101 protein-coding genes, 2 tRNA genes, 2 rRNA genes and 1 riboswitch (1 of these 106 only partly in view) are annotated in these 113,247 nt (G+C 60.1%); of the genes, 56 read left to right on the forward strand and 49 right to left on the reverse strand.

Annotated elements, in window-relative coordinates; all coding sequences use genetic code 11:
- From G5367_RS08955 to G5367_RS08970, 4 genes are all read left to right on the forward strand, one after another.
- A 23S ribosomal RNA gene (locus tag G5367_RS08955) occupies window positions 1-142 on the forward strand; the annotation flags it as partial.
- A gap of 122 nt (window positions 143-264) precedes the next feature.
- A 5S ribosomal RNA gene (gene rrf, locus G5367_RS08960) occupies window positions 265-379 on the forward strand.
- A gap of 96 nt (window positions 380-475) precedes the next feature.
- Window positions 476-552, forward strand: a tRNA-Asp gene (locus G5367_RS08965).
- Window positions 553-1,111: 559 nt separating this feature from the next.
- Window positions 1,112-3,064: a ligand-gated channel protein gene (locus G5367_RS08970; RefSeq protein ID WP_421245221.1), complete on the forward strand. Its 1,953-nt coding sequence runs from the start codon at window positions 1,112-1,114 to the stop codon at window positions 3,062-3,064.
- 67 nt (window positions 3,065-3,131) lie between these two features.
- Here the strand turns inward: G5367_RS08970 and G5367_RS08975 are convergent, their stop codons facing one another.
- The 3 genes from G5367_RS08975 to G5367_RS08985 form a co-directional block, all read right to left on the reverse strand.
- Entirely contained in the window at window positions 3,132-4,520 is a 1,389-nt protein-coding gene (locus G5367_RS08975; RefSeq protein WP_421245222.1) for a diguanylate cyclase domain-containing protein, read from the reverse strand.
- A gap of 139 nt (window positions 4,521-4,659) precedes the next feature.
- Window positions 4,660-6,024: an ATP-binding protein gene (locus G5367_RS08980; RefSeq protein WP_005342707.1), complete on the reverse strand. Its 1,365-nt coding sequence runs from the start codon at window positions 6,022-6,024 to the stop codon at window positions 4,660-4,662.
- Window positions 6,025-6,057: 33 nt separating this feature from the next.
- Window positions 6,058-6,780: a response regulator gene (locus G5367_RS08985; RefSeq protein ID WP_005342708.1), complete on the reverse strand. Its 723-nt coding sequence runs from the start codon at window positions 6,778-6,780 to the stop codon at window positions 6,058-6,060.
- Between the two features lie 199 nt (window positions 6,781-6,979).
- Here G5367_RS08985 and G5367_RS08990 point away from each other — a divergent pair, with 199 nt between their 5' ends.
- Window positions 6,980-7,330 (forward strand): hypothetical protein, encoded by a 351-nt coding sequence (locus G5367_RS08990; RefSeq protein ID WP_005342709.1) that lies wholly within the window; start codon window positions 6,980-6,982, stop codon window positions 7,328-7,330.
- A gap of 191 nt (window positions 7,331-7,521) precedes the next feature.
- Here G5367_RS08990 and G5367_RS08995 read toward each other — a convergent pair whose 3' ends face one another.
- Both G5367_RS08995 and G5367_RS09000 read right to left on the reverse strand, forming a co-directional pair.
- A complete protein-coding gene (locus tag G5367_RS08995) occupies window positions 7,522-7,941 on the reverse strand; it encodes a hypothetical protein (RefSeq protein ID WP_421245223.1) in 420 nt (139 codons plus the stop codon).
- Window positions 7,942-8,040: 99 nt separating this feature from the next.
- The gene (locus G5367_RS09000) at window positions 8,041-8,955 is read right to left on the reverse strand and encodes a LysR family transcriptional regulator (protein ID WP_005342714.1); all 915 of its coding nucleotides are present in this window, start codon (window positions 8,953-8,955) and stop codon (window positions 8,041-8,043) included.
- Window positions 8,956-9,211: 256 nt separating this feature from the next.
- Between G5367_RS09000 and G5367_RS09005 the strand changes: the two genes are divergently transcribed.
- From G5367_RS09005 to recD, 6 genes are all read left to right on the forward strand, one after another.
- Window positions 9,212-9,544, forward strand: coding sequence for a hypothetical protein (locus tag G5367_RS09005; RefSeq protein ID WP_236346140.1), 333 nt, complete (start codon window positions 9,212-9,214; stop codon window positions 9,542-9,544).
- Window positions 9,545-9,574: 30 nt separating this feature from the next.
- Window positions 9,575-10,261 (forward strand): pirin family protein, encoded by a 687-nt coding sequence (locus G5367_RS09010; protein WP_108541868.1) that lies wholly within the window; start codon window positions 9,575-9,577, stop codon window positions 10,259-10,261.
- A 39-nt stretch (window positions 10,262-10,300) separates the two neighbouring features.
- Window positions 10,301-10,693, forward strand: a complete 393-nt coding sequence (locus tag G5367_RS09015) for a DoxX family protein (RefSeq protein WP_005336513.1) — start codon at window positions 10,301-10,303, stop codon at window positions 10,691-10,693.
- A 258-nt stretch (window positions 10,694-10,951) separates the two neighbouring features.
- Window positions 10,952-14,305, forward strand: coding sequence for an exodeoxyribonuclease V subunit gamma (gene recC, locus G5367_RS09020; RefSeq protein ID WP_421245225.1), 3,354 nt, complete (start codon window positions 10,952-10,954; stop codon window positions 14,303-14,305).
- Window positions 14,305-17,913 carry an exodeoxyribonuclease V subunit beta gene (gene recB / locus G5367_RS09025; RefSeq protein WP_421294187.1) on the forward strand — a complete coding sequence of 1,203 codons (3,609 nt, stop codon included), beginning with the start codon at window positions 14,305-14,307 and terminating at the stop codon, window positions 17,911-17,913. The genes recC and recB overlap by 1 nt, the downstream gene beginning before the upstream one ends.
- Window positions 17,910-19,973, forward strand: a complete 2,064-nt coding sequence (gene recD / locus G5367_RS09030) for an exodeoxyribonuclease V subunit alpha (protein ID WP_421294189.1) — start codon at window positions 17,910-17,912, stop codon at window positions 19,971-19,973. The genes recB and recD overlap by 4 nt, the downstream gene beginning before the upstream one ends.
- A gap of 41 nt (window positions 19,974-20,014) precedes the next feature.
- Here recD and G5367_RS09035 read toward each other — a convergent pair whose 3' ends face one another.
- Window positions 20,015-21,184 carry a helix-turn-helix domain-containing protein gene (locus G5367_RS09035; RefSeq protein ID WP_421208930.1) on the reverse strand — a complete coding sequence of 390 codons (1,170 nt, stop codon included), beginning with the start codon at window positions 21,182-21,184 and terminating at the stop codon, window positions 20,015-20,017.
- A 332-nt stretch (window positions 21,185-21,516) separates the two neighbouring features.
- Window positions 21,517-21,915: a VOC family protein gene (locus G5367_RS09040; protein ID WP_421208929.1), complete on the reverse strand. Its 399-nt coding sequence runs from the start codon at window positions 21,913-21,915 to the stop codon at window positions 21,517-21,519.
- A gap of 75 nt (window positions 21,916-21,990) precedes the next feature.
- Here G5367_RS09040 and G5367_RS09045 point away from each other — a divergent pair, with 75 nt between their 5' ends.
- Complete coding sequence (locus G5367_RS09045) at window positions 21,991-22,887, forward strand: AraC family transcriptional regulator (protein ID WP_421208928.1); 897 nt, start codon at window positions 21,991-21,993, stop codon at window positions 22,885-22,887.
- Window positions 22,888-23,077: 190 nt separating this feature from the next.
- Window positions 23,078-24,076 (forward strand): sensor domain-containing diguanylate cyclase, encoded by a 999-nt coding sequence (locus tag G5367_RS09050; protein ID WP_216952682.1) that lies wholly within the window; start codon window positions 23,078-23,080, stop codon window positions 24,074-24,076.
- A 75-nt stretch (window positions 24,077-24,151) separates the two neighbouring features.
- Here the strand turns inward: G5367_RS09050 and G5367_RS09055 are convergent, their stop codons facing one another.
- A complete protein-coding gene (locus tag G5367_RS09055) occupies window positions 24,152-24,778 on the reverse strand; it encodes a porin family protein (protein WP_421208927.1) in 627 nt (208 codons plus the stop codon).
- Window positions 24,779-26,054: 1,276 nt separating this feature from the next.
- On the opposite strand from G5367_RS09055, the gene G5367_RS09060 reads away from it, so the two are divergent.
- Window positions 26,055-26,819, forward strand: a complete 765-nt coding sequence (locus G5367_RS09060) for a helix-turn-helix domain-containing protein (RefSeq protein ID WP_005336490.1) — start codon at window positions 26,055-26,057, stop codon at window positions 26,817-26,819.
- A 150-nt stretch (window positions 26,820-26,969) separates the two neighbouring features.
- Here G5367_RS09060 and G5367_RS09065 read toward each other — a convergent pair whose 3' ends face one another.
- A complete protein-coding gene (locus tag G5367_RS09065) occupies window positions 26,970-27,734 on the reverse strand; it encodes a UTRA domain-containing protein (RefSeq protein ID WP_088868366.1) in 765 nt (254 codons plus the stop codon).
- A gap of 264 nt (window positions 27,735-27,998) precedes the next feature.
- Between G5367_RS09065 and G5367_RS09070 the strand changes: the two genes are divergently transcribed.
- Genes G5367_RS09070 through G5367_RS09095 form a run of 6 tightly spaced genes read left to right on the forward strand, consistent with a single transcriptional unit; the run spans window position 27,999 to window position 33,278 of the window.
- Window positions 27,999-29,060 carry an ABC transporter substrate-binding protein gene (locus G5367_RS09070; protein ID WP_005355254.1) on the forward strand — a complete coding sequence of 354 codons (1,062 nt, stop codon included), beginning with the start codon at window positions 27,999-28,001 and terminating at the stop codon, window positions 29,058-29,060.
- Window positions 29,061-29,069: 9 nt separating this feature from the next.
- The gene (locus G5367_RS09075) at window positions 29,070-29,903 is read left to right on the forward strand and encodes an alkaline phosphatase family protein (RefSeq protein ID WP_421208926.1); all 834 of its coding nucleotides are present in this window, start codon (window positions 29,070-29,072) and stop codon (window positions 29,901-29,903) included.
- Complete coding sequence (locus tag G5367_RS09080) at window positions 29,903-30,802, forward strand: ABC transporter permease (protein ID WP_421208925.1); 900 nt, start codon at window positions 29,903-29,905, stop codon at window positions 30,800-30,802. Before G5367_RS09075 ends, G5367_RS09080 begins: the two co-directional genes overlap by 1 nt.
- Window positions 30,795-31,571 (forward strand): ABC transporter permease, encoded by a 777-nt coding sequence (locus G5367_RS09085; RefSeq protein ID WP_204380513.1) that lies wholly within the window; start codon window positions 30,795-30,797, stop codon window positions 31,569-31,571. Before G5367_RS09080 ends, G5367_RS09085 begins: the two co-directional genes overlap by 8 nt.
- A gap of 6 nt (window positions 31,572-31,577) precedes the next feature.
- A complete protein-coding gene (locus tag G5367_RS09090; RefSeq protein WP_158110437.1) occupies window positions 31,578-32,585 on the forward strand; it encodes an ABC transporter ATP-binding protein in 1,008 nt (335 codons plus the stop codon).
- Between the two features lie 39 nt (window positions 32,586-32,624).
- Window positions 32,625-33,278, forward strand: a complete 654-nt coding sequence (locus tag G5367_RS09095; RefSeq protein ID WP_421208924.1) for an HAD family hydrolase — start codon at window positions 32,625-32,627, stop codon at window positions 33,276-33,278.
- A gap of 135 nt (window positions 33,279-33,413) precedes the next feature.
- Here G5367_RS09095 and G5367_RS09100 read toward each other — a convergent pair whose 3' ends face one another.
- Window positions 33,414-35,012 (reverse strand): sensor domain-containing diguanylate cyclase, encoded by a 1,599-nt coding sequence (locus G5367_RS09100; protein ID WP_421245099.1) that lies wholly within the window; start codon window positions 35,010-35,012, stop codon window positions 33,414-33,416.
- An 83-nt stretch (window positions 35,013-35,095) separates the two neighbouring features.
- On the opposite strand from G5367_RS09100, the gene G5367_RS09105 reads away from it, so the two are divergent.
- Together G5367_RS09105 and G5367_RS09110 are read left to right on the forward strand one after the other, a co-directional pair.
- Window positions 35,096-35,536, forward strand: a complete 441-nt coding sequence (locus G5367_RS09105) for a DUF2214 family protein (protein ID WP_421245100.1) — start codon at window positions 35,096-35,098, stop codon at window positions 35,534-35,536.
- A 137-nt stretch (window positions 35,537-35,673) separates the two neighbouring features.
- Window positions 35,674-36,573, forward strand: coding sequence for a DMT family transporter (locus G5367_RS09110; protein WP_139406592.1), 900 nt, complete (start codon window positions 35,674-35,676; stop codon window positions 36,571-36,573).
- Between the two features lie 66 nt (window positions 36,574-36,639).
- On the opposite strand, the gene G5367_RS09115 is transcribed toward G5367_RS09110, so the two are convergent.
- The 3 genes from G5367_RS09115 to G5367_RS09125 form a co-directional block, all read right to left on the reverse strand.
- Window positions 36,640-37,266, reverse strand: coding sequence for a glutathione S-transferase family protein (locus tag G5367_RS09115; RefSeq protein WP_421245101.1), 627 nt, complete (start codon window positions 37,264-37,266; stop codon window positions 36,640-36,642).
- A gap of 106 nt (window positions 37,267-37,372) precedes the next feature.
- A complete protein-coding gene (locus G5367_RS09120; protein ID WP_139460859.1) occupies window positions 37,373-38,641 on the reverse strand; it encodes an O-acetylhomoserine aminocarboxypropyltransferase/cysteine synthase family protein in 1,269 nt (422 codons plus the stop codon).
- Between the two features lie 150 nt (window positions 38,642-38,791).
- On the reverse strand, window positions 38,792-38,968 hold the full coding sequence (locus G5367_RS09125; RefSeq protein ID WP_421245102.1) for a hypothetical protein: 177 nt from the start codon (window positions 38,966-38,968) through the stop codon (window positions 38,792-38,794).
- A 100-nt stretch (window positions 38,969-39,068) separates the two neighbouring features.
- Between G5367_RS09125 and sgrR the strand changes: the two genes are divergently transcribed.
- The 3 genes from sgrR to G5367_RS09140 are packed head-to-tail and all read left to right on the forward strand — an operon-like array spanning window position 39,069 to window position 41,979.
- Window positions 39,069-40,787 (forward strand): HTH-type transcriptional regulator SgrR, encoded by a 1,719-nt coding sequence (gene sgrR, locus G5367_RS09130; protein WP_421245103.1) that lies wholly within the window; start codon window positions 39,069-39,071, stop codon window positions 40,785-40,787.
- A gap of 50 nt (window positions 40,788-40,837) precedes the next feature.
- A complete protein-coding gene (locus tag G5367_RS09135) occupies window positions 40,838-41,233 on the forward strand; it encodes an acyl-CoA thioesterase (protein ID WP_005342765.1) in 396 nt (131 codons plus the stop codon).
- Between the two features lie 32 nt (window positions 41,234-41,265).
- A complete protein-coding gene (locus tag G5367_RS09140) occupies window positions 41,266-41,979 on the forward strand; it encodes a hypothetical protein (protein ID WP_421245104.1) in 714 nt (237 codons plus the stop codon).
- 44 nt (window positions 41,980-42,023) lie between these two features.
- On the opposite strand, the gene G5367_RS09145 is transcribed toward G5367_RS09140, so the two are convergent.
- The 3 genes from G5367_RS09145 to tyrS all read right to left on the reverse strand — a co-directional run bounded on the left by G5367_RS09145 (window position 42,024) and on the right by tyrS (window position 45,106).
- Window positions 42,024-42,764, reverse strand: a complete 741-nt coding sequence (locus G5367_RS09145; RefSeq protein WP_421245105.1) for a lipase secretion chaperone — start codon at window positions 42,762-42,764, stop codon at window positions 42,024-42,026.
- Window positions 42,761-43,672, reverse strand: coding sequence for a lipase family alpha/beta hydrolase (locus tag G5367_RS09150; RefSeq protein ID WP_421245114.1), 912 nt, complete (start codon window positions 43,670-43,672; stop codon window positions 42,761-42,763). Before G5367_RS09150 ends, G5367_RS09145 begins: the two co-directional genes overlap by 4 nt.
- 168 nt (window positions 43,673-43,840) lie before the next feature.
- Window positions 43,841-45,106, reverse strand: coding sequence for a tyrosine--tRNA ligase (gene tyrS / locus G5367_RS09155; RefSeq protein ID WP_421245106.1), 1,266 nt, complete (start codon window positions 45,104-45,106; stop codon window positions 43,841-43,843).
- A 180-nt stretch (window positions 45,107-45,286) separates the two neighbouring features.
- Between tyrS and G5367_RS09160 the strand changes: the two genes are divergently transcribed.
- The gene (locus tag G5367_RS09160; protein WP_421245107.1) at window positions 45,287-46,096 is read left to right on the forward strand and encodes a LuxR C-terminal-related transcriptional regulator; all 810 of its coding nucleotides are present in this window, start codon (window positions 45,287-45,289) and stop codon (window positions 46,094-46,096) included.
- Window positions 46,097-46,103: 7 nt separating this feature from the next.
- Here G5367_RS09160 and G5367_RS09165 read toward each other — a convergent pair whose 3' ends face one another.
- On the reverse strand, window positions 46,104-46,883 hold the full coding sequence (locus tag G5367_RS09165) for a substrate-binding periplasmic protein (RefSeq protein ID WP_005342772.1): 780 nt from the start codon (window positions 46,881-46,883) through the stop codon (window positions 46,104-46,106).
- 109 nt (window positions 46,884-46,992) lie between these two features.
- Entirely contained in the window at window positions 46,993-48,216 is a 1,224-nt protein-coding gene (locus tag G5367_RS09170; RefSeq protein ID WP_421245108.1) for a hypothetical protein, read from the reverse strand.
- 613 nt (window positions 48,217-48,829) lie between these two features.
- Between G5367_RS09170 and G5367_RS09175 the strand changes: the two genes are divergently transcribed.
- The 3 genes from G5367_RS09175 (at window position 48,830) to G5367_RS09185 (ending at window position 51,140) form a co-directional block, all read left to right on the forward strand.
- On the forward strand, window positions 48,830-49,354 hold the full coding sequence (locus tag G5367_RS09175) for a GrpB family protein (RefSeq protein WP_421245109.1): 525 nt from the start codon (window positions 48,830-48,832) through the stop codon (window positions 49,352-49,354).
- Between the two features lie 429 nt (window positions 49,355-49,783).
- Entirely contained in the window at window positions 49,784-50,281 is a 498-nt protein-coding gene (locus G5367_RS09180) for a GNAT family N-acetyltransferase (protein WP_421245110.1), read from the forward strand.
- A 4-nt stretch (window positions 50,282-50,285) separates the two neighbouring features.
- Complete coding sequence (locus G5367_RS09185) at window positions 50,286-51,140, forward strand: AraC family transcriptional regulator (RefSeq protein ID WP_421245115.1); 855 nt, start codon at window positions 50,286-50,288, stop codon at window positions 51,138-51,140.
- A 96-nt stretch (window positions 51,141-51,236) separates the two neighbouring features.
- On the opposite strand, the gene G5367_RS09190 is transcribed toward G5367_RS09185, so the two are convergent.
- The gene (locus G5367_RS09190) at window positions 51,237-51,824 is read right to left on the reverse strand and encodes a superinfection exclusion B family protein (protein WP_064335210.1); all 588 of its coding nucleotides are present in this window, start codon (window positions 51,822-51,824) and stop codon (window positions 51,237-51,239) included.
- Window positions 51,825-51,993: 169 nt separating this feature from the next.
- A riboswitch (yybP-ykoY riboswitch) is annotated at window positions 51,994-52,100 on the forward strand.
- 88 nt (window positions 52,101-52,188) lie between these two features.
- On the opposite strand from G5367_RS09190, the gene G5367_RS09195 reads away from it, so the two are divergent.
- Complete coding sequence (locus tag G5367_RS09195) at window positions 52,189-53,175, forward strand: sodium:calcium antiporter (protein WP_421245111.1); 987 nt, start codon at window positions 52,189-52,191, stop codon at window positions 53,173-53,175.
- Between the two features lie 67 nt (window positions 53,176-53,242).
- Here the strand turns inward: G5367_RS09195 and G5367_RS09200 are convergent, their stop codons facing one another.
- The 3 genes from G5367_RS09200 to pepA form a co-directional block, all read right to left on the reverse strand.
- Window positions 53,243-56,095, reverse strand: a complete 2,853-nt coding sequence (locus tag G5367_RS09200) for a valine--tRNA ligase (protein ID WP_421245112.1) — start codon at window positions 56,093-56,095, stop codon at window positions 53,243-53,245.
- A gap of 64 nt (window positions 56,096-56,159) precedes the next feature.
- Window positions 56,160-56,615 carry a DNA polymerase III subunit chi gene (locus G5367_RS09205; protein ID WP_216979664.1) on the reverse strand — a complete coding sequence of 152 codons (456 nt, stop codon included), beginning with the start codon at window positions 56,613-56,615 and terminating at the stop codon, window positions 56,160-56,162.
- Window positions 56,616-56,789: 174 nt separating this feature from the next.
- The gene (pepA, locus tag G5367_RS09210; protein WP_005336423.1) at window positions 56,790-58,298 is read right to left on the reverse strand and encodes a leucyl aminopeptidase; all 1,509 of its coding nucleotides are present in this window, start codon (window positions 58,296-58,298) and stop codon (window positions 56,790-56,792) included.
- A gap of 172 nt (window positions 58,299-58,470) precedes the next feature.
- Between pepA and lptF the strand changes: the two genes are divergently transcribed.
- Both lptF and lptG read left to right on the forward strand, forming a co-directional pair.
- A complete protein-coding gene (gene lptF / locus G5367_RS09215; RefSeq protein ID WP_005342794.1) occupies window positions 58,471-59,583 on the forward strand; it encodes an LPS export ABC transporter permease LptF in 1,113 nt (370 codons plus the stop codon).
- A gap of 25 nt (window positions 59,584-59,608) precedes the next feature.
- Window positions 59,609-60,679, forward strand: coding sequence for an LPS export ABC transporter permease LptG (gene lptG / locus G5367_RS09220; protein WP_005342795.1), 1,071 nt, complete (start codon window positions 59,609-59,611; stop codon window positions 60,677-60,679).
- A gap of 66 nt (window positions 60,680-60,745) precedes the next feature.
- On the opposite strand, the gene G5367_RS09225 is transcribed toward lptG, so the two are convergent.
- Window positions 60,746-61,279, reverse strand: coding sequence for an RDD family protein (locus G5367_RS09225; protein ID WP_216979662.1), 534 nt, complete (start codon window positions 61,277-61,279; stop codon window positions 60,746-60,748).
- A 143-nt stretch (window positions 61,280-61,422) separates the two neighbouring features.
- On the opposite strand from G5367_RS09225, the gene G5367_RS09230 reads away from it, so the two are divergent.
- Window positions 61,423-61,508 (forward strand) — tRNA-Leu (locus G5367_RS09230).
- Between the two features lie 238 nt (window positions 61,509-61,746).
- Here the strand turns inward: G5367_RS09230 and G5367_RS09235 are convergent.
- The 8 genes from G5367_RS09235 to G5367_RS09270 all read right to left on the reverse strand — a co-directional run bounded on the left by G5367_RS09235 (window position 61,747) and on the right by G5367_RS09270 (window position 72,117).
- Window positions 61,747-62,370, reverse strand: a complete 624-nt coding sequence (locus G5367_RS09235; protein ID WP_216979661.1) for a PepSY-associated TM helix domain-containing protein — start codon at window positions 62,368-62,370, stop codon at window positions 61,747-61,749.
- 64 nt (window positions 62,371-62,434) lie between these two features.
- Window positions 62,435-64,477, reverse strand: a complete 2,043-nt coding sequence (locus G5367_RS09240; protein WP_421244885.1) for a TonB-dependent receptor — start codon at window positions 64,475-64,477, stop codon at window positions 62,435-62,437.
- Between the two features lie 293 nt (window positions 64,478-64,770).
- Complete coding sequence (locus G5367_RS09245; protein ID WP_421244882.1) at window positions 64,771-65,808, reverse strand: acyltransferase; 1,038 nt, start codon at window positions 65,806-65,808, stop codon at window positions 64,771-64,773.
- 223 nt (window positions 65,809-66,031) lie between these two features.
- Window positions 66,032-66,943 (reverse strand): D-alanyl-D-alanine endopeptidase, encoded by a 912-nt coding sequence (gene pbpG, locus G5367_RS09250; RefSeq protein ID WP_421212204.1) that lies wholly within the window; start codon window positions 66,941-66,943, stop codon window positions 66,032-66,034.
- 258 nt (window positions 66,944-67,201) lie between these two features.
- Window positions 67,202-68,668 carry a glutamate/gamma-aminobutyrate family transporter YjeM gene (yjeM, locus tag G5367_RS09255; RefSeq protein WP_421212205.1) on the reverse strand — a complete coding sequence of 489 codons (1,467 nt, stop codon included), beginning with the start codon at window positions 68,666-68,668 and terminating at the stop codon, window positions 67,202-67,204.
- A 435-nt stretch (window positions 68,669-69,103) separates the two neighbouring features.
- Window positions 69,104-69,982, reverse strand: a complete 879-nt coding sequence (locus G5367_RS09260; RefSeq protein ID WP_421244881.1) for an EamA family transporter — start codon at window positions 69,980-69,982, stop codon at window positions 69,104-69,106.
- Window positions 69,983-70,015: 33 nt separating this feature from the next.
- Complete coding sequence (locus G5367_RS09265; protein WP_421212207.1) at window positions 70,016-70,936, reverse strand: ABC transporter substrate-binding protein; 921 nt, start codon at window positions 70,934-70,936, stop codon at window positions 70,016-70,018.
- Window positions 70,937-71,055: 119 nt separating this feature from the next.
- A complete protein-coding gene (locus G5367_RS09270) occupies window positions 71,056-72,117 on the reverse strand; it encodes a porin (RefSeq protein ID WP_421244880.1) in 1,062 nt (353 codons plus the stop codon).
- Between the two features lie 218 nt (window positions 72,118-72,335).
- On the opposite strand from G5367_RS09270, the gene glpX reads away from it, so the two are divergent.
- A complete protein-coding gene (gene glpX, locus G5367_RS09275; protein WP_005342808.1) occupies window positions 72,336-73,346 on the forward strand; it encodes a class II fructose-bisphosphatase in 1,011 nt (336 codons plus the stop codon).
- Window positions 73,347-73,499: 153 nt separating this feature from the next.
- Window positions 73,500-73,751 carry a YkgJ family cysteine cluster protein gene (locus G5367_RS09280; RefSeq protein ID WP_182926403.1) on the forward strand — a complete coding sequence of 84 codons (252 nt, stop codon included), beginning with the start codon at window positions 73,500-73,502 and terminating at the stop codon, window positions 73,749-73,751.
- 69 nt (window positions 73,752-73,820) lie between these two features.
- On the opposite strand, the gene G5367_RS09285 is transcribed toward G5367_RS09280, so the two are convergent.
- From G5367_RS09285 to hemC, 4 genes are read right to left on the reverse strand one after another with little or no spacing between them, the layout of a single operon-like run.
- Window positions 73,821-74,984, reverse strand: coding sequence for a heme biosynthesis HemY N-terminal domain-containing protein (locus tag G5367_RS09285; protein ID WP_421244879.1), 1,164 nt, complete (start codon window positions 74,982-74,984; stop codon window positions 73,821-73,823).
- A 10-nt stretch (window positions 74,985-74,994) separates the two neighbouring features.
- Window positions 74,995-76,044 (reverse strand): uroporphyrinogen-III C-methyltransferase, encoded by a 1,050-nt coding sequence (locus G5367_RS09290; RefSeq protein ID WP_421244878.1) that lies wholly within the window; start codon window positions 76,042-76,044, stop codon window positions 74,995-74,997.
- Window positions 76,041-76,775: a uroporphyrinogen-III synthase gene (locus G5367_RS09295; protein ID WP_421244877.1), complete on the reverse strand. Its 735-nt coding sequence runs from the start codon at window positions 76,773-76,775 to the stop codon at window positions 76,041-76,043. Before G5367_RS09295 ends, G5367_RS09290 begins: the two co-directional genes overlap by 4 nt.
- Complete coding sequence (gene hemC, locus G5367_RS09300) at window positions 76,772-77,701, reverse strand: hydroxymethylbilane synthase (protein WP_216980241.1); 930 nt, start codon at window positions 77,699-77,701, stop codon at window positions 76,772-76,774. Before hemC ends, G5367_RS09295 begins: the two co-directional genes overlap by 4 nt.
- Window positions 77,702-78,024: 323 nt before the next feature.
- On the opposite strand from hemC, the gene G5367_RS09305 reads away from it, so the two are divergent.
- A complete protein-coding gene (locus tag G5367_RS09305; protein ID WP_337073093.1) occupies window positions 78,025-80,544 on the forward strand; it encodes a class I adenylate cyclase in 2,520 nt (839 codons plus the stop codon).
- Between the two features lie 66 nt (window positions 80,545-80,610).
- Here the strand turns inward: G5367_RS09305 and G5367_RS09310 are convergent, their stop codons facing one another.
- Window positions 80,611-81,264, reverse strand: a complete 654-nt coding sequence (locus G5367_RS09310) for an alpha/beta hydrolase (protein ID WP_216979651.1) — start codon at window positions 81,262-81,264, stop codon at window positions 80,611-80,613.
- Window positions 81,261-81,575: an iron donor protein CyaY gene (cyaY, locus tag G5367_RS09315; protein ID WP_216979650.1), complete on the reverse strand. Its 315-nt coding sequence runs from the start codon at window positions 81,573-81,575 to the stop codon at window positions 81,261-81,263. Before cyaY ends, G5367_RS09310 begins: the two co-directional genes overlap by 4 nt.
- A 73-nt stretch (window positions 81,576-81,648) precedes the next feature.
- Between cyaY and lptM the strand changes: the two genes are divergently transcribed.
- From lptM to G5367_RS09345, 6 genes are all read left to right on the forward strand, one after another.
- Window positions 81,649-81,825 (forward strand): LPS translocon maturation chaperone LptM, encoded by a 177-nt coding sequence (lptM, locus tag G5367_RS09320; protein WP_337073094.1) that lies wholly within the window; start codon window positions 81,649-81,651, stop codon window positions 81,823-81,825.
- Between the two features lie 32 nt (window positions 81,826-81,857).
- Entirely contained in the window at window positions 81,858-83,108 is a 1,251-nt protein-coding gene (lysA, locus tag G5367_RS09325; RefSeq protein ID WP_088868282.1) for a diaminopimelate decarboxylase, read from the forward strand.
- 185 nt (window positions 83,109-83,293) lie between these two features.
- On the forward strand, window positions 83,294-84,124 hold the full coding sequence (gene dapF / locus G5367_RS09330; RefSeq protein WP_421244876.1) for a diaminopimelate epimerase: 831 nt from the start codon (window positions 83,294-83,296) through the stop codon (window positions 84,122-84,124).
- Window positions 84,125-84,215: 91 nt separating this feature from the next.
- Entirely contained in the window at window positions 84,216-84,896 is a 681-nt protein-coding gene (locus G5367_RS09335) for a DUF484 family protein (RefSeq protein WP_005336370.1), read from the forward strand.
- Window positions 84,889-85,866, forward strand: a complete 978-nt coding sequence (gene xerC, locus G5367_RS09340) for a tyrosine recombinase XerC (protein ID WP_421244875.1) — start codon at window positions 84,889-84,891, stop codon at window positions 85,864-85,866. The genes G5367_RS09335 and xerC overlap by 8 nt, the downstream gene beginning before the upstream one ends.
- Before the next feature lie 33 nt (window positions 85,867-85,899).
- Window positions 85,900-86,610 (forward strand): HAD-IA family hydrolase, encoded by a 711-nt coding sequence (locus G5367_RS09345; RefSeq protein WP_421244874.1) that lies wholly within the window; start codon window positions 85,900-85,902, stop codon window positions 86,608-86,610.
- A 75-nt stretch (window positions 86,611-86,685) separates the two neighbouring features.
- On the opposite strand, the gene G5367_RS09350 is transcribed toward G5367_RS09345, so the two are convergent.
- Both G5367_RS09350 and G5367_RS09355 read right to left on the reverse strand, forming a co-directional pair.
- Window positions 86,686-87,084, reverse strand: coding sequence for an STY0301 family protein (locus tag G5367_RS09350; RefSeq protein WP_421244873.1), 399 nt, complete (start codon window positions 87,082-87,084; stop codon window positions 86,686-86,688).
- A 45-nt stretch (window positions 87,085-87,129) separates the two neighbouring features.
- A complete protein-coding gene (locus G5367_RS09355) occupies window positions 87,130-88,656 on the reverse strand; it encodes a cyclic nucleotide-binding domain-containing protein (RefSeq protein ID WP_421244884.1) in 1,527 nt (508 codons plus the stop codon).
- 145 nt (window positions 88,657-88,801) lie between these two features.
- Between G5367_RS09355 and G5367_RS09360 the strand changes: the two genes are divergently transcribed.
- Window positions 88,802-89,185: a hypothetical protein gene (locus G5367_RS09360; protein ID WP_041234382.1), complete on the forward strand. Its 384-nt coding sequence runs from the start codon at window positions 88,802-88,804 to the stop codon at window positions 89,183-89,185.
- A gap of 3 nt (window positions 89,186-89,188) precedes the next feature.
- Here G5367_RS09360 and G5367_RS09365 read toward each other — a convergent pair whose 3' ends face one another.
- Complete coding sequence (locus tag G5367_RS09365; protein WP_421244872.1) at window positions 89,189-89,965, reverse strand: gamma-glutamyl-gamma-aminobutyrate hydrolase family protein; 777 nt, start codon at window positions 89,963-89,965, stop codon at window positions 89,189-89,191.
- 392 nt (window positions 89,966-90,357) lie between these two features.
- Entirely contained in the window at window positions 90,358-90,882 is a 525-nt protein-coding gene (gene yjgA, locus G5367_RS09370; RefSeq protein WP_005336359.1) for a ribosome biogenesis factor YjgA, read from the reverse strand.
- A 114-nt stretch (window positions 90,883-90,996) separates the two neighbouring features.
- Between yjgA and pmbA the strand changes: the two genes are divergently transcribed.
- On the forward strand, window positions 90,997-92,340 hold the full coding sequence (pmbA, locus tag G5367_RS09375; protein ID WP_421244871.1) for a metalloprotease PmbA: 1,344 nt from the start codon (window positions 90,997-90,999) through the stop codon (window positions 92,338-92,340).
- A gap of 75 nt (window positions 92,341-92,415) precedes the next feature.
- On the opposite strand, the gene G5367_RS09380 is transcribed toward pmbA, so the two are convergent.
- Both G5367_RS09380 and G5367_RS09385 read right to left on the reverse strand, forming a co-directional pair.
- Window positions 92,416-94,971, reverse strand: a complete 2,556-nt coding sequence (locus tag G5367_RS09380; protein WP_421244870.1) for a TRAP transporter permease — start codon at window positions 94,969-94,971, stop codon at window positions 92,416-92,418.
- Window positions 94,972-95,074: 103 nt separating this feature from the next.
- The gene (locus G5367_RS09385; protein WP_005339950.1) at window positions 95,075-96,046 is read right to left on the reverse strand and encodes a TAXI family TRAP transporter solute-binding subunit; all 972 of its coding nucleotides are present in this window, start codon (window positions 96,044-96,046) and stop codon (window positions 95,075-95,077) included.
- A gap of 49 nt (window positions 96,047-96,095) precedes the next feature.
- On the opposite strand from G5367_RS09385, the gene G5367_RS09390 reads away from it, so the two are divergent.
- The gene (locus tag G5367_RS09390) at window positions 96,096-96,371 is read left to right on the forward strand and encodes a hypothetical protein (RefSeq protein WP_421244869.1); all 276 of its coding nucleotides are present in this window, start codon (window positions 96,096-96,098) and stop codon (window positions 96,369-96,371) included.
- An 87-nt stretch (window positions 96,372-96,458) separates the two neighbouring features.
- Here G5367_RS09390 and G5367_RS09395 read toward each other — a convergent pair whose 3' ends face one another.
- The 4 genes from G5367_RS09395 to G5367_RS09410 all read right to left on the reverse strand — a co-directional run bounded on the left by G5367_RS09395 (window position 96,459) and on the right by G5367_RS09410 (window position 100,459).
- Window positions 96,459-98,612, reverse strand: coding sequence for a S9 family peptidase (locus G5367_RS09395; protein ID WP_421244868.1), 2,154 nt, complete (start codon window positions 98,610-98,612; stop codon window positions 96,459-96,461).
- 234 nt (window positions 98,613-98,846) lie between these two features.
- Window positions 98,847-99,278 (reverse strand): DUF411 domain-containing protein, encoded by a 432-nt coding sequence (locus tag G5367_RS09400; RefSeq protein WP_421244867.1) that lies wholly within the window; start codon window positions 99,276-99,278, stop codon window positions 98,847-98,849.
- A 46-nt stretch (window positions 99,279-99,324) separates the two neighbouring features.
- The gene (locus G5367_RS09405) at window positions 99,325-99,648 is read right to left on the reverse strand and encodes a hypothetical protein (protein WP_021231559.1); all 324 of its coding nucleotides are present in this window, start codon (window positions 99,646-99,648) and stop codon (window positions 99,325-99,327) included.
- A gap of 88 nt (window positions 99,649-99,736) precedes the next feature.
- Window positions 99,737-100,459: an SDR family oxidoreductase gene (locus tag G5367_RS09410; protein ID WP_047434616.1), complete on the reverse strand. Its 723-nt coding sequence runs from the start codon at window positions 100,457-100,459 to the stop codon at window positions 99,737-99,739.
- 142 nt (window positions 100,460-100,601) lie between these two features.
- Here G5367_RS09410 and G5367_RS09415 point away from each other — a divergent pair, with 142 nt between their 5' ends.
- The 5 genes from G5367_RS09415 (at window position 100,602) to G5367_RS09435 (ending at window position 105,725) form a co-directional block, all read left to right on the forward strand.
- Entirely contained in the window at window positions 100,602-101,444 is an 843-nt protein-coding gene (locus G5367_RS09415; protein ID WP_421244866.1) for a LysR family transcriptional regulator, read from the forward strand.
- Window positions 101,445-101,545: 101 nt separating this feature from the next.
- Window positions 101,546-102,142: an NAD(P)H-dependent oxidoreductase gene (locus tag G5367_RS09420; protein WP_421244865.1), complete on the forward strand. Its 597-nt coding sequence runs from the start codon at window positions 101,546-101,548 to the stop codon at window positions 102,140-102,142.
- A 67-nt stretch (window positions 102,143-102,209) separates the two neighbouring features.
- Window positions 102,210-104,066 carry a monovalent cation:proton antiporter-2 (CPA2) family protein gene (locus G5367_RS09425; RefSeq protein ID WP_421244864.1) on the forward strand — a complete coding sequence of 619 codons (1,857 nt, stop codon included), beginning with the start codon at window positions 102,210-102,212 and terminating at the stop codon, window positions 104,064-104,066.
- The gene (locus tag G5367_RS09430; protein WP_005342850.1) at window positions 104,063-104,449 is read left to right on the forward strand and encodes a SirB2 family protein; all 387 of its coding nucleotides are present in this window, start codon (window positions 104,063-104,065) and stop codon (window positions 104,447-104,449) included. The genes G5367_RS09425 and G5367_RS09430 overlap by 4 nt, the downstream gene beginning before the upstream one ends.
- A 289-nt stretch (window positions 104,450-104,738) precedes the next feature.
- Complete coding sequence (locus tag G5367_RS09435; RefSeq protein WP_042057084.1) at window positions 104,739-105,725, forward strand: helix-turn-helix transcriptional regulator; 987 nt, start codon at window positions 104,739-104,741, stop codon at window positions 105,723-105,725.
- Window positions 105,726-106,577: 852 nt separating this feature from the next.
- Here the strand turns inward: G5367_RS09435 and G5367_RS09440 are convergent.
- Both G5367_RS09440 and rsmD read right to left on the reverse strand, forming a co-directional pair.
- Complete coding sequence (locus G5367_RS09440; protein WP_043826220.1) at window positions 106,578-106,889, reverse strand: DUF1145 domain-containing protein; 312 nt, start codon at window positions 106,887-106,889, stop codon at window positions 106,578-106,580.
- Window positions 106,873-107,502, reverse strand: a complete 630-nt coding sequence (gene rsmD / locus G5367_RS09445; RefSeq protein ID WP_005348566.1) for a 16S rRNA (guanine(966)-N(2))-methyltransferase RsmD — start codon at window positions 107,500-107,502, stop codon at window positions 106,873-106,875. The genes G5367_RS09440 and rsmD overlap by 17 nt, the downstream gene beginning before the upstream one ends.
- 110 nt (window positions 107,503-107,612) lie before the next feature.
- On the opposite strand from rsmD, the gene ftsY reads away from it, so the two are divergent.
- From ftsY to hutC, 6 genes are all read left to right on the forward strand, one after another.
- The gene (gene ftsY, locus G5367_RS09450) at window positions 107,613-109,418 is read left to right on the forward strand and encodes a signal recognition particle-docking protein FtsY (protein ID WP_421244863.1); all 1,806 of its coding nucleotides are present in this window, start codon (window positions 107,613-107,615) and stop codon (window positions 109,416-109,418) included.
- Window positions 109,419-109,469: 51 nt separating this feature from the next.
- Window positions 109,470-110,138, forward strand: coding sequence for a cell division ATP-binding protein FtsE (gene ftsE, locus G5367_RS09455; protein WP_005339995.1), 669 nt, complete (start codon window positions 109,470-109,472; stop codon window positions 110,136-110,138).
- On the forward strand, window positions 110,138-111,091 hold the full coding sequence (gene ftsX / locus G5367_RS09460) for a permease-like cell division protein FtsX (protein WP_005342860.1): 954 nt from the start codon (window positions 110,138-110,140) through the stop codon (window positions 111,089-111,091). The genes ftsE and ftsX overlap by 1 nt, the downstream gene beginning before the upstream one ends.
- A gap of 451 nt (window positions 111,092-111,542) precedes the next feature.
- The gene (gene rpoH / locus G5367_RS09465) at window positions 111,543-112,397 is read left to right on the forward strand and encodes an RNA polymerase sigma factor RpoH (protein ID WP_005342862.1); all 855 of its coding nucleotides are present in this window, start codon (window positions 111,543-111,545) and stop codon (window positions 112,395-112,397) included.
- A 126-nt stretch (window positions 112,398-112,523) separates the two neighbouring features.
- On the forward strand, window positions 112,524-113,183 hold the full coding sequence (gene can, locus G5367_RS09470; protein WP_005342864.1) for a carbonate dehydratase: 660 nt from the start codon (window positions 112,524-112,526) through the stop codon (window positions 113,181-113,183).
- An 11-nt stretch (window positions 113,184-113,194) separates the two neighbouring features.
- A protein-coding gene (gene hutC / locus G5367_RS09475; RefSeq protein WP_421244861.1) for a histidine utilization repressor crosses the window boundary here: on the forward strand, window positions 113,195-113,247 show its beginning. The gene runs 652 nt beyond the window's last position; only the first 53 of its 705 coding nucleotides appear in the window; the start codon lies at window positions 113,195-113,197; its stop codon lies beyond the right edge, outside the window.

Raw genomic sequence — 113,247 nt, forward strand, 5'->3', positions numbered from 1 at the left:
GAAGCGAGCCCTGAGATGAGTCATCCCTGACCCCTTGAGGGTCCTAAAGGGCCGTTGGAGACCACAACGTTGATAGGCGGGGTGTGTAAGTGCAGCGATGCATTGAGCTAACCCGTACTAATTACCCGTGAGGCTTAACCATACAACACCCAAGAAGTGTTCTAAGGCTTGTAGCAAATAGAACGAACTACTCAAATTCAGTGATAGTGACAAGCCAAGCGCAACATCACTACTCACGTCAGCTTTCCAAGATTGAAGAATTTGCCTGGCGGCCATAGCGCCGTGGAACCACCTGATCCCATGCCGAACTCAGAAGTGAAACGCGGTAGCGCCGATGGTAGTGTGGCATTCGCCATGCGAGAGTAGGACACTGCCAGGCACCTAATTAAACAGCGATGTGAAGAATCACGACGCTGGCTGCGAGGATGACACCTCATAGAAGCGGCACATGATTTAGCGAAAGCTAACCGAATGCGGAGCGGTAGTTCAGTCGGTTAGAATACCGGCCTGTCACGCCGGGGGTCGCGGGTTCGAGTCCCGTCCGCTCCGCCACTAATTTGAAGGCCTTCCCGATTGGGAAGGCCTTTTTGCTATGGGCGGTTTGCTCATAAGAGCCACAGATTTGCACACCAGAGCCAACACAAGCCCAGTCTGACGACCGGGCTTTGGTGTTTTTAGCCTGCTGGTGAGCTGCCGACATCCCACTGCGATGACACTACCTTCCCCTGTTGACGTTCTTGTTACTGTTTCCACTTCTTTATCGCGGCACATCCATCTTGGCCATAGAGCTTGAGGATTAAATCAGGCCATCTTGCAACGGTACGTCATCGCTTCCACTTGTTTGTCTAATTCCTTTATTTGTTTATGGATTTACTCCATTAAAACAGTTTCTTATCAAGAGTGAGCTGTTCTGCGGCAGGAATATTACATGATTCAAATGATAATGATTATTGTTTGAATGATCATGACAGGGTCGTTACAATGCGGGCTGATTAATAAAGTGCTTTTCAAATGAGCCTTTTCTAATGCGCGCCTGGCCGGATGCCGAGCGTTGTAATGAGTGAAGTAAGGGAATACGTCACCTTCCTACAAAAAATGTTCAGGCTAAAACATGATAACAGTGAAACCAAACAAGCTTGCCTTGCTGATCTGCTCCCTTCTTGCGACTCAAGCCTATGCTGCCGAGCAGGAGGTGATGGTCGTCACCGCCTCTGGCTTTCAGCAGAAGATCGAAGATTCTGCAGCCTCCATCTCTGTGATTACCCGCGAGCAGCTGGAGAAGCGGGCATATCGGGATGTAACCGATGCCTTGAAGGATGTGCCAGGTGTGGTAGTGACTGGCGGTGGCAGCAGCAGCGATATCAGTATTCGCGGTATGGGCTCGAAATACACCCTTATGCTGGTTGATGGTAAAAAGGTGGATAGCCGTGGTACCCGGCCCAATAGCGATGGACCCGGTATCGAGCAAGGCTGGTTGCCACCGCTACAGGCGATCGAGCGGATTGAGGTCGTCCGTGGGCCCATGTCATCCCGTTATGGCTCAGATGCCATGGGTGGGGTGATCAACGTGATTACCCGCAAGACCACCGGTCTGGCCTGGCAGGGCTCGGTTCATGCTGATTCGACCTTCCAGGAAAACAAGGATGCCGGCAACAGCTTCCAGACTGATGCCTATACCGCAGGCTCACTGATCGATGGTGTGTTGGGGCTGCGCTTCAATGGACAGCTCGCTCATCGTGGTGAAGACAAATTTACCCAGGGCTTTGCCGAGCAGGAGACTCGCAGTGGCACGGCCGTGCTCAGTTTCAAGCCTGATGACCATAACCGCTTCGATCTGGAAGTCAGTCGCAGCCTGCAGGATCGGGATCGTACTGCCGGCAATTCGCTGGATGCCAAGGCGAAAGATAGCCTCAACAGCTACGAGCGCACCAACTACGCGCTAACCCATGACGGTCAATATGAGTTCGGCTCTTCCAGCAGCTATCTGCAGCAGGAGACCAACACCAACCCAGGCCGCAGGATGGAGCTCACCAACACCATCGCCGATACTCACACCCAGTTCATTTTGGGGGATCACTACCTGAGTGTCGGTGGTCAGTATCGCTATGAGGATCTACACGATCAGGGCAATACCCTGAAAGTGGCCAATCCTGCCGAGCAGCTGACCCGCTGGAGCTGGGCGATGTTTGTCGAGGATGAGTGGTCACTTACTGACAGCTTTGCCCTGACCGGTGGCGCCCGCATGGATCGGGATCAGAACTACGGCACTCACTGGAGCCCGCGCCTCTATGGCGTCTGGCATCTGGATCAGAGCTGGACCCTGAAAGGGGGCGTCTCGACCGGTTATCGCTCCCCTGACTTGCGGATGTCAGCGGCCAACTGGGGTCAGGTCACCGGTGGTGGCAGCCTGGATGGCATGCTGGTTGGCAACCCGGATCTCAAACCCGAGACCAGCGTGAGTGAAGAGATCGGTCTGCTGTGGAACGGTCATCAGGGCTTCAATGCCGGGATTACCCTGTTCAACACCGACTTCAAGAACAAGATCTCAGAAGTGCGCCGCTGTACTGACAAGAAGCAGCCTGCCTGTACGCTCAATGGTCACAGCTATGATTTCATCAGCGATCGGGTCAACGTCGACAAGGCGAACATGCGTGGGGTCGAGGGGATGATGGATTGGGCCATCAATGAGGATTGGTCGGTCAGCTCTAGCTACACATTCACTCAATCCGAGCAGAAGAGCGGCCCGCTGGCAGGCCATGCCCTCAACCAGATGCCCCGCCATATGTTCAACGGCAGTGTCGATTGGCAGACCACCGAGGATCTCAACCTCTGGTCACGGGTCAACTTCCGTGGCGAGACCTCCGAATACCTGAGCCGTGTGAAGATGGCGGATGGGACTCCTTCCTACACCTTCTTTGACATGGGGCTGGTCTACAAGGCCAACAAGCATCTGGATCTGACCGCCGGGGTCTATAACCTGTTCGACAAGACGGTGGATTACAGCAGTTATGGCACAGTGCTGGATGGTCGCCGCTACAACCTGGGTGTGACCTACAACTTCTGATAGGCATAACATTACACGGCCGCCATCATCCGATGGCGGCCGTTTTTATTGCGCTTCCGTCAGGGGGCTATGCCTGATAGGGGGCTGCTTGCCAGGTATTGCGCCCCAGTCCCTTGGCCTGATACATGAGGGCGTCAGCCTGCCGTAGTAGCTGCTCGGCATCGACCTCTCTCTTTGCCGCAACCCAGACTGCCCCGGTGCTGATGGAGAGGGTCACCTCGCCACTGCTGGTGTGCAGGGTTTGCCGGTTGCTCTCCAGGCAAATGCGCTCGGCCCACTCTTCTGTCTCTGCCAATGTGGCCAGCGGCAGCAGCAGGCAAAACTCCTCGCCCCCGATGCGGGCCAGCAGAGCCTCTTCGGGCAACAGATTCGTCACAGTAGTGGCCAGCTTTTCCAGCAACAGATCTCCGATGCCATGACCAAAGCGGTCATTGGTCTCCTTGAAGTGATCCACATCGAATAGCAGCAGGGCACTGGCCATGCCGCTTGCCAGCCGTTGCTCCATGGCGGGCATGAATGCCCGTCGATTAAGTAGCCCAGTCAGAGGATCGGTACTGGCCAGTTTCTCCAGTCTTGCGTTTGCACGGCTCAGCTCGGCGGTACGGCTCGCGACTGCGCGCCTCAGCTGTATTATGTAAGCTGCCAGAATCCCCCCTCCTGCCAGCAACAGCCAGGGACCAAGGTGGATGGGGTAGACGGTCTCGACATGCATCCATTTGCGGATGATCCGCTCCCGATCGCTCTCTTTGATCTTGGCGAATCCCTCTTCCAGCCGGTTTAACAGGGCAAGGTCGCCCTTTTTCACCGCAAAGCGGATCTGGTCGGTATAGAGGTGGCGAACCGGAATAAAGCGGGTGGGATCGTCGGAGGTATAGATGTAGAAGTTGGCGACCTGCAGATCGGCGATAAAGGCCTTTATGTCGCCCCGAAAGGCCGCCGCCAGCAGGGTATCATTGTCATCAAAGGTCTGCAGTCTGGTTCCGGGAAAGTAGCGTCTGGCGTAATACTCTTCGTAGCCACCGGCTACCACACCGACTGTTTCATGGAGCAGGTAGTAATGGACATCGGTGCCGCGCAATTCGCTCGAGAAGAAGAGCTGTGAGTCGAGCTGGGCGAGAGGCAGGCCATAGTCGAACTGCTTGTCCCGCTCCGGTGACCAGAGCAGCCCGGCGTGAACGTCGGTTTTTCCCTTCTGGAGCAAGTCGAGAGAGCCCTGCCAGTCGACCAGCCGGAACTCGATCTTCTGGCCGGTGACCCTGGCATATTCACGCCACAAATCGATCAGCAAACCATCCGGCTGACCCGACTCATTGATATAGGAGAAGGGCTGCCAGGCTTTGGAGTTGGTAATGATGATCGGCTCTTCCTGTGCGTTGGCACAGGCTGGAGGGGCAAGTGCGAGCAGCAGGAGCCCCCATCCGATACTGATCAAGACTCCTGTCCTGGAATAAGCCATCCTTGCTCCACTCCGTTGCCAAATACCGTGCGTGGTCATCAATTATCTCCGCCTTCATCATAGAAGAACAGGGGTCAGGATGATGAAGTTTGCACACAGAGAGGCCAGGCGCAGCAGGGCAAACAAATAGAGTAATGACTTACAAAGGCAGGCTTATTCGTGCCTCCAGCCCACCTTGTGGCCGATTGAGCAGGGTCAGTTCGCCGCCGTGCTGATGGACCAGGGTACGGGCAATGGAGAGCCCGAGCCCCACGCTGCCGGACTCGGTGTTGCGGGCTTCGTCTAGCCGTACGAAGGGTTTGAACACATCTTCCAGCCGCGCAGGATCGATTCCCGGCCCGTTGTCACAGACCCGGATCAACAGCTCTTCCTTGCAGCGCTCCAGCGACACTTCGGCGCTGCCGGCATATTTGATGGCGTTGCCGATCAGGTTCTGCAATACCCGGCGCAAGGTGTTGGCTCTGCATGCGTAAACCTCTTTGCCCTCCGCCAGACAGGTGACCGGCTGACCCGTGTCGGCATAGTCATCGCAGAGGCTGACCAGCAGACTGACCAGATCAAGTTCGCGGGTGGCCTCCTGCAGCCCCTCCTCGCGGGCAAAGCTGAGGGTTGCCGCCAGCATTTGTTCCATCTGTTGCAGGGTCTGCTGGATGCGGAGCTTGTCCTCGCCATCGGCCAGAAATTCGGTACGCAGCCGCAGGCTGGTGATGGGGGTGCGCAGGTCGTGTGAGATAGCCGCCAGCATCCGGGTTCTGTCCTGCACGAAGCGGTCGAGCCGGGTGTGCATCCGGTTGAAGGCCTGGATCGACTCGCGTATCTCAATCGGCCCCACCTCCTGAAGTGGCTCTATATCCTCGCCCCGGCCCAGTCGCTCGGCATTGCCTGCCAACTGTTTGAGCGGTCGGGTGGCGCGGCGGAACAGCAACACCATCAGCCCGATAACCAGACTGGCAACCAGCATCAGGTTGAGGGTGGTTTGCCACGACCAGCTGCCCACCTCCTTGTCGACCAGTGAGCTGAACTGTAGCCAGCCACCCTGCGGCAGTTCGATGGAACCATAGAGTCGCATGTCGCGTGAAGGTGGTGGTGGCCCCTTGCGATCCCGCATCATTCTTGCGTGATGTTCCCACGCCTTGCTGCGTTGGGCATCTTCTTTCAGCTCGGCGCTGATCTCGATGGTAAGGCCTTGCGGGTAGCCGAGCCGTGAGCGTACCAGCTGTTCGAAACGGGGGCTGCGGTTGTCCGGTTGCAACGGTTCGTCGGAGAGGCGCAGTAGCAGGGTTTCGCTGCGGCTCGCCTTGAGGATCTCGTCATAGAGGGAGGGAGGGGAGAGGGAGAGCAGCCTGACCACCGAGATGATCCGCTGCATGGCGTTGCGGCTGTTGACGAAACCGAGCGCCTCCTCCCGATCAGAACGGTAGATCTGGATGCTGAGCAGCTGGATCAGGATCAGCCCCGCCAGCGCCACCAGAATGATCTGGCCTGTCAGCCCTTTGGGCCACATTTGTGCCCACAGTCGTTTCAAAAAGGCCACCGCTTATGCCTGCGTCACGTCGGCGGAGAACATATAGCCGCCGCCCCAGATGGTCTTGATCAGCTCCGGATTCTTGGGATCTCGTTCCAGCTTGCGGCGCAGGCGGCTCACCAGGGTATCGATGGCGCGATCGAAGGCCACCGCCTCGCGGCCACGGGCCAGGTCCAGCAGTTGATCCCGGCTCAATACCCGCTGCGGGCGTTCGAGAAACACCTTGAGCAGATCAAACTCGGCGGTGGAGAGGCTGAGTCCCACCCCATCCTCATCCACCAGCTCCCGGCGATTGACGTCGAGTAGCCAGCGATCGAAGCGCAGATCCCGGGTCAGGGTTTCGGCGGCAGGCTGGGTTTCGGCCTGGGTGCGGCGCATCACCGCCTTGATCCGCGCCAGTAACTCGCGCGGATTGAAAGGCTTGGCCAGATAGTCGTCGGCTCCCATCTCCAGTCCTATGATGCGATCGGTCTCTTCCCCCATGGCGGTGAGCATGATGATGGGCAGGTTCGATTTGACTCTCAGCTCGCGGCAGAGAGTCAGGCCATCTTCACCCGGCATCATCAGATCCAGCACCAGCAGGTCGAACTCCCGCTCCTCCAGCAGTCGCTTCATCTCCTTGCCATCCCGGGCGCAGCTGACCCGCAGGCCGTGCTGTTCCAGAAAGCGCTTCAAGAGATCGCGGATCTCGCTGTGGTCGTCGACCACCAGAATGTGGGTGTTGCCCTGGTTCATGGATACCTCCCCTGCTTGGCGTTGGCCCGAGTATACGAAAATCCGGCCGATGGTTTGTGTCAAAGTGTGCCAGATCCGCACGATGCCACACTCTGCTACAAAAAAGGGCGATGCTGGCAAAGTTCAGACACCGATAGGGTGTTTACTTGAGGGCAAGGCAAGAGCGCCGAACCAGAATCATCCCTACAGGAGATAGACCATGAAAAAGCTGACCAAAACCCTGCTGACTGCCACCCTGATCCTTGGCCTGCCGCTGGGCGCCTATGCAGCCAGTGAAGCTGCCCCCACCGGCCAGCCCGGAGCCATGGTGGACTGCCCGATGGACGGTAGTGGCATGATGGGTGGCAAGCACCATGGTGGTCGCCATGACAAGATGGCCCGCATGCAGAACATGACCCCGGAACAGATCCAGGCCAACCTGCAGCAACGTTATGATCGCATAGAGGATCCTGCCAAGAAGGCGGAGTTCATCAAGAACCTCAACGAGCGTGCCGCCGGCATGACCAAGCACGCCGAAGCGATGAAGCAGTTCGCCGAAGCGAACCAGTAACGCTGCTGCAGTAGCAGACCACATGACAAACCCAAAGGGTGGCCAGGGCCACCCTTTTTGCTCTTGTTGTGTTGAGCGACAGAGCTTGTCTGAATGCAGACAATTGCCAATAAAAGAGGGGGAGCCTGATGCTCCCCCTCTTGCCATCTGTACCGGTGCGGGGTTTCGCCCTACCCACCGGACGAGTGAACTTAGCCCTGAGCCTTGTCGGTCAGGGCTACTTTCTTGACGGTTTCCCCTTCGAACTTGATGACCACGTTCTTCTTGGTAGCATCGGTATCTTTCAGCAGGGTCTTGGTGGTCTCGGCCAGCATGGGAGACGCCTTGTTCAGGGCATCCAGGTCATAGGTCCACACTTCCAGACCGGCTTCGGTCTTGGTAGAGGCCGGCGCACCCAGCTTATCCTTGACCGCCTGCTTGTTGGAACCACCTTCCTTGATATCCAGTGCCTTCTTGATGGCTTCGTTGGATGCGCTATCCATGGCTCCGGATACGGCGGTGCTGGCCGCATCCTTGACGCTGCTGGTGACGCTGTCGGTCAGCGAGTCCATCAGGCCGGCATTGGCAAACAGGGGCAGGGTGGTGAGGGCAACCAGCAAACTCTTTTTCATTTTCTACAGCTTCCATGGGTTCAATGAGGCGGCTATGAAATCAGCAAAGATATTGGGCGTCAAGTGAGGCATGCAATTAACATTTCTGTTAACTGTCTCTCATTTTTCGCCAGCCATAAACAGTTTTGGTATCTCCCGCACCAACCAGCTTTTGGCCTTACCCATGGTGTCTCGCCGCCAGGCCAGCACTACTTGCAACTGATGGCGGTATTCGGGGCTGATCACCTTGAGCCGCCCGGCCCTGATATCTTCGTCAATCCAGCTCTTCGGCATGGTGCCGACCCCGATCCCCGCCAGCAGGGCATCCCGTTTCTCTGCCATGGAACTGACGGTGAGGCGTGGTTGTTTGTCCAGCAGGCGATAGGTGAGCACAGGTTTGCGCAGGGCGGTATCAGCGACCGCAATGGCGCGGTAGCGACGCAGGGTCTCATCTGCCAGCGGTTCCGGCTCCTGGTGGAGGGGATGATCAGGGTGGGCGACATAGAGCATCACCTCCTCTTTCAGCACCTGATGCTTGATGCCGGTCATCATGATGTCCGGGTTGATGGTGGAGATCAGCAGATCGGCACGGCCATCTTCCAGACACTCCCAGCTCCCTGCCAGCACCTCGGCCCGTAGCCGCAGGCGGGTATCGGTCTGTTCGGCCAGTCGCTCAACCAGAGGGAAAAGTGTTTGCAACGGAGTCAGCGCATCAACGGCGACAGTGATGTCGGTCTCCCAGCCACGGGCCAGCGCCCGGGTTTCGCCCACCAGATGTTCGGCTGCTTCCAGCAGCACCCTGCCTCGCTCCAGCAGCATGCGTCCGGCCGGGGTGAACTTGGTGCGGTGCCCGCTGCGGTCAAACAGCATGGCATCCAGTTCGTCCTCCAACTTCTGCACTGTATAGCTGAGCGCTGATGGCACCTTGCCCAGCTCGTCGGCGGCCGCCGCGAAGCTGCCGCGGCGGTCGATGGCGTCCAGTACCCGGATAGCTTCCAGGGTCAGCGCCCGCTCCTTGTTCGATTCCTTGGCCATTATCACCTTCAATTTTTTTGAATATGTTTGCCAGATTATCTCGCTAACAAGTTAGGTCAAGCACGTTTAATATTCAATTATCGCTTGGGCAGGAACGCCGAGCGGCCAAATATGCGGGAAGTTCCGCACTGTGACACACCAATTCGGTCTGTCTGATGTCGGTGAAAGAACAACACACTATTTGAATAACCTCTTGCATGGATGCATTGATTCTGGCCGAAACGGCCTTGGCAATGACATAAAACCAAGAGAGTGAATGAACATGAAAAACGTAATCAAGATGTTGGCCGCTGCAGGCCTGATGACCGCTGGTTTCGCGCAGGCTGCCGTACCGGCAGACTTCAACGCCACTCCGGGCGTGCTGTTTGTGAAGTGGAACGCCACTGCTGCGATGTATGGCAAAAGCAATCCGATGCTGGAGGTACGTAACGAGTCTGGCGATCTGCTGGCATCGGTTCACGCCAACCTGACCGGTACCCAGCAGGTGCATATCCCGAGCCGTACCCAGGGTAACCTGACCGTCAACCTGGCCGGTGAGAGTAGCGAGTATCGTATTCCGTTCGGCATCGGTAGTGGCAAAGACCGCTAAGTCGAACCCCTGATAGATGAGGAGCAGACCATGATGCAATTGAGAGCCGCAGAAGCGCGGGGCAAGGCCAACTTTGGCTGGCTGGACGCGCGCCACAGTTTCTCCTTCGGTCACTACTATGACCCGGAGTGGATGGGGCACTCGGTACTGCGGGTGATCAATCAGGATCTGGTTGCGCCGGGTGGCGGATTCGCCACCCACCCTCACGCCAACATGGAGATCCTCACCTGCGTGCTGCAAGGCACCATAGAGCACAAGGACAGCCTCGGCCATGCCGAGCAGATCCCGGCAGGGGATTTCCAGCTGATGAGCGCAGGCAGCGGGATCCGCCACAGCGAGTACAACCCCTCGCAGACGGATCCTCTCTCCCTGTTGCAGATCTGGATCGAGCCGAACGAGTTCGGCACGCCACCCGGGTATCAGCAGAAGAAGATCGAGTCCAGACCGGGCATGACGCTGGTGGCGTCACCGGATGGCGAGGCGGGATCGCTGCGGATCCGCCAACAGGCCCGCGTATGGCGGCTGGAACTGGCCCCGGGCGAGGCGCTCGAATGGGCACTGGCTGGCCGACACGGTTACCTGCAGATGATTTCAGGGGAGTTGACCGCCAACGGTCTGGCTGCCCGACCCGGCGACGGGGTACTCAGTCGTGATGAATACCGGTGGGAGCTGGTTGCGACCAGTGCCAGCCAAGCTCTGTTATTTGACCTACCCTGAAGCAGTCAGCGGTGATGTGACACAAACGAGGAATATGAAATGGACAAGATGAAAGATGTAGCGCTGCTGGCGGGTCGTGTACTGCTGGCGCTGATGTTCGTAATGGCGGGCTGGAGCAAGATCGGCGGCTATGCCGGTACTCAGGGCTATATGGAAGCGATGGGCGTGCCGGGCTTTATGTTGCCGCTGGTGATCCTGCTTGAGCTGGGTGGTGGCCTTGCCGTCGTGCTGGGTCTCTTTACCCGCAGCCTCTCCGTGCTGCTGGCCGGTTTCACCCTGATGGCTGCCTTTATTTTCCACTATCAGCCTGCCGAACAGATGCAGATGCTGATGTTTATGAAGAACGTCTCAGTGGCCGGTGGTTTCCTGGCGCTGGCGGCGGCCGGAGCAGGGGCTTTCAGTGTGGATGCCCGTCTCGGCAAAAACTGGTAATGCCCTGAAGAGTCAAGTTTTCCAATGCCTTTTGGCCGGTGCAACTGCACCGGCTTTTTTCTGTCTGCGTTTTCCGGATAGGTGAGGCGGTGCGTCAAATCTGCGGCGCCCCTCATGGTTCAGCGGTTTACCCGCCTGCTGGCCACAAGAGCCTTTTGCATCTTCCCCCCCGATCCCTGACAATTCCCTCTCTTGTGAAGTGATGGAAATGGCTCGCCTTTTCCCTCGCCCCCTCTCATCCACAGGCGGGAATTGCTCATGTTTACCCTCTACCACTCCAATCAGCTGGATCTGCTCAAAGAGCTGCTGGTGAGCCGCATCCGGCAGGCCCCTCTCTCTCACCCCTTAGATCGGGAGCAGATCCTGGTGCAGAGTCCGGGCATGGCCCAGTGGCTCAAGCTGGAGCTGGCCAAAGCGTTCGGCATCGCAGCCAATATCGACTTTCCGCTGCCCGCCAGCTTTATCTGGGAGATGTTCACCCGGGTGCTGGCGGATGTACCGCGCCAGAGCCCCTACAACAAGGGCTCAATGAGCTGGCAGCTGATGACCATTCTGCCCGCCTTGCTGGATCGCCCCGCCTTTGCCCCGCTCGCCGCCTATCTGGGCGGGGGAGATGAGGAGGAGCCTGCCAAGGAGCCCGAGCAGGTGCGGTTGTGGCAGCTCTGCCAGAAGGTAGCGGATCTCTTTGACCAATATCTGGTCTACCGGCCGGACTGGATCGCCCGTTGGGAAGAGGGGGAAGGATTGAGTCAGGAGCTGGCCGGGGTGAGCGGTCAGGATTGGCAGCCGGAGCTGTGGCGTGAGCTGGTGGCCCGCACGTTGGCGCTCTCTCCGAGTGGCTACCACCGCGCCAACCTCTACGAGGAGTTTATCCACGAGCTGGAGCGTACTGCCGATCTGCCGGGCAAGCTGCCGCAGCGGGTGTTCGTATTCGGCATCTCGGCGCTGCCGCCGCGCTATGTGGAGGCGCTGCTGGCCCTCGGCAGCCGGCCGGAGGTGGAGGTGCACCTGTTCGTCACCAACCCCTGCCGCTACTACTGGGGGGATCTGCTGGATCGCAAGACCCTGGCTCGGCTGGAGAACAAGCTCAAACCCGGCACCGATATCGAGACATTGCAGGGCCCCGCCAACCCGCTGCTCGCCTCCATGGGCAAGCTGGGGCGCGACTACCTGCATCAGCTGATGGAGCTGGAGGTGCCGCAAATCGAGGCTTTCGTCGATATCGACGAAGTTGATGGCAAAGGCAATGTCAGCCTGCTGCGCGCCATCCAGAAGGATGTGCTGGAGCTGGCCGAGCGAGGCGCCGGTCAGTTCGATCTCGACAGCAGCCACCACAAGAGCCCCATCGATCCGGCGGATGGATCCTTGCAGATCCACGCCTGCCACGGCCCGATGCGCGAACTCGAGGTGCTGCACGACCGGCTGCTGGCGCTGTTCGAGCAGGACCCGTCCCTCACTCCGAAAGACGTGGTGGTGATGATGCCGGATGTGAACAGCTACGGCCCCTACATTCAGGCGGTGTTTGGCGCGCGCGGTCAGATCCCGTTTGCGGTATCGGATCGGGCGGCGAGTCAGGAGAGCCCGCTGCTGCAAAGCTTCCTCGCCCTGCTCAGGCTGCCCAATGCCCGCTTCGGGGCAGGGGAGCTGCTCGCCATTCTCGAGGTGCCCGCCGTGCTGCGCCGTTTCGAGCTGGATGACGACGAGTTCAACCAGCTGCGGGTCTGGGTGCAGGAGACCGGCATCCGCTGGGGGCTGGACGACGGCTACCCCGTCCGTTTCGATCTGCCGCCCATGTCCGGCAACAGCTGGCTGTTCGGCCTGCGCCGCATGCTGCTCGGCTTCGCCATGGGGGATGGCGAGCCGGTGGCGGGCATTCTTCCTTACGCCGATATCGAGGGGCAGCAGGGGTTGGCACTCGGCAAGCTCGCCTGGTTTGTCGATTCGCTGGCCGAATTCCTGCCCCGCCTGCAGCAGGCGCAGCCGCTGGCCGAGTGGAACGCCTGCCTGCTGGCGCTGCTGGAGCGTTTCTATCTGGCCGACGAAGATGAAGAACGTCAGCTCCAGCTGATTCGCAGCCAGCTGGTCGAGTGGCAGACCCGGCTCGACGAAGCCCGCTTCGAGCAGCCCATCACCGCCGATCTGTTGCAGGATTACCTCGGCAGCGTGCTGGGGGAGTCCCGCTCAAGCCAGCGCTTCCTCGCCGGTCAGGTCAACTTCTGCACCCTGATGCCGATGCGCTCCATCCCCTTCAAACAGGTCTGCCTGCTCGGCATGAACGACGGTGTCTACCCGCGCACCCTGGCTCCCATGGGGTTCGATCTGATGGCGGTGGCGTCGCGGCGCGGGGATCGCTCCCGTCGTGATGATGACCGCTACCTCTTCCTCGAGGCACTGCTCAGCGCCCAGCAGGGGCTCTATATCAGCTATCAGGGCTTCAGCGCGCAGGACAACAGCGACAAGGTGCCATCCGTGCTGCTGGCCGAACTCATCGACTATGTGCGGCAGGGCTTTGTGCTGGCGGGGGATGAGGAGCTGGACGACGAAACCTCCGGCAAGCGGCTGCTCAACCACCTGATGGTGGCGCACCCGCTCACCCCCTACAGCCGCAACTACTTCTACCCGGAGGCGGGTTCACGCCTCTTTACCTATGCCGCCGACTGGTTGCCCGCCCTCAATCCGGTGCGCGGCGCGGCCAACTTCCAGAGCGGCGAGCTGCCTTTGCCCCCCGAATGGGGCAAGGAGCAGGGGCTGGAGCTGGCGGAGCTGCTGCGCTTCTATCGCCAGCCCACCAAATATTTCCTCAACCGTCGCCTCAAGGTGTGGTTTGAGCTGAACGAAGCCAACATCGAGGACAGCGAGCCGTTCGAGCTGGATGGCCTGCAACATTATCAGCTGAAAGATCTGCTGCTCGATGCCCATCTGGCGGAAGGTGAAAGTACCGAGCGTCGCGAGCGGTTGCAGCTCACCGGCCTGCTGCCGCAAGGGTGGTTCGGCAGCCTGCTGCTGGACGATCTGGATGCCGAGATGGGCAAGCTGGCGGATCGGCTGCGGCCATGGGTTGCGGCCAATGAGTCAGAAAAACAGGCGGTGGAGATCGATATCTCCCTCACTCAGGGCCAGCTGCAAGGGTGGATCGACACCCAGAAGGGGCGCTTGCTGGTGGTCAAACCCGGCAGCTTCAACGGCAAGGATCTGCTGCTGGGCTGGATCCAGCACCTCTGCCTCTCATTGAGTGGCGCCCCCGGCGACACCCTGCTGTTCGATGCCAAACAGAGTCTGCGACTGCCCAAGCTCTCTGCCGACGAGGCGCGGCCCAAGCTGGCGGCGCTGGTGGCGTGCTGGGCGCAGGGGATGAAGCGGCCGCTGCCCTTCTTCCCCAACACTGCCTGGGATTGGCTCAAGGCGATCGAGAAGGATCCGGACAAACCGGAGGCGGCCGACAAGGCGGCTCTCACCCGTTTCAACGGCGGCTGGATGATCAATGGGGAGGGGCAAGACGTTTACGTCGCCCGCTGCTTCCCCGAACTCGATGACGAGGTGCTGGGGCAGTTGCAGGCGCTGGCCCGCGAACACCTGACCCCGCTGCTCAAGACCCTGGAGGAGCTGAAATAATGGCTAACCCGCTCAATACATTGCGTTTTCCCCTCCATGGTGAACGACTGATCGAAGCTTCCGCCGGTACCGGCAAGACCTACACCATCGCCGGTCTCTACCTGCGCCTGCTGCTGGGTCACGGCCCGCTCATCGAAGAGGGCGCCGATGTGGGTCAGCCGAGCGCCCACGAGCGGCCGCTCTCGGTGACCGAAATTCTGGTGGTGACCTTTACCGAAGCCGCCACCGCCGAGCTGCGCGGGCGGATCCGCGGCCGCATCCACGAGGCGCGCCTCGCCTTTATGCGCGGCCATAGCAGTGACACCCTGCTGGCCCAACTGCTGGACGAGGTGAAGGATCACGAATTGGCGGCCCGTCGCCTGCTGGCCGCCGAGCGGCAGATGGACGAGGCGGCGGTCTTTACCATCCACGGCTTCTGCCAGCGGATGCTCAAGCAGAACGCCTTCGAGTCGGGCGCCCTCTTTGAAACCGAATTTCTCACCGACGACAGCCAGCTCAGGCTGCAGGCGGTGAGCGACTACTGGCGTGCCGAGTTCTATCCGGTGGATAAAGCCCTCGCCAGCGCGGTGCGCGCGCTCTGGCCGAGCCCCGCCGCCCTGCTGCGGGAGATGGGCAGCTGGCTCGACAATAGCGAGCTGGAGATCCACCCCGCGCTGGGGGACGAGACCCTTGCCGCCCGCCATCAGGCGGCCATGAGCCGCATCGCGGCAGTGAAAAACGAATGGCTGGCGCAGACGGACGAGATCCGCCGCCAGACCGACGGCCAGATCAGCCGCTACACCGGCAAGAACTACGAAGGGTGGCTTGCCAAGATAGCCGACTGGGCACAGGACGAAAGCAGTGGCTACGCCATCCCCAAGGAGCTGGAGCGCTTCGGCCAGAGGGTGCTGGAGGAGAACCTCAAGAAGGGGGGCGCAGTGCCGACCCTGCCGCTGTTCAGCCAGATCGACCAGCTGCTGGCGAGCCGCCCCGGTATTCGGGATCTCATCCTGCAACGGGCGGCCAAAGTAGTGCGCAGCCGGATGCAGGCGAGCAAGCGCCAAGCCCATCAGCTCTCGTTCGATGACCTGCTCAAAGATCTCGACGGGGCGCTCGGCTCCAGCCTTGGCGAGCGGCTGTGCGAGCGCATTCGCGCCACCTACCGGGTGGCGATGATCGATGAATTTCAGGATACCGATCCCCAGCAGTACCGCATCTTCCATCGGCTTTACGGTGGCCACACCGACACGGCGCTATTGATGATCGGTGACCCCAAGCAGGCCATCTACGGCTTTCGCGGCGCCGACATCTTTACCTACATTCAGGCGCGGCGAAATGTGAGCGCCCACTACACCCTCGGGCGCAACTGGCGCTCCAGCAGTGTGCTGGTGGGGGCGGTCAACGGCCTGTTCGAGCGAGCCAAGGATCCCTTTATCTACGAAGCGAATATCCCCTTCCTGCCGGTGGAGGCGCAGGGCAAGAGCAAGGCGCTGCTGCTCGATGGTGCCACCGCCCCCGTGCTCCACTGCTGGCAGCTGACCGGTCAGCCCACCTTCAACCGGGGGGATTACCAGAGCAAGATGGCCCGCGCCACCGCCGCCGAGATCCACCGCCTGCTGACCCTGGCTCGCGAGGGCAAGGCATTGATAGGTGACAAGGCGGTGAAGGCCGGGGATATCGCCGTGCTGGTGCGCACCGGCGCCGAGGGCAAGCTGGTGCAGCAGGAATTGGCGCGGCTCGCCATCGCCTCCGTCTATCTGTCGAACCGCGAGAGCGTGCTGGAGCAGAAGGAGGCGCGGGAGATCCTGCTGATTTTGCACGCCTGCCAGAACCCGAGCGAAGAGCGTAGCCTGCGGGCGGCGCTCGCCACCGGCCTGTTTGATCTCGATGCCAAGGCGCTCGATGGGCTGGCCAGCGACGAGCGGGCGTGGGAGAGCGCGGTGCAGGAGTTTATGGAGTACCGCAAGATCTGGCACCGCCGCGGCGTGCTGGCGATGCTGCGGGCCCTGCTGCACCGGCGCAATCTCGCCTCTTCGCTTTTGGCGAGCCCCTATGGCGAGCGGCGGCTGACCAACTTCCTCCATCTTGGCGAGCTGCTGCAACAGGTGAGCAGCGAGCTGGACGGGGAATATGCCCTGCTGCGCTGGCTGGGGGAGGCGGTGAGCCGCCCCAACGGGCAGGATGCGGAGCAGGTACTGCGCCTCGAATCCGAGCGGAAATTGGTGCAGATCGTCACCATCCACAAATCCAAGGGGCTGGAGTACCCGCTGGTATTCCTGCCCTTTATCTGCAGCCATAGAACCGCCGAGACCCCGCTCTATCACGAGGCGGACGAGGCGGGCAATCGCACCATTCTCGATCTGACCGGCGCCGACTCGTCGCTCGCCGAAGCGGACAGGGAACGGCTTGCCGAAGACCTGCGGCTGCTCTATGTGGCGCTGACCCGGGGCGTCTACGCCACCTGGCTGGGGCTGGCGCCGGTGCGGGCGGGAGCGGGCAAGTCGGAGAAGACCGACCTGCACCACACCGCCATCGGCTACCTGCTGCAAAAGGGCGAGGAGGGGGATGCCGAAACCCTGGCGACCGCGCTGACCGAGCTGGCACAGGCGCTGCCCGGGGTGGCTGTCGGTGAGCCCTCGCTCACCCGTCCGGCCCCGCTGCCGCCAGAGGAGGAGCAGTTGGGCGAGCCGCAGGTGCGCCACTTTAGCGGTTCCCTTGAGCGGGACTGGTGGATCAGCTCCTACTCCGGGCTGGCGGCGCAGGGTCACGGTCACAGTAAGGGCGTACTCGCCAATCCCGGCTTCGATGACGAGGTCGTCACCGAGGCGGCTGCATTGGCTTCCGAGCAACCGGACGAGGCACCCCAGCCCTCCATCTTCACCTTCCCGAAAGGGGCGCGCCCCGGCACCTTGCTGCACAGCCTGTTCGAGACCATCGATTTTCAGAGCGCTGCGGGTGAGCCGCTGGCAGAGCATATCGCCACCCTGCTGGCGCAAGATGGTTTCGACGAGAGTTGGGCCCCCGTGCTGCAACAGCAGGTGGAGGCGGTGCTCGATACTCCGCTCGATACCGGCTTTGGTGAGCCGGTGCGGCTGCGGGATTTGAGTGCCGAGCGCAAACAGGTGGAGCTGGAGTTCTTCCTGCCCATGGGGCGGGTGACGGCACCGGCGCTGACCGCCTTCTGCCAGCAGCACGACCCGCTGTCGCGGGGCAACAAGCCGCTCAGCTTTGCCACCGTGCAGGGGATGCTCAAGGGCTTTATCGATCTGGTGTTCGAGTGGCAGGGGCGCTGGTATCTGCTCGACTACAAATCGAACCACCTCGGCATGAGCCCCGCCGATTACAGCCGTCCGGCGCTGGAGCGGGCGATGGCCGAGCATCGCTACGACCTGCAATACCAGCTCTACTCGCTGGCGCTGCACCGGCTGCTCACCCTGCGCCTGCCGGGTTACGACTTCGAGCAGCACTTTGGCGGCGTTTTCTATCTGTTCCTGCGCGGCATGCCGCAGGGGGGCATTTTTCATACCCGCCCGAGCCGTGAACTGGTGCTGGGGCTGGATAAGTTGTTTCGCGAAGGCAGTGAGCTGCCAACAGCGGGATCCCAAGCATTTAACGAGGTAGAGGCATGAGCGGCACCATGATCAGCACCGCGACCAGCGCAATGATGGTTGAACGGCTCAAAACACTGGCGCTGGCTGGCCGTATTCGCCAGCTGGATCTGCAATTTGCCAGGCTGGTGGCTGACCTTGGCGGCAGCCCCGAGCTGGTGTTGGGGGCGGCGCTCACCTGCTTCGAGCTGGGGCGCGGCCATGTCTGTTTGCCGCTGGAGATGCTCGCTGCCGGATCATTGCGCCCGTTCGGGCTGGATCCCCAGCAGAGCCGGGATCTGTTGCTGGATCTGGCGGATCCTGCCCGCTGGCCCGCCCTGTTTGCGGCAAGCCCGCTGGTTGGCTGTGAGCAGAATGAGGGGCTCGCCCCGCGCTGGCCGCTGCGGCTCTGGCACGGGCGGCTCTATCTCACCCGTTACCACGACTTTGAGCAGGGGGTGGCCCGCCATCTGCGCGCTTTGAGTGAACGAGCCGAATGGCCGGAGATTGCTCCCGCCCTGTCGCGGCTGTTTGCCCGCGACTACGGGTTGGTGTTCGCGGCGCTGCTCAAGGCCCGCCTCGCCCCCGATTTCTCGGCCCGCCACTTTATCGAGAAGTATCTGGATCTGGTGTTCCCCAATGAAGTGGATTGGCCCGCCATCGAAGGGCTGCTCGCCAGCGCCCAGGCGGCGAGCGACTTGAGCAAGCTGGATGCGCTGGTGCCCGAGATGCTCTGCTGCAACGGCCAGAAGCTGGCGGCGGCCACGGCGGCGGCGCGCCCCTTTGCGGTGATCTCGGGTGGCCCCGGCACCGGCAAGACCACGACTGTGGCCAAGCTGCTCGCCATTCTGGTGGAGACCGGGCTGCAAGCAGGCAAGGCCCCGGCGATCCGGCTGGTGGCCCCCACCGGCAAGGCGGCGGCGCGCCTCACCGAGAGTATCGGCTCTGCCTTGCAGGCGTTGGATCTGCCCCCCGAGTGGGTCGAAGCGATCCCGACCGAAGCGGGCACCCTGCACCGGCTGCTCGGGGTCATTCCGGGGCGCAGCCAGTTCCGCCACCACGCGGGCAACCCGCTGCACCTCGACCTGCTGGTGGTGGATGAGGCCTCCATGGTCGACCTGCCGATGATGGCGCGCCTGCTCGATGCGCTGCCGAGCCACGCCCGCCTGATCCTGCTTGGCGACAAGGATCAGCTCGCCTCGGTGGAGGCGGGGGCTGTGCTCGGCGATATCTGCAGCTTTATCGAACAGGGCATCAGCCCGGCGCAGGCGGATTGGCTCTCCCGTCAGACCGGTTACCGCTTGCAGGGCACGCCCGTTGGGGCACCGGTGCGTGACAGCCTCTGTTTGCTGGCCAAGAGCTGGCGCTTTGATCAGCACTCTGGCATCGGTCAGCTGGCGCGCGCCTGCAACAGCGGCGATGCCACGGCGGTGGAATCAGTCTGGGGCGCAGGATTCGCCGATATCAGCCTGCACCCCTGGGCGGGGGAGGCCTACGACGCCCTGATTGCCCAGGGGGTGGCCGGTTACGGCAGCTATCTGAAGGCGGCTCGCGCGGGGGAAGCGCCCGCCGCCGTATTCAAGGCATTCAACAGCTTCCAGATCCTCTGCGCCCTGCGCGATGGCTCGTTCGGCGTGCTGGGGCTTAACGAGCGGCTCGAACTGGCCCTGTCACGGGCTGGGCTGATTGCCCGCGATGGCGACTGGTATGCCGGTCGCCCTGTGATGGTGGTGCGCAACGACCACGGGGTCGGCCTCTACAACGGCGATATGGGGCTCTGCCTGCCCGATGAAAGCGGGCGGTTAAAGGTATGGTTTGAGCAGCCGGACGGCACCCTGCGGGCCCTGTTGCCCAGCCGCTTGCCGCCCCATGAGACGGTCTACGCCATGACCATCCACAAATCCCAGGGTTCGGAGTTTGCCCATACCGTGCTGGTGTTGCCCGACAGCCCCAGCCCGCTGCTGACCCGCGAGCTGGTCTATACCGGCATCACCCGCGCCAAGGCGAAACTCGATCTCTACGGCGATCGCGCCCTGCTGGCACAAGCGGTGCGGAAAAAGACCGAGCGTTATTCCGGATTGGCACAGAGGTTGGGGGAGTGATTGATTGGATGGCGGTAAAGGGATTTGCCGCCGTTTTAATGTCATTCACTAATTGAAAATTCAGAGGGAGGATTTATTTGCTCAAAAACCCACTCCGAAAAAACTTTTTCAACATCCCATCTATTATAATTTTCGTCAGGGTAACGTTTTCTCATCAAATCTGACTTACAGGAATTAAACTCATGATATTTTTCCATGAATTTCTTGGACAGTTCATTTAGTTCACTGTCACTGTTAATTATAAAAAACGGCAATTTTATTATGGGTGGTTTCAGTTGAGTTGTGATTGGTGTAGACAGTGTTTGATATGTATCACAATGCACTTCACTTTTTCTTATGTGTTGAAATAAACTATATTCAATAGTTCCTTTTTTATAATAGTAAATCTCACAGTAAAATTCTGCGTTTGACCCATCTTGAGCTTCTGGATAGGTAATAAACTCAATGTTTGGGAATGGTATAGTCAAACCCTCGTTGTAGTAATTAACAACAGGCAAGGTCTTAATAATTCTGTTCTTATATTTTAAGTGGTAGTCAAACTGTCTTGTATTCTCAAAATATAAGTTTTGCCACCAGTAATTACCCCCCTCATGTTCTACATTTCCAATCTCAATAGTGAAATCAGGATCATTAGAATAGAAGGCTTGGCTAATACCGTCATAGTCCCAACATTTGGCATCTTCTAAAAGAATGGAGAATCTATCAGGGGCTTTTAGATTGAGGCCGAATCTTTCACGCCACATCGTTCTGACATCAATTGGATTGGCACATGAATCTAATGGTGTATTAGCATCATTTGTCCGTGAATAAACAACACCAGCTCGTATGGATTTACCTTGATAACTGTATTCTTTTGTCAGGTAATATGGTTTTAAAGGCTCATTAAATATTGTTAGGATTGCTAACTTGGCTTCATTAAATTGTAAAAATTCAAGCTGAATGTTTGGGATGTTATCTTCACTAAAACTTAGTCTTCTAAGCGCAGTGATAATATCTGCTTGAGTATATTTTTTATCACTGTCATTTAATCCAACTACTTCTAATGAATCAGATATTCCGAAAGCTATGTATCTATTCCCATTGTGAATTACATTAGCCATACATAGAATATCATGGACCATTGCAGCCATATTGTTGTGGAATTTTTGTTTGAAGTCCCACCAGAGACCTTCTTTACCTTTTGAGAGTAAGTCATTAATGATGCTGTTCATTAAATAAAACCATGAAGTAATGTAAATTGTATTTTGTAATTGTCGTCAGTTTACCTTCAAATATGGTCGCAATGGAACTATTTACATGCTTATAAGCTGAACTCGCATGTTGGGCTTCGCAGGCTCAGCACCAAACTACCGATCGTGTAGGTTGTGGCGAGCGTAGCGAAGCCCAACGTTTACCGCGAAATCTCTTTTTCCTTTCCCTTATCCCCAGCCCTTCTCCTCCTTTTTTAATAAATGGGAGAAGGGAGCCATGCCGTTACCGCTGTCCGATTACGCTTCGCTAATCGAACTTACGAGAGGGCCAGGGTGAGGGGAGCATTCAGGTATTAGATGGTCAGCTCCAGCCGGTTGCCTTCCGGGTCGAGGAAGGTGCTCTCGTAATAGCCGTCGCCGGTCCAGCGGGGGCCGTCCAGGTGTTTCACCTCGGCGCCCTTGAGCAGCTTGAGGCGGGCGGTCATCTTGTCCACTTCCTCCACGCTGCCAAGGGAGAAGGCGAGGTGGGCCAGCCCCTGCAGCGGGTGCGGCAGGTGCAGATCCGCCGGAAACAGGATGGGGATGTGCATCAGCTCCAGGCTGGCGCCCCCTTCGAAACGCACGAAGTAAGAGCTGAACTGTTTGCTCGGGTTGTGATAGCGCTCATTGGCCTGCCCGCCAAACAGGGTGCAGTAGAATGCCTTGAGTGCCTCCAGATCCTGCGCCCAGATGGCGACGTGATGGATATGCATGGCTGATCTCCTGTGACTCGATGCCCTTGATGCTATGCTGGGGCCTGTCCCTTCGACATGGCTGAGCCCGTCCTGATGATGTCTGAAACTGCCAACGCCGAGATTATCGATGTCTCCCCCGACTGCCGCGAGCAGATCTGCTGCGACAGCTTGCTGCCGGCCCTTGCGCAGGAGCAGGTGTGGCTGGCGGGTTATTCCCGTCTCAAGACCCGCTACCGCATCGCGCGCCGCTTTGCCGATATGCACTGTTTTCTGCTGACCCTGGGCGGTGAGGGGGAGGTGCAGGTGGGGGAGCGCCGCGAGCGGTTGCAGGTCGGGGAGTGGGCGCTGATCCCGGCCGGGGAGCCAATCTGCTATCAGTTGAGTGAGCCGTTGAACCAGCAGGTGAATAAGGGGAGTGAGTGGGAGCTGGTGTGGCTGCTGCTGCACAAGGATTCCCCCTGGGATGCCTTCGCCAGCCACCCCCGGCTCGGTTGTACCTCCCAGCAGGCCACCGTACTGCGCACGATCGAGAACCTCTATGCGGAGCAGGAGCGCCATCAGGACCCGCTGCTCAGCGCCCTGCTGGTTGAGCAGCTCGGCTTTTACCTGCGCCGTCTGTTGCAAAAGGGGGAGGGGCAGCGGCGTGGCGAGCGGCTGGCGCTGCGCCTCGAATTGCTGCTCAAAGAGGCGCTGACCGAGCCGTGGGACATAGCGCGCATGGCCGGCGCCCTGCATCTCTCCGAGCGCCAGCTCTACCGGCTCTGCCAGCAGCACTTCGCGCTGGCGCCCATGGCGCTGCTGCAACGGCTGCGGCTGCAGCGGGCGGCGCTCTTGCTGGCCAGCCGGGCCGACCCGGTGAAGCTGCTGGCCGAGCAGTGCGGCTTCAAGAACGAGTACCATTTCTCCACCGCCTTCAAACGCCAGCATGGCCTGGCGCCCAGCCACTATCGCAACCTGCATCATCCTGCCTTTAAAACCGGACAAGGGTGAAATATTGAGCCACACTGGTTGCTAATGTTATTCAGACGAACCCGATGGCGGCCGATAACCGGAACAAGTAGTGGCGGTTTTCATCGATCAACGGATAGCGGACTGTGCAGCCGTCTGCCGCTATCATTTCTCAACATCAGGCTGGAATGCCCCGCGCCCCAGCGGGGCGGCAATACAAGGATGGTCTCCCATGCTGCAGGACAGCGACACGATCAGGATCTCGGATGTCAGCGAAGCCGTGGTACATGGCATTCTCGAGGTGATCAGCGATGGCATCTGGGACTGGAATGCCAACACCGGTTTCGTCTATCGCAACCCGGGCTGGTACCGGATGCTGGGCTACGAGCCCCATACTCTAGGCAACAATGTCTTCACCTGGGAGAGTGTGATCCACCCCGACGACATGGATCGGGTGATGGCGAGCTTCGATGCCTATCTGAGCGGCGCCGCCCCCGACTACCGGGTCGAGTATCGCTGCCGCAGTCGCGGCGGAGACTATATCTGGATCGAGGATTGCGGCCGCATCATAGAGCGCAATCCCGATGGGTCTGTGGCGCGGATGATCGGCGCCCATCGCAATATCCACGCCAGCAAGTTGCTGCTGGAGCAGCTGGAGCTGCGCAATCAGTCGCTGGAGCAACTGGTGGCGGAGCGCACCGCCGAGCTGGTGCGAGTCAACGAGGCACTGCAACAGAGGGTGGAGGAGAATCGTCAGCTGGCGGAGACTGATGCCCTGACCGGTGCCGCCAGCCGCTATCGGCTGGAGCGGGCGTTGCAGCTGGAGTGCGAACGGGCGCGCCGCTTTCACTTGCCTTTTACCGTGATTGCCATGGATGTGGACAACTTCAAGCAGATCAATGACAGCTATGGCCACAATATCGGGGATCAGACCCTGATCAACATAGTGGCGCTGGTGCGCGACCATATCCGCGAGATTGATCTGCTGGCTCGTTGGGGTGGCGACGAGTTTATGGTGCTGCTGCCCAATACCGGCCGTGAAGATGCGTTGGTGGTGGCGAACAAGTTTCAGGCGTTGATGGTGACGAACCCCATCTGTCCCCGCGGTGTCACCACCATGAGCTTCGGAGTGGCGGAGTATCAGCAGGGTGAGCAGAAGGAGAGTCTGATGGTGCGTGCCGATCGGGCGCTCTATCAGGCCAAGCAGCAGGGCAAGAATCAGATCTGCTGATGGCACATCAGCCAATAGAAGGGCCGCAGGCGTGAAACCTGTGGCCCTTTTGCATTGTTACTGACGCGGCGCGACTTAGAAGTGGTAGCGCAGACCCAGCTTGAGGGTATCCAGAGAGTAGTGCTCATCACCCAGGCTCAGGGCGTTGAACTGGCGCTCGTAACCGATACCGGCAGAGAAGCTGTCGTTGAAGGCGTAGTCCAGACCCACTTCCAGATTGGGGTGTACCTTGCTCTTGGTTTCGCTGCCACTTACCTGACCGCTCATACCGAGGATGGTGGCATTGCCGACAACTTCCACTTCGGTGCGAGTGTAAGCGATACCCGGTTTGGCATAGGCGCTGAAGCCCCAGGCCAGCGGATGGCTCAGCTTGGCGGCCAGGCTGATGCTGCGGGTGTCGATGGTGGTGTCGGCAAAACCGGTTGCCCCCTGAGAGGTCACCCAGATCAGCTGCTCCATCTGTTGGGCGTGCAGGCCACCTTCAATGGCCAGCCAGGGTTTGAAGCTGTAACCGACGATCAGGCTGCCGCCGTCGAGCTGGTCGTCGATCACTTTGGCGTCATAGGCGCGCTGGAGGTCACCGTCGAGATCCATCTTGGAGGTGGTCAGATCCAGACCTGCATACCAGCCTTCGGCATGGGCGCCGCCATTCATGGCCAGAGCAAGCAGGGAGAAAGCGGCAATTTTATTAAACTTGTTCATGGATAAATAACCTTGTTTTGCGTGAACTGCGTGTAATTTATATTGCTCAATCCATGAAGCTTTTTATATTTCCGTCATCGCTCTGCTTTCACAGAGGGGCCGCAGTATAGTCAGCACATTTCTGAATAACAAGAGAGTGGTTTCCCCATCATTATAAATATGACTGGCTGCAAGCAGGGCCATTTTGTTTAATAAATGGTGTTATTAGAGTTTTAGCTTTATTGAGGTTTAAATAATTAACTGGTGAGGCAAATGACCGGCTGCGAGTTCTATTTTGATTCTATGTGATTGATTTTTATCAGCATTGAATTTTCATTCGAGCGTGGCCATGATGAGCCGTCTAAAAATTGGCATCTCAGATGTCACTGATTGGCATCAGGTTCTTTTCGATGATTTTTTGAACGCATCACAAGGTGAAACCGTGAGAAAAAAATTTCTCTCTTTGCCTGTTTTTTGCTCTTTTTGAGGTTTGGGATTGTTCCCATTGTAACTTTTGGTGGTCTTTTGAGGCTGTTTTTGCGTGGGCTATGCTACCCACCAGATACGCGAATGGGCGCTTGTGGGTGGCTTTTCTCTTCACCCGGTAGCAGTTGTTGGGGTGGGCATGGGGTGTGATAAGCAGATATGGGGCGTGCGGCCCGATTAATTTTGTTTGCTTATATATGCAAGCCATTTAAAAGATAAGTTTTTGATGTTTTAAATTACTTGATTATATTTGTTTTTATATTGAGTGAAGCTTTCCAAGTAAGCCATTTAAATATATTTAATGGCAATGAGACGGTATTAAGGATCGTTTAGGATACCTTGCCAGAGAGGTCGTAGTGGCTGGCGCATCAGTGGGCGGCGGGTGGCCTGTGACACTTCCCCTTGCCGGGGCCCTTGACCTGACCTGCGAATTCAGGGAAAAGAAAAGGGCGGTGCTATCAGCGCCGCCCAATGCCAGGAAAGAGAAAAAACCTTGCGGTTTAAAAGATAAAAATTTGGAAGCAAACAATCGATTTCTCAACCAGGAAGGGTCTTGAATTCGATACGTTTCGATTATGCGCGATGTTCTATGCAGCACTAGCAAAATGTTTGCGGGTTGAAAGATATGCACTGTCTGGTGTCAGATTTTGCGACCTCATCGTTCAACTGGTCTGTCCTGATGGGCGTTGTAGGCGATTTTTTCTCTAGGCTGTTTTTTCGGTGTCAATATCTGAGCCTTGAAGGTAAAAACAGGTCAGAAGCTGACTCGGCATAACCATGCAATGAAAGTGCGATAACAAGGAAGAGTGGCATGACCTACAGCCAGACCCTGGCCAACAATATTCTCGACACCCTGAAGAAGACCCTGACCGACAAGGGGATCCGCTATCAGACCCTGGCAGAAGCCATGGGTGTCTCCATCGCGACCGTGAAACGGATGATGAACAAGCCCTCGCTGCCGTTTGATACTCTGCTGGAGATCTGCCATCTGGTGGGTCTCTCGTTCGAGGAGTTGCTGGATCGCACTCAGGACGCCCAGAGCCGCCGCGCCGTCTTTACCCAGGAGCAGGACGAGGCGTTTCACAATGAGCCGGGGCTCTACGCTTTTCTCGCCAATATCTTCTGGCGCGACAAGACGCTGATCGATCTCAAGCGGGAGTACGGCCTGACCGATGCCTCCTGCTACCTCTATCTGCGCAAGCTGGAGAAGCTCGGCATTTTGCAGCTTGGTATCGACAACAGTTACCACTTCCTGATCAGCGAGCGGATCAGCTTCGAGCAGCACAGCCGTTTCGCCCGCCAGCAGGCACGGCAGGCGATGTCGGTGCTGGGGGAGTATCTGGTGGAGAACATGCACAAGTCGAACAACTATATGGCGCTCTGCCAGTTGCACCTCAACGAGGGGGAGGCGATGGCGCTGATCGACCGGATGAAGGAGTACTGGCATCAGGAGATCAAGCTCAACCGCCCCGCCATCGGCCAGCAGGAGCACGCCAAGACCTACACCATGTCGCTGCAACTGGCCGACTGCGGCTACCAGAGCTTCGACGACATGATCCCCAATATCGACAACTGATCCCGGCGGATCCTGCGGGATCCGCCATGTTGGAGTCTGGTTATTCCTTGAGTTGAACGGTATGCGATCTGCTTGCGACCGGTTGCAGCACCCGGTTATCGAGGCCGATGCGGATCGCCACTGTGCTCGACAGTGCTCTGGATATTTTCCCTAATCGGCGACCCGGGTTTGTTGCAGCTTGCCTGCGAGCGGCTGCAACGCTCGCGTATCCAGACAGATACGGATCGCATCCGGCCGCCAGTGCTCGATATCGCAATCTACCAGACCGCCCCGCTCGTCGTAATTGACCCGCACCAGCCGCAGCACCGCGCTCCCCTCTGCCAGATTGAGGGCGCGGGCGATGGCGCCGCGCGCCGCCGAGGGGGTGATCTCGAGACTCGCCCCACCCTGGCCTATGCCATAGCGCTGCTGATAGAGCTCGGTGAGGGAGCTGGCCAGCGGCGCGCTGGCGATATCGGGAAAGCGGCTCGCCAGCAGGTGGTGGCTGACATGCAGCACCGGGCGGCCGTCGATCAGCCGCTGGCGGCGGATCTCATAAAGTGGAGTGAAGGGTTCCAACCCCATCCAGCGGCACAGCTCGCTGCTGGCAAGCTCGCTGCCATGGGCCAGCACCCGGGTTTCGGCGGTGCGTTGCTGCTCGCCGATCCACTGGTGAAAGTGGGTGTGGATGGCGGGATCGTAGGTGAGGCGGGGTGGCGCCACAAACCAGCCGCGCCGCTCGGCCCGGTAGATAAGGCCGTCTGCTTCGAGGCTGGAGAGCGCCTCCTTGATGGTGATGCGGGTGGTGGCAAAGCGCTCGCTCAGGGCCCGCTCGGCGGGTAGCTGCTGCCCGGCCCCCAACTGGCCGCTGCCGATATAGCGGCGCAGAGTCTGGCAAATCTGTTCGCACTTGGAGGAGACGCGGCCATCGGCCATGCTCTGTTCGTTCACTCTCTGCTCGCTCAATCTCGGCTCGGTCACACTCTTGTCCCTGTTGCTTATTCAGAAGGCGGGTGGCTGGCCAATCCCTTACTGGAATAGTCCAGCCTCACTCGGGTTCAGAGTTGTAACTGCTGTGGATGACAGCGCCATGACAGGGTGATTGTCATCAAACTGCCATTAAAGCGCCCCGCCACCGTCACAATTCCCCTCTAGCATCCCTCTCGAACCTTAACTGACCTAGTCCAGAGGGATGGGATGATGAAAAGCGTGATCGCAAGTGCACTGGCCATGGTGGCCATCAGCCAACCGTTGTTTGCCACAAATAGCTATGCAGCCGAAAATATCGCGGATCTCGAAAAGGCCGCCCGTGGCGAAGGCCAGCTCCACAGCATCGGCATGCCCGACAGCTGGGCCAACTGGAAGGATACCTGGCAGCAGCTGGGCAGCATCTACGGCATCAAGCATCAGGATACCGACATGAGCTCGGCGCAGGAGATCGCCAAGTTCGCCGCCGAGAAGGCCAATGCCACCGCCGATATCGGTGACGTGGGCGGCGCCTTCGGTCCGGTTGCGGTCAAGCAGGGTGTTACCCAACCCTACAAACCCTCCACCTGGGCCGATATTCCCAACTGGGCCAAGGACGCCGACGGTCACTGGATGCTGGCCTATACCGGCACCATCGCCTTCCTGATCAACAAGGATCTGGTCAAGGCCGCCCCCACCAGCTGGCAATCCCTGCTGGGTGGCGACTACAAGGTGACCCTGGGTGATGTGGGCGTAGCCTCCCAGGCCAACAACGGCGTGCTGGCGGCGGCCTATGCCACCGGCGGCAGCGAGAAGAATCTGAAACCTGCACTGGAGCTGTTCGGCCAGCTGGCCAAGCAGGGTCGTCTCTCCCTGAACGATCCGACCATCGCCAACATCGAGAAGGGCGAGGTGGAAGTGGGTGTGCTGTGGGACTTCAACGCCCTCAACTACCGCGACCAGATCGACCCCAAGAAGTTTGATGTGGTGATCCCGAGTGACGGTTCAGTCATCGCCGGTTACACCACCATCATCAACAAGTGGGCCAAGAACCCCAACGCCGCCAAACTGGCGCGGGAATACATCCTCTCCGATGCCGGTCAAATCAACCTGGCCCGCGGCTACGCTCGCCCGATCCGCAGCAACGTGACTTTGCCGGATGATGTGAAGGCCAAGCTGCTGCCAGCCGAGCAGTATGCCAATGCCAAGCCGGTTCAGGATCACGCCGCCTGGGAGCAGAGCTCCAAAGCCCTGCCGCGCCAGTGGCAAGAAACCGTCATGATCAACATGCAGTAAGGGAATCCAGTGCAACACAAGGTGATAGTGGTACTTGTGGATGGTCTGGCAGCCGAGGTAGCCCACACCATGGGCTACCTCGGTGGCATGGTGGAGGCGGGGCGGGGCCTGCATACGACCCTGAATGCTGCCCTGCCGTCTCTCTCCCGACCCCTCTACGAGTGCATCCTGACCGGCGTGCCGCCGGTGGTGAGCGGCATCACCCACAACGGGGTGAGTCGCCTCAGTCTGCATGACTCCATCTTCCATCTGGCCCGCGCTGCGGGTAAACGCACCGCAGCGGCGGCCTATTACTGGGTGAGCGAACTCTACAACCGCAGCCCCTGGCTGGCAGCCCGCGATCGCTTCACCCATGACGAGCGACTGCCCATCCAGCACGGCTGTTTCTACTGGGATGACGGCTACCCCGACAGCCACCTGTTGATGGATGGCGAGTGGCTGCGCAGCCAGTACGACCCCGATTTTCTCCTGATCCATCCCATGGGGGTGGACAACGCTGGCCACCAGTTCGGCCTCGACTCCCGTCAGTACCGCAATCAGGCGCGCCGGATGGACAGCCTGCTGGCCGACCTGCTGCCCCAGTGGCTGGCACAGGGATATCAGGTGGTGATCACCTCGGATCACGGCATGAACAACGACTTGAGCCACGGCGGCACCCTGACCGAAGAGCGCACCGTGCCGCTCTGGCTGTTTGGCGATGCATTTATCGAGCGCTGGCCGGATGGGGTAGTGATCGCCCAGACCCAGCTCTGCGCCTTGATGGCCGATCTGCTGGGAGTTTCCCACGACAAGCCGGGCTGCCCGCCACTGCTCAAGGCCGCCTTCCTGCGGGAGGTACACTGATGATGCCCGCCACCACCGAGATCCTGGCGGATCAACCGGCCGTCACCCGGCGCCGGGCTCGCCGTCACTGGCTGCCCGCCCTGGTGCTGCTGCCGTTCGTTCTCCTGATGATCCTGTTCCAGCTCGCCCCCATGGTGTGGGTGCTGGTGGGCAGTTTCCAGACCCCGGATGGCTGGGGCATCGACTACTACCGGGAGATTTTGAGCTCCCCCTTCTACCTGCAATCGTTCGGCAACTCGCTGCGCATCGCCGGTATCGCCAGTCTGGCGGGGCTTGCCATCGGCACCCTCGGGGCAGCGGCGCTGCGCCACAGTGGCGAGCGGGTAAAACGGCTGCTGCTGGCCTTTGTCACCATGACCGGCAACTTCAGCGGGGTGCCGCTGGCATTCGCCTTTATCATCATTCTCGGCATCAATGGTGCGGTGACCCTGCTGCTGAAATCCTGGGGATTGATCGACGGCTTCAACCTCTACTCGGGGTCGGGCCTTATTCTCATCTACACCTATTTCCAGATCCCGCTCGCCCTGCTGCTGCTCTACCCGGCCTTCGATGCGCTGCAGGATGAGTGGCCGCAAGCGGCCGCGCTGCTCGGCGCGAGTAAGGGGCAATATGTGTGGCACGTGGCGCTGCCGGTGCTGACGCCTGCGCTGCTTGGCACCCTGATCATCCTGTTTGCCAACGCGGTGGGGGCCTATGCCTCTGCCTACGCCCTCACTACTGGAAACTTCAATCTGGTGACCATCCGGGTGGCGAGTCTGGTCTCCGGCGACATCTTTCTCGAGCCCAATATGGCGGCGGCGCTGGCGGTGATCCTGATGGTGCTGCTGGGGGTAGTGACGGCCGCCAACCAGTGGTTGCTGAAAAAGAGCTATGTGAACAAGGGGCAATCCCATGCATGATTTGACGCCGCGCTGGCCAAAGTGGGTGCTGGGTGGGCTGGTCGCCACCCTGCTGCTGCCGCTGCTGGCCACGTTTCTCTACTCCATCTCTACCCGCTGGGGGGCGACCCTGCTGCCGGATGGCTTCACCCTCGACTGGTATCTCAAGCTGTGGGGCGATCCGCGCTTTCTGGCGGCTTTTGGCCGAAGTCTCCTGGTCTGTGTCGCCACCCTGATGCTGGGGACCCTGGTGCTGGTACCGACCGTGCTGGTGGTGGCCTACTACTTCCCAAAGCTGGATCCCTGGATGAACCTGCTGATCCTGCTCCCCTTCGCGGTGCCACCTGTGGTCTCGTCGGTGGGGCTGCTGCAGATCTACGCCGATGGTGTTCTGCCCATTATCGGCACGCCGTGGATCCTGATCGGCACCTGGTTCACCGTGGTGCTCCCCTTCATGTACCGGGCACTGGCCAACAGCCTGCAAGGGGTGCCGCTCAGGGATTTGATGGATGCCGCCCATCTGCTGGGGGCCAGTAGTCGGCGCGCCTTTCTGTTGGTGGTGATCCCCTGCCTGCGCAAGGGATTGCTGGCGGCGCTGTTTCTCTCGCTCTCCTTCCTGCTCGGCGAGTTCGTGTTTGCCAACATGCTGGTGGGCACCCGTTACGAGACCCTGCAGGTCTACCTCTACAACATGCGCGCCACTTCTGGCCACTTCACCAGTGCGCTGGTGATGAGCTACTTCCTGCTGACTCTGCTGCTCACCTGGGCAGCCAACAGATTTCATCGGTGAATCAACATGTTCCATCTAGAAGTGAATCAACTGCACAAATCTTACGGCGATACGCCGGTGTTCGAGGGGATCGAATTCGGCATCCGCAAGGGGGAGCTGGTGACCCTGCTCGGCCCCTCCGGCTGTGGCAAATCCACCCTGCTGCGGGCGCTGGCGGGGCTCACTCCGGTGGATGGCGGTCAGGTGCGGGTGGCCGGTGAAGATATCACCTGGCAGGCGCCCCAGAAGCGGGGCATCGGCATGGTGTTCCAGAGTTATGCGCTGTTCCCCAACATGACGGTGTGGGACAACGTTGCCTTCGGCCTCAAGATGAAACCCCAGCCGGGACGGGATCTCGCCGCCAGCGTGCAGGAGGCGCTGGCGCTGGTGGAGCTGACCGGCTTCGAGCGCCGCTATCCGGCCGAGCTCTCCGGCGGCCAGCGCCAGCGGGTGGCGCTGGCCCGGGCACTGGTGGTGCAGCCGCGGATCCTGCTGCTGGACGAGCCGCTCTCGGCGCTGGATGCTCGCATCCGCCGCAGCCTGCGCCAGCAGATCCGCGAGATCCAGCAGCGGCTCGAACTCACCACCATCTTCGTGACCCACGATCAGGAGGAGGCGCTTACCATGTCGGATCGGATCTTCCTGATGAACAAGGGCTCCATCGTCCAGAGCGGCACGCCGGAGGAGATCTACACCCGCCCCGCCAGCGAGTTTGTGGCGGGCTTTATCGGCAACTACAACCTGCTCGGCGCCGAGCAGGGCAAGTCGCTGTTCGGCCCCCGTTTTCAGGGCAAGCTGGCGCTGCGGCCGGAGTCCATCACCCTGCTGCCCGCCGGGGCGACCAGCAGCGAACCCAGCCTGCCCGGCATCGTTCGCCAGCAACAGCTGCTCGGCAACGTGATCCGCTATCAGGTGGAGTGCGAGGCGGGGCTGTTGACGGTGGATTGCCTCAACCGCTCGGCTGGCGATCTGCTGGCCACCGGCAGTGCCGTGACCCTGGTGGTGGCCCGGGATCAACTCTGTGAGGTAGCATGAGGCCGCATTTCATTTCCATTTTCACTGCGAGGAGCGCCCATGGCACTGGCACTGTTTGATCTGGACGAGACCCTGATAGCGGGGGATTCTGCCAGCCTCTGGCTGGAGTACATGGTGGCCGAGGAGCTGGCCCCTGCCAGCATGATCGCCGAGGAGCAGGCCATGATGTCCCTCTACCATCAGGGCAAGATGGACATGCACCAGTACATGGCTTTCACCCTGCAACCGCTGGCGGGCAAGACGCGCCAGTGGCTCGACTCGCTCTCTACCCGCTTTGCCGAGCAGGTGCTGCGCGAGCGCCTCTACCCCGAGGGGTTGGCGCGCATCGAATGGCATCGGGAGCGGGGCGACGATCTGGTGCTCATCTCCGCCTCCGGCGAGCATCTGGTGGCCCCCATGGCGAAGATGCTGGGGATGGATCACTGCGTCGCCATCCTGCTCGATGAGGAGGAGGGGATGTTGACCGGCCAGACCCGCGGCACCCTCAGCTTTCGTGAAGGCAAGGTGGCCCGCATCAACCAGCTCTTTGCCGGCAGGGACCATCTCTGGCAGGGGAGCTTTGGTTATAGCGACTCTCACAACGATCTGCCCATGCTGCGGGCGGTGAGCCACCCCCATGCGGTCAATCCGGCCCCCGCGCTGCGTCAGCAGGCCGAGGAGCTGGGCTGGCCGGTGTGGGTGTGGCAGCGCTGAGTTGTGCGCTCAAACAGGCTCAATACACGGCAAAAATAGCGATATAAACAACAGAGAGAGGCCGTTGCCTCTCTCCTGTCTTCCTTTCCTGGTTGCGTTCATTCTGTCTCCCGCCACGATGACCGCCGAGTTTGCTCAAGGTGAGGAGGCCTCTTCCATCTGACCGTTGCCACGACGCTGGGGGAAGCAGATACGATTTTTCCCCTCCCGCTTGGCCTGATAAACCCCGCTGTCGGCCAGCTCTATCAGCTCCTTGGCCGAGAGTCCGGAGTGACTCAAGGCCACCCCACCGCTGAGGGTAATGGTCAGTTCCGGCTCTCGCCACTCCAGTTGAGTGACTGCGAGTCTGAAGCTCTCCAGCAGTGAGGCAACCTCATTCATTTGCATCTCCAACCGCAAGATCAGCACCAGCTCCTCGCCACCGTAGCGGCAGAACCAACCCCACTGGTCAAACATTTTCATGCCCAGCTTGCTTACTCGCCTGAGGACTATATCCCCTGTCTGGTGGCCAAAGGTATCGTTGACTTGTTTGAAGTTATCGAGATCGAACATCACCACGAGGAAGGGGGGGCCACTGCCGAGCTGTCTTTGCAGGCACTCGTCGAAGAAACGGCGGTTGTAAAGACCGGTAAGCTTGTCCTGATTGGCTTGCTGGCGGATCTGGGCAAAATCCTGGCTGGCGGCATCCATCTCTTCATAGACCTTGGCCAGCTCCAGCATGCGGCTACCATGATAGGCTTTACCGCCAGAACGACTGGTGCGGATCAGCAGGGTAATCTCTCCCAGCATGCGACGGAAATAGCGGGACCAGAGCAGTGCCAGCAGCAGATAGAGAATGCAGGCGAGTGCAATCATCAGCTGCACGTTGATGGAGACGCTGTCGATCACCTGCTGCATGCTGGCAGTCGGCTCGACGCTGAGCAGGATCCAGCGCTGCTCGGGGATGCGGTAGTAGGAGACCATCAGGCCGCTGGCATCATCGAGGAAGAAACCCTGCGGCTGTTGCATTTGTGCCAGCCATTCAAGATGGGTGAGCGGCTTGAATACCCGTTCGCGATCCGGATGGGCCAGCACCAGCCCGTCATGGTTGAGCAGGAGCTGATAGCCATTACCCAGATGGTGACTCTGCTCATGCCGACTGTTGAGCCAGCTGGCGAGGGGGGTGAGCTGGGTATCCAGCGAGAGTACGCCAACCCGCTTGCCGTCAGGATCTTCAATCACCCTGGCCAGCGCCATGGTGAGAGTGCCCAAGGTGTAGTCGTAATAAGGAGCAGTCCAGACAATCTGTCCGGGATGGCTGGCGGCCAGCAGATACCAGGGGCGGGTTCTGGGATCGAACTTCTCGTCGGCCTGCCAGGAAGGGTGGATCAGCATCTTGCGATGCTCGGTGCCCACGTAGACGTAATCGAGCTCCATCACCTTGTGATAGGCCTGCCACTGTTGCAGGTAGCGCTCGCCGTTAAGGATCTCCGAGCCGCTGAAATCCTGATAATTTACCTGCTGATAAATGAGCGTAAACTGGCGTTTGAGGGTCGCCAGATAGGGTTCGATCAGGGTATGGAAATACTGGGTGTTGCGAGCAATCAGGTTCTGTTGCTGCTCGTGGCGCAGGGTGCGCTCCATATGCAGGTAGTAGATGCTGCCGAGCAGCAACACTGGGATAAAGAGCAAGAGGAGGCCCAGCCGCATGCGGGTGATCAAAGACCAAGTATTCTTGGGCTTGGCGGGGGACATGAACAGATCCTTTTCGTCTCGGGTGACACCAGCATATATGATGCTGTGCGGCTCGTCTAAAGGCAGAAAATGAGATGTTTCCGATGTTGAACCACACTCTGCTCTCAATGATTCATTATGGCAGCATAGCGGTGCTAATCCTTGCCCTCTGTGTCGAGTATCTGATCTTTCGGCGCGGCCTGAACATGCTGCGGGTGCGCCGCTTGCTGCTGGCAGATGGGGTGGCGGCGCTGGCGCTCTTCTCCATCTTTGCCACCGGGAGTCTGCTGGCCCTCGAGCATGCCAGCTCGGTGGCAGAGATCTTTGCCCATCCTGCCCACGGTCTCAAGATGGGGCTGTTTCTGCTGATTGTCGGCTCCCTCGTTTATCCCAGCCGCCTCTTCTATCGCTGGCGTCGCGCCCTGCGTCTGGGCAAGGCGCCGATGATCTCCATTCAGCAGCACTTCCGGGTGGTGTGGATCCTGCGGGGCAATCTGCTACTGATTGCCCTGTTGGCCGTGTTCACCAAGCCCTCGCTGCAGTAACACTCGCGGTGCTCAAAAGCAGTGCGATGCAGAGCGTTGAGAGCGAGAGCGAAGACAAAGAGTGGAGACAAGAGGATAGGGAGGCGGGTATCTTGGATCGGATAACCCGTCACGCGCCGATTTAAGGAAGAATCGCCATGCGCTCCAATCTGATGTTGCTGATGGCTGCCACCATCTGGGGTATGGGCTTTGTCGCCCAGCGCCTCGGGATGGATCACATGGGGCCCTATACCTTCAATGGCCTGCGCTTTCTGCTCGGCGCCCTCTCCCTGCTGCCGCTGCTCTGGTGGCTCAAATCCCGACAACCTGTTGCCGTCGCGGGCGACCATCGCCAACTGCTGATCGGTGGTGTGCTGGCCGGGCTGGTGCTGTTCTGTGCCGCCTCCCTGCAGCAGGTGGGGCTGCTTTATACCACTGCCGCCAAGGCCGGTTTCATCACCGGGCTCTACATCATTCTGGTGCCGGTACTGGGGCTACTGCTGCGCCACAAGAGTGGCCTCAATACCTGGATCGGCGCCATCATCGCGCTGGCCGGTCTCTATGTGTTGAGCGTTACCGACGAGTTCACCATCGGCTTTGGCGATCTGCTGCAGGTGGTCGGCGCCCTGTTCTGGGCCGTTCACCTGCTGCTGGTGGATCACTACTCCAACCGGGTTGCTCCCATCAAGCTCGCCGGAGTGCAGTTCGTAGTCTGCGGCCTGCTCAGCCTCGCCACCGCTTTTGTTATTGAAACTCCGACTGTTAGCGGCGCTGTGGCCGGTTGGCAGGCGCTACTCTATGCCGGACTGGTGTCGGTCGGGGTGGGTTATACCCTGCAGGTGGTAGGGCAGCGGGGCGCCCATCCGGCCCACGCCGCCATCATCCTCAGTCTGGAGACCGTCTTTGCCGCCGTGGGTGGCGTATTGTTGCTGGATGAAACGCTGGACGAGCGCGCCATTGCCGGTTGTGCCCTGATGCTGGCGGGGATGCTCATCTCCCAGATCCGGCTGCGCTGGTGGTGGAAGTCGCGCCGGGACAAGGTGCCAGCGACAAAGTAAACCGCAGCCCGCAGCATAACAAAAACGCCCCGACAGTCGGGGCGTTTTGCATGATGGCGACTCGGGTCAGGGGCGCTGATCCAGCTCGCGCTCCAGCTCCATGGCCTTCTGACGGGCCGGATGGGTATTGAGGCGCTGCCAGTAGGCTTGCAGGTGCGGGAAGTGGGCCAGCTGACCGCTTTGCGCCAGCAGATCCACCAGGAAGGAGTTCATGATGTCGGCGCCGGAGAGGCGATCCCCCACCAGATAGTGGCGACTCGCCAGTACCTCATTGAGGTAGCCCAGCACCTTGGCACACTCTGCTTTGGCGTAGTCCGGCAGGAAGCGCATCGGGCTGCCATCCTTGCGCACAAACATATCCAGCAGCAGAGGCAGGATGCCCGAGCTCTCGGCAAAGTGAAGCCACTGCAGGTATTCGGGATAGTCGGGGCTATCTGGTGCCGGTGCCAGCCGATCCGGGGCGTAGCGGGCAATCAGGTACTCGGTGATGGCGCCCGATTCTGCCAGCACCCGGCCGTCGAACTCGATGACCGGCGACTTGCCGAGTGGATGGATGGCTTTTAGCTCGGGCGGTGCCAGAAAGGTGGTGGCATCGCGCTGATACGCCTTGATTTCATAGGGCTGACCCAGCTCTTCGAGCAGCCAGATGATGCGTTGGGAGCGGGATTTGTTCAGGTGGTGCAGGACTATCATAACGACCTCGATTCGGTGGCAGGGTGGGGTATACGAGCGGACGAGGGGGGCGGTTCACCGATGGCTAAAAAAGAGCGGGCTGATGCCCGCTCCCTCGTTGACTGACTCAGGCCTCCAGCGCCTGATCCAGATCCGCCAGAATGTCCTCGATCGCCTCGATCCCCACCGACAGCCGGATCATCTCCGGTTTCACGCCAGCCTTGGCCTGCTCCTCCTCGCTCAACTGGCGATGGGTGGTGGAGGCCGGGTGGCAGGCCAGCGATTTGGCGTCGCCGATGTTGACCAGCCGCTTGAAGATTTTGAGCGCATCGTAGAAACGCACGCCCGCCTCGTAGCCATCTTTCAGCCCGAACGAGAGAATCGCCGAGGGGCGACCGGCCATGTACTTCTCTGCCAGCAGATAGTGCGGGTGACCCGGCAGACCGGCATAGCTGACCCATGCCACCTTGGGGTGATGCTTGAGGTGGTTGGCGACCCGCAGGGCGTTGTCGACGTGGCGCTCCATGCGCAGGCTCAGGGTCTCCAGCCCCTGCAGCAGCAGGAAGGCGTTCATCGGCGCCAACGCGGCGCCGGTATTGCGCAGCGGCACGGTACGCACCCGCCCGATAAAGGCGGCCGGGCCAAAGGCCTCGGTATAGACCACCCCGTGATATGAAGGTTCCGGTTTGGTCAGCTGGGGGAAGCGCTCGGCGTGATCCGCCCAGGGGAACTTGCCCGAGTCGACGATGACGCCACCCAGCGAGTTGCCGTGGCCGCCGACATATTTGGTCAGGCTGTGGACCACGATGTCGGCGCCGTGTTCGATGGGCTTGCAGAGCACGGGGGTGGCGACCGTGTTGTCGACGATGAGCGGCACGCCACGGGCGTGGGCTGCCTTGGCCAGCGCGGCCAAATCGACGATGTTGCCCGCCGGGTTGCCGATGCTCTCGCAGTAGACCGCCTTGGTCTTGTCGTCGATCAGGGCGGCGATGGCCTCGGCGCTGTCATCCTTGGCGAAGCGCACCTCGACCCCGAAGCTCGGCAGCATGTGGGCGAACAAGGTATAGGTGCCGCCATAGAGCTGGGGCGTGGAGACAATGTTGTCACCGGCGGCGGTCAGCGCCTGAATGGCGTAGGTGATGGCGGCGGAACCCGCCGAGACCACCAGGCCAGCGATACCCCCTTCCAGCGCGGCCATCCGCTGCTCCAGCACATCGTTGGTGGGGTTCATGATGCGGGTGTAGATGTTGCCCGGCACCGCCAGATTGAACAGATCCGCCCCGTGCTGGGCGCTCTCGAACTCGTAGGCCACCGTCTGGTAGATGGGCACGGCGACCGCCTTGGTGGTGGGGTCGTTGGAAAAGCCGTGGTGCAGGGCCAGGGTCGCATCTTTCATCACACACTCCTTGTTGGATGTTGCTTATGGCATTTATAGATGGATAGACGTCCAATCTATCAGGCCCGTGGCCGATGTAAACAGCAAGATCCGGCAAAGCAATGTCGCCTGCAGGGGATGCGCGTCCTGAGTGGCTGGCATGGCCCGCACTCAGAGACGACGGCGATACTCCTTGTCGTCGATCTGGTTCATATCCCACTGCATCAGGCGGTTGAGCTGCTGCATGGGATCCTCGATGAGCGCCAGCGGGCGCGGCAGGATCCGCTTGAAGTAACGGCGCAAGGTCTGCTGGATCCGGTTCGGTTTGAGGGAGTTGGCGTGGCTCATGATGGTGCTCCTGTGCAGTGGTTCTCACGTTCATCAGCAGTATTGAGCTAAAATGCGGAAGTAAAAACTGATGACTTATAGCAACAGGATTTCCTCTTTTATGCCGACCGGTCGCCTCTACCAGCAATTTCAACGACTCGCCCAGCTGCTTGGCAGCGACGAACGGGAGATCAGCCTCGCCGAGGTGGCGGATCTGCTCTGCTGCACCCCGCGCAACGCCCGCCTGCTGCTGCGGCGGATGCAGGATCAGGGCTGGCTCAGCTGGTCGGCGGAAGCGGGGCGGGGGCGGCGCTCCCGACTCACCCTGCTCGATAGTCAGGAGAGCCTGACCCGGCGCCGCTTGCGGGATCTGCTCAGTCAGGGCCAGCTGGCGCAGGCGGTACGACTGGCCGAGGATCGCCTCGATCTGCTCACTCCGCTGCTGATCGAACAGCTCGGTCAGGCCACCCGCGAGGGGCGCCAGATCCTGCGGGTGCCCTACTACCGGCCGCTGCCGCAGTTGCTGCCCACCGGTCCGATGCGCCGCTCCGAAATCCACCTGAGCCGCCAGATCTTCAACGGCCTCACCCGGCGAAATGAGGAAAATGGGGAAATCGAAGGGGATCTCGCCCACCACTGGGAGTGTCTGGGCCCCTGCCACTGGCGCTTCTACCTGCGCCCGGCGGTGCGTTTTCACCATGGTCGCGAGCTGGTGGTGGAGGATGTGATGGAGAGCCTGCTGGACCTGCGGGCTCGCCCGCTGTTCGCCCATCTGGATCGGCTGGAGAGCCCCTGGCCGCGCACGCTGGATCTCTATCTCGACAGCCCGGATCCCTGGTTGCCCCACCTGCTGGCCGAGCCGGTGGCGACCATTTTGCCGCGAGAGCTCAAGGGGGAGGCAGGCTTTGCCCTGCAACCGGTGGGCACCGGCCCCTACCGGGTGGCCGCCAACGATCCCTTGCATCTTTGCCTTGCGGCGTTTGACGACTACTTCGGCCTGCGCGCCCTGCTCGACGAGATCGACATCTGGATGTTGCCGGAGCTGGCGGAGCGACTGGAGACCCACCTGCAGCTGGGACGCGACAGCCCTGAGCTCGGCACCATGCGCGGCGAATCAGAGCTGGAATCGGGCTGCTACTTCCTGCTGCAGGACGATCGCTCCGGATCCTTGCAGGATCCCGCCCTGCGCCAGTGGCTCGGCCAGCTGCTCAATCCGGTTGCCCTGATGGGGCGAGTCGCCCCCGAGTTGCAACGGGGCTGGACCAGCGCCCTCGGCCTGCTGCCCCACTGGCGCGAAGCGCTGCCCGCGCCCTTGCCCACACCGACGCAGTTGCCGGAAAGACTGGTGCTTGCCTGCTTCAACCAGCATCTGGAGTTCAACGAGTGCGCCAACGCCATGAGCAGCCTGCTGGCCGAACAGGGGATCCGGCTCGAGGTGCGCACCCTCGATTACAGTCGTTGGGTGAGTGGCGAGGATGAAGATGTGGATCTCTGGCTTGGCACCCTTAACCTCGAACATGCCGGCCCATTTGCCCCCTACGCCTGGTTGCAGGGCACACCGCTGCTGCGCAAGGTATGGGGCAGCCAGTACACCTTGTGGCAGGGATTGACGCAGTGGCGCGCCAGCGGTGAGGAGCCAGGGCCGCGAACCCTGCTGGCAACAGTGCAGCAGCAGGGCTGGTTTGTGCCGCTGTTTCACCACTGGCTGGAGCTGGAGAGCCGCACCGGCGTGCACGGGGTTCGCATGACGGCACTCGGCTGGTTCGATTTTCGCAGCGCCTGGTTGCGGCCGGAACTGGCTGTCAGCACTCGGGATAAGACGGGGGAGCTTGAGTCCTGATGCGGGGCGCGCTAGCCTGAGCGCGGTCCCATGACAAGGAGTCACCCGCCATGCTGGAAATGCAGATCCAACCCCGCTTTCAGGAGACAGATGCCCTCGGCCATATCAATAATACGGTGCCGGCAGTCTGGTTCGAGTCGGCGCGGGATCCCCTGTTCCGGATCTTCTCGCCCGATCTGGATGTGCACAACTGGCATCTGATCATTGCGGGCTATACGGTGCAGTTCAAACGGGAGCTGTTCTACGGCCAGTCGGTCACCATCAAGACCGGTGTACGCCGCATTGGCAGCAGTTCCTTCACCATTTGGCAGGAAGCCTGGCAGCAGGGGGAGCTGGCCGTCACTGGCGAGACGACCCTGATCCATTTTGACTATCGGGCACGGCAATCCATCCCTCTGAGCGAGACTCACCGGGAGGGGCTGCGGGCCTGGTTGATAGAGAGTTAACCCGGGCCTTTCGGCCAACACACAGGACATATATGCGCAATACCGTGATCGCTCTGAGCCTCGGCTTGGGGCTGGGGCTCTGCTCCCTGCCGTCTCTGGCGGCAACGCTCGCCGAACAGTTCTCCCTGATGGAAAAGGGGGCCGCGAGTGCCCTCGATACCCGTCTCTTCAGCCACGACGGCGTCGACATCAAGGCCTGGGTTGATGGTGCCCCCGTCATCATCGCAGTGCCCATCATGAACGAGTTGGGCAAGCTGGAGGGGGAGAGCCGCTATTACTTCAAGGGGGGCAAGCTGTTCGGAGTCAAAGAGCCCGCCGCCCAGTTCGCCTTTGACGACAGCGGCAAGCTGACCCAATGGCTGGACGAAAAGGGTCAGCCCGCCGAGTTCGTCAGCAAGATGAGCATGCAGCAACGTCAGGAGTGGCTCACCAAGCGGGCCGCCGAGCTGAGCAAGCTCTTTGCTCCCGGCGCTGCCGAACAGAAGGCGGCCAAGGGCAGCGTCAAGCTCAAGGGGGGTGAGCTCGCCCACTGGCTCTGCAACGGCAAGCTGATGGAGCTGGCTGGTGGCGACAAGGTGATCTTCGAGCAGGAGAAGCTGAAGATTGGCGAGCAGGGGATCGCGGGCGATATATCCTTGCGTCAGGAGAAGGGTTGGCAGGAGCTGAGCCTCAAGTGCGAGGTGCAGGGCAATCTGGTGACTCGCCTCACCTGGCAGCCGCTGCCGGCGACTAACAAGCCGCAATAAGCGCACCACAACAAGGGGCCCATCGCGGGCCCCTTATCATTGGCTCATTGTTCCCCCTGCTTCATCCGGGCGAGCGCCTCGACCCGGCGCCACTGTCCGGGTTCGAACCAGCGAGCCAGCAGCTCCTGCTGCTGTTCGGTTCTGGCGGTGGCAGGCAACTGCTCCAGCTCGGCCAGATAGCCATTGAGCTGCTCCTTGAATCCCTGCCGGCTCTGCTCAAGCTGATGCATCCGATCCACCGCTTCCGGCCCTGCCTTCTCCAGCAGTTCGGCATCCCGTCTGGCTGGCTCCATCTTTTCCAGCGCCTGCAGTTCGCCCAGCAGGCGGCTGTTGGCTTCGGCCTCCTGAAACCACCGGGGCTGCGCCGCCAGCCAGAGCTCCAGTTCGCTGGCCAGCTCCTTCTTGTCGGCATCGCTTGCTTCGGCCAGTGCCTTGCGGCGCAGGGTCAACTGCTCCATCAGACGCTCTTCGGCGAACAATTGTTCCTGCTCGGCCGGTGTGAAGCTCTGTTGGCGCAGTAGCTCCCGTTCGTCGAAGAGGATCTGCAGGCTGGCGAGGGTGATATCGGTGGGCACCGTCAGGCTGCTCTGGGCGGAGACAAAGGTGCGATAGCGCGCCTGCAGGGCATCGGCGGCCTCCTGCTCGGGATCGTGCGGGTGGCTCTGTGCATGCTGGCTGGCTTGAGCGGTTGATGAGTCTGCCGTCGGTGCCGTGGGCAAGAGTAACACCCCGCCAAGCAGCAGGGTGATGGCGCAGGGCACGACGAGCAGGGTGGCAATCTTCATAGTCCCAGCTCCTTGAGACGGTTGGCATGCTGGCGATAGAGGGTGACCGGATCGGTCTCGAACAGATGGTGGATGCCGAAGGACTGGTTCACTTCGTCCAGATGGTTCATCCGGTAGCTGGTGCCGATCACCTTGCCGAGGTGGCTGCTGCAGACCCCGACCAGCCCGTCATTGGGCTCCTTGAAGAAGGCGCCGGTCAGAGCCAGCGCAGGATCCACCGGATCCAGCAGATTGGTCAGGTTGCCGCGCCCACTCCAGGAGAAGTAGTAGACGCCGTTGTTGGCCTGCATCGGCCCCTCGCCGCAATACTGGCTGGGCAGTCCCTCCGGGTAGCGCTGGTTGAATTGGCTGGCCCCCTTGCTGGTGAGGGCATCGAGCGCGGCGACCGGATCTTGCGGTAGCTGGCTCCCGCCGGAGAGCAGTGAAATCATGCCGGAGAGGGCGTGGGCCGCGGCGGCAGCCAGCTTCTCGGCGGCGCTGCCTGGGGTGGCGTTGGCCCGCACCAGATCGGCAATCTCGGATCCGTAGTTGACTCCGCCGACGCTGGTGGCGGAGGCGACCAGTTCGGGGGCGACCGAGGCAACATAGCGGATGGTGGGGCCGCCGTGGGAGTGGCCGATCAGATTGACCTTCTCGGCGCCGGTGGCCGCCAGCAGCAGCTCAATCTGGGCGAGCAGCTGTTCGCCCCGTTGCTCCGAACTGGCGGTGGCCGATACCTGGGCCACGTAGACTTTGGCTCCATCCCGGCTCAGGGCCTGGGGAATGCCGTAGAAGTAATCGACCCCGAGCAGCTTGTCGAAGCCGAACAGGCCATGCACCAGCACTATGGGGTAGCGGGTCTGGGTGTATCCGCTGGCGTGTGCCAGCATGGGCAGGGTACAGAGCAGCACCAGAAGCCATCTCTTCATCATCAGCATCCTTGTTGATTCGTGAGGAACAGATTGTGTGGCGTACTCCATGTTCGCCGGTGCCAGTATGGTGGCTGTTGACGGGAGAGGCTGTGAGGGGGATCGCAACTCGGGATTCAAAAGGGATTCAGGGTGCGGGCGGGGAGGCTGTGCTCCCCGCCCCGCGGCTTATTGCCACTCCACCAGGTAGTACTGCTTCTTGCCCCGGCGCAGCAACAGGTAGCGACCAAACAGCCGATCCGCAGTACTCAGCAGCTCATCCTGCTTGAGCACCCCGTTGAGGCTGATGGCGCCCGCCGCCAGCAGTTCACGGGCGATGCGCCTGGAGTTAGCCAGACCGCAGCTGACCAGCAGACTGACCAGATCGGTCTCGCCGCTGATGATGCTGCTCGGCATGCCATCCTGCGCCAGCTGGGCCAGATCGCTCTCGCCGAGGCGGGTCACGTCGCCGCTAAACAGCAGTTCGCTGATGCGCTGCACCGCCGCCAGCGCCGCTTTGCCGTGCACCAGCTCGGTCAGTTCGTTCGCCAACACCTGCTGGGCCAGCTTGCGCCCTTGCCGCGTGGCATCCTCTGCCTCCAGCGCCTCAATCTCGGTCAGCGGCATAAAGCTGTAGTAGCGCAGGAAGCGGTAAACATCCTCGTCCGCCGTGCCGAGCCAGAACTGGTAGAAGGCGTAGGGGGAGGTGAGGGCCGGATCGAGCCAGACCGCACCACCCTCGGTCTTGCCGAACTTGGTGCCGTCTGCCTTGGTGATAAGTGGCAGGGTCATGCCGTGGACCTGCGCCTGATGGAGGCGACGGGTGAGATCCATGCCGCTGGTGATATTGCCCCACTGGTCGTTGCCGCCAATCTGCAGGGTGCAACTGAGCCGCTGGTACAACACCGCAAAGTCGTAGGATTGCAGCAGGGCGTAGGAGAACTCGGTGAACGAGATGCCCTGGTCCGGGCGAGCCAGTCGCTGGCGCACAGACTCCCGCGCCAGCATGGCGTTGACCGAGAAGTGCTTGCCGATATCCCGCAGAAAATCGAGGGCGGACATCTGTCCCATCCAGTCGCCATTGTTGACCAGTTGCGGGACCGCCAGGCCTTCATCGGCGGGCAGCAGCGCCCTGATTTGGGCCGACAGACTGGCGACCCAACCCTGCACGGTATCGGCACTGTTGAGGCTGCGCTCGGTCGCCTTGAAGCTGGGGTCACCGATAAGGCCTGTTGCCCCGCCCACCAGCGCCACCGGCGTGTGTCCCGCCAGCTGGAAGCGGCGCAGCATCAAGAGCGGAACCAGATGACCGATATGCAGGCTGCCAGCGGTGGGATCAAACCCGCAGTAGACGGTGCGCGGGGTAGCAAGATGATCGGCCAGGGCCGCCGGGTCGGAATTCTGGGCCACCAGGCCGCGTCGGGTCAGCTCATCGAGCAGGTGGGGGTTGATCATGGGTTCTCCAACAGCAAGGGGAAAAAACCACATCCTCGCCCCTCTGGCTCGCGCCGAATATGTCCCCCTGGGGACAGTTTTGTCACTCTCGTGCTAGCATCCGGCCATCGTCTGATCATCACACGACCATCGCGGGGAGCTAACCCGCCATCCGGAACTTATCGCCATGAACCAGCGCCTATGATCCAGGCTCTCGACACAGATGCCATGACCCGCAGTATGACCGAGGTGGTCGATGCCTTGCACAGCAGCGCTTTTCCGGCGGCGCTGGTGCGGCTGATCCAGCAGCAGGTGGCGTTTGATTGCGCCCTGTTGCTCGGGGTTGGGCAGCGGCCCGTCTATCTCTACGACAACCTCAATCATCAGCGGGCCCTGCTGTTTGATCGCTACCTCACCAGCCACTTCAGTCAGGATCCCTTTATGCAGGCGCTGGAGCAGGGCTTGCCTGCCGGCGTCTGGACCCTGGCGCAGGTCTCCCAGGGGCGGCTCGATCCCGAATATCGCCACCACTTCTATCAGGCCACCGGCTGGCAGGAGGAGGTGGGGATGATCCTGCCGGTGCGGGACGGACTGACGCTGATGCTGTTTCTTGGACGACTCGACAAGCGCAGTACTCTCAGCCGTGACGAGCTGGCACGGTTGGAGCAGCTGTTCCCGCTGGTACATTCGCTCTGTCGTCAGCAGTGGCGGCAGAGCCAGCCGCTGCTGGCCCTGAGCCCGGTACAGCCAGATGGCACTGATCTCAAGGGGGCTGTGGAGCAGGCTATCGCCAGTGTGGGGGGGGATCGGCTAACCCGGCGTGAGCGCCAGGTGGCGGGATTGCTGTTACAGGGGCTGGATACAGAGGGTATTGCCGCAACTCTGGGCATTGGCTGCGGCACGGTGAAGAACCATCGCAAGCACCTCTATAGCAAGCTGCACTTGCGTTCACGGGCCGAGCTGTTTCATTTCTTCCTCAACCACCTGATCACCACAGAGGGAGGAAGATGAACCGGGGTTATTCGATCCGCGGTAACGGCTTATCGCTTTGGGGCAGGTTACTGAGTCGCTGGTAGCGCTCCATCAACTGTCGGTATTGGTTGCCGAGACGTACTTGGTCGAGGGCTTGCTGCAACCGGGCGATCTGCTGCCGATCCGCCCGCGGGTTGAAGGCAAAGCAGTTATCCTGCTCTTCCAGCACAGCGACAGAGGTGAAATCTTCCGGCGCGAATCCCAGCGCTTTCAGTTGATGGAATAACATCACTTCGTTGCCTGCCACCAGATCGGTGCGTGCCATGATGAGCTGGCGTACCACCTGATCCATGCGCTCCACTGCCATCATGTTGCCCGGGCTGATGCCGCGGTTGAGCAGTAGCTGCTCCCCCACGTCAGCCTGCATTACCCCGACCTGCAGTTTAGCCAGATCTGCCTTGTCGGTGACTCTGGGAGCATCCTGCTTGCGTCCGACCAGCGTCACTCGCGAGTGGCTGATGGGGCAAACCCAGAGGAAGTGGGGATCACGCTCTTTGGTGCGGGCGGTGGTAAAGAGAACTGCTTCCGGTTGCTGGGTCAGCAGATACCAACCGCGGGCCCATGGCATAAATTGGATAGGTTGCTCCGGCTCCCCCAGCTCACGCCAGATCAGCCGCAGTAACTCTACTGCCAGCCCGATGGGCTTGCCCTCCTTGTCGAGCCCGTTGAGGGGCATGTTCTGCTCCGAGTAATAGATAAAGGCGGCCCGTGCGGGGAAGCTGGTCAGCAGAATCAGGGCGATAAGGACCACGAGCAGGGATCGCATGGCGCACTCCTTGTGCAGTGAATTACCTATCAGTCTATGTGTCCTTGGCCAGAAGTTCATAGTCGGGTCGCGGATAACGCAACAGGCCACCTCGCGGTGACCTGCCGAATTATTTCAGCAGGGCTTCCATCTCCGCCTCAGCCTTGGCACGCGCTTCGGCTTCTGCCGCTCTGGCGGTATCGGCGATGCTCTCTCCGGCCGTATGGGGGGCGGCACTGACAGCCTGTTTGGCAGGGGCGGCAATGGCCTTGGCCGCTTCTTGCGTTGCAGTCGCAGCGGCACTGCTGACAGCCTGTTTGGCTGGCGCAGCAACGGCCTTGGTTGCTTCTTGTGTCACGGTCTCGGCGGCACTGCTGACAGCCTGTTTGGCAGGTGCGGCAATGGCCTTGGTCGCATCTTGCGTCACGGTCGTGGCGGCACTGCTGACGGCCTGTTTGGCAGGCGTGGCAACGGCCTTGGTGGCTTCTTGCGTTACGGTCGTGGCGGCACTGCTGACCGCCTGTTTGGCAGGCGTGGCAACGGCCTTGGTGGCTTCTTGCGTCACGGTCGCTGTAGCGCTGCTGACAGCCTGTTTGGCTGGAGTGGCAACGGCTTTGGTCGCTTCTTGCGTCACGGCGGCAGCGGTGCTGCTGAATGCCTGCTTGGCCGGTGCGGTGGTTGCACTGCGGGTCAGGTCGGTCGCGCCTTGGCTCACCGCTTGCGTGACCTGGCCGGTGGCGTTGGCGGCTGCGCCGCTGATGGCCTGGCTAGCGCTGTTGGTCAACGAGCCGGTGACACCGCGGGTCACGGTGCCAAGTGCGCTACCAAGGGAGAAGGGGGAGGCGTCGCTCTGACTGGTCGCCGCGCCACTCAGGGTGTTGGCCGCCGGATTGAGCTGGCTGGTTGGGTTCTGCCAGCCCTGCATGGCGGTTGGCCAGGTCGGAGCCGTGCCCGCCAGATTTTCGCCAAAGGTCTGGGTGGTGCCATCCCCTTTTTGCAGCAATACCGACATCTGGTTGGTTTGCGAGTTCCACACCATCCCCGCCTGTCTGGCGATATCCGGCACGGGGGCATACTCGGAGACCACATAGAAAAGCGGCCCCTCTTGTTGCAGCCTGTCGGCCGTCTTGAGCAACTGCATGGTGCTGTCGTAGTGGGGACCAAGGATGGCGGTCATCCGATCCTTGATCAAGGGTTGTTCGAACAGATTGACCTCGTTCGGGTCAAAGCCGACCAGCGGCTTGAGCAGAGCCCACATCAGCTGGCTGGTGGGGCTCATCATCAGCAATGGGGCAACGCAGGCGGACAACATCAGGCTCAGGCAGGCCGCCTTGAGCAACGGCATGATACGCATTGGGATAAGATCCAAATAACGATTTGATAAATAAGGTTATATTTTGTCAGGAAGCGACAAATTCACCGGGAGTTTGCGCGTGGCAGCGAGAGACTGCCCGCAGGCGCTGGCAGGCTACCATATTGGCTCCACAATACCAGCAGGCTGTATGATTATCCGTCAAGTAAACTCGGGCCGGGTTGCTGGTCTGAGTGAGCCCGCTGGCCTGGTGTGCTCAGGGATGGTGTTGCCAGTAGCCAGATGGTCGCAGGATACGAAGATGATTTGAGGGGATCAGCGAGGCTTTTCTTGATCCAGCTAAAGACATAGGCGTGATCCCTGTCGCATAATGCAGCTCCTTTCTACTCTTGGCTGGAACCTAAGAAATGGCTCGTCGCTCTTCCAATGCACAACGTCGTCGCAGTAGCTGGTGGTACAAACGCCTGTTGGCAAGGGAGCGGCAAGAGCGCGAAGCGCGTTCTGTCCGGGATTGATAACGCATTGAAAAACGGAGCCTCGGGCTCCGTTTTTGTTGCTGGTCATTTGTCGTGTAGCTGGCCGTCTGGTTATCTTGTCCAGCCATCGCATACCCTGTTGCCCGATGCCATCGGCAATTATCCAGAGAGCTAAAATCGTGAGAGTCGACGTCGTATCCTACAACCCTCAATGGCCAGTCCACTTTGTGGCGGAAGAGACCCAACTGCGCAGTGTGCTGGATCATTGCCTGCTGGCTGTCCACCACATTGGCAGTACCTCGGTCCCTGGCCTGGCGGCCAAGCCCATCATTGACATCATGCTGGAGGTGTCATCGCTGGATCGGCTTGATGAGCAGAACGGGCAACTGGAGGCGCTGGGTTATGAGGCGATGGGGGAGTGCGGGATTGCGCGTCGCCGCTATTTCCGCAAGGGGGGTGATGAGAGAACTCACCAGATCCACGCCTTCTTGCAAGGGGATGACCATGTGCGCCGCCATCTGGCCTTTCGTGACTATCTAAGAGCCCACCCGGCTGCATGCAGGGAATACGCCGAGTTGAAGCAGGCGGTAGCTGCGAGCTGTCAGCATGATATCGAGCGTTACTGTGCGGGCAAGAATGCCTTTGTGAAAGAGCATGAGACGCGCGCGCTGCGGTGGTTGGCTGGGCTGGGGCCTGCTCTCTGAGCGAGCGTGTACGCAACGGAAGGCGGGGCCTGATGGCCCCGTTTTGTTGCTGATGGCTTCTGCCAGCTAGTGAGTCGGCGCAGCAAGGTGGCCAGTGCCGGCTCGACCCGCTTGGCGTAATCAGTGTCGGCCTGCTAGAGGAGATCGAGCTGGGCCGTATCAATGGCGTTATTCTCCACATTGATGAGGGCACGCATCAGGTGCGTAGCAAGGCTGTTGTTGTCGACCACGGGGCATCGCTGTCGCTGTGCAGTGTTCTTGCTGTTATGGTTTCTCTCCTCGCAGACACAGAACCGGTCCAGAGCGTTGCCCAGCGATGGGTCAATGGCTTTTTCATCGCCCCTTGATAGGCAAGACAAATAGGTGCAGGTGGGGGATGTGTAACCACGTCAGATATTGCATGATGAAGGCTTCGAGAAGGAGCCTCATATGCGTATTTCTATTCGTCATGCCGAATCCGCCGATGCCCCCGCCTTGCGGGATCTCTATGCCATGCCCAATGCCCAGGCGGGCACCTTGCAACTACCCTATCCGGCACTGGGTGTGTGGCAACAACGGTTGGAGCAGAGTGGTGTGGTGGCGCTGGTCGCCGAGGTAGAGGGGCTGCTGGTTGGCCAGATCGCATTGCATGTGGAGTCTAATCCGAGACGCAAGCATGTGGCCGGGATTGGCATGGGGGTACGGGATGACTGGGCCGGCAAGGGGGTTGGATCTGCCCTGATGGCTGCGGCGCTTGATCTGGCCGATAACTGGCTCAACCTGCACCGGATTGAGCTGACCGTCTATACCGACAATGAGGCCGCACAGGCGCTTTATCGCAAGTTCGGTTTTACCGAGGAGGGGCGAGCCCGTGACTATGCCTTCCGCCAGGGGCGTTATGTGGATGCGCTCTATATGGCCAGAGTGGCGGGGAGCGTCAGTCGCTAACGGCATGGTCGATTATCAGGCCAGATTGCGCCCGGTGATCCGGGCGCTGGAGCAGAATCCCGAGCTCTGCCTCAGTGAGGCGGCCACTCTTGCGGCGCTCTCCAGCTATCACTTTCATCGGGTCTTTACCGCCGTCACCGGTGAAACCCCGGCCGAGATGCAGCGCCGCCTGCGGTTGGAGCGGGCTGCTCGCTCTCTCTGCTACAGTCGCGACCCGATCACCGAGATTGCCTTCTCGGCCGGTTTTGCCAGCTCACAGGCCTTTGCCAAGGCGTTTCGCAAGCAGTTTGCCATGGCACCGGGGATGTTGCGCCGCCAGCCGTCACTCTTGCAACTGAGCAAGAATGGACACGCGGCTGCCCGGGTCTCTGATTATGCTGAAGGCCGTTCCAGTGAAAGGAGGCTACAGATGAAAACCGAACAGATGGCTGCACGCACTCTGGCCTATATCCGGGTCACCGGCCCTTACGGCATAGGCTATGAGCCGGTGTGTGACCAGCTCTATCAATGGGCTGTCGGGTTGGGTTTGGCCGAAGGGGAGTGGATCTTCATCTACCACGACAACCCCGAAGTGACGGCTCCCCAGCAGTGCCGCACCGATATTTGCGTCACCGTGCCGGCGGGGACCAAAGGCCGCGGCAATGTGGAGATCCAGCAGCTGGCGGGCGGCCGCTATGGCCAGTCACGTTTTACCGTGACCGACCCGGCCCAGTACCCCGCACTCTGGCAGCAACATATCGGTGAGGTGGTAGCGGCCGGTTTCGAATTTGATGATCGACCCTGTTTCGAGCTCTATCACAGCTATGATCCGCTGACCAAGGTTGCGGATGTGAGCTTTTGCTCCAGCCTAAAGGGTTAGGGCACAACAAGACGTAAGGGATGGTACAGAGCATCGCGCAGAAATTAGAGAGCCGGACAGTGTCCGGCTCTTTTGCATCTGGCGGTTGGGTGGCGTTTAGCGCTGGAACCCCTTCTGGGCGAACTTGGGACGTGCGTTCATGATCTGCTCCACCTGTTCGTCGCTCATCTTGCCACGCGACAGCCCCAGCACCTTGTAGGTGAGCAGCGGTCGGGCGGGCAGGGCGATCATCAGGGCGCGGATCTGGTTCTCGTCATCCTTATCCCGGGTCGGCTTGCCGTAGGCATAGGTGAGGACGCCGGCATCCATCAGGTTTTTGACGGCGGGCTCGGTGATCGGCAAGTTTATGACGCTTTTACGCTGTAGCACGAACTCGCGCAGCACCGCCTTTTCGTTGAAGTCGAGGAAGCCGATCATCTGGGCCAGCTGGTCCTGCTGACGGCGCGCCTGCCACTCTTCGCAAGCCCACTCCCAGGCGATCAGGAAGCCCTGACTGCAGAAGTAGGAGATGGCGATCAGCATGCCGACCCCCAGCCAGGCCGCATGATCCGCAGCCCACTGGCTGACGGCCCCTTTCATCAGCCCGGCCGGAAACAGCAAAATGATGCTGCAGCAGAGCAACAACCAGACCATCAGCCAATTGAGGCGGTTCAGTTGATAGAAATGTTGGATCCACCGTTTCATTGTTCATCCTTCCCAAACTGTTGTGGATAGTGAACTACCTACAGCAATCGGTGTGCCAACAGCGTAATGGCGCCTGGGAGGGGAGGCTGGCGATACATTTCCTTACAACTTATTGAATGAGTTGTCAGTAATTTGCCTTGTGAGGTGACGGTCGAGTTGGTAAAACGTCCCCTCAGTCATTGGGGAGTAGCAACCCGCCCGTATTCCGGGCCGGGCCCATGTCAACACTCTTGGATCCTCGCATCCATGGCATGGGCGGCGATAGGCACTATCGCTCTGCAAGACCTTTGGCCTCGATATGCACGCCAGCCGGGCGAGCCATGTCGGGTCCATCGGTTATTCTGCTCGCCTGGCGGTATCTATTATGTTGATTACCCTGCTGTTATTTCTCGTCTCTGCGGTCACTATCTATCTTGCTTGCGAATACTTCGTCAACGGCATCGAATGGACCGGACACCACTTCAAACTCTCGCAAAGTGCCACTGGTTCGCTGCTGGCTGCACTGGGTACGGCACTGCCCGAGTGCATCGTCACCCTGACCGCCCTGCTGATGGGCAACACGACCGCCCAGCAGGAGATCGGCATTGGCGCCGCCCTTGGTGGGCCGCTGGTGCTGGCGACCATCGGCTATGCGGCAGTCGGCCTCACCCTGCTGCTTTGCATGGGGCGTACCGAACGGGCCATCGATGGCGAGGTGCAGCGCGAGATTGGCCGGGATCAGCGCTGGTTTATCGGCATCTTTCTGGTGGCGACTGCGCTGGGGCTGGTCGCCTTCACTGGCAAGAGCTGGCTGGCCCCGCTCTTCCTGCTGGTCTACCTCGTCTATGTAAGGCGCGAGCTGAAACAGGCTGACAGCCACGAAGTCGAATTGCCGGAGCCCCTCAAGCTGGCACCTGATGCGGTGATCCCGCCCCTTGGCAAGGTGTTGCTGCAGACGCTGGCTGCGTTGGTGGTGGTAGCGCTGGCGGCCCAGCTGTTTGTCCATCAGCTGGAGAGAATGGGCGAGCTTTTTGGCCTCTCGCCGGTGCTGGCGGCCCTGTTGCTGAGTCCGGTGGCGACCGAGATGCCGGAGCTGATGAACGTGCTGATCTGGGTGCGGCAGGGCAAGAACCGGTTGGCGCTGGCCAATATCTCCGGGGCCATGATGATCCAGGGCACTATCCCCAAGGCGTTCTGCTTGCTCTTTACCCCCTGGTTGCTGGATGGCGCAATGATGGCCTCCTCGCTGGTGACGCTGTTGGCGGTCGGGTTGCTCTGGTGGGGGTTCAGAAAGGGAACCATGACCGCCGAGCGGCTGGGGCTGGTCGGTCTGCTCTATCTCGGTTTTTGCGGCTGGTTGCTGGTGAGCTGAAGCGGGAAGCGCGGATATGAAAAAGCCCCCTTGGCAGGGGGCTTTGTTGTATCGGTTGGGGCGGTGCTTACAGCGCGGCGATCTCGGCCTGCTGGGCTTCCAGCTTGGTCAGCTGGAGACGGTAATCTTCCAGCTTCTCGCGCTCTTTGGCGATGACCGCTTCCGGCGCCTTGGCGACGAAGGCTTCGTTGCCAAGCTTGCCTTCGATACGGGCGCACTCGCCGACCAGACGGGCCACCTCTTTGGCCAGGCGGGCCAGTTCGGCATCCTTGTCGATGAGACCGGCCATCGGGATCATCAGCTCGGTGGCACCGATCAGCTTCTTCACTGACAGCGGGGCGGTTTCACCGGCCGCCAGTACGCGGATGGACTCCAGACGGGCCAGCGACTTGAGGAAGGCCTCGTTGTCAGCGGCGCGCTGGGCATCCTTGGCATCGCACTGGAGCAGTACGTTGAGGGGGACGCTCGGCGCAACGTTCATCTCGGCGCGGATGTTGCGGATGCTGACGATGAACTCCTTCACCCACTCCTGATCCGCCATCGCGGCTTCGTCCACCTTGGCGGCGTCGAACTCCGGGAAGGCCTGAATCATGATGGTGTCGGCGTGTACGCCGGCCAGCGGAGCGACCGATTTCCAGATGGTCTCGGTGATGAACGGGATGATCGGGTGCGCCAGACGCAGCAGAGTTTCCAGCACAGTCACCAGGGTGTGGCGGGCAGCGCGCTGCTCGGCCTCGGAACCCTTGGTCAGCACCGGCTTGGTCAGCTCCAGATACCAGTCACAGAACTGGTTCCAGATAAATTCGTACAGCACGCCAGCCGCGATGTCGAAGCGGTAGGTATCGAGGGCGGTGCGGAAGTCACGGATGGCCACTTGCAGCTGGGACTGGATCCAGCGATCCGCCAGACTGAACTGCATTTCGCCACCGGCAAAACCACAATCCTGATCTTCGGTGTTCATCAGCACATAGCGGGAGGCGTTCCACAGCTTGTTGCAGAAGTTGTTGTAGCCATCCAGGCGCTTCATGTCCCAGTTGATGTCACGACCGGTAGAGGCCAGCGCTGCCAGCGTGAAGCGCAGGGCGTCGGTACCGTGGGCATCGATCCCTTCCGGGAACTGCTTGGCGGTTCGCTTGGCGATCTTCTCGGCCATCTGCGGCTGCATCATGTTGCCGGTGCGCTTCTCCAGCAGATCTTCCAGCGAGATCCCGTCGATCATGTCGAGCGGATCCAGCACGTTGCCCTTGGACTTGGACATCTTCTGGCCTTCTTCGTCACGGATAAGGCCAGTGATGTAGACGGTCTTGAACGGGACTTGCGGCTGGCCGTTTTCGTCCTTGATAAAGTGCATGGTCATCATGATCATCCGGGCAATCCAGAAGAAGATGATGTCGAAGCCGCTCATCAGCACGTCGGTCGGGTGGAAGGTCTTGAGTGCCTCGGTGTTGTTCGGCCAGCCCAGAGTGGAGAAGGTCCACAGGGCGGAGCTGAACCAGGTGTCGAGCACGTCTTCGTCCTGACGCAGGGTGGTTACGGACGGGATGCTGTGCTTGGCGCGCACTTCATCTTCGCTGCGGCCAACGTAGACGTTGCCGGCATCGTCATACCATGCCGGGATGCGGTGGCCCCACCACAGCTGACGGGAGACGCACCAGTCCTGAATGTCGCGCATCCAGGAGAAGTACATGTTTTCGTACTGTTTCGGCACGAACTGGATGCGGCCATCTTCCACCGCCTCGATGGCGGTCTTGGCCATCGGTGCCACGCGCACGTACCACTGGTCGGTCAGCATCGGCTCGATGGGCACGCCACCGCGATCGCCGTAAGGCTGTTGCAGCACGTGATCCTTGATCTCGTCCAGCAGACCCAGCTCTTCGAGCTTGGCCAGAATCGCTTTACGGGCGGCGAAGCGCTCCAGACCGGCGAATTCGCTCGGCAGGGCGGCATCGTAGGCGCTGCTCGGGTTGCCGTTGGTATCGACCACTTCGGCCTCGGCACGCACGTGAGCGTCCAGGGTGAAGATGTTGATCATTGGCAGGCTGTGGCGCTTGCCCACTTCGTTATCGTTGAAGTCGTGGGCCGGGGTGATCTTCACGCAACCGGTGCCCTTCTCCATGTCGGCGTGTTCGTCGGCAACGATGGGGATCAGACGGTTCACCAGCGGCAGCAGGATGTGCTGGCCGATCAGCGCCTTGTAGCGCGGGTCTTCCGGGTTCACGGCCACAGCGGTATCGCCCAGCATGGTCTCCGGACGAGTGGTGGCGACGATCAGGTAATCCTTGCCTTCAGCGGTCTTGGCGCCGTTGGCCAGCGGATAGCGCAGGTGCCACATGTGGCCCTTGATCTCGCGGTTCTCCACTTCCAGATCGGAGATGGCGGTGTTGAGTTTCGGGTCCCAGTTCACCAGACGCTTGCCGCGGTACATCAGGCCATCTTCGTAAAGACGGACGAACACTTCCTGCACGGCGGCAGAGAGACCCTCATCCATGGTGAAGCGCTCGCGCTCCCAATCCACGGAGTCGCCCAGACGGCGCATCTGGCGGGTGATGGTGCCACCGGACTCTTCTTTCCACTGCCAAATCTTGTCGATGAAGGCATCACGGCCGTAATCGTGGCGAGTCTTGCCCTCTTCTGCGGCGATCTTGCGCTCAACCACCATCTGGGTGGCGATACCGGCATGGTCGGTACCTGCCTGCCACAGGGTGTTTTTGCCCTGCATGCGGTTGTAGCGGATCAGGGTATCCATCAGGGTTTGCTGGAAGGCGTGACCCATGTGCAGGCTGCCGGTGACGTTCGGCGGCGGGATCATGATGCAGAAGGAGTCTTTGCTGGTGTCGCCGTGGGGCTTGAAGTAACCCTGTGCTTCCCAGTGCTGATAGAGCGCCTGTTCGATGGCGTTGTGATTAAAAGTCTTTTCCATGGTCTCGCCGTAATCTGGATGGATGGAGTCTGGTGTTGATTCTTTATGGATCAATTGGTTGCAGTCAGGGCTGCGCCGGATCCGGTGCGGCAAGGACGGGCTGCTCCCTCATTTCGAGGGCATGGCCTGCCTGGCGATAGTGCTTGTAGCGCTCGCGAGCTTGCTGCTTTTGTGTTTCGTCAGTGGGGACAAAATCTACCACTTGAGCGAAGTGTCCTGCAAACAAAGGTGTCGCAGTGGCCAGATTGATGAGGCGGGCGTAGCGCCGTTTCGGTGGCTGATAGCCGATCTCCACCGGAGCCATGCCGCTTTCGCCCTGCAGCTGGTGCGGCACAAAGCGCTCCGGCGGCAGTTGCCACAACAGCTCGTCCAGACGCAGAGCCTGGGCCTCATCGTTGCAGAACAGGTAGATATGGCCCGCGCCCCACGACTCGGCCGCAAGAGTGCAGGCCAGTCGCTCGACCGCAGAGGCCTGCGCGTCATCCTGTTCGCTCATCAGGTAAAAGGTCACTTGGCTCATCAGGTTGATCCCGTTTTGCGGTGACGGAGTGTTGACCGCCTCATGAGGCTGACGGGGCGTTTCCCGTCCGCAGCTCACTGATTCAAGAATGAAACAAGGAAGAGGCGGGCCTCTTCCTTGTGGTTCAGGGTAACGCCAACCCTTCCGATGTAGCCATCGGCAGGGGCCGGAGAGTTACTCTTTCTCTTCGATATCCACGCCAGCCCGGTTCAGCAGGAACTGGGTCAGCAGGGGCACCGGACGACCGGTAGAGCCTTTGTCCTTGCCACTTTTCCAGGCGGTCCCGGCGATATCCAGGTGGGCCCAGTTGTACTTCTTGGTGAAGCGTGACAGGAAGGCGGCCGCGGTGATTGTGCCGGCCGGACGACCACCGATGTTGGCCATGTCGGCGAACGGGCTGTCAATCTGCTCCTGATACTCGTCGAACAACGGCAGACGCCAGGCGCGATCTCCCGCCTGCTCGGAGGCGTTTAGCAGCTCGTGGGCCAGCGGGTTGTGGTTGGCCAGCAGACCCGAGGTGTGGTGGCCCAGTGCGATGACGCAGGCACCGGTCAGAGTCGCCACGTCGATCACGGTTTCCGGATCGAAGCGGTCCACATAGGTCAGCGCATCACACAGCACCAGACGACCTTCCGCATCGGTGTTGAGCACTTCGATGGTCTGGCCGGACATGGAGGTGAGGATGTCACCCGGACGATAGGCGTTGCCACCTGGCATGTTCTCGCAGCCTGCCAGCACGCCGATGACGTTGATCGGCAGTTGCAGCTGGGCCAGCGCATGCATGGTACCGAGCACGGAGGCGGCGCCACCCATGTCGTACTTCATCTCGTCCATGCCGTCGGCCGGTTTGATGGAGATGCCGCCGGAGTCAAAGGTCAGACCCTTGCCGACCAGCACGATGGGCTTGGCATCCGGATGACCCTTGTATTCGATGATAGCCATCATGGCTTCGTTGTCGGAGCCGCGAGCCACCGCCAGATAGGAGTTCATGCCGAGTTCGGCCATCTCCTGCTCGCCCACCACCTTGGTGGTGATGTTGTCGTAGGCATCGGCCAGACGACGGGCCTGGGAGGCCAGATAGGCCGGGTTGCAGACGTTGGGCGGCATGTTCGCCACGTCGCGGCAGACCCGCACACCCTTGGCCACGGCCAGACCGTGAGCGATGGCTTTTTCACCAATGGTCAGTTCCCGACGCGTCGGCACGTTGAATACCAGCTTGCGCAGCGGGCGACGTGGCTCGGCCTTGTTGGTCTTGAACTGATCGAAGCTGTAGAGGCCCGCCTTGGTGGTTTCTACCGCCTGGCGCACTTTCCAATAGGTATCCCGACCCTTGACGTGCAGCTCGGTCAGGAAGCAGACCGCTTCCATGGAGCCGGTTTCGTTCAGGGTGGTGATGGTCTTGTTGATGATCTGCTTGTACTGGCGTTCGTCGAGTTCCCGCTCCTTGCCGCATCCGACCAGCAGTACGCGCTCGCTGAGCACGCCCGGTACTTGATGCAGCAGCAGCATCTGGCCTGGTTTCCCTTCCAGGTCGCCACGGCGCAGCAGCGAACTGATATAGCCATCGCTGATCTTGTCCAGTTGTTCGGCAACCGGAGAGAGGCGACGAGGCTCAAATACGCCGACTACGACGCAGGCGCTCCGTTGCTTCTCTGGACTGCCACTCTTTACACTGAACTCCATGGAATCTCCTACATCCTAAAGACAAAAGGCACCTTTTATTGAATAATGCGGTGCTTGTTGGGGTATCAGAGGCGGAGCGAACAGCCACAGGCTCCGCAGTTCAAACTGGTAAAAATCCAATATACGGCCCTATTTTTCAGGCATTCGACTAAAAACACAAGTTTACTTGGGAATGACTGTGATCGTTTTCCGATATTTGTTCAGGGAAACCCTGAAAACCCAGCTGGCAGTGTTATTCGTATTGCTGCTTATCTTTGTCAGCCAACAATTTATCAAGATCATCGGTGATGCTGCCGATGGCGAGGTGCCGACACGTCTGGTCTCCACCCTGCTGCTGCTCAACTTGCCCAATATGGCGCTGTTGATGCTGCCTATCAGTCTCTTTTTAGCCATCTTGTTTGCCCATGGTCGCCTCTACGCCGAAAGCGAGATGACGGTGATGCATGCGGTGGGTTTCAGCCACCGTTTCGTGATGCGCAGCGCCATGTTGCTAGCCTTGCTGACCGCCGCAGTCGCAGCGTTCAACACCGGCTGGATCGCCCCGCAAGCCAAGGAGCGAGAGTATCAGGTGATCGACGAGTTCAAGTCGGATCCGGGGATCTCTTTCCTGCAGGCTGGCCGCTTTATGGAGCTAGACAAGGGGCGCCTGGTTGCCTACATCCAGGATTTGAACGACAACGGCTCGAAGCTGCAGAAGATCTTCATCTTGCAGCGGGCTGAAGGCAGCAACCCCCCTTCGGTGGTGGTGGCCAGCGAAGGGGTGGTGACGATCGATGAGAATGGTCTTCAGTGGCTGACTCTGAAGGATGGTTCCCGCTATGAAGGCAACTTCTCCGGCAAGCAGTTCCAGATCTCCGATTTTCGCGAGTATGGTCTGGTGATCCGTCAGCAGGAGATGGAGCGTTCCAACCGCAAGGCGGCGGCCAAACCCACCATGGAGCTGCTGGGTACCCAGGAAAACGACATGATGGGTGAACTGCAATGGCGTATCTCCTTGCCCCTCTCCATTCCGGTGCTCACCCTGCTGGTAGTTCCGCTGGCTCGGGTTAACCCCCGTCAGGGGCGTTATGCCAAGCTGTTGCCGGCTATCATGCTCTATCTCTCTTACTTCCTGCTGCTCAGTGCCGCCCGCTCGGCTATCGACAGTGGCCGGTTGCCCTACTGGCCGGGGATGTTCCTGGTTCCGCTCGGTTATTTGCTGTTTATTGGCCTGCCCCTCAATTTGCAGGGCACCAGCTGGTGGAACGGGGTAAAGAGCAAATATTTCATAAACAAATCAAAATGATGAAGCCACATAGGAACTACCGCTGATGTTTGGCATTCTCGATAGATATATCGGCAGGGTTATCTTTATGTCGATCCTGCTGTGTGAGCTCACGCTGGTTGGTCTTGCGGCGCTCATCAAGTATGTGGAACAGCTCAAGTCTGTCGGAGAGGGCAACTACGACATGATCAATGCTCTCTACTATGTGTTGCTCTCCATGCCCAAGGAGGCGGTGCTCTTCTTCCCGCTGGCGGCGCTGCTGGGTGGTCTGATCGGTCTGGGCCAGCTGGCGACCAGCTCCGAACTGGTGGTGATGCAGGCGGCGGGTCGCTCCAAGATCAGTATTGTGATGGCGGCGCTCAAGACAGCAATCCCGCTGATGATCCTGGTAGGACTGATGGGGGAGTATGTGGCCCCTGTCGCCAAACGGATGGCGGATGATATCCGTGCCGGTGCCATGTCGGAAGGACGGCTTACCGTCTCGGCCTACGGGGTGTGGGCACGGGATGGCAACAACTTCGTTAATATCAACGGGGTGCGCAACGATGGCGCCCTGACCGGCATCACCCTCTATCGTTTCACCCCCGAGCGCAAGCTGATCGACGTGGTGCAGGCTCGGGAGGGGGTATTTGAACGGCATCACTGGCTGCTCAAGCAGACCCAGGTTACCCGCTTCGACGATCCGGCGCAGATCCGCAGTGAACAGCACGCCACGATGGAGTGGAGCTCGGAGCTGACGCCCAAGCAGCTGGGGGTGGTGAGTATCGACCCCGAGAATCTCTCGGTCTCCGGTCTGCTCGACTACATCGGTTACCTGGATGCCAACAAGCAGGATGCCGGTCGCTACAAGCTGGAGATGTGGCGCAAACTGCTGTCACCGCTCTCGGTGGTGGCGATGATCCTGCTGGCCTCTTCTTTCATCTTCGGCCCGTTGCGTTCGGTGAGTATGGGGGCGCGGATGCTGATGGGGATCATGACTGGTTTCGCCGTCTATGTGAGTGATCGGGTGTTTGGCCCTATCAGTCTGGTCTATGCGGTACCGCCCATTCTGGCGGCTGTTGCGCCCAGCCTGCTGTTTGGCGGTATCTCCTTCTACATCCTCAGCCGCAAGCAGTAATTCACACGTGGTAATGCAAAGAGGGCACCTGTTGGTGCCCTCTTTCGTTGTTGCATTGAGCCGGTATTACTTGTTCAACAATTCCAGATTTGCCTCTTTGCTCAGCACGATCACTTCGCACTCGGCCCAGATATCCTGGAACGCCCGTGGGCGCTTGTGGTTGAACAGGCACATCAGGTTGCCCAGACCAAAGGCTGCGGTAGCGAGACGGATCAGCGCCTGGGTGATGCGGATATGGCTGCCATCCTCGTTCTGAATGCGCAGCCGCCAGGCGCGCATGCCGACGGTCTGGCCAGCGCGGGTCCAGAACCAGGTGTAGAAACCGCAGATGACGAAGGCGAGCCAGAGGGTGTAGATCAGGCTCAGGGGGTGGCGAGTCAGCAACCAGACGGTATCTTCACCCGCCGGTACGCTGGCCATGCCGGTGACCAGCAGCAGCTTGGCGACACCCATGCCGATAAAGCCGGCGATGATCAGCAGTGAGGTCACCACCAGCGCATCATAGATCAGGGCGCCGAGGCGACGCAGCAGACCCGCTGACGGGTATGGCTGAGTGGCAGGAGAGGGGGATTTTTGTTGGACTTTTTTAGGCTTGGCCATCGTTTTTATTCCATTAAGATGATGGCGGCATTCTATGTAACTGGCCCCGCATCGGCAAGGCGTTGAATAAATGAACAAACGGGAGTGTTCAATCGAAAAACACCTTGCATGGCATCGCGCCATTCGTATAATCCCTCGCAGTTGCCCGGGTGGCGAAATCGGTAGACGCAGCGGATTCAAAATCCGCCGGTGAATAACCGTGTCGGTTCGAGTCCGACCCCGGGCACCATCAAATTTATGACAAAAGGCCATCAGCAATGATGGCCTTTTGTTTTTTAGCGTTCCTGCGCATTGGGGCGTTACTGTTGAGCTGGCAGTACTTCCCGTTACCTCTTGGTATCCCTTTTCTTTTCCTGCTCTCCGTTATTTCCTTTCCTTGATATAGCCGCTGACGGCATCACCGCCAGCGGCCTGTTTCTATTGCGGTTTTCTTTCATTTCCTTGCTACGTAGTAGCATGGTCGCGCGCTATCCCAGCAGGGCAAACAGCAGGGTACCGAGGGTACCTGCGAGCGTCAGCGCTATGATGGCTCTGGGGGTACCGTGCAGCTTGGTCCACATAAACAGGCTGGTGAGGGCGAGCAGCAGCAGAGCCAGGGCGGCGAGGTCGCCAAACAGCTGCCAGCCGAGGCCGGTGCCCATGCCGCGGTGCAGCCGGTTGAGGCTGGCAGCAAAGTTGGCCAGTTGCAGATCGGTGCGTACCAGCAGGGTGCCCTCGACATAGCTGGCGGCCACGCTCTGGCTGAGGGTGACACCGCGTATCTCCCACTTGGCGGGCAGGGTGAGCGGGCCGTTCGGGGTGGGCAGGGTCTGGGCCGTGGTGATCATGGTTCGCCCATCGGCAAAGATATCGGGATAGCGCTGTTGCAGCAGGCTTTTCAGCTGCTCCGGGCTGGCGAGCGGCGCCTCCAGCACTATCTCTTCACTCGATTTGTCGGTGTGGGGGCCGGGGATGGGCAACACGGCTCGGTGTTGCAGCCAGAGGCCGGTGATGCCGTACATCAGCATCAGGGCTAGGGTAAAAAAACCGGCCCAGGCATGGAGGCGGCGTACCCATTTGTTGTTGTGAAGGGGAACTCTTCTGCGTTTCATCGTGGTTGCTTCATAAAAAAACTGGCCAGCAAGGGCTGGCCAGTCGGGGTGGTTGTCACAGAGATCAGAAGCGGTAGGTACCGGTCAGACTCAGCTGACGGGGTGTGCCCGGCATGATCTGGTTGGCACTGGTGGCGCTGACGAAGTACTCGTGGTCGGTCAGGTTTTCGGCGCTCAGCTCGGCTTCCCACTGTTGCCAGCGATAACCGACGCGCGCATCGAAGCGGGCGTAACCGGGTAGTGTGGTGGTGTTGGCGTTGTCGGCGAAGCGATCGCCCACCGCCGTTACGCCGGTTTCACCGAACCAGCCCTGCTCGCCACTCTTGTAGCCGAGATAGAGCTGGCCATTCTGACGGGAGACGTTCATCGGGCGCTTGCCCTGCAGATCCGCATCCGCCTTGACCTGCTCCGCATCCTGAATAGCGAAGCCGCCACGCAGGTAGATCTCGTCGGTCAGCTCGGCGCGCGCGCTCAGCTCGACACCCTCGGTGCGCTGCAGGCCGGTGAGGATCACCTTGGTGGGATCCAGCGGATCCTTGGTGCGCTTGTTGTACATCTCCAGTCGATAGAGGGAGAGGGTGGTCGCCAGCTTGCCGTTCAGCCAGTCACTCTTCACGCCACCTTCGTAGAGGCGGGTGTGCTGGGGTTCCAGCCCGTTGTTCTTGTCGCCCGGGGTGATGCCGATCAGCTCGCCGCCCACCGGGGTGAAGGTCTTGCTGTAGGAGGTATAGAAGGCGTGATCCTCGAGGGGATTCCACACCAGACCGAGGCGCGGGCTCAGGCTGTTGACCGAGACGCTCTCCTCCTTGTTGAGGTCGTAGCGGCGACTGGTGACGGTGAAGTCGTCACGGCGCAGCCCGCCAACCAGATGCCAGTCACCCAGGCTGAGCTGATCCTGCAGATAGAGGCCATTGCCGCGCACCTTGTGTTTGGCGTCGCTGGAGAGCTTCATGGCGCCATTGTAGGTAGGCAGTGAGCCCGGGTCGTAGAGGTTGCCGGACGGGATGGCGGTGGCGTTCTGGTAGAGCTTGGGTGTGCGCTCCTGCCAGTTCTGCTCGAAGCCGATCAGCAGGCGATGTTCCACCGGGCCGGTCTGGAACAGACCTTCGGCCTCGGTATTGCTGATCAGGTTCTTTGCTTTCAGATCCTGCTGCCAGCGGGAGCGGGTCACCTGATCCCCTTTGACGCTAGTGACATAGGTGTTGTCAAACCGGCTGTCGAGGGTGGAGTAACCGAGCTGCTGGCGCAACTGCCACTGATCGTTGATATCCCAGGAGAGGCGGGAACGGGTGGATTGCGCCACGTCATCGATGAAGTCACGGCTGGTATCGCTGTAAACATACTCCCGCGGCACATCGGCCGGTCGGCCATTGACCCCGGGAATGCCGCGATCCGGGGTGCGGTCATGTTCGTTGCGCTCGTACTGCACCAGCCAGTTGAGGTTGTCGCTGATCTCCCAGTTGGCGGAGGGAGCCAGCAGGGTGCGTTTGCTCTTCACGCCGTTGCGGAAGCTATCTTTGTCCTCTTGCGCCATGTTGAGGCGCAGTTGCACCTGCTCACTCGCCTCGCCATTGAGGTCGGCGGCCAGTCGCTGACTGTCAAAGCTGCCGACCCGGGCGGTGACGCTGGACTCCTGCCCTTTCTGCGGCTTCTTGCTGACCCGGTTGACGATGCCCCCCGTGCTGCCGCGGCCGTAGAGCACGGCGGCCGGGCCCTTGAGCACTTCCACCCGCTCGATGTTGCCGAGATCCCGGGTGTACTGCATGTCGTCGCGGAATCCGTCGAGATAGAAGTCGTTGCTGGCGCTGAAGCCGCGGATATTGACCCCGTCGAAGCGGGTGTCACCGCTGGCGTTGACACCGGGGATGCCGCTCAGGGCTTCACTCAGCGTCGGTTGGCCGAAGGCGGTCAGCTCGCTGGCCTTGACGCTGTCGATGGTCTGGGGAACCAGCTTGGCTGGTGTATTGGTACGGGTAGCGGTGGCAACTTCCTGATGCTGGGAGCGTTTGCCAACCACTGTCATGGTTTCATCGGCGGCCTGGGCTGTGAAGCCGGTGCCCAGCAGTGCCAGTGAGACCAGCGTTCTGCGAAAGTGAGGGTGCTGCATATTCAATATTGACTCTTTGGATGTCGACCTGACGGCTCGAACATATTGATTTAATTATAATTAGCCTGACCCGCTTAAACGGGATGTCAATGATATTGATTTTTATTTATCTGGCAAGGTGGAAATGAAGGGGGCATTGGGGACGGGTTGTGCGGTCGGGGGAGCTCGGCTGAAAAGCAGATCTATTACAGCAAGCGGCGAGAATGAAGCGAGAGCAAAAAGGGCGTAGCGGAAGAGAAAGGGGCGACACGTGAAGAGATATCCGGCCCAATAGGACGGGCCGGATATCGGACTCAGTGGGTGCGCAGCAGTCGGCGGGTGAGGGGCAAAGCCGCCAGCAGGCGATAGACCAGCAGAGACGCTCCCAGCAGCAGCGGCACCTTGGCAATCTCCCACAGGATGGATGCACCCTGCGGGCCGAACATGAAGAGCCAGACCACCAGCATCATGTGCAGGCAATAGATCCCGAGCACCTTGGGGGCCTGGCGCTCCAACCAGCTGCCCTTGCCCCATTCGGGGTTGGCCAGCAGCAGGCCAAACAGGCCGAGGGCCCAGGGAAGGGAGCCGAGCAGGAAGTCGTGGCGGGTAAGCGGTACCGCGGCAAAGTGCTGCAGCGCCCAGGCTTCACAGCCATAGAGCGCCACGCCCGCCAGCAGCAATTGCCAGCCGGTGCGGGCATCCGGTTGCCACTGAAGCTGGCGCAGCAGGGCGCCAAGCGCCACAAACAACAGAGAGAAGAAGGGGCCGTTACGGGTGAGCAGTGGCCACTCGGCGCCCAGCAGCGGCTTGGCATAGGAGCCCCCCAGCAGCGCCAGCAGGTAAAGGCCAAGACCCAGCCAGAGAGCGAGCGCTGGTCTGCCAAGCCGGTAGCAGAGTGTCAGCAGGGTCACCGCCATGATCAGTGCTGGCAGGAACCAGAGGTGGATCATGCCGCCCACCAGCCAGCCATTGAGGGGGTCGCCGAGCTGGAATTGCCACTGCCCGCGCAGGGAGGCCAGATAGCCTTGCTGCACGGCATCCAGCGGATTGAACGGCACCAGCAGGTAGACCAGACTCCATACCAGCCAGAGCAGCAGCAAGGGGTGGCAGTAGCGCCAGGCAACGGTCAGCGGCGCTTCGCGGCTCAGTCTCGGCTGCAGAAAGTAACCGGCACAGAGGAAAAACAGCGGCACGGCAAAGCGGCATAACTGGTTGATTGTGCCGCTCAGCCAGAGCCAGGATCCACTTCCCCACAGGGCGGGATTGAACGGATTGGCGAAGGGGGAGACGTGAATGGTCATCACGGCCAGAATGGCCAGTACCCGCCCGCACTCGATACTGGAAATACGCATGGTGGCTCGTCGTTACAGGGGTTGTGATGGCACGCTAAAATTCTTACTGCTAGGTTACAACCAATTGATTCTATTAGTGTGAATCACACTGTTGAGTAGTTACGTTTTGTAACGGGATGGCGGAAGGTGTTACCTGTAACGGGAGCAAGCTCCCGTTTTTTGGGCGCACTCATGCAGATAAAAAAAGCGAGGCTGGCACCTCGCTTGGTTGGGGATCTCGAGCTTACTGGTGAGTCAGCATGCTGCTCTGGTTGGCGGCAAGGGTGGTTCTGCCCGAGCTCTCCAGCCAGGTTTTGATCCGTTTGGCATCGGCGACCCGATCGTTGGTGGTCTCGGCATTGAGCAGCACCATGATCACCGGTTCGTGATTGACCTTGGTGCCCAGCACCAGACAGCGGCCCGCTTCGCGGATATAGCCGGTCTTGGAGAGGGTGAACTCCCACTGCCCCTCGCGGATCAGCCGGTTGGAGTTGAGGTAGTGCAGCTGGCGCTTGTTGGTACGCACATAGCTCTGCTCGTCGGTGGAGTACTGGCGGATAAGCGGATAGGAGGCTGCTGCTGCGGCGAGCTTGGCCAGATCCTGCGCGGTGGAGACATTGCGCGGGTTGAGCCCGGTGCTGTCGGCGTAGTGGGTATTCCACATCCCCAGCATGCGGGCTTTGGCGTTCATCGCCTCGACAAAGGCACGCTGGCCGCCGGGATAGTGGCGGGCCAGCGCCGAGGCTGCGCGGTTTTCAGAGGACATCAGGGCGATATGGAGCATTTCGGCGCGGCTGAGCTTCGAGCCAATGGCTAGGCGCGATCCGGTTCCCTTGATGCGGTCGATGTCGGCATTGGTCACGGTGAGCATTTCATTGAGGCGCAGGTTGGCATCCAGCACTACCAGCGCCGTCATCAGCTTGGTGAGGGAGGCGATGGGCATTACCCGGTTGCCGTTGCGCTCGGAGATCACCTCGCCGGTTCTGTGGTTGGCCACCACGAAAGCGGCCGAGCTGAGGTTGGGCACATCCCGTCGCTCGAGAAAGCCGCTGCCGCTCTTGCTGCTGGCGGAAAAGGGATTGGCATGGGCACTGTCCATAGTGGCCGGCAACATTACTGCGCCAAGCAACAGAGGAAGGAGGGAACGCATCATCATGATCAGCTCTACCGGACGAAATACAGGGACATCTCGCTAAGTTATATGTCGTGAACTGGCGCTTCACAATCATTCTCACCTTGATATTGATAATTTACGGCGTTGAGCGCGCTCTGACGACGAGGAGAGCGTAAAAATGGTCTCCATGGAGTCTTCTTTTACATTGAAACTATGGGCTGGTTGTGATGGCGAGCGGAAGCAGGCGCTAAAAAAATCGGGACCAGAACAGTCCCGATTGGCATGGAGCATTGCTACCGTTTAGTGGGCATCTTCCTGCTTGATCTTGAAGCGCATGGCGATCACCACGAACAGCAGCGGGCCAATGATGGTCCAGACGCCGGTGGAGATATCGCCGGAGATAAAGGGGGCGACCACGGTAAAGACGTTGCCGAAGGCGACCAGGATCAGGCTGATGATGGTGGCAAGCAGTACCGAGCCCGCGCTCTTGAAGAAGATCAGGTCCTTGCCCAGCGCCGGGTTGTTGCGATAGCGATACCAGGCGTAGATGAGGAACATGTAGGGCAGGGTCATGCCGACGTTGGTCATGGTGATGATCAGCTCATAGAGGGCGGCGGCCCCTTCCGGGTTGATCAGGGTAAAAATGGACTTGGCGGCAATGAACAGACAGACCACCCAGGCTTGCACCTTGAGGGCTTCAATCCGCACGCCATTCTCGTTCTCGCGTTGTAAACGCTCCGGCCAGAAGTAGCTCGGGGTGCCGGTGATGAACTGGCGCAGTGGCGCGTAGGAGAGGGCGATAAAGGCACCCAGATAGCTCAGGAACATGCCCAATCCGGCAAAGCGCATGAATACCTGTCCCAGCCACTCGCCACCGAGATGGCGCCCCAGCTCCAGCATGATGATGAAGAGGGCGGAGAGTGAGGTGATCCCCTCGGCCGGGAAGTCGCTCCATCGCATGATGGAGCCGACCGCCAGAAAGCCTATGATGTAGCAGAGCACGATGAAGGCGCCGGAGAGGAAGATGCCGCGCTTGAGGTCGCGCTCCGGATCTTCCAGCTCGTCAGCCACCCCGGCCATCGCCTCGACCCCGCCGTAGGCGAAGATGGCGAACACCATAAAGCCGAGGAAGGGGATGATGTCGTTGAAAGCGGCATTGGGAGACGCCGTCAGCGATGCCTGGGTGAAGGGCTCCTGCAGGGTCATGCCGCTCACCGCGAAGGTGAAGACGCCACCGACCAGCAGCAACACGTTGAGTGCCACCACGGAGAGACCGCCGATGGCCGCCACCTTGGCGAAGCGGGCGCTACCCAGAGTGATGAGCTTGGTGACGGTGGCAACCAATGCGATGGCAACGACCCCCAGAATAAAGGGGCCGAAGTCGATCTCAGTGCCCAGGGTGACCGGGATGACGGTGATGTCGCGGCCAAACAGCATGAAGGAGAGGGGTACCCACATGGAGAGCGCTTTGCCAAACATCCAGATGACGTAGGAGGCGAACCACATAGTCAGGCCGATAAAGGCGAATCGGGTCGAGACCGAGTGGCGCATCCAGGTAAAGATGCCGCCCGCCTCTTTGCGAAAGCCGGTGCCGAATTCGATCATCATCAAAATGAACGGGATGAAGAAAAACAGACCGCCAATGACGAACATCGGAATGGCGGCATATCCCATTCGGTAAAAACCGATCCCGATATTAGTGACGCCAAATACCGATGTTAATATCATCAATATAAAAGCGCCCAACTTCAGCTTTTTTGCCGACATATTAAAAACTCCCTGATGGTGCTGGATTTAAAATAATCAAAAATTAAACAGACGAAACCGGACCCATTAATAACGCGGTAGCGCCATGCCATCCTGCTGTGGCGGGCGCGATCGGGTCATCTCTGACCGGGCTGGCTTACCCGTCAGGCGGTCAATGAATGTATGGGCGGAGCGGCATGGTCTGTGCCATGCGCGGTATTGGTCAGCGTTGCCGAAAATTAACTGTGAACGATTTTATCATTAATGCTGCTGGGCAGGTAAGTTTCCCGAATGAAGCTGTGGTTGAAATAAACAGACCTGCCAGTTAATTGATACGTTGCGGATGTAAACATTTACGCCCGGGCTGACACTTATTTCCATTATTCGTATTCGGCATATTTGGCGGAGTGAATTACGCCATCCTGCCTGATAAATACGCACCAATGGCGACAGCGCTTATCCTCCCAGCCGGGTCAGCAGCACGCCGCCGGTGATAATGGCCGCCGCCGTCAGCCGCATGCGCCCGAGCGGCTCTTTCAGCAGCCAGACCGAGAGCAGCATGGCAAACAGCACACTGCTTTCGCGCAGAGCCGCGACCACGCCAATGGGGGCTTGGGTCATGGCCCAGATAACAATCCCGTAGGCGAGCAGTGACATGGCACCTCCTGCCATTCCCGCCATCGCATGGCGATGGATCTGGCGCCATGCGTTGCGCCTCTGGTGGACGATCAGTATCAGCAGCATCGCCAGCCCGGTACAGGCAAAGAGCCAGAGGGTGTAGCGTACCGGTTCACCCCCTGCGCGGGCGCCGGCTCCATCCGAGAGGGTATAGGTCGCCGTGAACATGGCTGTGATCAGTGCCGCCCGAACTGCCTTGCTGTCAAGGCGCTGCTGCCCGCCTCGCCAGGCCATCAGCAAGACCCCCATGATCAGCACGCAGGCGCCGATGATGCCGCCGTAACCGGGGTAGTCCCCCAGCAGCAGGGCACTTAACACCATGGCGAGCAGCGGAGCACTGCCACGGGCCAGCGGATAGATCTGGCCAAAATCGCCCTGATTGTAGGCATGGCTGAGAAACAGGCAGTAACCGGTATGGAGCAGGACTGAGAGGCCGAGCCAGGGCAGCTCGGCAGCGGAGGGAAGCCCCATTGGTAGCAGCGCGACGGCGGAGATAAGCCCGGAGAAGAGCGCCACCAGGGACACGCCCACCAGCCGCTCTTCGCCAATTTTGACCAGCGCATTCCAGCTGGCGTGAAGCAGGGCTGCCAGCAAAACGGCAAAAAAGACGGTGGTGCTCATGGGAAAGGGCTCTCGGGCGATGGGGGTCAACAGCATACCCGCCCGGAGCCTGATGGGCCGAGATCTTTATCAAGGCTTCGGCTTTTCGGGGCTCGCCTCCTGCGTGGTGGCGTTACCCAGTTGCCCCAACACCAGTTTGGGATGGGGGTCGGTCTGCAGCGGAATATCCTGCAACTCTGTTCCCTGCTGATGGCGATGGATGATCCCGGCGGCCATCTTGCCCAGCGCCTCGTAGCTGCTGATAGTGCCAACGCTACAGCCGTGCTCTACGAACAGCTCGGCACTACAGATGGTAGGGATGGCAGCTTCGTTGAGTACATTCAGCAGGCGGGGGGCGATGGAGAGCAGATAGCTGTCTGCGGCCAGAAAGACGATGTCGTTTTTGGCATCCTGTTGCAGTCGCTTCAACTCGGTCTCCAGTCGCTTTGGATCTGGTGCAATGCGCCAGGTTGCGACTTGCCACTGGTAACCTTTGGCCGCGTTGATCAGCATGTCGGCCACCAGCAGGGTGTTCTGCTCCCGCGGATTGAATGGGAGCAACAGCCGTTTATTCGATGGAAGGTACTTGCTGGCATTGGCCAGTTGCAGCGCCATGGGTACCATGTTGCTTACTCCGGCGACCATGCTGTTCTGAGTTTTGTCCTCAGAGAGAAAGCCTGCCCCTACAGGATCTGAAACCACGTTGAAGATCATGGGTTTTCGATTGGCTATCAGACTCTTTGCCATGGTGGTGGCCGTGGTACCGAAGGTGTAGATGTAGTCGTACTCCGCCAGTTTCGGCAGCATCTGCTGACGCAGCATGGTCGCCAGCGCAGTGCGATCCTGATCGGCATTGTAGATGGTGATGGTGGTCTGGTAGCCAAGTCGGGTCAGCTCGGCCCGAAAGCCCGCCTCGGCGGCGGTTTCGCCACGCCACAGCACCATGGCGATATTGAGGGCGTGAGCGGGAAGAGCCAGCAGCAACAGCAGGACGAGAAGCAGCCTGACCATGATCATCTCTCCAGCGATACATTTACTGTTGAGCCTAGGTCAGTTTGTGGTTTCTGAGTAACGGCGACGCAAAAGCGCGATGGCAAGCCATCGCGCTTTTGGTATCCGCGACACCTCGATTAGAAGTCGTAACGGGCAGCCAGCTGGAAGTCATCCTGGTTGGCAGTCGCCTTGCCTGCAACGCTGTCCAGATTGTTGATGCGGTATTCGCCAATCACCCGCAGGTTCTTGTTGAATTTGTACTGGGCGCCCAGGGTGTAGTAGTCCACGTTGTCCTTCTTGACGCCAGCCTTGTCCTGCTCCTGCTTGTTCCACAGAGCCATCAGGCCGAAGCCGTTCTCGAAGTTGTAGCCCAGCGCGGCTTCCCAACCGGTGTGATCGGTACCGGTCGCCAGGAAGTCGCTGCCATCGGCATAGCTCAGGGCGGCGTAGGCGGCCTTATTGTCGAACTTGGCAGAGATGAGCCACAGCTTGGCATCTTCTTCACCGCTCTTGTCGCGGATACCCACGTTGTAGGCGGTACCCAGCGACAGGTTGAACGGGAAGGTGTAGGCCACGGCGGCGCCGTAGGCCGCGTCGCTATCCTTGCTGGTAGTCTCTTCGGTGTCACCACCGTCGAACTTGTAGCTGGTGTCGAGCTGGAAGCCATTGAACAGGCCGGAGTATTTCAGTACGGAACCGGCACGGTTAGTGGCGAAGGTGTCGGTCTTGGCTCCCAGCGCTTCGTTGCCGTAGCCGTCGGAGAGGGAGACATCAGTCCAGTCCGCCAGGAAACCCGGGGCACCTTTCTGGCGGCCGAAGGTCACGGTGCCCCAGTCAGCGCCCACACCGGCAAAGGCCAGACGGGTACGCAGGTTGTCGGAGCTCTCGCTGATGGTCTTCTCGCTGTCGTTGATGTACATCTGCACTTCGTACTGGGCCAGCGCCTTCAGACCGCTCTGGATCTGGGTCTCGGCCTTGGCACCGAAGCGGACAAACTGGTTGGCCCCTTGCTTGGCGCTGTAATCCTTGGTGCCATTCGGGTTGGCGGTATCGACGTTTTCTTTCTTGTCGCCGAAGAATTGACCGGCGTAGATGCGTCCATACAGGTCCAGCATGGCGGTATCATTTTTATATACTTCAACGGCTTGTGCCTGGAAGGCGGCAGTCAGAGCCAGTGCCACTACAGTCAGCTTTTTCATCTTAATCCCTTGTGTTGCAAGCTTTTGTTTTGAAGACGGGGCCATCCTAGGGAGGAGGCATGACAGCGGGGTGACAACTGGATGAAGAGTCGATGGCAATTGGGTTGCAATTGGATGAATTGGCTACATTTATGCGCCTGTCAGCTACTTTTGTGCGCAAAGGTTTGCCCTTGTGGTAGAATGCCGCCCGTTTTCGAGCTCCATAGGTTGGATATGCGATGAGACGTGAACTGGCAATCGAGTTTTCCCGAGTGACGGAAGCGGCAGCACTGGCTGGCTACAAGTGGCTCGGACGTGGTGACAAGAATATCGCCGATGGGGCGGCCGTTGCGGCCATGCGCCACATTCTCAACCAGATCGAGATCGATGGTGAGATTGTGATCGGCGAAGGTGAAATTGATGAAGCGCCGATGCTTTACATCGGCGAGAAGGTCGGTACCGGACACGGAGACGGCGTCGATATCGCGGTCGATCCCATCGAGGGTACCCGCATGACCGCCATGGGCCAGGCCAATGCGCTGGCCGTGCTGGCGGTGGGCGACAAGGGCTCCTTCCTGAAAGCGCCTGACATGTACATGGAAAAGCTGATCGTCGGTCCCAAAGCCAAAGGCGCCATCGACCTGGATCAGGCTCTCGAGCTCAACCTGAAGTCTGTGGCCAAGGCGCTGGGCAAGCCGCTCTCCCGCCTGACCGTCATTACCCTGGCCAAGCCGCGTCATGACAAGGCAATCAAGGAGATGCAGGGTCTGGGCGTGCGGGTGTTCGCCATTCCTGATGGTGACGTTGCCGCCTCCATCCTCACCTGTCTACCGGACAGCGAAGTCGACATGCTGTATGGCATCGGCGGCGCTCCGGAAGGGGTGATCTCCGCTGCGGTGATCCGCGCGCTGGATGGCGACATGCAAGCTCGTCTGGTGCCGCGCCACCGCGTCAAGGGTGACAGCCCGGAAGTGCGTGAGCTGGGCGAGCAGGAAATTGCCCGCTGCGAAGCACTCGGCATCGACGTCAACAAGGTGCTCAAGCTGGAAGACATGGCGAAGAATGACAACGTCATCTTCTCCGCCACCGGCATCACCAAGGGTGACCTGCTGGATGGCATCACCAGCGATGGCGTGATGGCGACCACCGAGACTCTGCTGATCCGTGGTAAATCCCGTACCATCCGCCGTATCAAGTCGATCCATTATCTGGAGCGCAAAGACAGCGTGGTTCGCGACATCATCCTGTGATGATGGCTCTGCCCGCCATGCGGTAGTGAATCAAGCCCGATCGCCTCGCGGTCGGGCTTTTTGCTGCCTTCCCTCTACGTTTGTGGGCTTGCCTGGGCTATGGTGGCAGAGAGTCCGACAGTGCAGGTTGATCCTGTGACAGGAGTGGGTTGTATGGAGTGTCGTTCCGGTTGCGGTGCCTGTTGCATCGCTCCCAGTATCAGCAGTGCCATCCCCGGCATGCCCGATGGCAAACCGGCTGGTGTCCCCTGCATCCAGCTTGATGCACGCCTTGGCTGCAAGATCTTCGGTCAACCGGAGCGGCCGGCGGTGTGCGGCGGTTTTCGCCCCATGATGGATGTGTGCGGCAGCCATCGCGCCGAGGCTATCTGGCTGATCGGCGAGCTGGAACGGCTCACCACCTGACGAGGGCAGGGCGAAGAGATAAAAAAGAGGCCGCATCATGCGGCCTCTCACGTTTCTGTTCGCCGGGGATCAGATCCCCGCCAGCTCCAGCGCCTGACGGTAGTACTCGTTGGCCTTGTTGGTAAGGCGACGCTTGTCCATCACCTGACCGAGGGCGTGGTAGGCGGCGGCGCTCGGCGCCCGCGCCACCTCCTGCTCCAGCAGCTTCTGGGCATCGTCCAGTTGACCTGCCAGCAGATAAAGCTGGGCCAGTGCGGTGTCCACCTCCGGCTGCCCCTGCTGTTTTTGCAGCAGCGCCAAGAGCGGCTGGTAGCTGTCGAGTTTCAGCTTGGGCAGGCGAGCCAGCAGCTGCGGCATCGGCTGTTTGCGCAGCGCCTCCTGCCACAGGGTGGCGGCTTCGCCGTCGGCGCCCAGCTGGCGCAGCAGATCGCCGTAGCAGGCCAGCAGTTCCGGCTCAAGGCGCAGTTTGCGCGGCAGGTCCTGCCATACCGCCTTGAGGGTTTCGAGGCTGCCGGCAGCCTGTTGCAGGCGGCCACACCAGGCCTGTTGCAGCAGATCTTCTTCCTGTTTCGTGGTCAGCTTGCCCACCTTGTGCAGTGCCGGTATCAGGTCGCACAGGGCGCTCCAGTCCTGACGGGCCAGATGCACCTGACGCAGCTGATCCAGCACCATGGGATGGCGCGGGTTGAGGGCGTAGACCGACTCCAGCATCGCCAGCGCGGTATCGTACTGGCCCTGCTCGATCTGCAGCTGGGTCTGGGTCAGAGTGAGCGCCAGCTCGGCCTTGGGGTTCTCCTCCTGTGCTTTTTGCAGGTATTGATCCCGGCGGGCGTCGTCACCACGGGCCTGTGCCGCCTTGGCGGCACTCAGGTAGTTGAGCAGCGGGGTGTCGCTGTTGCTGGCCCCCTTGATCATCAGCTTTTCAGCCTGACTGTAGTGCCCTTCGGCCATTGCCAGAGTGGCGGCGACGGTCTGTTGATTGGCCTTGCGGCGGCGGCGCGAGCCGTACCAGCCGAGGGTCTTGCGGCGCAGGCCGAATACCCGACCCAGCAGCCACTCGACGATCAGCAGGGCGCCGTAGAACAGCACGGCCAGGATCACCGCGCTGGTGACGGAAGATTCGATGGTGTAATTGCCAAGAGCAATCAGCACATAGCCCTTGTTACCGGAGGCTTGCGGGCCAAAGATCAGCCCTGCGACCATAACGGCAACCAGAATGATTATACGGATCATGGTGCCCTCCTCAGCTGCTGGCCAGAATGCGTTGCAGGCGTTCGGTCAGCACCTGCTCCAGCATCGCCTGGGTCTTGAACTGGGCCGGATAGTCGATCTGGATCTGCTCACCCTTGAGCTTGTCGATCTCGCCCTGCATGTAGCGGGTGGCGCTGTTGTCGGTGTCGAAATACTGGGTCAGCCAGCGTTGGGCCTTGTCCAGGCTGTCTTCGTAGAGCGCCTGCTGCTCGCGATAGACGGAGAGCTGGGCCTGCAACAGCTTGGTCTTGAGGTTTTCACGCAGGAAGATCTCCTGCTGCGGCGAGAGCAGTGCCTCGACCGCGCCATCGCGGCGACGGATGGTGACGAAGTTCTCGGTGAACTTGACCCAGTTCTTCTTCAGGTTGCTCTCCCACTCGTCTGGATTGGTGCTGACCGCTTGATCCGGCTCGGCCTTGGCTTCCGGCATGCTGACGGTGGAGAGGGGCAGCAGCTCGATCTGGTCGGACAGCGCCGCCAGCTTGAGGGTCAGCCCCTCGCGGTCGATGCGCGGCATCCCCTTGAGCTTGGCGATATCTTCGGCCAGCGCTTTGCGGATCGGCATCAGGCTGGGGTCGTTGAGGGCGGCGATGCGCTCGTCAGCGTTGCCGAGCAGGGTGATGGCGGAGACGAGGTCATGCTCCAGCCACAGTTTGCGGCCCGCCATCCGTACCAGATACTCGGATTCGGCCAGCATCCAGTCGTTGGGGCGCTTGTCATTCAGATCCAGTACCCGATTCTGCAGGCCCTGCATCTCCCCCTGCAACCGCTGCTGGGTTTGATCCAGTGCGGCCAGCTGCTCGGCATCCTTGCTGCTGGTCTGGTCGATCTTGCTCAGGGCGCTCGCCAGCTGCTGCTTGAGCTGGGTCAGTTCGGCCTGCTGGGCCACGGCATTCTTGTGACCGTGCAGATAGAGGCCGCCGGTCAGGCCAAGGGCCAGCAGGATGGCAACCCCTCCCAGTACGGCACCGGAGCGGCTCTTGCTGCCATTGACCGCAGCGGTCGGCTGGGGTTTGACCTGGGATTCTTGTTGTTCTGTCATTCCATCTTCCTCAGTTCCAGTGCGGCCGTCAGGGCCTGGTTGGATGCACCTTGGGCAATCGTGATATGGATAAAGCCCGCTGCGCTGGCCATCTCGGCCACGCGCGGGCTGGGGACCACCAGCAGGCGGTCAAAAAGCCAGGGCCGCTGGTGGTCGGGAACCAGCTCCAGCAGCCGTTGCAGCAGTTCACCACTGGTAATGAGCAGGCTGTCCAGCCCCGCTGCCTGCCAGTAGTGGGTCAATCTGTCCCCGTCTAGCTCGGGGTAGTGGCGCTCATAGGCCGCACAATAGTGCACCAGAGCACCGCGTGAGGCCAGCGTGCTGGCGATGAGATCCCGCCCGCCATTGCTGCGCAGGATCAGCACCCGTTTGCCTGCTACCTGCTGCAGGGCGGGCAGGGCCAGCAGCCCTTCGCTGCGCGGGTCATCCGGGCTGCTTGCCGTGATGCCGATGGCGGCAAACGCATCTGCACTGGCCTGACCCACCGCAAAGTACTCAATATGTGGCCAGGTCTGACCAGTTTGCAACAGAAAATCGTGTGCAAAATGAACGGCATGGATGCTGACGGCGATGACCACGTCGGCACTTCGCAGCAGGTCGGGCAGGAGAGGGAGTTCGCTGCCCGCCACGGTTTCCAGCAGCGGGCAGCAGAGTGGTGCATGGCCGTGCTGGCGCAGCAACTGCACCAGCTCGGCGGCCTGAATGGCCGGACGCACCACCAGCGGGGTCATGCGCGGTAGACCTCGGCGAGGATCTCGTCGGCACCGGCGGCCAGCAGGCGCTGGGCCAGTTGTTCGCCGAGGGCCTCACCATCGGCCAGCGGACCGCGGATCTCGTCACGGATCACCTGGTTGCCATCGGGACTGCCCACCAGACCGCGCAGCCAGATCTGCTCGCCTTCGACTAGTGCGTAAGCACCGATGGGGACCTGACATCCCCCTTGCAGAGCGCGGTTCATGGCGCGCTCGGTCAGCACCCTGGCGCGGGTCTCGGCGTGCTCCAGCGGCGCCAGCAGAGCGTGCAGCTCAGTATCGTCGAGGCGGCATTCGATGCCGACGGCGCCTTGACCGTTGGCGGGCAGGCTCTGTTCCGGCTCGATAAAAGCGGTGATGCGATGCGCCATCTCCAGTCGTTTCAGACCGGCGGCGGCGAGGATGATGGCGTCGTACTCACCGGCATCCAGCTTGGCGAGGCGAGTGTTGACGTTGCCGCGCAGGTCGCGGATCACCAGATCCGGGCGGGCGGCGCGCAGCTGGCACTGGCGGCGCAGGCTCGAGGTGCCGACCACGGCCCCTTGCGGCAGTTCGGCAATGGTTTTGAAGCGGTTGGAGACAAAGGCGTCGCGGGGATCTTCCCGCTCGCAGATAGTGTGCAGACCGAGCCCCTCGGGGAACTCCACCGGCACGTCTTTCATGGAGTGAACGGCGATATCGGCCCGTCCTTCCAGCATGGCGGTCTCCAGCTCCTTGACGAACAACCCCTTGCCACCGACCTTGGCCAACGGGGTATCGAGGATCTTGTCACCCTGAGTGCTCATGGGTACCAGTTCGACCTGCAACTGTGGGTGCAGGGCTTCGAGCCGGTCTTTGACAAAGTTGGCCTGCCACAGGGCCAGCGGGCTCTTGCGAGTGGCAATTTTCAGGGTTCGGGCTGCCATATCAATCAGTTGTTTCATTTTTAGAAGGAAATCGATATTACCACCCTTTGCCCGGGCTTTCATGGCAGAGCCCGCAAAAGCGGGGGCAAGCTCAAAAATGCATGCTGAAAATGATTTTCATTAAGCAATTGCTATTGATTAATTCATTGAATATATTGAAATTTAATGATTTCCCCTGATACTTGATGTGGTCATACCAGAAATAATCTGGCGTTTAGCTGTAGGCTTGTTTACCACCGCTGTTTGCATTGTTAACATGATCACACTTTTTTGACGTATCCCCCTTTTGGTGCGTCATTTTCACCTAGGTGATAGGCAGGGCATTGCAGGAACACATCGATACGCTGGTTGCGCGTTATGACGACATTACCCGTCTCAAGACGCAACGGGCGTTAGGCCTCATGAGTCGCTATGGGCAGCAGGTATTCCAACTGCTGCCTGTCATGCTGCACTTCAATCACCCCCTGCTGCCCGGTTATGTCTCCGGCGATGTCCCTCATGGCATCTGGAGCTTCAGCGCCACCGCCGAGCAGCAAGCCTTTATCGATGACCTTTGTCGCAATGCCAACTGTCAGAGTGGTCTGGCAACCCATGATCGGGCCATTCAGGGGCTCTATTCCATGGGCAGCACCTCCTCCATCGGCCAGTGCTGTCATTCCGATCTCGATATCTGGGTCTGCCACGTGGCCGGTTTGTCGCAAGAGCGGCTCGCCTTGCTGGAACAGAAGTGCCGGATGCTCTCCAAGTGGGCGGAGCAGCGCGGGGTCGATCTCAATTTCTTCCTGATCCCCGAAGACAAGTTTCGCCAGACCAACGATGCCGAGATGCAGGGAGAGAGCTGTGGCAGCGCCCAGCATCTGCTGCTGCTTGACGAGTTCTACCGCAGTGCCATGCGCATCGCCGGTAAGCGACTCATCTGGTATCTGGTTCCTGTCGAGTGTGATGATCACTACGACGACTATGTGAACGGGTTGTTTGAGAGTGGCAAGCTCAAACAGGATGATTGGCTTGATCTCGGCAGTTTTGACCGTATTCCGGCGGAGGAGTATTTCGGCTCTGCCCTGTGGCAGCTCTACAAGGGGATCGACTCTCCCTATAAGGCGGTGCTCAAGTCTGTGTTGATGGAGGCTTACTCCCACGAGTACCCCAACACCCGTTTGCTCTCGATGATCAGCCGTGACTGGTTTCAGCACAACGAGGGGATGCACTACCGGCTCGACAACTACTGCCTGATGCTGGACAAGGTCACCAACTACCTCAAGTCCATCGGCGATATGGCGCGACTCGATCTGGTGCGCCGCTGCTTCTACCTCAAGGTGTGCGACGGCCTCAGTCATCCCAAGGATGATCACTCCCCCGAGTGGCGCCGCGAGCAGATGAGCCAGCTGGTCTCCTACTGGGGTTGGAGCCAGGACAAGCTGTACCACCTCGATCACCGCCACGAGTGGAAGGTCGAGGAGGTGAAGATCGCCCATGCCGAGTTGCTGGAGGCTCTGATGCAGAGCTACCGCAATCTGATCCAGTTCGCCCGTCGCAACAACATCAGCGAGTCGATCAACCCGGAAGATATCGGCATCCTGTCGCGCAAACTCTATGCCGCATTCGAGAGCCTGCCAGGCAAGGTGCAGAGGGTGAACCTCAAGATCGCACCGGATCTGAGCGAGCCTGATCTCAGCTTCGTGCAGGTGCCGCACGGTCGCCTCAACCGTGCCGGCTGGTATCTCTACAAACATTCGCTGGAGCCGGTGGACATCATTGGCCGGGCGCCGCTCGAGTTCAACGGTTACATCAGCAAGCTGGTCTCCTGGGCCTACTTCAACGATCTGCTGACCCCCCAGTCGCGGGTGCACCTGTTCAATCAGGGCTCGGATCTGCACATCGACAATCTGCACCAGTTCTGTCGCGATCTCTCCGGCTGCTTCCCCGAGAAGTACCCGCTTGCCACCAACCTGGCTCTCAGCCGCCCGTGCGAGATCCGCCAGCTCTCCATCTTCCTCAATCTGGAGATGGACCCGACCAGCCATTGGGTCGGTCAGGTGATCGAGTTCGACGCCAACACCGTGGATGTTTTCTCGTTCGGTCGCAATCAGGAGTGTCTGGTTGGCTCGGTGGATCTGGTCTACCGCAACTCCTGGAGCGAGATCCGCACCCTGCACTTCCAGGGGGATGAAGCTGTGGTCGATGCCCTCACCACCATCCTAGGCAAGATGCATCAGGATGCCGCCGCCCCCGAGATGATCGAGGTGTTCTGCTATAGCCAGCACTTCCGTTCTCTGGTGCGCTCCCGCTTCCAGACCCTGGTGGCGGAGTGTATCGATCTGCGCCTGGCCCGCGACAAGCAGCAGCTGGTCAAGACCATGGCGCTCGGCCGTGAAAAGTACGGCATCTTCTTCGAGCGGCGCGGGGTGTCGGTGAAGAAGCTGGAAAACGCCATCGATTTTTACCGCCACATCTCCCACAACAAGCTGGATCATCTGCCGCTGCGGCTCGACAAGACCCACAGCCAGCATCTGCCGAGCATCGTCGATGCCTACGCCAGCGAAGGGCTGGTGCAGTTCTTCTTCGATACCCGTGATGCGGGCACCAACATCTATATCCTCGATGAGGCGAACCGAGTGGAGATCTACCAGCACTTTGCCGGCAACAAGGATGAGCTGGTGGCGGGGGTCAACCGCTTCTATACCTCCAATCACGAGCGGTTCAGCGATGATGGGCAGTTCATCAACTTCAACCTGCCCCAGTACTACGAGATAGTACAGGTGAATGGCGAGCTGGATGTGATCCCCTATCGCAGTCAGGGCTCCCTGCGCGAACAGGTGCCGCCCGCTCGAGAAGTGGGCTGACCCGTCAGTTGGAATCGCTATAAAAAACGGCCTGCAGATGCAGGCCGTTTGCTTTACCGGAAGGGCTCACGCGCCGAGGCGGGCCAGCAGCCAGCTGCGAATGTCGCCGAGCTGCGGACGGCAGATCTCGTGGCGCATCGGGTACTCGTGCCACTCGGGGGCGAGCCCGGCAGCTTCAAGCCGGTTCTTGGCATCCCAACCGAGCGACAGGCTCACCACATCGTCGTAGATGCCGTGCATGTAGCAGATGGGCAGGGTGCGAGCAGCCTCGCTCATCTCGCCGAGCAGCTTGTCGGGGGCAGCCAGATAGGTGGACATGCAGAGCAGGCCCGCCAGCGTTGCCTGATAGCGCAGCGCGGTGAAGGAGGCAATCACTCCGCCCTGAGAGAAACCTGCCAGCACGATGCGCTCGGGGGCAAACCCGTCGGCCACCAGCTGATCGAGCAATGTGGCAATTTGGTCGGCTGATTCCCGCACATGGGATTCCACGGCTCGCTCGTCGGGATCCTCGAAGCTCCTGATGTCGTACCAGCCCCGCATCTTGTAGCCCATATTGATGGTGATGGGGCGCTCCGGCGCATCCGGCAGCAGGTGACGCACCGGTAGCTCGGCGGGCAGGTCCAGCGCGTCCACCAGCGGGGCGAGACCGGCACCGGAATCACCCAGCCCGTGCAGCCAGATCACCGCGTGGCGGGCGCCCTGCGGGTGCAGGTCGATCATGGGAACACCACCTCTTCGCCAGCCTGGGCGGTGCAGGATTTACTCAGCAGCGCCTTGAGCTCGTGGCCGAAACGGTTGTCGATCCAGGTGTCACCCTGCAGTTCGAAGTGGAAGCCGTTCTCGCGGGTGGCGACCCAAATCTGGTGCAGTGGTTCCTGCTTGTTGATGATGACCTTGGTCTTGTTCTCGAAAGAGAGGGTCAATACGCCGCCGTTGCGTTCGCAGTCGATATCCGGATACCCCTCGTCGAGGGTGTCTTCCACATATTGGAAAAAGGCGTCGGTCAGGGCGTGATACTCGTGATCCTTCATCGGTTTATCCTGTTGCTTTTAACAATGTGAGTGCGATTATAGAGGGCCAAAAATTTTTTCGCAGCGAACCATTATGATCACCCAGTTCACCAAGTGTCTGCTTGCCACTCTTCTGTCCCTCGGGTTGGCCGCGTGCGGTCTGAAGGGGCCGCTCTATATGCCGCCCCCCGAGCCGCCACAGAGCCAGAGTACACCGCAAGCAGCACCGCCTGCGACCTCCGAGGCTGCCACCGAGGCCACGCCGCACTAATGCCGCACCCATTCTAGGAAGGAACCGCCCCCTTGGATCACTTTAACTACGACGCCGACGGCCAGCTTCAGGCCGAGCAAACCTCGCTGCAACAGCTCGCCGAGCAGTACGGTACCCCGCTTTACGTCTACTCCCGGGCGACTCTCGAGCGCCACTGGCACGCCTTCGACAAGGCCGCTGGCGACATTCCCCATCTGATCTGCTATGCAGTGAAGGCCAACTCTAACCTGGCGCTGCTCAACCTGCTGGCCCGTCTGGGCTCGGGGTTTGACATCGTCTCCGGTGGCGAGCTGTCGCGGGTGTTGGCAGCGGGTGGCGATCCGGCCAAGGTGGTCTTCTCCGGGGTGGCCAAGAGTGAAGCGGAGATGCGCCTTGCGCTGGATAAAGAGATCCTCTGCTTCAATCTGGAGTCGGAAGCCGAGCTGGAGCGCCTCAATCGGGTGGCGGGCAGCATGGGCAAGAAAGCTCGCGTCTCGGTGCGGGTCAATCCGGATATCGATGCCGGTACCCACCCCTATATCTCCACCGGCCTCAAGCAGAACAAGTTCGGCATTCCCATCGAGCTGGCACCTGCCATCTATCGCAAGGCGGCCGCGATGGCGAACATCGAGATCGTCGGGGTGGATTGCCATATCGGCTCGCAACTCACTGAATTGAATCCCTTTATGGAAGCAGCTGACAAGTTGCTGCGGCTGATCGACGGTCTGGCTGCAGAAGGCATTCATATCCATCATCTGGACGTGGGGGGCGGCCTTGGGGTCAACTACGGTTCCGAGCAGCCACCCCATCCGACCGAGTATGCCGAAGCGCTGAAGCAGAAGCTGGCGGGCCGGGATCTGACCCTGCTGTTCGAGCCGGGCCGCGCCATCGTCGCCAATGCCGGCGTGCTGCTGACTCGGGTCGAGTACCTGAAGCCGGGCGAAACCCGCAACTTCGCGCTGATCGATGCCGGCATGAACGACATGCTGCGCCCCTCGCTCTACGGCGCCTGGATGAACATCATCGAGGTGGATAGCCGCGCCGGTCATGCTCCCGCGATCTATGACGTGGTGGGCCCGGTGTGCGAGACCGGCGACTTCCTTGGCAAGGAGCGCACCCTGGCCATTGCCGAGGGTTCCCTGCTGGCAGTGCGTTCGGCCGGTGCCTACGGCTTTACCATGTCATCCAACTACAACACCCGTCCGCGGGCAGCCGAAGTGCTGGTGGATGGTGCCGAAGCACACCTGATCCGCGAGCGTGAGCAGTTGGCCGATCTCTGGCGCGGTGAGCACCTGCTGCCCTGATGGCGCAGGCTGGGACAATGATTTCATAACGGTTGACGGTGAGTTTTTACAGCCCTAACAGCACAGGAATGCACGATGTGGATAGATTGTTCCATGATGCATGGGGCTTTGGACAACGACTTCATGGCGCTTGACGACTCTTGGTTCGGTGAATTTTTACAGCCCTAACAGCACAGGAATGCACGATGTTGATAGATTTTTCCAAGATGCATGGCTTGGGCAACGACTTCATGGTGGTGGATGGCGTCACCCAGAAGGTATTTTTCAGCAATGACGTCATCAAGAAGCTGGCAGATCGCCACTTCGGGATCGGCTTTGACCAGCTGCTGCTGGTGGAGCCGCCCTATGACCCTGAACTCGACTTTCACTATCGCATTTTCAATGCCGATGGCAGCGAAGTGGAGCAGTGTGGCAACGGCGCCCGCTGTTTTGCCCGTTTCGTGCGTCTCAAGGGGCTGATCAACCGGGATCGCATCGCGGTCAGTACCGCCCGGGGTCGCATCGTGTTGCAGCTGGAGGGGGAGAATCAGGTCACGGTCAACATGGGAGTGCCCCAGTTCGAGCCGGGCAAGATCCCGTTTCGGGCCCAGAAGGCAGAGAAGACCTATCTGCTGCGGGCGCAGGAACATACCGTGATGTGCGGTGCCGTCTCCATGGGCAACCCCCACTGCGTCATCGAGGTACCGTCGGTGGCCGATGCGCCGGTGGCGACACTGGGGCCCATCATGGAGCGTCACGAGCGTTTTCCCGAGCGGGTCAACGTCGGCTTCATGGAGATGGTCAACGCCACCGAGATCAAGCTGCGGGTGTTCGAGCGTGGGGTGGGGGAGACACTCGCCTGCGGTACCGGCGCCTGTGCGGCGGCGGTGATTGGCATCAGTCAGGGCAAGCTCAAGGAGCGGGTCACCGTCAGTCTGCCGGGCGGCAAGCTGACCATCGCCTGGAAGGGGCCGGGCCAGCCGGTCTATATGACAGGCCCCGCCGAGCATGTGTTTGACGGCCAGATAGAGGTTTAGCCGATAAAGGTTCAGGTGCGGGGGGCGTTGGCCCCCTTTGCCCATGATGTCGGGGCAGCGAGCCCCATTTCTCTGATGGATCAACCAATTTATGAGCGAACTCAAACGGCAGGAGCAATCGGTGGATGAAGCCACTGTGCTGGAGTACCTGGCCCGTTATCCCGAGTTTTTCCAACGCCATGCCGCCGTGCTGGATCGGATCCGCATTCCCCATGAACGCAAAGGGTCGGTCTCGCTGGTCGAGCGCCAGCTGGAGCGTCAGCGCGAGCGGATCGAACAGCTGGAGCAGGAGATCACCGAATTGATGGGGATCGCCAGCGAGAACGAGCGGATCTTCCGGGTCTATGCCGATCTCTACGGCGAGCTGTACGGTTGCCAGACCCTGTTCGAGGTGAGTGCCGTGATGGGCAAGGCCTTTGTACAGCGGCTGCGCCTGACCGGGTTGCGGCTCTGGCTCAATCCCAAGAAGTTTGCCCTGAGCGGGCCCGAGCAGCGCTTTCTGGCACAGGGCAAGCAGCTCGAATCCCTGCTGGGTCAGCGTCTGCCGGGGCAGGATTACTACTTTGGCCGCCTGAGCCAGAGCGAGAAGCAGGCGCTGTTTGGCCACGATGTGCTGGTCAACTCGGTGGCCCTGATGCGGCTCGGCGATCTCGGTGTGCTGGCCTTCGCCAGCTCGGATCCCGGCCACTTTACTCCCCACAACGACACCCTGCTGCTGGGCCAACTGGGGCGCCTGCTGCAACTGCGTCTGCCCGAGTTGACTCATGGCTAGAACACCCGCCAAGGGGCCTGCCAAAGCACCCGTCGTCGCACCGCCATTGCCCGCGGCACTGGCGGAAGAGCTGGCGGCCTTTATCGAATACCTGAGGGTCGAGCGTCAGCTCAGCCCTCATACCCGCAATAACTATCAAGCCCATCTGGAGGCGATGACCGCCGAGCTGGTAACGCTGGGTCTGGCTGACTGGGGTCGGCTCGAGGCGAGTCAGGTGCGCACTCTGGTGACCCGGATGCACAAGGCGGGCCTTGCTCCTCGTTCCCTTTCCACCAAGGTTTCTGCCCTGCGCAGCTTTTGCGACTGGCAGGTGCGGCAGGGTCGGCTGACCGCCAATCCGGCTCGCGGCATCGTCACCCCCAAACAGGGGCGGCCGCTGCCGAAAAACCTCGATGTGGACGAGATGCACCAGCTGCTCAACATTACCGATGAACAGGATCCGCTGGCGGTGCGGGATCGCGCCATCATGGAGCTGATGTACTCCTCAGGGCTGCGTCTGGCCGAGCTGGTGGGGATCAATCTGGTGGATCTTAAGCTCGACGACCGCCAGCTCAAGGTGACCGGCAAGGGCTCGCGGGAGCGGGTGCTGCCCATCGGCCGGATGGCGGTCGAGTGGCTGCAGAAGTGGCTCAAGGTGCGCCCGCTGCTGGCCGGGGACGAGAGCGAGGCGCTGTTTGTCTCCAGCCGCAAGCAGCGGCTGTCGGCCCGCTCGGTGCAAGCCCGCCTCGATGGCTGGGGCAACAAGCAGGCGCTCAACGCCCATGTCCATCCCCACAAACTGCGCCACAGCTTTGCCACCCATATGCTGGAGTCCTCCGGCGATCTGCGGGCGGTGCAGGAACTGCTGGGGCATGCCGATCTCTCCACCACCCAGATCTATACCCACCTCGACTTCCAGCATCTGGCCAAGGTCTACGACAGTGCCCACCCCAGGGCCAAGCGTGACCCGGATGCGCGGGACGATGAATAACGGGCCCTGAGCCCGCGATGCAGAGGAGAGTCCATGCACTTCTATCGCCGCTGGCAGCCGATTGCTGCCATCTCGTTTGACCTCGATGACACCCTCTATGACAACGGCCCCGCCATCGTGCGCGCCGAGCAGTGGATGCTGAGCCATCTGCGCAGCGAATATCTGGCTACCGCCATGCTCGACAAGCCACGCTGGCTGGAGTTAAAACGCGCCGTGTTGATGGCACGGCCCGAGCTGCGCCACGATGTCAGCCTGGCGCGCCAGCAGACCATCCGTACCGCCATGGTTGAGGGGGGGATGGCCGACCAGCAGGCCAGCCGCGAGGCGGAGCAGGTGTTTGCTGCGTTTCTGGCAGAGCGCTCGAAGATCGAGGTGAGCGAGTCCACTCATCAGCTGCTGGCCAGACTAGCCGAACGCTACCCGCTGGTGGTGATCACCAACGGCAATCTGGATCTGGTTCAGGCTGGGCTGGATCGCTACTTCACACTTGTCTGCAAGGCGGGGGCGGGCGCCAGAATGAAACCGGCGCCGGATATGTTTGAGCAGACCCGCAGTGCCCTCAAGCTGCCAGCAGAGCGGATCCTCCATGTGGGGGATCATCCCGAGACCGATGTGCTGGGGGCTCGTTTGCACGGCTTTCGCGCCGCCTGGCTCAACGAGCGGCAGCAACCGTGGCAACAGCTGCAACTGTTGCCGGACGTGGAGCTGACGGCACTGGAGGAGCTGGCCGAGCTGCTGCTCTGATGGCGCTGGCGGGTGGCCCGGCTCAGGCGGTAATGGCTGTCATCGAATCGCGATATATGGCAAGGGGTTACGCCGCTATTTGCGACAAACCAAGCCGAGCAGGGTGTAGCGATCGCGCTGGTTGACGCGGCAGTAGCTGATGCCGACGGGCAGCGCCTGCTGCAGGGTGATGGCGCTGTCCTGATAGCGGCAGACCAGATAGAGCGGGCGCAGACTGCCATCGAGCTGGCTCCAGTAGTGGATCTCGTCGCTGTCGCCATTATCCGGTTTGAGCTGGACCCGCTCATCGGGATTTCCGTCAAACAGGGAGAGACGATCCAGCCGATGGGTGAGGCGCTCGCCAGGTTTGCCGTTGTCGTTGCGGGTCACGGCCTGCCAGCCCTGCTGCGGGGTCAGCAGCTGCTGGCGAGCCTCGATGGTGGCAGGACAATCAAATTGCAGGCTGGCGGCAAGGGCCAGGGTTGTCAGTAACATGGCTGCTGTTCTCTCTTCACGTCCTCAACAAGATGCCATGCTACGTCATCTGCCGCCGAACAGCTTCATCAGTTTATCAAGCAGATCAAGCTGTTGTGGTGGCCGTTTCATTGACTCCGCCTCTCGTTCCAGCAGCGCCCGCTGCTCCTGCTGGCGGTCGCTCAGCACCCGGTAGAGGGGCTCGACCAGTGACTCGCGTTGGGCAACCAGCTCCTGGAACATGCTCTGATTGATGCGATAGGTTTCGACGGTGGCCACCGCCCGCACGGTGAAGGTACTGGGTTCGCCGGTGAGCAGGCTCAGTTCCCCGAAGAAGTCACCTGCGCCGAGAGTGCCGAGTTTCAACTCTTTCCCTTCCAGATTAATCAGCATCTCGGCTTCCCCTTTGACCAGTACGAATAGCCAGTTGGAGACCTCTCCCTGCTCAAGCATGATGTCGCCGCTGACGAAGGGGGCGAACTTCACCTGATCGGCCAGCTGGAGCAGCTCGTTCTCCTGCAACATGGCAAACAGCGGCAGCTTGCGCAGGGTATCGGTTCGTTCGGCGGTGTGGCGCTTGTGGCGGGCATCCAGATGCTGCTTCTCCTTGGCCATAAAGACGTTGAAGATCGGCGGGGTGAGGCGGCGATCGTTGCGGCGCAGGGCGGCATCGATCAGGCTGCGCACCATGGAGTCGGTCGGATCGTCGCGAGCCAGATCGGTCAGCCAGTAGCGCACCGCATAGCGGGCGATGCCCCCTTCGACGTTCATCAGCAGGCAGTCCGGTTGGGGATGCTTGGCGACGCAGGGGAGCTTGGTCTCCCGTAGGGATTTCTCGATCAGCGCGATGATCTGGGTCGGCAGGGTATCCAGGGTCAGATCGAACCAGACCCAGCGCCGCCACTGCAAGGGTTCGCCACGGCGGCGCCCGAGCACGGTGAAGCGCTGTTTGAGCAGGTGGCTGTTGGGGATGACGACTGTCTCCCAGTTGCGGGTCTCGATGGTGGTGGCACGCCAGTTGATCTCCACCACCCGGCCCTGGGTGGTGTCGACTTGCAGCCAGTCACCGATGGCGATGGAGTTGTCGAGCTGAATGGAGACCCCGGCCAGCAGGTTGCCCAGGGTGTCCTGCATGGCGAAGGCGATGACCGCAGTGATCACCGCCGAGGTGGTGACTATCTCTCCGAGCGCCATGCCGGAGGCGTAGAGGCGAAACAGACCCCAGCCGATATAGCCGATGGTGATGACGATATCGGCGATGATCCGCGGGATCCGCACATGGCAGAGGGGGAGCAGAAACTCGAACAGCAGGATCCCCCATATCTTGACCAGTATCAGGCCGGCCAGCAGGGTGGAGATCTCGATCAGCAATTGATGGGGCAGAGGTAGTTTGAACCAGCCCCCTTCCAACTGGATCAGCAGGATCACGACAGTGCTTATCATCACGAAGCTGAGCTCGGAGAGCAGCTCTCGTCGTTGCCCGGGGCGGCGCCAGAAGTGAAGCAGCATCAGAGAGAGGGTGAGCAGGGTCCAGAACGGGTGTTCGCGGATCCATATCAGTGTGGGTAGCGCAGTGAGGTTGTCGCTGAACATGGCGGCCCCTTGTGATGGTTTTATTTCCAGCATAGCCGTTCCGGCACGGGGAAATGGTGCGTTGGGGCTGCAATTTATTTATCCTGTGCAGAACCGGGCAAAGGAGTGCGATTAAGTGAAATTTTCAAAGAAAATCATCTGTTTGATGGTTATGTTGCCATTGGCGGGCTGCGATCTGCTGGTCGACAAGTACCGGGTCGAATTCCGGGATGGGTCCTGGCGCGAGATCGTCATCACCCCCTTCTCCAGTGAGGCGCACTGGCGCGAGGGGTGTGCCACCGGTGAGGTGCTGAGCGATATGAAGGTACCCATCAAACGGGGTGACAAGATCAATGGCCGGGAGCAGTTGCTGATCGGAGGCGAGAAGTTCGAACTGGATGACAACAACCTCTACCGCAGCAACGGCATGGTGTTTGGTCACTCGCCTGACCATATCCAGCGTGGACTGAAGGGGATGGATATCTGCCGTACCCTGCGCCCCGAGCGGGGCGGATTACCCAAACTCAAGGCGCGAGGATTTGGTGAATAAGCGTTAATGGCTATCTCTCTGACGGCGTCGGCAGGCGTCACCAAAGGCCTGGAAGATCTTGATGGAGTGAGGATTTTCGCTGGCTTTCCACTCCGGGTGCCACTGTACTGCCAGCAGGAAAGGGGAGAGGGTCGGGGCATGGATGGCCTCGACCAGCCCATCTTCGGCATGTGCCAGCGGCTCCAGGCCAGCACCAAGACGGTTTAGCCCCTGTCCATGCAGGGAGTTGACCGGTATCTGTTCAGCCCCCATCAGTTCGGCAAACCAGCTGCCTGGCAGCAGCTCAATCTGATGGCTTGGCCCATACTGTTCGTCGACCGGGTCGTCGGCATCTTCCCGATGATCGTCATAACCCGGTTCGGTGTAGACCTTCTGGTGGATATCGCCGCCCAGTGCCACGTTGATCTCCTGCATGCCGCGACAGATCCCGAGGATCGGCAAGCCACGGGCGAGCGCTCTCTTGATGAGGGGCAGATCGAACAGGTCGCGATCCCTGTCCTGCTGTTTCTCCGGGGTGAGGTTCTCCTGCCCGTAAAGCGCCGGATCGATGTTGGAGCCGGCGCCGCTCAGATAGATGCCGTCAGCCAGATCCAGATATTGCTCCAGATCGGCGGTGCCGCAGCAGGTGGGTACCAGCAGCGGGACGCAGCCACTGATCTCGACCAGCGGCATGATGTATTTGTGGGTCATTACCTGATAGGCGTGGCCGTTGCGGGGCTGGGCCCCCATGGTCATCAGCACGACGGGTTTACGGTTGGTGACGAGTATGGAATTTGGCATAGAACACCCTGATTATCCCTGGCGTTGAAGTCTCATCCTGCACCTTGGGCAGACCCTTGCACATCGGCTGGGCAAGGGCATGCCTCAAGGTATGGTCATGGGATCCCGCGTCTTACCGGGTGGCAGAATCGAATCGTCGGTCAGCCTCGGCAGCGACAGCCTGGATCCTCTCCCCAGTCTGCCAAGGCTGTTCAATATGTCAAACAAAATGATGCAAGATTGTTAATGCCATAGTTTTGAATGGTTCTTTAGTGCCGATTTTACTGGGAAAAACGGATAGGGATGTATGCCAAGAACACCAGAGTGGTGGATATATTAAACGCACAGGGAGGGGGTAGGGGAAAAGGCATCAAGATAAACACGCCTCCCCGAGGGGAGGCGTGTTTCGGGGATCACAGCAGGTCTTCGATCTCGCCGCGCAGATACTGGTACATCTCGCGGTAGGCGACCGGCGGCTTGTTCAGCTCCCGCTCCTTGTTGGCGGAGCGGATCAGCTGGCGCAGCTTCTGGCGATCCAGTTCGTGGAACTGGGACATCAGCTCGTTGAGGGCGCTGTCACCTTCGGTGATCAGGCGCTCGCGCCACTGCTCCAGGCGATGCAGGCGCGCATTCACGGTGGAGTGACGGTTCTTGATGATGGAGAGCGCTTCGGCAATCGGCTCGATATCGCGGCTGCGCATCAGGCGGCCGATGAACTGCAGATGGCGACGGAAGGACTCATCCTTCTTCGGCTTGAGTTTGCGACCCAGCTCGACAGCTTCTGCAAGCTCTTCATCCAACGGGATTTTTTCCAGCTCGCTGTGGCTGAGGGAGACGATCTCTTCCCCCATTTTCTGCAATGCTTCGGCATCGCGCTTGAGCTGGCTCTTGCTGGGGCCCCAGTCTTCGAACTCGTTGTCGTCTTGATATTGACTCATCGGTCTCTTGATTCCTGTCATTCACGTTTGGCGGATATGTTACCAGCTTCTCCCGCTGGGCGCAGGGGTCTGATATGCTTACCCCCCTTTCCTTCTTTCATACAGATGTGAGTTATGGATCAGCAAGACCAAATCCGCCAGGATCAAGCCCATCTCGAGGCCGTGGTTGCCGAAGCCCTGGAGATAGCCAAAGGACTGGGCGCCTCGCTGGCCGAAGTCTCCATCAGCAAGCAGACCGGGTTGTCGGTGAACACCCGGGGTTGTGAACTGGAAAGCATTGAATTCAATAAGGATGGCGCCCTCGGCATCGCCGTCTATCGCGATGGTTGCAAGGGATCTTCCTCGACCACCGATCTGAGCAAACCCGCCATTCGTGCCGCCGTTGAAGCGGCCATCGAGATTGCCCGCCACACCTCGGCGGATGATTGCGCCGGTCTGGCGGACGCCGAGCTGCTGGCCTGGGATGCCCCCGACCTGCAACTGTGTCACCAAATCGAGCTGGATCCCCAGCGCGGCATCGATCTGGCCATCGAGTGCGAACGACTCGCTCTGGGTCGCGATGTCCGTATCAAGCACTCCGACGGTGCCGGTTTCTCCAGCCATCTTGGCATCAAGGTCTATGGTAACAGCCACGGCTTCGTCAAAGGCTACGCGGCGTCGCGTAACTCCCTTAGCTGCGTGCTGATCGGCGAGCAGGATGGCGACATGCAGCGGGATTACGGCTACTCCTCCAGCCGTTCCCTCGACGGGCTCTGGAGCGCGCAGCGCATCGCCGACGAGGCGGTGGAGCGTACCGTCTCCCGTCTCGGCGCCCGCAAGATTTCTACCCGCCATGCCCCTGTGCTGTTCCACCCCGATACTGCCTCCGGCCTGTGGGGCCATCTGGTGATGGCCATCAGCGGTGGCAACCTCTATCGCAAGTCGAGCTTCCTGCTCGACAAATTGGGCAAGCAGATCCTGCCAGAGTGGCTCACCATTCAGGAGTTCCCCCACCTGCTGGGGGGGCTCGCCAGTACCCCGTTCGATGGCGAAGGGGTGCGTACCCGCGACATGGATATCATCCGTAACGGCGAGCTGATGAGCTGGCTGCTTACCTCCTACTCTGCGCGCAAGCTGGGGCTGACCACTACGGGTCATGCCGGTGGCATCCACAACTGGCAGGTCTCCAATACCGGCCAGGATTTTCAGGGCATGCTGAAAGAGATAGGTACCGGTCTGCTGGTGACCGAGCTGATGGGGCAGGGGGTCAATATCGTCAATGGCGACTACTCCCGCGGCGCTGCCGGTTTCTGGGTCGAGAATGGCGAAATAGCCTATCCGGTCGAGGAGATCACCATCGCCGGCAATCTGACCGAGATGTTCAGTCATATCGTGGCGGTGGGTAGTGACGAGGATGAGCGCTCCAGTCTCAAGACCGGCTCGGTGCTGGTAGAGAATATGAAGCTGGCGGGTCACTGATCGCCGCTGCAGCGAGATCGATATCCATAAAAAGAGGGCCGCAATCGCGGCCCTCTGTCTTATTTGCCTGGCGGATTAACCGGCCTTGACGCTGCGGCGACGCTGCAGCCAGACGATCACCCCGAACAGCAGGAAGCCCGGGATCCACATCCACTCCTTGCGCCAGCGATCGGTGGGCGCCTTGACGGTGAGGATCTCCTGATCGAACTCCAGCCCCATGGTGGCGGCCGGGCTGCCAAAGGCGACGTTGTCGATCAGCGTCTTGCCATCCTGCTCATAGAGGCTCAGCCCCAGATTGGCCAGCCGCTCCTCGCCATTTGCCCCATCCGGTACGGCGACCAGCAGGGTGAACTTGCGTGGCTTGCCCACTGCATCTTCACCGAGGATCCGCAGCCGCAGGGTGCTCTCTGCTTCCACTTCACCCATGGTTTGGGCCAGCTGTGCAGGCGGGGTCTCGCGATAGGGGTCGTGCACCATGTCCATCCAGAAACCCGGGCGGAACAGGGTAAAGGCGACCAGCAACAGCAGCACGCTCTCGTACCAGCGGCTCTTCACCAGGAACCACCCCTGAGTGGCGGCGGCGAAGATCAGCATGGCGATGGTCGCCACGATGAAGATCAGCACGCCGTGGGCGAAGTCCACGTCGATCAGCAGCAGATCGGTGTTGAAGATAAACAGGAACGGCAGCGCTGCGGTACGCAGGCTGTAGTAGAAGGCGGTGATCCCGGTCTTGATGGGATCGCCCTTGGAGACAGCGGCTGCCGCGAAGGAGGCCAGCCCCACCGGTGGCGTCACATCCGCCATGATGCCGAAGTAGAATACGAACAGGTGCACCGCGATCAGCGGCACGATCAGCCCGTTTTGCTGCCCCAGCGTCACCACCACCGGTGCCAGCAGGCTGGAGACGACGATGTAGTTGGCAGTGGTCGGCAGCCCCATGCCGAGGATCAGGCTCAACAGGGCGGTGAGCAGCAGCATCAGCAGCAGGTTGCCCATGGAGAGGAACTCCACCAGATCAGCCAGCACCAGACCAACCCCGGTCTGGGAGACCGCACCCACGATAATCCCCGCTGTGGCGGTGGCAATGCCGATACCGATCATGTTGCGGGCACCGGCAACCAGCCCTTCCCGCAGATCCACCACGCCGTCAGCGACGGTGCCGTAGTCGTGCTTGCCGTCCTTGCGCAGCCAGTTGAGCAGCGGGCGCTGGGTCAACAGGATGATCACCAGCATCACGGTACCCCAGAAGGCCGACAGTCCCGGCGAGAGGCGCTCCACCATCAGGCACCATACCAGTACCACCACCGGCAGCAGGAAGTGCAGGCCGGAGAGCAGCACGGCGCGGGTGTTGGGCAACTCGGTGAGCGGCTTGTCGGGATCTTCGGCAGGCAGCGGTTCATTGCTGGCGGCGATCTTCAACAGAGCCACATAGGTGGCAGCCAGCAGTACCGAGATCCCCGGCAGTGCGTAGTCACCCAGTGCAGGCTTGAGCCAGCCGAGGCCATAGTAGACCGCCAGTGACAGGCCGCTGATGAGGGCCGCGCCAAAGGCAAAGCCGGTCAGGCGGCGCAGCCAGGGCTTGGGTTGATGGTTGCCGATGGGCTGCATGCCCAGTTTCAGCGCCTCCAGATGGACGATGTAGAGCAGCGCTATATAGGAGATGGCGGCAGGCAGGAAGGCGTGCTTGATGATCTCCACATAGGGGATACCCACGTATTCGACCATCAGGAAAGCCGCAGCCCCCATCACTGGTGGCATGATCTGACCGTTGACCGAGGAGGCCACTTCGACCGCCCCCGCTTTCTCTGAACTGAAGCCCACCTTCTTCATCATCGGGATGGTGAAGGTGCCGGTGGTCACCACGTTGGCAATCGACGAGCCGGAAATCAGACCGGTCAGGCCGGAGGCGACCACTGCTGCCTTGGCCGGGCCGCCGCGCAGGTGACCGAGCAGGCTGAAGGCGAGCTGGATAAAGTAGTGACCGGCACCGGCACGCTCCAGCAGGGCGCCAAACAGCACGAACAGGAACACGAAGCTGGTGGAGACGCCAAGGGCGATGCCGAACACCCCTTCGGTGGTGATCCACTGGTGGTTGGCCAGCGCGGTGAAACCTACCCCGCGATGTGCCAGCAGTCCCGGCATCCAGGGGCCCGCCAGGCTGTAGATCAGAAAGACGATGGCGATGACCGCCAGTGCCGGCCCCAGGGCGCGGCGCGCCGCTTCCAGCAGCAGCGAAATGCCGATGCAGGCGGTCACCAGATCGGCGGTGGTGAGGGTGCCGGGGCGCAGCGCCAGCGCTTCATACATCACGAACAGGTAAGACGCGGCGCCAGCGGCGATCAGACCGAGGGCGATATCACCGAGGGGAACTCGATCCCGCGGCGAGGAGCGAAACGCCGGGAACACTAGAAAAGCGAGCAACAGGGCAAAGGTGAGGTGAATGGAGCGGGTTTCGGTGTCATTGAGTACGCCAAACCCCACCATGAAGGGGAGTGGCGAGGCGATCCAGAGCTGGAACAGGGACCAGGCCAGCGCCAGAGCTGTGATGAGCCAGCCCATGATGCCCAGCGGCAGGCGAGCGCCCACATCCTGGGCGATCAGTTCCTCGGTAGAGAGTTGTTTATCTTGCATAGGGTTAACTTGTGCCAACGAGTACAACAAGAGCGACACCCGCCCCCGCAATCAGGCGGCAGACGGGTGTCGAAGAGAGTGACAAAGGCCCCGGGGCCTTCAATCAGAGCCAGCCGCGCTCTTTGTAGTAGCGGGCAGCCCCTTCATGCAGCGGTGCAGAGAGACCCACCTTGATCATGTCGGCCTCTTTCAGGTCGGCAAAGGCAGGGTGCAGGCGCTTGAAGCGATCCAGGTTGTCGAACACCGACTTGACCAGCTGATAGACCACTTCCGGATCGGTTTTGGCGCTGGTGGAGAGCACCGCTTTGCCACCGATGGAGGGGGTCGGCTTGTCGCTGCCCTTGTAGATGCCGCCCGGGATCTCGGCCTTGCTGTAGTAGCTCTTCTCAGCCAGCAGCTTGTCGATGTCGGCGCCAGTCACAGGTACCAGAACTGCATCTGTGGTGGTGGAGGCTTCCTGAATGGCGCCGTTCGGGTGACCCACGAAGTAGCTCATGGCATCGATGTTGTTGTCACCGAGGGCGGAGGCTTGTTCGGCCGGTTTCAGCTCGGAGACCAGACCGAAGTCACCCTTCTTCCAGCCTTTGACCGCCATGATCTCTTCCATGGTGTCACGCTGGCCGGAGCCCGGGTTGCCGATGTTGACGCGCTTGCCCTTCAGATCGTCGAAGCTGGCGATCTTGGCATCGCGGCGAGCCAGGATGGTGAACACCTCGCTCTGCAGGGAGAAGACGGCGCGCATATCGTCCATGGCCCCTTCGGCCTGGAACGGCGGCAGCCCCTTCATCGCCTTGAACTGGTGGTCGGATTGCATGATGCCGAAGTTGAATTCACCGCTGCGGATGCCGTTGACGTTGGCAACACCGCCGCCACTGGCCGGGGCGTTGCACTTGATCTGGTGATCGGCGGCGCCGCGATTGAGGAAGCGGCAGATGGACTGGCCAGCGACATAGTAGACGCCGGTCTGACCGCCGGTGCCTATAGTCACGAAGCGCTCCTGCGCTTGTACCGGACCACCGAATGAGACACCGACCAGAGCCGCCGACAGGGCGCATGCCAAAGTTAATCCTTTCATTTTTTCTCCCTTTTCTTTGATTTTGTTTATCCGATCCCCGGATAAATTGATGGCAATCCCGTTCTGCGCCGGGCTTGCCCGCTCTTCTCGTTGCGCGAAAGCGGGGGTGTTGATTACCCCCTTTCCGGCAGTCACCCCATCCTGTGGTGAGGCTACCGACCTCCTGTCGGTCGAAGATAAATTGGCCCCTGAGGGGCCAAATAAAAAGTTGCAAGCACTCCGATTAAGCACATTCACCCAACATAAATCAAACGAAATGGCAAAATCACGGAGTTTAATCTTGAGAAACATGACCTTGATCATTCATTTTCTTGCCGAAGATTAATTTGATATGAAGGGAAATGGAAGAGGGAAAAACTACGAGAGGATTCTTATGCGGCCCTTGCGTGACAAGGGCCGGAGTCATGAGAGATCAGTTGGCCGGGGTGGCCAGATCCAGGATAAAGGCGTATTCCAGCGCGATATCCTCGTAGGCTTTGAAGCGGCCCGACTTGCCGCCGTGGCCGGCGTCCATGTCGGTGTTCAGTAACAACTTGTTATCATCTGTTTTCAGCTCGCGCAGCTTGGCGACCCACTTGGCGGGCTCCCAATACTGCACTTGCGAGTCGTGCAGCCCGGTGGTGACCAGCAGGTTGGGGTAGGCTTGCGCCTTGACCTGATCGTAGGGGCTGTAGCTCTTCATGTAGTCGTAGTAGCGCTTCTGGTTCGGGTTGCCCCACTCGTCATACTCCCCGGTGGTGAGGGGGATCGACTCGTCAAGCATGGTGGTGACCACATCGACGAACGGCACCTGTGCCACCACGCCGCGATAGAGTTCGGGTGCCTGATTGATGACGGCCCCCATCAGCAGGCCGCCGGCGCTGCCGCCCATGGCGTAGACCTGATCCCTGGCACCGTAGCCTTGCTCAACCAGCGCCTTGGTGACATCAATGAAGTCATTGAAGGTGTTTTGCTTTTTCAGCAACTTGCCATCTTCGTACCAGTGACGGCCCAGCTCTTCACCACCCCGGATATGGGCGATGGCGTAGACGAAGCCTCTGTCCAGCAGGCTCAGGCGCGAGCTGCTGAAGTCGGGATCCATGCTGGCGCCGTAGGAGCCATAGCCATAGACCAGCAGCGGATTCTTGGGTGCATCTGCCTGCTCTTTCTTGAACTTGTCCTTGCGATAGACCAGCGACACCGGCACCGATACACCGTCGCGGGCGGTCACCCAGAGTCGCTCGCTGGCGTACTGATCGGCCTTGAAGCCGGCCACCGGCTGCTGCTTGAGCAGGGTGCGCTCGCCGCTCGCCATATCCAGCTCATAGGTGGAGGCGGGGGTGGTCATGGAGGAGTAGCCATAGCGCAGGGCGCTGGTATCCGGCTCCGGGTTATAGGCGAGCCAGGTGACATAGGCGGGATCGTCGAAGGCGATCTCCTTCTCGTCACCGCTCTGCCAGTTGATCTGGCGCAGTCGGGTCAGCCCTTTGCTGCGCTCTTCCAGTACCAGCCAATCCTTGAACAGGGCGTAGCTCTCCAGCAGCACGTCCGGATTGGGGGCGATCACCGCCTTCCAGCGATCGACCGGGCTCTCCTTGGTCTCGTAGAGGCCGAAGTTCTTGCCATCCTTGTTGGAGCGCACATAGAAGCGGCCGCGGTAGTGATCCAGGCTGTATTCGTGATCCACCTGACGGGGCAGGAACAGGCGGGGGGCGTGCTCCGGCTGGTTGGCATCGATCAGCCGCGCTTCGCCTGTGGTGGTGCTGGAGAGGGCGATGACGATGAAATCTTCCGAGGTGGTGGCGTAGAGGCTGATGTAGAAGGAGTCATCCTTCTCCTCGTAGACCAGCTTGTCCGTGGCCGGATCCGTCCCGAGCGTATGGCGATAGACCTGATAGGGCAGCAGGGTCTGCGGGTGCTTGCGCACATAGAAGACGGTCTTGTTGTCGTTGGCCCACACCAGATTGCCGGAGGTATTTTCCAGTTTGTCGGTGGCCCACTGGCCGCTCTCCAGATCGAGGAACTGTATCTGGTACTGACGGCGGGAGAGGAAATCTTCCGCCACCGCCAGCCAGCGGTTGTTGCGGCTCACCTCAAGGGCGCCGAGGGCATAGAACTCGTGCCCTTCAGCCCGCAGGTTGCTGTCGAGCAGCAGGCTCGCCTGCTCTTCACCGAGCTTGGTGCGCGAATAGATCCCGTACTCCTTGCCCGGCTCATAGCGGGTCTGGTAGCGGTAGCCGTTCTTCACATAGGGTACCGACTCATCCTGCTGGGGGATGCGGGCGACCATCTCTTTGTAAAGCTGCTCGCGCAGGGGTTGGGTTGGCTTGAGCATGGCCTCGGTATAGGCGTTCTCGGCCTTGAGATAGTCCAACACCTCGGGCTTCTGCCGCTCGTCGTCACGCAGCCAGTAGTAGTTGTCGATGCGGGTATCCCCGTGTTTTTTCAGAGTGCGGGGATGTTTGGCGGCCACGGGCGGCTGGATTGGATGTTCGCTTGTCAGCATGGCGGGCTCTTCATTGGCATAAGTGGGGGGGAGAACTGTCAGAAAGGCTAGCAGCAGAACTCCTCGGGAAAAGGTAAACATGTCGCATCCTTGGCGCTGGAAAGGGTTGGTAGACCTGAGCATCGGCTCCATGAATTGGCGTTAAATCTGCCCCTTGTTGCCGGTGGTTGCAAGCAATCCCTTGTTATTGCAGGAAATGTAATCAAAAAAAGCCGCTATCTCGCGATAGCGGCCCCCTTTCTGGCCATGAGCGGCAAGAGTCCGCTCAGGTGTGCCTCACATGATATGGGAGTGCCCTCTCATGGCCAGTTTTCGTCAGCCGGGGTAGCTCGACCAGCGGTTGGTCGCGCCCTCGTTGCTGATACTCAGTACCTCATAGGGATGGCCCGGAATATCCATGCCCGGCGCACTCTGGGGCATGCCCGGAATGGTCAGGCCACGGATCGCCGGTTTTTCCCTGAGCAGCTTCTGCACATCGGCGGCCGGTACATGCCCCTCGATCACATAGCCATTTACGATACCGGTATGGCAAGAGGCCAGTTCAGGCGCGATACCGTATTGCTGCTTCACTGCGCCGAGCTGTTCGGTTTCGATGACCTCCAGTTTGAAGCCATTCTGCTCCATGTGCTCGTTCCAGCTTTGGCAGCAGCCACAATATTTGGATTTGTAGACGGTCATCTTCTCGGCCGCGAGGGCCGAAAAGCTGACGGTACTGGCCAGCATGGCCAGTAACAGGGGTTTGTACATCACTCACCTCAGATTGAAAGAAAAGATGCCCGATACGGGATGCGTTTCAGATCTGGGGGCGTGGGGGACGTTCGAGCCGCTCGCACGGGGCGTCCGGCATAAAGAGAGAGGGGGAGGCGAAGTCGGGGGTATCCGGTTCCAGCACAGCGACCGTCAGGCTGTCGCTGCCTACCAGCGTCATCGAGAGGGCGGTGGTAAAGCTGCCGCAGGGCATCGCTTTTTCCAGGGTACGCTCGCTCTGGCTGCAGTGGGTGGTCAGGGTACAGAGGTCGGTTGCGGCCCGGCTGCCAAACGACATCAACACCAGCACCAGACTCCACAAGGGGAGCCAGCGACGGGCGTGAGCGAGTTGGCGACGGGTGAGAACCATGGAATGACTCGGAAAAAACAAGGGGCACATGGTAACCCTGTGCCCCGGGGGAGGGTCAAGCCCTCCCCATGGTGTCAGTCAGCCAGGATTAAGGTTGCTGACGGGTCGCCGCCAGCACGATCTCGCGCACGCAGACGTTGGCAGGCTGGTTCCAGGCGTAGAGCACGGCATCGGCGATTACTTCCGGCGCAATGACGCCACCCATCTGATCTTTCCAGTCGTGGTAACCGGCCTTGATGCTCTCGTCAGTGGTGTGGCTGAGCAGCTCGGTCTCGACCGCACCCGGGGCAATGGTCACCATACGCACGCCGACATCGGCCACCTCTTCCCGGATGTTCTCGGTCAGGGCGTGCACGGCGAACTTGGTGGCGCAGTAGGCAGCATGGTTCGGGAAGGTCTTGCGACCGGCGATGGAGCTGATGTTGATGATTGTGCCGCTGCGGCGCTCCTTCATGCCTGCCAGCACAGCGTGGACGCCGTTCAGTACCCCCATCACGTTGATGTTGAGCATCTGCTGCCATTCGGCGGGATCCTGCACATCGGCCTGACCCAGCAGCATGACACCGGCGTTGTTGACCATGCAGCCGACCGGGCCAAATTTGGCTTCTGCCTGCTGGACGGCGGCCTTCATGGCAGCGGTGTCGGTCACATCGACCCCGATGCAGAGGGTATCGGGCAGGTTCAGCGTCTGCATCGGCTCGACCCGGCGGGCCAGCAGCAGCAGCGGATGACCGGCGGCAGAGAAGGCACGGGCGATGGCGGCACCGATCCCGGCGGAGGCACCGGTGATCACGACGAGAGATTTGGACATGGGTCTTTCCTTCTGATTCAAGAGTCGGTTTGAGCAAACAGGTGGCTGGCCAGCACGGAACCCAATCACTATAGTCACTGTATCTATAAGTGATAAATATTGTTTTCCGCTGGTTATCATCTGAAAAAACTATGGTTGGTTTATGCTGGACTTGAGATTGCTGCGTTTCTTCATCGCCATCTATGAAGAGAAGAACATCACGGCGGCGGCCGAGCGCTGCCACGTCAGCCAGCCCTCTCTCTCGGCGGGGCTGCGCCAGCTGGAAGAGGCGCTCGGTGACAGCCTGTTTGTCCGGGGCAAGAAGGGGGTGGTGGCGAAAGATCCGGCCCACTATCTCTATCCCCATGCGGTCAAGCTGGTGGAGGAGGCGCGCCGTCTGCCGGAGCTGTTTCGCCAGAAAGCGACGCGTGCGAGGCTCAATATCGCCATCATGCCGGACTTGAGTCGCCGTCGGGTGGCCGGGCTGTTGCAGCAAGTGCAGGGCGTGCTGCCGCAGCTGGATCTCACCCTCTCCGACTACACTACGCCCGCCGACTGCCGCTTGACGCTGGATGCCTTGCGCCGAGAGGACGAGATCTTTCTGCCGCTGTGGGAGGAGGATTATGTGCTCTGCGTGCCGGTCGATCATCCCCTGGCCAGACGCGAAAGGATCGAGCTGGCCGAGCTGCAACATTATGATTTTATTGAGTGCCCGCCCTGCGAAGCCCATCAGCAGACTATCGGCCTGCTGGCCTGTGACCGCCTTACCCTCAATCTGATGGCCAAGGCCGAGAGCAAGGGGCTGGTGATGGCGCTGGTGCTGGCGGGGGTCGGCATCAGTTTTCTGCCGGACGGGCTGGTCGAGGATGAGGCGGGGCTCTGTACCCTGCCGGTGAGCGGGCCGCGGATGTTTCGCCGGATTGGGCTCTGCTATCCCGCCCACCAGACCCTCAATCCGGCGCTGCGGGAGCTGATCCCCGAGTTGGCAGGCTATGGCGCTTCCTGATAAGGTCGCTCTCCTGTGCACCTTTACGATGCAGCTCCCCAGACTCCCCTTTTCTGTTTACCTCGCCTTGCACCGCAAGGCTTTGTTCGGGTGATGTGGTCATGAAACGCATTCTGGTTATTTTTTCCCATCCCGCTTTGCAGAGCTCGCGGGCCAACAAGCAGCTGTTGCAGGCGATTGAGGGGCTGGAGGGGGTCACGGTTCACGACCTCTATCAGCACTATCCCGACATGTTTATCGATGTGAAGCGGGAGCAGGAGCTGCTCTGTGAGCACGACATCATCGTCTTCCAGCACCCGTTTTACTGGTACTCCTGCCCGGCCATCATGAAAGAGTGGATGGATCTGGTGCTGGAGTATGGCTATGCCTACGGCCCCGAAGCCCACGCCCTCAAGGGCAAGCAGTGGCTGAGCGCCATCACCACTGGCGGGGCGCCGGAGTCCTACTGCAGCGAGGGGTACAACAGCCGACCGCTGCTCGATTTTCTGCTGCCATTTCAGCAGGCGGCCACCTTGTGCGGCATGAACTGGCTGCCCCCTTTCGTGCTGCACTCCTTTCACAAGATCAAGGATCCCGCCGCCCTGCGCCGCTGCGGGCAGGACTACCGCCAGCTGCTTTGCGCCCTGCGTGACGATCAGCTGACCCCGGAGCAACTGGCCGGGCGCCCTTATCTGCGCGACTTGCTGGAGGTGCTCTGATGAAACACGGGCAGCTTGTTGGCCGAGCTTATGAGCCGGATCTGATGTTCACACGGAGGGCTGACTGATGGGCCACGGGATCCTGTTTGATGCCTTTATCTACCTCTCCGCCGCCGTCATCGCGGTGCCGCTGGCCAAACGCTGGGGGCTGGGCTCGGTGCTCGGCTACCTGCTGGCGGGGATTATCATAGGCCCCTTTTTGCTGGGGCTGGTGGGTGAGCAGAAGGATGTGATGCACTTCGCCGAGTTTGGCGTGGTGCTGATGCTGTTTCTGGTCGGTCTTGAATTGCGTCCGGCCCTCTTGTGGCAGCTGAAGGGGCCGATCCTCGGCACCGGTGGCCTGCAGGTGCTGCTCACCACGGCGGTGCTGACCGGCGTGGCGCACCTGATCGGTCTGCCGCTGCAACAGGGGCTGGCCATCGGCCTCATTCTGGCGCTCTCCTCCACCGCCATCGTTCTGCAGAGCCTGCAGGAGCGCAAGCTGATGCAGAGCGAGAGCGGTCGCTCCGCCTTTGCGGTACTGCTGTTTCAGGATATTGCGGTCATTCCGATCCTGGCGCTGCTGCCGCTGCTGGCTATGGCGCCGGTCGCCAGCAATGGTGGCTCCGAGCTGGCGGGGTGGCAGCATGGTCTGCTGGTGGTGGCGGCTATCTCCGGCATCGTGCTGGGTGGCCACTATCTGATGCGGCCGGTGTTCCGAGCCATTGCCCAGTCCCATATGCGGGAGATCTTCGTCGCCGCCGCCCTGCTGCTGGTGATCGCCATCGCGGTGCTGATGGAATCGGTGGGGCTTTCGCCTGCACTTGGCTCCTTCCTCGCCGGTGTGGTGCTGGCCGACAGCGAATATCGCCATGAGCTGGAAGCGGACATAGAGCCGTTCAAGGGGCTGCTGCTCGGCCTCTTCTTTATGTCGGTGGGGGCGGGGATCGACTTCGGGCTGTTTGCCGAACACCCCTTCCTGATACCCACTCTGGTAGTTGGCCTGATGGTGCTCAAATGGCTGGTACTGATGGTGCTCGGCTTCATCATCCGCATCTCGCCGAGTCAACGCTGGACCTTCGCGCTGGCGCTTGCACAGGGCGGTGAGTTTGCCTTCGTGCTCTTCTCGTTTGCCGCGCAAAACAGGGTGCTGCCCGGTGAGACCATCTCGCTGCTGACGCTGGTGGTAGCGCTCTCGATGGCGCTCACCCCGCTGCTGCTGATCCTCAACGACCGGGTGATCCAGCCCTGGTTCGATTACCGTAACCAGAGCGATGCGCCGCAGCATGAGCAACCTGAGCTGGTGGAGCATCCGGTGATCATCGCAGGCTTCGGCCGCTTCGGTCAGATCGTGGGGCGTCTGCTACATGGTCACGGCATCGGTACCACCATCCTCGAGCAGGATGCCAGCCAGATAGAGACCCTGCGCAAGTACGGCTATCAGGTCTTCTATGGCGATGCCAGCCGGATCGATCTGCTTCATGCCGCCGGGGCGCACAAGGCGAAGCTGCTGGTGCTCTCCATCAACGATCCGGCCACCTCGCTGGCGGTGATCGAGATGGTGCAGAAGCACTTCCCGCACCTGAAGATCCTGGCGCGAGCGCTGGATCGACCCCATGCCCACGAGATCCTGCGCCACGGGGTCGAGAGCGTGCACCGGGAAACTCTGGGCTCTGCGGTCGATCTGGGGGTGGAAGCCCTGACCCAGCTTGGGTTTAGGGCCAACCAGGCCTGGCGGGCGGGGCAGACCTTCAAGCAGCACGATAACTGGCTGTTGCGCGAGCAGGTCAACTATCTGGACGACGAACACACTTATATCAACAAGAGCCTGCAATACCGGGAGATCCTCTCCGATCTGTTGCAAGACGACGAGGAGGGGCAGGAGCGTATCCATGCCCACAACTGGAACAGCGGGCTACCCGACGACGACAAGGAAGCAAAATGATTGCCTATTATCCCATGTTCAAACACCTGCATATGACGCTGGCGCTGGTCAGTCTGCTGCTCTTTATCTATCGCTGGAGTCTGGCGCTGGCCGGCAGCGATCGGTTGCAGCAGAAGTGGCTGAAGATCCTGCCCCATATCAACGACACCTTCCTGCTGCTGTTTGGCGTGCTGCTGGCGGTGACCTTGCAGCTGAGCCCCGGCCAGCAGCCCTGGCTGATGGCCAAGCTGATTGCACTGGTGCTCTATATCGGTCTGGGTGTCATGGCACTCAAGCGCCCGGCCCGCGGTCAGAAGCTGGTGGCCGGTGTGGCGGCGCTGGCGGTGTTTGGCTACATGGTCGGTGCGGCCATCACCAAGTCAGCCTGGTCGTGGCTGATGTGATTGAGCTTGGAGGGAGGATTGCCTCCCTCCGGCTATTTCAAAAGAACAGATTCAGAAAAATCCTATTCCCCTTGATGTTAGCCTGCCTCTCCACTTAGTTTTCTTCGTGATGGTTAGCTTGTCTTAAAGTGTTAAGTTTGCCGTGCTAAGTGATTTTTATATTATAAATCATGTACATGAGTTGCTTTGTATGAAAATGGCGACAGTTGTCGCCGCAAAACTTGCGACATAGACTGTCGCAAGTTGCGACTAGGATACGATCAACGCTAAACCAGTGAAGGCATGCACCATGAGTAAGAAGCTGTTACGACAACTGACCTTGGCGCGTTGCATCCCGCACCGCCCTTACAAGCTGACCGCCAGCCAACTTCAGGTAAAACTGGAAGAGGAAGGCATCCACGTCAGTCTGCGTACCGTGCAACGGGACCTGGAGGAGATGTCCGGCATGGGACTGTTCGACCTCACCTCGGACGAGCGCAGTAAACCCCATGGCTGGTGCTTCGAGCGCCACGGCCTCAATGACTTTGCCAACATCATGCCGCTCTCGCTGGCGGTGGCCTTGAAAACCTGGAGTGATCAGGCGAGCCAACTGTTGCCGGCGAGTGTACTGACCGAATTGAATCCGCTGGTCGACAAGGCGAGCCAGGTGATCCGCGACAGTCAGAGCGAACTGGCCGAACGCTGGCTGGAGAGTGTCCACCAGTCACCGCGCCCGTTTGCCGGCAACCCGGAGATCCGCCGCAGCACCCTGATCCGCGATGCGCTCTGGCGTGGTCGCAAGTTCAGTGCCGAGATCCAGCGCGTGATCAAAGAGCGCACCGTATGGCTCTGCTACGACCGTATCAACCCGCTTGGCATTCTTAATCAGCCGGACGGTCCGATCCTGCTCTGCACTCTGTCCGAGCTGGATCCCAAGGTCTACGGCATTCCGTTCGACCATATCAAGAACGTGGAGCTGACCAACTTCAGCGCCACCCAGCCGAAGGATTTCAATATCCAGAAGCTGATCCGCGATCAGGGCTATCAGGATGTGAGCGGCCCGATCCGCTTCGTCGGCCGGATCGATGCCAACAGCCAGTCCCTGGTGGATAACCAGATCCCCGGCAACAATCCGCGCATGACCCGCTATGACAAGCGCAGCGTGGTGGTGGAGACCGAAGTGCAGGACACCCCGGAGTTTCGCAGCTGGTTGAACAATATCAGCGGTGAACTGGAGGTGCTGGCGCCGGAATCGCTGCGCAAGGCCTATCTCAATCCGGCCAACCGCTTGAGCTGATTAAGAAATTGCATGTGAAGAGTCGAGCCTGGTCTCGGCTCTTTTTTTGCTTTTTTTTTAAGCATATTTATTCAACTAATTTTTAAGTCTTAACGACAGGATTGAACCGTTTTCCTGCCCCGTTTTTGGGGGCGAATCCCGTGTAAGAGATCTGCCATAGCCACTGTAAGAGGCTGGCGCTTTGAACCGTACGCGAAGCCATGCCAGAATGATCGAGCTTTCCTGTGAAACTAATTAACTTGCTGATATTGAAGGGTTAGTTTTTAAGTTTGTTTTTTGAAATGGGAGCGGCATCAGATCTTTATCATCGGATGGCCCTTGTTCGGGGTGCGCATTTCCTTACTATGGGTCTCACAAGGACGGAGCTGGTCCGGCAGGATGCAGGGCAGCGCATAAAGATGGAATAGTCCGCAGGATGTGGACAAGGGACACCTCAGGATGAGCTCGATAATCAGGATGATTATCGTCACGGATGAATAAAGGAACACCGCGGGATGCGGCAGGACACTCTCGGGATGAGAGCAGAACGAATGGAGCCTCGTTCTTCAGGATGAACAGGACCTCGCCGGATGCGAGAGGAATACTTCAGGATGAAGTGAGATAACCCGGATGGTTATCTGTCAGGAAGACGCAAGGAACCCCACAGGACGTGGTAATGGACACCTCCAGGATGGAGACAGAGAAGCAGTTCAGGATGAATTGCCAGGCCAGGAACGCCGCAGGACATGCCAACGGATTGGAAAGGGGATATTCCAAAGGATTAGGATAACGTCAGGGATTGCAGGGAGCATTGCAGTTCTACGGACAGGACGACACGACTCTAGGGGACGGCTACCGCCGTCCCCTTTTCTTTTATGGTTTGTCCGAGAGATTGCCGCGCTGGGCGGCGTTGACGATCTCTTGCAGGCGCTGACGAATGTCGACCATGCCAAACACGCCAAATATCAGCACAGTGACAAACTCGGTCTTGGTGACCTCGAAGTAGCGTTTGCAAGCTGCCTTGATCATGCTGGCCTGCAGCCAGTGCAGCAGGGCGACGATCACGCCACAGACCGGCAGAAAGCCGTTGAGTTTGCCGGGCAGCGGGGCAATCAGGCTCATCAGCACGCCAAACCAGAAGAACAATATCAGCCCCATCGCCAACAGATTAAAGACCCGCTTCATTGTTTACCTCCCGTAGATAGAGTTGATAACAGACCTGACCTGCCTGCTTGTCCTTGAGTAGTTGCCAGCTGGCAGGCAGCGCCAGATCGGCCATCTCCTTCTCCCGCTCCAGATAGATGAGGGCGTCCGCTGCCAGCCAGCCGCGCTGCTCCAGCAGTTCGCACACTTGCGGCAGCAGCTCGCGGCGAAACGGCGGATCGAGGAATACCAGATCAAACGGCGTGGCCGGGCCTTGCAGCCAGCTCACAGCGTCTGACTGGATCACCTGACCCTGACTGCTGCCGAGGGCGGTCAGGTTCTTCTTGATCTGGTCGGCGGCCCCTTTGTCCATCTCGATCAGGGTCACCTGCTCGGCATAGCGCGACAGCGCCTCCAGCCCGAGTCCGCCGCTACCGGCAAACAGATCCAGGCAGCGGGTGCCGCGAATGTGGGGGGCCAGCCAGTTGAAGATGGTCTCCTTGACGCGATCCGTGGTGGGTCTGAGCCCCTCCACATCCTTGACCGGCAATTTGCGGCCTCGCCACTGGCCGCTGATGATTCTTACAAAGCCCGATTTTCCTTGCGGGGCGGGACTCTTGCTCGGGTTGCTACGGCTGGATTTCACTCTGGGCATCGCGTTTCATCGTCAGAAAATAAAGTGGTAGTATAAGGCGGTTCATTTTTATGCCGACCCGCCAAGGGACGGCTATCTTAGCAGTCAGCCTTTGATGTGAGTATTTTTAGATGGCAAAAGGTTTGTTTTCCTGGCTGGGTTTCGGCCGCAAGAAAGAAGAGGCTGAGGCTGTCCAACCACAGACACCCCAAGCCACCCCCGTTACCGTTGAGCCCGAGGTCACTGCTACCCCCGCTCCCGTTTCCGATATAACTGTTTCCGATAGTACGCCGGCTGTTGCCCCCGAAGTGCCTGCCAGCGCACAGAATCCCGTTTTGCAAGATGATTGCTGCCTGCCGACCGAGCTGGACGACCACGGCCCGCTGGTGGTGGAGGAGTGTGCCTCCGATCTGGAGCCGGTGATCGTCAACGAAGCGCTGATCGCCGAAGAGGAGCGTGCCGCTGACGCCGCTCGCACTGCCGCAGAGGCGCAAGCCGCTGAGGTCAAGGCAGCCGAAGAGGCTCGCATTGCTGCCGAAGCCCGCGCCGCAGAAGAGGCCCGCATCGCCGCCGAAGCTCGTGCTGCGGAAGAAGCTCGAATCGCTGCCGAAGCCCGCGCTGCGGAAGAAGCTCGCATTGCTGCCGAGGCCCGCGCTGCGGAAGAGGCTCGTATCGCCGCCGAGGCTCGCACCGCAGAAGAGGCTCGCATTGCTGCAGAAGCCCGCGCCGCGGAAGAATCTCGCATTGCCGCCGAAGCCCGCGCTGCGGAAGAGGCTCGAATCGCTGCCGAAGCCCGCGCTGCGGAAGAGGCGCGTGTTGCCGCCGAAGCTCGCGCTGCGGAGGAGGCTCGCATCGTTGCCGAAGCTCAGGCTGCGGAAGAAGCCCGTATCGCCAAAGAGGCCCAGCGAGCGGAAGATATGCGCCTGGTCGCCGCGATGGAGGCTGAGGCTGCTGCCTTGGTCGCTCTGCCGCTGGCCGCCAAGGTGGACGATGACACCCAGGACAAGCCGCAGCGGGAGGGCTTCTTTGCTCGCCTCAAGCGCAGTCTGGTGCGCACCAAGGAGAATATCGGATCCGGTTTCTTCGGCCTGTTCCGTGGCAAGAAGATCGATGATGAGCTGTTTGAAGAGCTGGAGACCCAGCTGTTGACAGCCGATCTCGGCGTCGACACCACCACCCGCATCATCGAGGGACTGGTGCAGCACGCGGATCGCAAGCAGTTGAAGGATGCCGAGGTGCTCTACGGTTTGCTTAAGCAGGACATGGGCGAGATGCTGGCCAAAGTCGAGCAGCCGCTGGTGATCGACACCAGCAAGAAGCCTTACGTGATCCTGATGGTCGGCGTTAATGGCGTCGGCAAGACCACCACCATCGGCAAGCTGGCCAAGCAGTTCCAGGCTGAAGGCAAGAGTGTGATGCTGGCAGCTGGCGATACCTTCCGCGCCGCTGCGGTCGAGCAGCTGCAGGTGTGGGGTCAGCGCAACAACATTCCGGTGATTGCCCAGCATACCGGTGCCGACTCCGCTTCCGTCATTTATGACGCCATCGAGGCTGCTCGTTCCCGCGGGGCTGATGTGCTGATCGCCGATACTGCCGGCCGCCTGCAGAACAAGAGCAACCTGATGGAGGAGCTCAAGAAGGTAGTGCGGGTGATGAAGAAGCTGGATGAAGAGGCACCCCACGAGATCATGTTGACTCTGGATGCTGGAACCGGCCAGAACGCCCTGAGCCAGGCCAAGCTGTTCAGCGAGGCGGTAGGCCTGACCGGCATCACCCTGACCAAGCTGGATGGCACGGCCAAAGGCGGTGTCATCTTCGCGGTGGCCGACAAGTTCCAGATCCCGATCCGCTATATCGGGGTGGGCGAGGGGATCGATGATTTGCGTCCCTTTGTCGCCAATGACTTTATCGAGGCCCTGTTTAGTCGCGATGAGTAAACACCCCATGCCCCGACTTCGGTCGGGGTTTGTCAATGTCAGGGAACCGTTATGATTCGTTTTGACAAGGTCAGCAAGGTATACAGCGGCGGTCATCAGGCGCTGCAGAAGGTCAGCTTTCACCTGCGCAAGGGAGAGATGGCCTTTCTGACCGGACACTCGGGAGCGGGCAAGAGTACCCTCCTCAAACTGATCAGCGTGATGGAGCGACCGACCGATGGTCGCGTCTTCTTTCATGGCGACGATGTCAGCCATATCCAGCGTAGCCAGATCCCCTATGTGCGCCGCCAGATCGGGATGATCTTCCAGGATCACCGGCTGTTGATGGATCGCACTGTGTTTGACAACGTGGCGCTGCCGCTGGTGATCGATGGCTACAGCCACGCCGATATCAACAAGCGCGTGGCGGCGGCGCTGGACAAGGTGGGGCTGCTAGGCAAGGAGCGTTACCAGCCGCGGATGCTCTCCGGTGGTGAACAGCAGCGGGTAGGAATCGCCCGTGCCATCGTCAACAAGCCGCCGCTGCTGCTGGCGGATGAACCGACCGGCAACCTGGACCCCCAGCTCTCCATGGATATCATGCGGCTATTTCAGGAGTTCAACAATTTTGGGGTCTCTGTACTGATTGCTACCCACGATCTGGGGCTGATCGCCCGCATGCGCTATCGCACTCTAACCCTCAAGGCGGGTCGCATGTATTCGGCCGGGGAGGAGCTCTGATGGCTATTGTTCGTCATAAACAACCACCGCTGCGTCGTCTGATGATGTACGGGGTTGACCACGTGCGGCAGGCGTTTGCCAGTCTCGGGGAGCTGTGGCGAAATCCGCTCGCCTCCCTGATGACGCTGGCGGTGCTCGGTGTCAGTCTGGCGTTGCCCTCCTGCTTCCACGTATTGTTGAAAAACGCCGAGGTGGTGGAGGGGAGCTGGCAGAACAGCTCCCAGATCTCCCTTTACCTACGCAAGGATCTGCCGGAGCAGAGCATTCTCGATCTGCAGCACAGGATCCTGCTTTATCCCGAGGTGGATTCGGTCACCTACCTGAGCCGTGACGATGCGTTGCGGGAGTTTCGCGAGATCTCCGGCTTCGGCGATGCTCTCGACTACCTCGACAGCAACCCGCTGCCGCCAGTGTTGAGCGTCATTCCGGATCCGCGCTGGCAGAATCCGGAAGGGGCCGCCGAGTTGCTCGGCAAGCTAAACAATGAGGATGGGGTCGAGCAGGGCAAGCTGGATCTGCAGTGGCTGACTCGCCTGCAGGGGATCATGAACCTGCTGCGCCACACCATTACCGGCATCGCGGTGCTGCTGCTCTCCGCCGTGCTGCTGATCGTCGGCAATACCCTGCGTCTCAACATCCTCAACCAGCGCTCAGAGATTGAGGTGCTCAAGCTGGTGGGGGCAACTGATGCCTTCATCCATCGCCCTTTCCTCTATACCGGCATCTGGTTCGGGGTGATTGGTGGCATGTTGGCCTGGTGGTTGACCGAGGTGATGGTAATCTGGAGCGAAGGGGTAGTTAAGGAGCTTGCGGGCTTGTATAACAGTAACTTCCGGTTGGTTGGCATGGGTCTGGTGGACGGGGTGAACCTGATCCTGCTGGGGGCTCTGCTGGGGCTGATCGCATCATGGTTTTCAGTTCATCGTCACATTCGCGATATAGAGCCATCCTGATTAATTTATTATCAAAGTAAATCGCTGGATTTTGAGAGGTGGATCAAGTAAAAGAAGGTCCGTTTCTGGCTTGACCCCCTTAGTCAGAGTATTCTGAATTAAATAAGATCTCTCGGATCTTTTATGGATCCACGGAACCTTCTGATTTATAAGCAGTCTATTAGGCTGAAGCATTTATACGAGTGTGGCCCCTCTGCCTTGCTCGTCAGACTTGGCAAGCATGTGAAGGTTGCGAGCTCCGCAACAATGGACTTAGCATGCTACTTTTCGGGGGTCCTTCATTGTGACCCCTTTTTTTTGACTGTTCATTCATGATTCATCCTGCAGGCATAAGATAAGCCGGTCTAAAGCTGGACATGTTCTTTGATAGACGCCGCAGAATGACATCAGGTCAGTAGACAGACCCAATCTGGGTGTTAGACTGATTCGATTGAAAAGTAAGAGGTAACAGATGGGAACTTCATTGCAGCGCACTATGGCTTTGATTCCGCAAGGTAGTTTGGAAGGCTATATCCAGGCAGTCAACTCGATTCCGGTGCTGAGCGCAGAGGAAGAGCGTGAGCTGGCTGAGCGTTTGCAGCAGGATGGCGACCTTGAGGCTGCTCGTCAGCTGGTCATGTCGCACCTGCGCTTTGTCGTTCATGTCGCCAAAAGTTATGCCGGTTACGGTCTGCCCCAGGCCGACCTGGTGCAGGAAGGCAACATCGGCCTGATGAAGGCGGTCAAGCGCTTCGACCCGAGTGTCGGCGTGCGCCTGGTCTCCTTTGCCGTGCACTGGATCAAGGCCGAAATCCACGAATATGTTCTGCGCAACTGGCGCATGGTCAAGGTGGCGACCACCAAGGCCCAGCGCAAGCTCTTCTTCAACCTGCGCAAATCCAAAAAACGTCTGGGCTGGCTGAACCACGAAGAGGTTCAGGCAGTGGCGGCCGATCTAGGCGTTTCTGCCGCTGACGTGACCGAGATGGAAGCGCGCATGAGCAACTATGATCAAGCCTTCGACTTGGTCGGTGATGATGACGAAGAGGGTGGTTTCGCACCGGTCCACTATCTGGAGGACAAATCCTCCGATCTGGCTGCGACCATCGAGAACGACAACTGGGACGACCATGCGACCCGTCGCCTGAGCTCGGCTCTGGCTACTTTGGACGAGCGCAGCCAGCACATCATCCGAGCCCGCTGGCTCGACGATGAGAGCAAGACCACTCTGCAGGAGCTGGCCGATACCTACGGCGTTTCTGCCGAGCGAGTGCGCCAGCTTGAGAAGAATGCGCTCAAGAAGCTGAAAGATGCCATGGAAGCCTGATGCTTCCTCTCATAAAAACAGGGCCTAATGGCCCTGTTTTTGTTTTGCAGGGGGCTGGTCGGCCTTGCCTTGGTTACCCTTGTGTATGGTATGTTGCCGCCACTGCCACTGTAGGGAGAGCAGATAGTGAAACTGTTGAACGACCTGTTTACCAACAACCGCGAGTGGGCGGAGCAGATCAAGGCCGAGGATCCCGAATTCTTTGCTACCCTCTCTGCCCAGCAGGCCCCCGAATACCTCTGGATTGGCTGCTCCGACAGCCGGGTCCCTGCCAACCAGCTGATGGGGTTGCTGCCGGGGGATGTGTTTGTCCACCGCAACGTCGCCAACCTGGTGGTACACACCGACTTCAACTGCCTCTCGGTGCTGCAATATGCGGTCGAGGTGCTCAAGGTGAAGCACATCATCGTCTGCGGCCACTACGGCTGCGGCGGCGTCAAGGCGGCGATGCAGAACCAAGAGCTGGGGCTCATCGACAACTGGCTGCGCAACATCAAGGATGTCTACTTCAAGTATCGCGAGCAGCTGGATGCCATCGAGGATGAGCACGAGCGCTTCGACTACCTGTGCGAGCTGAACGTGGCCGAGCAGGTCGCCAACGTCTGCCACACCACCATCATCCAGAATGCCTGGCGCAAGGGGCAGGAGCTGGCGGTACACGGCTGGATCTACGGCATCAAGGACGGTCTGCTGCATGACCTTGATCTTTGTATCAGCGGGCCGGATCAGATCCCCGACGTCTACCGCGCCTGGCCGGATATGCGTCCGCCCCACCGCCGTCGCTGAGGAGCATCCCGTTGGCACCGGCCCTCTATATGCAAATCAAGCAGCACATCCTGGACGGGATCCG

Source organism: Aeromonas sp. 604282 (genome assembly GCF_049170575.1).
Lineage (GTDB): Bacteria > Pseudomonadota > Gammaproteobacteria > Enterobacterales > Aeromonadaceae > Aeromonas > Aeromonas veronii_A.

What these genes read in the sequence shown, in the direction of transcription:
- G5367_RS08970 (WP_421245221.1), top strand. Translation starts at nt 1,112, where the DNA reads ATGATAACAGTGAAACCAAACAAGCTTGCCTTGCTGATCTGCTCCCTT.
- G5367_RS08975 (WP_421245222.1), bottom strand. Translation starts at nt 4,520, where the DNA reads ATGGCTTATTCCAGGACAGGAGTCTTGATCAGTATCGGATGGGGGCTC.
- G5367_RS08980 (WP_005342707.1), bottom strand. Translation starts at nt 6,024, where the DNA reads ATGTGGCCCAAAGGGCTGACAGGCCAGATCATTCTGGTGGCGCTGGCG.
- G5367_RS08985 (WP_005342708.1), bottom strand. Translation starts at nt 6,780, where the DNA reads ATGAACCAGGGCAACACCCACATTCTGGTGGTCGACGACCACAGCGAG.
- G5367_RS08990 (WP_005342709.1), top strand. Translation starts at nt 6,980, where the DNA reads ATGAAAAAGCTGACCAAAACCCTGCTGACTGCCACCCTGATCCTTGGC.
- G5367_RS08995 (WP_421245223.1), bottom strand. Translation starts at nt 7,941, where the DNA reads ATGAAAAAGAGTTTGCTGGTTGCCCTCACCACCCTGCCCCTGTTTGCC.
- G5367_RS09000 (WP_005342714.1), bottom strand. Translation starts at nt 8,955, where the DNA reads ATGGCCAAGGAATCGAACAAGGAGCGGGCGCTGACCCTGGAAGCTATC.
- G5367_RS09005 (WP_236346140.1), top strand. Translation starts at nt 9,212, where the DNA reads ATGAACATGAAAAACGTAATCAAGATGTTGGCCGCTGCAGGCCTGATG.
- G5367_RS09010 (WP_108541868.1), top strand. Translation starts at nt 9,575, where the DNA reads ATGATGCAATTGAGAGCCGCAGAAGCGCGGGGCAAGGCCAACTTTGGC.
- G5367_RS09015 (WP_005336513.1), top strand. Translation starts at nt 10,301, where the DNA reads ATGGACAAGATGAAAGATGTAGCGCTGCTGGCGGGTCGTGTACTGCTG.
- recC (WP_421245225.1), top strand. Translation starts at nt 10,952, where the DNA reads ATGTTTACCCTCTACCACTCCAATCAGCTGGATCTGCTCAAAGAGCTG.
- recB (WP_421294187.1), top strand. Translation starts at nt 14,305, where the DNA reads ATGGCTAACCCGCTCAATACATTGCGTTTTCCCCTCCATGGTGAACGA.
- recD (WP_421294189.1), top strand. Translation starts at nt 17,910, where the DNA reads ATGAGCGGCACCATGATCAGCACCGCGACCAGCGCAATGATGGTTGAA.
- G5367_RS09035 (WP_421208930.1), bottom strand. Translation starts at nt 21,184, where the DNA reads ATGAACAGCATCATTAATGACTTACTCTCAAAAGGTAAAGAAGGTCTC.
- G5367_RS09040 (WP_421208929.1), bottom strand. Translation starts at nt 21,915, where the DNA reads ATGCATATCCATCACGTCGCCATCTGGGCGCAGGATCTGGAGGCACTC.
- G5367_RS09045 (WP_421208928.1), top strand. Translation starts at nt 21,991, where the DNA reads ATGATGTCTGAAACTGCCAACGCCGAGATTATCGATGTCTCCCCCGAC.
- G5367_RS09050 (WP_216952682.1), top strand. Translation starts at nt 23,078, where the DNA reads ATGCTGCAGGACAGCGACACGATCAGGATCTCGGATGTCAGCGAAGCC.
- G5367_RS09055 (WP_421208927.1), bottom strand. Translation starts at nt 24,778, where the DNA reads ATGAACAAGTTTAATAAAATTGCCGCTTTCTCCCTGCTTGCTCTGGCC.
- G5367_RS09060 (WP_005336490.1), top strand. Translation starts at nt 26,055, where the DNA reads ATGACCTACAGCCAGACCCTGGCCAACAATATTCTCGACACCCTGAAG.
- G5367_RS09065 (WP_088868366.1), bottom strand. Translation starts at nt 27,734, where the DNA reads ATGGCCGATGGCCGCGTCTCCTCCAAGTGCGAACAGATTTGCCAGACT.
- G5367_RS09070 (WP_005355254.1), top strand. Translation starts at nt 27,999, where the DNA reads ATGAAAAGCGTGATCGCAAGTGCACTGGCCATGGTGGCCATCAGCCAA.
- G5367_RS09080 (WP_421208925.1), top strand. Translation starts at nt 29,903, where the DNA reads ATGATGCCCGCCACCACCGAGATCCTGGCGGATCAACCGGCCGTCACC.
- G5367_RS09085 (WP_204380513.1), top strand. Translation starts at nt 30,795, where the DNA reads ATGCATGATTTGACGCCGCGCTGGCCAAAGTGGGTGCTGGGTGGGCTG.
- G5367_RS09090 (WP_158110437.1), top strand. Translation starts at nt 31,578, where the DNA reads ATGTTCCATCTAGAAGTGAATCAACTGCACAAATCTTACGGCGATACG.
- G5367_RS09095 (WP_421208924.1), top strand. Translation starts at nt 32,625, where the DNA reads ATGGCACTGGCACTGTTTGATCTGGACGAGACCCTGATAGCGGGGGAT.
- G5367_RS09100 (WP_421245099.1), bottom strand. Translation starts at nt 35,012, where the DNA reads ATGTCCCCCGCCAAGCCCAAGAATACTTGGTCTTTGATCACCCGCATG.
- G5367_RS09105 (WP_421245100.1), top strand. Translation starts at nt 35,096, where the DNA reads ATGTTGAACCACACTCTGCTCTCAATGATTCATTATGGCAGCATAGCG.
- G5367_RS09110 (WP_139406592.1), top strand. Translation starts at nt 35,674, where the DNA reads ATGCGCTCCAATCTGATGTTGCTGATGGCTGCCACCATCTGGGGTATG.
- G5367_RS09115 (WP_421245101.1), bottom strand. Translation starts at nt 37,266, where the DNA reads ATGATAGTCCTGCACCACCTGAACAAATCCCGCTCCCAACGCATCATC.
- G5367_RS09120 (WP_139460859.1), bottom strand. Translation starts at nt 38,641, where the DNA reads ATGAAAGATGCGACCCTGGCCCTGCACCACGGCTTTTCCAACGACCCC.
- G5367_RS09125 (WP_421245102.1), bottom strand. Translation starts at nt 38,968, where the DNA reads ATGAGCCACGCCAACTCCCTCAAACCGAACCGGATCCAGCAGACCTTG.
- sgrR (WP_421245103.1), top strand. Translation starts at nt 39,069, where the DNA reads ATGCCGACCGGTCGCCTCTACCAGCAATTTCAACGACTCGCCCAGCTG.
- G5367_RS09135 (WP_005342765.1), top strand. Translation starts at nt 40,838, where the DNA reads ATGCTGGAAATGCAGATCCAACCCCGCTTTCAGGAGACAGATGCCCTC.
- G5367_RS09140 (WP_421245104.1), top strand. Translation starts at nt 41,266, where the DNA reads ATGCGCAATACCGTGATCGCTCTGAGCCTCGGCTTGGGGCTGGGGCTC.
- G5367_RS09145 (WP_421245105.1), bottom strand. Translation starts at nt 42,764, where the DNA reads ATGAAGATTGCCACCCTGCTCGTCGTGCCCTGCGCCATCACCCTGCTG.
- G5367_RS09150 (WP_421245114.1), bottom strand. Translation starts at nt 43,672, where the DNA reads ATGAAGAGATGGCTTCTGGTGCTGCTCTGTACCCTGCCCATGCTGGCA.
- tyrS (WP_421245106.1), bottom strand. Translation starts at nt 45,106, where the DNA reads ATGATCAACCCCCACCTGCTCGATGAGCTGACCCGACGCGGCCTGGTG.
- G5367_RS09160 (WP_421245107.1), top strand. Translation starts at nt 45,287, where the DNA reads ATGATCCAGGCTCTCGACACAGATGCCATGACCCGCAGTATGACCGAG.
- G5367_RS09165 (WP_005342772.1), bottom strand. Translation starts at nt 46,883, where the DNA reads ATGCGATCCCTGCTCGTGGTCCTTATCGCCCTGATTCTGCTGACCAGC.
- G5367_RS09170 (WP_421245108.1), bottom strand. Translation starts at nt 48,216, where the DNA reads ATGCGTATCATGCCGTTGCTCAAGGCGGCCTGCCTGAGCCTGATGTTG.
- G5367_RS09180 (WP_421245110.1), top strand. Translation starts at nt 49,784, where the DNA reads ATGCGTATTTCTATTCGTCATGCCGAATCCGCCGATGCCCCCGCCTTG.
- G5367_RS09185 (WP_421245115.1), top strand. Translation starts at nt 50,286, where the DNA reads ATGGTCGATTATCAGGCCAGATTGCGCCCGGTGATCCGGGCGCTGGAG.
- G5367_RS09190 (WP_064335210.1), bottom strand. Translation starts at nt 51,824, where the DNA reads ATGAAACGGTGGATCCAACATTTCTATCAACTGAACCGCCTCAATTGG.
- G5367_RS09195 (WP_421245111.1), top strand. Translation starts at nt 52,189, where the DNA reads ATGTTGATTACCCTGCTGTTATTTCTCGTCTCTGCGGTCACTATCTAT.
- G5367_RS09200 (WP_421245112.1), bottom strand. Translation starts at nt 56,095, where the DNA reads ATGGAAAAGACTTTTAATCACAACGCCATCGAACAGGCGCTCTATCAG.
- G5367_RS09205 (WP_216979664.1), bottom strand. Translation starts at nt 56,615, where the DNA reads ATGAGCCAAGTGACCTTTTACCTGATGAGCGAACAGGATGACGCGCAG.
- pepA (WP_005336423.1), bottom strand. Translation starts at nt 58,298, where the DNA reads ATGGAGTTCAGTGTAAAGAGTGGCAGTCCAGAGAAGCAACGGAGCGCC.
- lptF (WP_005342794.1), top strand. Translation starts at nt 58,471, where the DNA reads ATGACTGTGATCGTTTTCCGATATTTGTTCAGGGAAACCCTGAAAACC.
- lptG (WP_005342795.1), top strand. Translation starts at nt 59,609, where the DNA reads ATGTTTGGCATTCTCGATAGATATATCGGCAGGGTTATCTTTATGTCG.
- G5367_RS09225 (WP_216979662.1), bottom strand. Translation starts at nt 61,279, where the DNA reads ATGGCCAAGCCTAAAAAAGTCCAACAAAAATCCCCCTCTCCTGCCACT.
- G5367_RS09235 (WP_216979661.1), bottom strand. Translation starts at nt 62,370, where the DNA reads ATGAAACGCAGAAGAGTTCCCCTTCACAACAACAAATGGGTACGCCGC.
- G5367_RS09240 (WP_421244885.1), bottom strand. Translation starts at nt 64,477, where the DNA reads ATGCAGCACCCTCACTTTCGCAGAACGCTGGTCTCACTGGCACTGCTG.
- G5367_RS09245 (WP_421244882.1), bottom strand. Translation starts at nt 65,808, where the DNA reads ATGCGTATTTCCAGTATCGAGTGCGGGCGGGTACTGGCCATTCTGGCC.
- pbpG (WP_421212204.1), bottom strand. Translation starts at nt 66,943, where the DNA reads ATGATGATGCGTTCCCTCCTTCCTCTGTTGCTTGGCGCAGTAATGTTG.
- yjeM (WP_421212205.1), bottom strand. Translation starts at nt 68,668, where the DNA reads ATGTCGGCAAAAAAGCTGAAGTTGGGCGCTTTTATATTGATGATATTA.
- G5367_RS09260 (WP_421244881.1), bottom strand. Translation starts at nt 69,982, where the DNA reads ATGCTGTTGACCCCCATCGCCCGAGAGCCCTTTCCCATGAGCACCACC.
- G5367_RS09265 (WP_421212207.1), bottom strand. Translation starts at nt 70,936, where the DNA reads ATGGTCAGGCTGCTTCTCGTCCTGCTGTTGCTGCTGGCTCTTCCCGCT.
- G5367_RS09270 (WP_421244880.1), bottom strand. Translation starts at nt 72,117, where the DNA reads ATGAAAAAGCTGACTGTAGTGGCACTGGCTCTGACTGCCGCCTTCCAG.
- glpX (WP_005342808.1), top strand. Translation starts at nt 72,336, where the DNA reads ATGAGACGTGAACTGGCAATCGAGTTTTCCCGAGTGACGGAAGCGGCA.
- G5367_RS09280 (WP_182926403.1), top strand. Translation starts at nt 73,500, where the DNA reads ATGGAGTGTCGTTCCGGTTGCGGTGCCTGTTGCATCGCTCCCAGTATC.
- G5367_RS09285 (WP_421244879.1), bottom strand. Translation starts at nt 74,984, where the DNA reads ATGATCCGTATAATCATTCTGGTTGCCGTTATGGTCGCAGGGCTGATC.
- G5367_RS09290 (WP_421244878.1), bottom strand. Translation starts at nt 76,044, where the DNA reads ATGACAGAACAACAAGAATCCCAGGTCAAACCCCAGCCGACCGCTGCG.
- G5367_RS09295 (WP_421244877.1), bottom strand. Translation starts at nt 76,775, where the DNA reads ATGACCCCGCTGGTGGTGCGTCCGGCCATTCAGGCCGCCGAGCTGGTG.
- hemC (WP_216980241.1), bottom strand. Translation starts at nt 77,701, where the DNA reads ATGGCAGCCCGAACCCTGAAAATTGCCACTCGCAAGAGCCCGCTGGCC.
- G5367_RS09310 (WP_216979651.1), bottom strand. Translation starts at nt 81,264, where the DNA reads ATGATCGACCTGCACCCGCAGGGCGCCCGCCACGCGGTGATCTGGCTG.
- cyaY (WP_216979650.1), bottom strand. Translation starts at nt 81,575, where the DNA reads ATGAAGGATCACGAGTATCACGCCCTGACCGACGCCTTTTTCCAATAT.
- lptM (WP_337073094.1), top strand. Translation starts at nt 81,649, where the DNA reads ATGATCACCCAGTTCACCAAGTGTCTGCTTGCCACTCTTCTGTCCCTC.
- dapF (WP_421244876.1), top strand. Translation starts at nt 83,294, where the DNA reads ATGTTGATAGATTTTTCCAAGATGCATGGCTTGGGCAACGACTTCATG.
- G5367_RS09335 (WP_005336370.1), top strand. Translation starts at nt 84,216, where the DNA reads ATGAGCGAACTCAAACGGCAGGAGCAATCGGTGGATGAAGCCACTGTG.
- xerC (WP_421244875.1), top strand. Translation starts at nt 84,889, where the DNA reads ATGGCTAGAACACCCGCCAAGGGGCCTGCCAAAGCACCCGTCGTCGCA.
- G5367_RS09345 (WP_421244874.1), top strand. Translation starts at nt 85,900, where the DNA reads ATGCACTTCTATCGCCGCTGGCAGCCGATTGCTGCCATCTCGTTTGAC.
- G5367_RS09350 (WP_421244873.1), bottom strand. Translation starts at nt 87,084, where the DNA reads ATGTTACTGACAACCCTGGCCCTTGCCGCCAGCCTGCAATTTGATTGT.
- G5367_RS09355 (WP_421244884.1), bottom strand. Translation starts at nt 88,656, where the DNA reads ATGTTCAGCGACAACCTCACTGCGCTACCCACACTGATATGGATCCGC.
- G5367_RS09360 (WP_041234382.1), top strand. Translation starts at nt 88,802, where the DNA reads ATGGTTATGTTGCCATTGGCGGGCTGCGATCTGCTGGTCGACAAGTAC.
- G5367_RS09365 (WP_421244872.1), bottom strand. Translation starts at nt 89,965, where the DNA reads ATGCCAAATTCCATACTCGTCACCAACCGTAAACCCGTCGTGCTGATG.
- yjgA (WP_005336359.1), bottom strand. Translation starts at nt 90,882, where the DNA reads ATGAGTCAATATCAAGACGACAACGAGTTCGAAGACTGGGGCCCCAGC.
- pmbA (WP_421244871.1), top strand. Translation starts at nt 90,997, where the DNA reads ATGGATCAGCAAGACCAAATCCGCCAGGATCAAGCCCATCTCGAGGCC.
- G5367_RS09380 (WP_421244870.1), bottom strand. Translation starts at nt 94,971, where the DNA reads ATGCAAGATAAACAACTCTCTACCGAGGAACTGATCGCCCAGGATGTG.
- G5367_RS09385 (WP_005339950.1), bottom strand. Translation starts at nt 96,046, where the DNA reads ATGAAAGGATTAACTTTGGCATGCGCCCTGTCGGCGGCTCTGGTCGGT.
- G5367_RS09390 (WP_421244869.1), top strand. Translation starts at nt 96,096, where the DNA reads ATGGCAATCCCGTTCTGCGCCGGGCTTGCCCGCTCTTCTCGTTGCGCG.
- G5367_RS09395 (WP_421244868.1), bottom strand. Translation starts at nt 98,612, where the DNA reads ATGTTTACCTTTTCCCGAGGAGTTCTGCTGCTAGCCTTTCTGACAGTT.
- G5367_RS09400 (WP_421244867.1), bottom strand. Translation starts at nt 99,278, where the DNA reads ATGTACAAACCCCTGTTACTGGCCATGCTGGCCAGTACCGTCAGCTTT.
- G5367_RS09405 (WP_021231559.1), bottom strand. Translation starts at nt 99,648, where the DNA reads ATGGTTCTCACCCGTCGCCAACTCGCTCACGCCCGTCGCTGGCTCCCC.
- G5367_RS09410 (WP_047434616.1), bottom strand. Translation starts at nt 100,459, where the DNA reads ATGTCCAAATCTCTCGTCGTGATCACCGGTGCCTCCGCCGGGATCGGT.
- G5367_RS09415 (WP_421244866.1), top strand. Translation starts at nt 100,602, where the DNA reads ATGCTGGACTTGAGATTGCTGCGTTTCTTCATCGCCATCTATGAAGAG.
- G5367_RS09420 (WP_421244865.1), top strand. Translation starts at nt 101,546, where the DNA reads ATGAAACGCATTCTGGTTATTTTTTCCCATCCCGCTTTGCAGAGCTCG.
- G5367_RS09425 (WP_421244864.1), top strand. Translation starts at nt 102,210, where the DNA reads ATGGGCCACGGGATCCTGTTTGATGCCTTTATCTACCTCTCCGCCGCC.
- G5367_RS09430 (WP_005342850.1), top strand. Translation starts at nt 104,063, where the DNA reads ATGATTGCCTATTATCCCATGTTCAAACACCTGCATATGACGCTGGCG.
- G5367_RS09435 (WP_042057084.1), top strand. Translation starts at nt 104,739, where the DNA reads ATGAGTAAGAAGCTGTTACGACAACTGACCTTGGCGCGTTGCATCCCG.
- G5367_RS09440 (WP_043826220.1), bottom strand. Translation starts at nt 106,889, where the DNA reads ATGAAGCGGGTCTTTAATCTGTTGGCGATGGGGCTGATATTGTTCTTC.
- rsmD (WP_005348566.1), bottom strand. Translation starts at nt 107,502, where the DNA reads ATGCCCAGAGTGAAATCCAGCCGTAGCAACCCGAGCAAGAGTCCCGCC.
- ftsY (WP_421244863.1), top strand. Translation starts at nt 107,613, where the DNA reads ATGGCAAAAGGTTTGTTTTCCTGGCTGGGTTTCGGCCGCAAGAAAGAA.
- ftsE (WP_005339995.1), top strand. Translation starts at nt 109,470, where the DNA reads ATGATTCGTTTTGACAAGGTCAGCAAGGTATACAGCGGCGGTCATCAG.
- ftsX (WP_005342860.1), top strand. Translation starts at nt 110,138, where the DNA reads ATGGCTATTGTTCGTCATAAACAACCACCGCTGCGTCGTCTGATGATG.
- rpoH (WP_005342862.1), top strand. Translation starts at nt 111,543, where the DNA reads ATGGGAACTTCATTGCAGCGCACTATGGCTTTGATTCCGCAAGGTAGT.